General features: G+C 55.2%; 101 protein-coding genes, 1 pseudogene and 1 riboswitch. Of the genes and pseudogenes, 50 read left to right on the top strand and 52 right to left on the bottom strand.

Translation table 11 applies throughout. The features are described 5' to 3' along the window. Positions 1-141: 141 nt before the first annotated feature. Together mobB and mobA are read right to left on the bottom strand one after the other, a co-directional pair. Complete coding sequence (gene mobB / locus WFN75_RS21170; protein ID WP_336996768.1) at positions 142-648, bottom strand: molybdopterin-guanine dinucleotide biosynthesis protein MobB; 507 nt, start codon at positions 646-648, stop codon at positions 142-144. Then, entirely contained in the window at positions 645-1,229 is a 585-nt protein-coding gene (mobA, locus tag WFN75_RS21165; RefSeq protein WP_336996767.1) for a molybdenum cofactor guanylyltransferase MobA, read from the bottom strand. Before mobA ends, mobB begins: the two co-directional genes overlap by 4 nt. Before the next feature lie 68 nt (positions 1,230-1,297). Between mobA and WFN75_RS21160 the strand changes: the two genes are divergently transcribed. The 3 genes from WFN75_RS21160 (at position 1,298) to dsbA (ending at position 3,280) form a co-directional block, all read left to right on the top strand. Beyond that, a complete protein-coding gene (locus tag WFN75_RS21160) occupies positions 1,298-1,567 on the top strand; it encodes a YihD family protein (protein ID WP_046886168.1) in 270 nt (89 codons plus the stop codon). A gap of 75 nt (positions 1,568-1,642) precedes the next feature. After that, complete coding sequence (locus tag WFN75_RS21155) at positions 1,643-2,629, top strand: serine/threonine protein kinase (protein ID WP_207292663.1); 987 nt, start codon at positions 1,643-1,645, stop codon at positions 2,627-2,629. Between the two features lie 27 nt (positions 2,630-2,656). Then, positions 2,657-3,280 carry a thiol:disulfide interchange protein DsbA gene (gene dsbA, locus WFN75_RS21150; protein WP_046886170.1) on the top strand — a complete coding sequence of 208 codons (624 nt, stop codon included), beginning with the start codon at positions 2,657-2,659 and terminating at the stop codon, positions 3,278-3,280. Positions 3,281-3,293: 13 nt separating this feature from the next. On the opposite strand, the gene WFN75_RS21145 is transcribed toward dsbA, so the two are convergent. Further along, positions 3,294-4,148, bottom strand: a complete 855-nt coding sequence (locus WFN75_RS21145) for an acyltransferase (protein WP_336996769.1) — start codon at positions 4,146-4,148, stop codon at positions 3,294-3,296. Between WFN75_RS21145 and WFN75_RS21140 the strand changes: the two genes are divergently transcribed. The 3 genes from WFN75_RS21140 (at position 4,042) to WFN75_RS22725 (ending at position 7,645) form a co-directional block, all read left to right on the top strand. Beyond that, positions 4,042-4,311: a hypothetical protein gene (locus WFN75_RS21140; RefSeq protein ID WP_286772262.1), complete on the top strand. Its 270-nt coding sequence runs from the start codon at positions 4,042-4,044 to the stop codon at positions 4,309-4,311. The two genes, WFN75_RS21145 and WFN75_RS21140, sit on opposite strands and share 107 nt — an antisense overlap. 327 nt (positions 4,312-4,638) lie before the next feature. Continuing rightward, entirely contained in the window at positions 4,639-7,431 is a 2,793-nt protein-coding gene (gene polA, locus WFN75_RS21135) for a DNA polymerase I (RefSeq protein ID WP_336996766.1), read from the top strand. A gap of 166 nt (positions 7,432-7,597) precedes the next feature. After that, positions 7,598-7,645, top strand: coding sequence for a spot 42 RNA, inhibition of DNA synthesis (locus WFN75_RS22725; protein WP_071892919.1), 48 nt, complete (start codon positions 7,598-7,600; stop codon positions 7,643-7,645). A gap of 99 nt (positions 7,646-7,744) precedes the next feature. On the opposite strand, the gene yihA is transcribed toward WFN75_RS22725, so the two are convergent. Continuing rightward, positions 7,745-8,371: a ribosome biogenesis GTP-binding protein YihA/YsxC gene (gene yihA / locus WFN75_RS21130; RefSeq protein ID WP_046886173.1), complete on the bottom strand. Its 627-nt coding sequence runs from the start codon at positions 8,369-8,371 to the stop codon at positions 7,745-7,747. A 586-nt stretch (positions 8,372-8,957) separates the two neighbouring features. Here yihA and yihI point away from each other — a divergent pair. Next, complete coding sequence (gene yihI / locus WFN75_RS21125) at positions 8,958-9,476, top strand: Der GTPase-activating protein YihI (RefSeq protein WP_046886174.1); 519 nt, start codon at positions 8,958-8,960, stop codon at positions 9,474-9,476. Between the two features lie 188 nt (positions 9,477-9,664). After that, positions 9,665-11,038, top strand: a complete 1,374-nt coding sequence (gene hemN / locus WFN75_RS21120; protein ID WP_336996765.1) for an oxygen-independent coproporphyrinogen III oxidase — start codon at positions 9,665-9,667, stop codon at positions 11,036-11,038. Positions 11,039-11,073: 35 nt separating this feature from the next. On the opposite strand, the gene WFN75_RS21115 is transcribed toward hemN, so the two are convergent. The 4 genes from WFN75_RS21115 to glnA all read right to left on the bottom strand — a co-directional run bounded on the left by WFN75_RS21115 (position 11,074) and on the right by glnA (position 15,384). After that, on the bottom strand, positions 11,074-11,196 hold the full coding sequence (locus WFN75_RS21115) for a YshB family small membrane protein (RefSeq protein ID WP_154298886.1): 123 nt from the start codon (positions 11,194-11,196) through the stop codon (positions 11,074-11,076). Positions 11,197-11,307: 111 nt separating this feature from the next. Then, on the bottom strand, positions 11,308-12,720 hold the full coding sequence (gene glnG, locus WFN75_RS21110) for a nitrogen regulation protein NR(I) (protein ID WP_046886176.1): 1,413 nt from the start codon (positions 12,718-12,720) through the stop codon (positions 11,308-11,310). A gap of 11 nt (positions 12,721-12,731) precedes the next feature. Next, on the bottom strand, positions 12,732-13,781 hold the full coding sequence (gene glnL, locus WFN75_RS21105) for a nitrogen regulation protein NR(II) (protein WP_040077941.1): 1,050 nt from the start codon (positions 13,779-13,781) through the stop codon (positions 12,732-12,734). Positions 13,782-13,974: 193 nt separating this feature from the next. Continuing rightward, complete coding sequence (glnA, locus tag WFN75_RS21100) at positions 13,975-15,384, bottom strand: glutamate--ammonia ligase (RefSeq protein ID WP_040077943.1); 1,410 nt, start codon at positions 15,382-15,384, stop codon at positions 13,975-13,977. Between the two features lie 377 nt (positions 15,385-15,761). Here glnA and typA point away from each other — a divergent pair, with 377 nt between their 5' ends. Beyond that, the gene (typA, locus tag WFN75_RS21095) at positions 15,762-17,585 is read left to right on the top strand and encodes a ribosome-dependent GTPase TypA (protein WP_046886177.1); all 1,824 of its coding nucleotides are present in this window, start codon (positions 15,762-15,764) and stop codon (positions 17,583-17,585) included. 50 nt (positions 17,586-17,635) lie between these two features. Here typA and ompL read toward each other — a convergent pair whose 3' ends face one another. The 7 genes from ompL to yihU all read right to left on the bottom strand — a co-directional run bounded on the left by ompL (position 17,636) and on the right by yihU (position 26,373). Next, on the bottom strand, positions 17,636-18,322 hold the full coding sequence (ompL, locus tag WFN75_RS21090) for a porin OmpL (RefSeq protein ID WP_046886178.1): 687 nt from the start codon (positions 18,320-18,322) through the stop codon (positions 17,636-17,638). Positions 18,323-18,396: 74 nt separating this feature from the next. Beyond that, positions 18,397-19,821 carry an MFS transporter gene (locus tag WFN75_RS21085; protein WP_212478573.1) on the bottom strand — a complete coding sequence of 475 codons (1,425 nt, stop codon included), beginning with the start codon at positions 19,819-19,821 and terminating at the stop codon, positions 18,397-18,399. Positions 19,822-19,864: 43 nt separating this feature from the next. Beyond that, positions 19,865-21,247: an MFS transporter gene (locus WFN75_RS21080; RefSeq protein ID WP_040077948.1), complete on the bottom strand. Its 1,383-nt coding sequence runs from the start codon at positions 21,245-21,247 to the stop codon at positions 19,865-19,867. A gap of 45 nt (positions 21,248-21,292) precedes the next feature. Further along, on the bottom strand, positions 21,293-23,317 hold the full coding sequence (locus WFN75_RS21075; protein ID WP_336996764.1) for an alpha-glucosidase: 2,025 nt from the start codon (positions 23,315-23,317) through the stop codon (positions 21,293-21,295). 16 nt (positions 23,318-23,333) lie between these two features. Beyond that, on the bottom strand, positions 23,334-24,575 hold the full coding sequence (gene yihS, locus WFN75_RS21070) for a sulfoquinovose isomerase (RefSeq protein WP_336996763.1): 1,242 nt from the start codon (positions 24,573-24,575) through the stop codon (positions 23,334-23,336). A 14-nt stretch (positions 24,576-24,589) separates the two neighbouring features. Further along, positions 24,590-25,465 (bottom strand): sulfofructosephosphate aldolase, encoded by an 876-nt coding sequence (gene yihT / locus WFN75_RS21065; RefSeq protein ID WP_336996762.1) that lies wholly within the window; start codon positions 25,463-25,465, stop codon positions 24,590-24,592. A 17-nt stretch (positions 25,466-25,482) separates the two neighbouring features. Next, entirely contained in the window at positions 25,483-26,373 is an 891-nt protein-coding gene (gene yihU / locus WFN75_RS21060) for a sulfolactaldehyde 3-reductase (protein WP_046886182.1), read from the bottom strand. Between the two features lie 155 nt (positions 26,374-26,528). Here yihU and WFN75_RS21055 point away from each other — a divergent pair, with 155 nt between their 5' ends. The 7 genes and pseudogenes from WFN75_RS21055 to WFN75_RS21025 all read left to right on the top strand — a co-directional run. After that, entirely contained in the window at positions 26,529-27,425 is an 897-nt protein-coding gene (locus WFN75_RS21055) for a sugar kinase (protein WP_336996761.1), read from the top strand. 34 nt (positions 27,426-27,459) lie between these two features. Continuing rightward, the gene (locus WFN75_RS21050; RefSeq protein WP_207292653.1) at positions 27,460-28,251 is read left to right on the top strand and encodes a DeoR/GlpR family DNA-binding transcription regulator; all 792 of its coding nucleotides are present in this window, start codon (positions 27,460-27,462) and stop codon (positions 28,249-28,251) included. Positions 28,252-28,369: 118 nt separating this feature from the next. Next, a complete protein-coding gene (gene yihX / locus WFN75_RS21045) occupies positions 28,370-28,969 on the top strand; it encodes a glucose-1-phosphatase (protein WP_040077957.1) in 600 nt (199 codons plus the stop codon). Next, positions 28,963-29,844, top strand: coding sequence for a virulence factor BrkB family protein (locus tag WFN75_RS21040; protein ID WP_046886184.1), 882 nt, complete (start codon positions 28,963-28,965; stop codon positions 29,842-29,844). The genes yihX and WFN75_RS21040 overlap by 7 nt, the downstream gene beginning before the upstream one ends. Further along, entirely contained in the window at positions 29,841-30,278 is a 438-nt protein-coding gene (gene dtd / locus WFN75_RS21035) for a D-aminoacyl-tRNA deacylase (protein ID WP_040077961.1), read from the top strand. Before WFN75_RS21040 ends, dtd begins: the two co-directional genes overlap by 4 nt. A 44-nt stretch (positions 30,279-30,322) precedes the next feature. Further along, entirely contained in the window at positions 30,323-31,264 is a 942-nt protein-coding gene (fabY, locus tag WFN75_RS21030; RefSeq protein WP_046886185.1) for a fatty acid biosynthesis protein FabY, read from the top strand. 32 nt (positions 31,265-31,296) lie between these two features. After that, positions 31,297-31,407, top strand: a pseudogene (locus WFN75_RS21025) (PIN domain-containing protein); the annotation flags it as partial. 56 nt (positions 31,408-31,463) lie between these two features. Here WFN75_RS21025 and fdhE read toward each other — a convergent pair. From fdhE to fdnG, 4 genes are read right to left on the bottom strand one after another with little or no spacing between them, the layout of a single operon-like run. Next, positions 31,464-32,393: a formate dehydrogenase accessory protein FdhE gene (gene fdhE, locus WFN75_RS21020; protein WP_046886186.1), complete on the bottom strand. Its 930-nt coding sequence runs from the start codon at positions 32,391-32,393 to the stop codon at positions 31,464-31,466. After that, the gene (fdoI, locus tag WFN75_RS21015; RefSeq protein WP_008501832.1) at positions 32,390-33,025 is read right to left on the bottom strand and encodes a formate dehydrogenase cytochrome b556 subunit; all 636 of its coding nucleotides are present in this window, start codon (positions 33,023-33,025) and stop codon (positions 32,390-32,392) included. Before fdoI ends, fdhE begins: the two co-directional genes overlap by 4 nt. Continuing rightward, positions 33,022-33,924, bottom strand: a complete 903-nt coding sequence (gene fdxH / locus WFN75_RS21010; RefSeq protein WP_010436855.1) for a formate dehydrogenase subunit beta — start codon at positions 33,922-33,924, stop codon at positions 33,022-33,024. The genes fdoI and fdxH overlap by 4 nt, the downstream gene beginning before the upstream one ends. Positions 33,925-33,936: 12 nt before the next feature. Further along, on the bottom strand, positions 33,937-36,987 hold the full coding sequence (gene fdnG, locus WFN75_RS21005) for a formate dehydrogenase-N subunit alpha (protein ID WP_286809600.1): 3,051 nt from the start codon (positions 36,985-36,987) through the stop codon (positions 33,937-33,939). 382 nt (positions 36,988-37,369) lie between these two features. Here fdnG and fdhD point away from each other — a divergent pair, with 382 nt between their 5' ends. The 3 genes from fdhD (at position 37,370) to WFN75_RS20990 (ending at position 38,937) form a co-directional block, all read left to right on the top strand. Continuing rightward, complete coding sequence (gene fdhD, locus WFN75_RS21000; RefSeq protein WP_336996760.1) at positions 37,370-38,206, top strand: formate dehydrogenase accessory sulfurtransferase FdhD; 837 nt, start codon at positions 37,370-37,372, stop codon at positions 38,204-38,206. 114 nt (positions 38,207-38,320) lie between these two features. Further along, positions 38,321-38,533 carry a YdgH/BhsA/McbA-like domain containing protein gene (locus WFN75_RS20995; RefSeq protein WP_039032167.1) on the top strand — a complete coding sequence of 71 codons (213 nt, stop codon included), beginning with the start codon at positions 38,321-38,323 and terminating at the stop codon, positions 38,531-38,533. A gap of 191 nt (positions 38,534-38,724) precedes the next feature. Further along, the gene (locus tag WFN75_RS20990; protein WP_336996759.1) at positions 38,725-38,937 is read left to right on the top strand and encodes a YdgH/BhsA/McbA-like domain containing protein; all 213 of its coding nucleotides are present in this window, start codon (positions 38,725-38,727) and stop codon (positions 38,935-38,937) included. Positions 38,938-38,978: 41 nt separating this feature from the next. Here WFN75_RS20990 and WFN75_RS20985 read toward each other — a convergent pair whose 3' ends face one another. Continuing rightward, a complete protein-coding gene (locus tag WFN75_RS20985) occupies positions 38,979-39,302 on the bottom strand; it encodes an AzlD domain-containing protein (protein ID WP_336996758.1) in 324 nt (107 codons plus the stop codon). Then, on the bottom strand, positions 39,302-39,961 hold the full coding sequence (locus WFN75_RS20980) for an AzlC family ABC transporter permease (RefSeq protein ID WP_040077975.1): 660 nt from the start codon (positions 39,959-39,961) through the stop codon (positions 39,302-39,304). Before WFN75_RS20980 ends, WFN75_RS20985 begins: the two co-directional genes overlap by 1 nt. A gap of 102 nt (positions 39,962-40,063) precedes the next feature. Here WFN75_RS20980 and WFN75_RS20975 point away from each other — a divergent pair, with 102 nt between their 5' ends. The 4 genes from WFN75_RS20975 to WFN75_RS20960 all read left to right on the top strand — a co-directional run bounded on the left by WFN75_RS20975 (position 40,064) and on the right by WFN75_RS20960 (position 45,166). Further along, positions 40,064-40,612 carry a helix-turn-helix domain-containing protein gene (locus WFN75_RS20975; protein ID WP_336996757.1) on the top strand — a complete coding sequence of 183 codons (549 nt, stop codon included), beginning with the start codon at positions 40,064-40,066 and terminating at the stop codon, positions 40,610-40,612. 20 nt (positions 40,613-40,632) lie between these two features. Further along, positions 40,633-41,628, top strand: a complete 996-nt coding sequence (locus tag WFN75_RS20970; protein ID WP_336996756.1) for a LacI family DNA-binding transcriptional regulator — start codon at positions 40,633-40,635, stop codon at positions 41,626-41,628. A gap of 104 nt (positions 41,629-41,732) precedes the next feature. Beyond that, positions 41,733-43,856 (top strand): alpha-galactosidase, encoded by a 2,124-nt coding sequence (locus WFN75_RS20965; protein WP_336996755.1) that lies wholly within the window; start codon positions 41,733-41,735, stop codon positions 43,854-43,856. A 44-nt stretch (positions 43,857-43,900) separates the two neighbouring features. After that, on the top strand, positions 43,901-45,166 hold the full coding sequence (locus WFN75_RS20960) for an MFS transporter (protein WP_046886193.1): 1,266 nt from the start codon (positions 43,901-43,903) through the stop codon (positions 45,164-45,166). Positions 45,167-45,203: 37 nt separating this feature from the next. Here the strand turns inward: WFN75_RS20960 and rhaM are convergent, their stop codons facing one another. The 9 genes from rhaM to rhaB form a co-directional block, all read right to left on the bottom strand. Beyond that, the gene (gene rhaM, locus WFN75_RS20955; RefSeq protein WP_040077982.1) at positions 45,204-45,518 is read right to left on the bottom strand and encodes an L-rhamnose mutarotase; all 315 of its coding nucleotides are present in this window, start codon (positions 45,516-45,518) and stop codon (positions 45,204-45,206) included. Beyond that, positions 45,515-46,663 (bottom strand): lactaldehyde reductase, encoded by a 1,149-nt coding sequence (gene fucO, locus WFN75_RS20950; protein ID WP_040077983.1) that lies wholly within the window; start codon positions 46,661-46,663, stop codon positions 45,515-45,517. Before fucO ends, rhaM begins: the two co-directional genes overlap by 4 nt. 130 nt (positions 46,664-46,793) lie before the next feature. Further along, the gene (locus tag WFN75_RS20945) at positions 46,794-47,798 is read right to left on the bottom strand and encodes an ABC transporter permease (protein WP_336996754.1); all 1,005 of its coding nucleotides are present in this window, start codon (positions 47,796-47,798) and stop codon (positions 46,794-46,796) included. Then, on the bottom strand, positions 47,795-48,799 hold the full coding sequence (locus WFN75_RS20940) for an ABC transporter permease (protein ID WP_046886195.1): 1,005 nt from the start codon (positions 48,797-48,799) through the stop codon (positions 47,795-47,797). The genes WFN75_RS20945 and WFN75_RS20940 overlap by 4 nt, the downstream gene beginning before the upstream one ends. Further along, positions 48,799-50,301 (bottom strand): sugar ABC transporter ATP-binding protein, encoded by a 1,503-nt coding sequence (locus WFN75_RS20935; RefSeq protein WP_040077989.1) that lies wholly within the window; start codon positions 50,299-50,301, stop codon positions 48,799-48,801. Before WFN75_RS20935 ends, WFN75_RS20940 begins: the two co-directional genes overlap by 1 nt. 103 nt (positions 50,302-50,404) lie before the next feature. Further along, on the bottom strand, positions 50,405-51,391 hold the full coding sequence (gene rhaS / locus WFN75_RS20930) for a rhamnose ABC transporter substrate-binding protein (protein ID WP_286931827.1): 987 nt from the start codon (positions 51,389-51,391) through the stop codon (positions 50,405-50,407). 78 nt (positions 51,392-51,469) lie between these two features. After that, positions 51,470-52,300, bottom strand: a complete 831-nt coding sequence (gene rhaD, locus WFN75_RS20925) for a rhamnulose-1-phosphate aldolase (protein WP_040077991.1) — start codon at positions 52,298-52,300, stop codon at positions 51,470-51,472. A 120-nt stretch (positions 52,301-52,420) separates the two neighbouring features. Further along, positions 52,421-53,680 (bottom strand): L-rhamnose isomerase, encoded by a 1,260-nt coding sequence (gene rhaA / locus WFN75_RS20920; protein WP_336996753.1) that lies wholly within the window; start codon positions 53,678-53,680, stop codon positions 52,421-52,423. Next, complete coding sequence (gene rhaB, locus WFN75_RS20915) at positions 53,677-55,146, bottom strand: rhamnulokinase (RefSeq protein WP_286772237.1); 1,470 nt, start codon at positions 55,144-55,146, stop codon at positions 53,677-53,679. The genes rhaA and rhaB overlap by 4 nt, the downstream gene beginning before the upstream one ends. A gap of 301 nt (positions 55,147-55,447) precedes the next feature. Here rhaB and rhaS (WFN75_RS20910) point away from each other — a divergent pair, with 301 nt between their 5' ends. From rhaS (WFN75_RS20910) to yiiM, 4 genes are all read left to right on the top strand, one after another. Beyond that, complete coding sequence (rhaS, locus tag WFN75_RS20910) at positions 55,448-56,284, top strand: HTH-type transcriptional activator RhaS (RefSeq protein ID WP_040077995.1); 837 nt, start codon at positions 55,448-55,450, stop codon at positions 56,282-56,284. Between the two features lie 71 nt (positions 56,285-56,355). Next, positions 56,356-57,204: an HTH-type transcriptional activator RhaR gene (rhaR, locus tag WFN75_RS20905; RefSeq protein WP_336996752.1), complete on the top strand. Its 849-nt coding sequence runs from the start codon at positions 56,356-56,358 to the stop codon at positions 57,202-57,204. Between the two features lie 152 nt (positions 57,205-57,356). Beyond that, positions 57,357-57,977 (top strand): superoxide dismutase [Mn], encoded by a 621-nt coding sequence (gene sodA, locus WFN75_RS20900; protein WP_003861999.1) that lies wholly within the window; start codon positions 57,357-57,359, stop codon positions 57,975-57,977. A gap of 66 nt (positions 57,978-58,043) precedes the next feature. Then, a complete protein-coding gene (gene yiiM / locus WFN75_RS20895) occupies positions 58,044-58,718 on the top strand; it encodes a 6-hydroxyaminopurine reductase (protein WP_046886202.1) in 675 nt (224 codons plus the stop codon). Between the two features lie 102 nt (positions 58,719-58,820). On the opposite strand, the gene cpxA is transcribed toward yiiM, so the two are convergent. Both cpxA and cpxR read right to left on the bottom strand, forming a co-directional pair. After that, a complete protein-coding gene (cpxA, locus tag WFN75_RS20890; protein WP_040078000.1) occupies positions 58,821-60,194 on the bottom strand; it encodes an envelope stress sensor histidine kinase CpxA in 1,374 nt (457 codons plus the stop codon). After that, the gene (gene cpxR / locus WFN75_RS20885; protein WP_040078001.1) at positions 60,191-60,889 is read right to left on the bottom strand and encodes an envelope stress response regulator transcription factor CpxR; all 699 of its coding nucleotides are present in this window, start codon (positions 60,887-60,889) and stop codon (positions 60,191-60,193) included. Before cpxR ends, cpxA begins: the two co-directional genes overlap by 4 nt. A gap of 150 nt (positions 60,890-61,039) precedes the next feature. On the opposite strand from cpxR, the gene cpxP reads away from it, so the two are divergent. The 6 genes from cpxP to WFN75_RS20855 all read left to right on the top strand — a co-directional run bounded on the left by cpxP (position 61,040) and on the right by WFN75_RS20855 (position 67,090). Continuing rightward, complete coding sequence (gene cpxP, locus WFN75_RS20880; RefSeq protein ID WP_040078003.1) at positions 61,040-61,540, top strand: cell-envelope stress modulator CpxP; 501 nt, start codon at positions 61,040-61,042, stop codon at positions 61,538-61,540. Between the two features lie 153 nt (positions 61,541-61,693). After that, positions 61,694-62,608 (top strand): CDF family cation-efflux transporter FieF, encoded by a 915-nt coding sequence (gene fieF, locus WFN75_RS20875; protein ID WP_040078004.1) that lies wholly within the window; start codon positions 61,694-61,696, stop codon positions 62,606-62,608. 165 nt (positions 62,609-62,773) lie between these two features. Beyond that, a complete protein-coding gene (gene pfkA, locus WFN75_RS20870; RefSeq protein ID WP_040078006.1) occupies positions 62,774-63,736 on the top strand; it encodes a 6-phosphofructokinase in 963 nt (320 codons plus the stop codon). Positions 63,737-63,867: 131 nt separating this feature from the next. After that, a complete protein-coding gene (locus tag WFN75_RS20865; protein ID WP_207292639.1) occupies positions 63,868-64,857 on the top strand; it encodes a sulfate ABC transporter substrate-binding protein in 990 nt (329 codons plus the stop codon). Positions 64,858-64,962: 105 nt separating this feature from the next. After that, positions 64,963-65,712 (top strand): CDP-diacylglycerol diphosphatase, encoded by a 750-nt coding sequence (locus WFN75_RS20860; RefSeq protein WP_046886229.1) that lies wholly within the window; start codon positions 64,963-64,965, stop codon positions 65,710-65,712. Positions 65,713-65,785: 73 nt separating this feature from the next. Further along, on the top strand, positions 65,786-67,090 hold the full coding sequence (locus WFN75_RS20855) for an SLC13 family permease (RefSeq protein ID WP_336996751.1): 1,305 nt from the start codon (positions 65,786-65,788) through the stop codon (positions 67,088-67,090). A gap of 36 nt (positions 67,091-67,126) precedes the next feature. On the opposite strand, the gene tpiA is transcribed toward WFN75_RS20855, so the two are convergent. Together tpiA and WFN75_RS20845 are read right to left on the bottom strand one after the other, a co-directional pair. Further along, a complete protein-coding gene (gene tpiA, locus WFN75_RS20850) occupies positions 67,127-67,894 on the bottom strand; it encodes a triose-phosphate isomerase (RefSeq protein ID WP_040078010.1) in 768 nt (255 codons plus the stop codon). A gap of 111 nt (positions 67,895-68,005) precedes the next feature. Next, positions 68,006-68,602 carry a DUF1454 family protein gene (locus WFN75_RS20845; protein WP_336996750.1) on the bottom strand — a complete coding sequence of 199 codons (597 nt, stop codon included), beginning with the start codon at positions 68,600-68,602 and terminating at the stop codon, positions 68,006-68,008. A gap of 113 nt (positions 68,603-68,715) precedes the next feature. Between WFN75_RS20845 and WFN75_RS20840 the strand changes: the two genes are divergently transcribed. Next, the gene (locus WFN75_RS20840) at positions 68,716-69,135 is read left to right on the top strand and encodes a DUF805 domain-containing protein (protein WP_040078013.1); all 420 of its coding nucleotides are present in this window, start codon (positions 68,716-68,718) and stop codon (positions 69,133-69,135) included. On the opposite strand, the gene fpr is transcribed toward WFN75_RS20840, so the two are convergent. The 4 genes from fpr to WFN75_RS20820 all read right to left on the bottom strand — a co-directional run bounded on the left by fpr (position 69,136) and on the right by WFN75_RS20820 (position 73,487). After that, entirely contained in the window at positions 69,136-69,882 is a 747-nt protein-coding gene (gene fpr / locus WFN75_RS20835; protein ID WP_040078014.1) for a ferredoxin--NADP(+) reductase, read from the bottom strand. A gap of 95 nt (positions 69,883-69,977) precedes the next feature. After that, entirely contained in the window at positions 69,978-70,988 is a 1,011-nt protein-coding gene (gene glpX, locus WFN75_RS20830) for a class II fructose-bisphosphatase (protein ID WP_336996749.1), read from the bottom strand. Positions 70,989-71,111: 123 nt separating this feature from the next. Continuing rightward, positions 71,112-72,620 carry a glycerol kinase GlpK gene (gene glpK / locus WFN75_RS20825; RefSeq protein WP_040078016.1) on the bottom strand — a complete coding sequence of 503 codons (1,509 nt, stop codon included), beginning with the start codon at positions 72,618-72,620 and terminating at the stop codon, positions 71,112-71,114. Between the two features lie 21 nt (positions 72,621-72,641). After that, positions 72,642-73,487 (bottom strand): MIP/aquaporin family protein, encoded by an 846-nt coding sequence (locus WFN75_RS20820; RefSeq protein WP_040078017.1) that lies wholly within the window; start codon positions 73,485-73,487, stop codon positions 72,642-72,644. A gap of 400 nt (positions 73,488-73,887) precedes the next feature. Between WFN75_RS20820 and zapB the strand changes: the two genes are divergently transcribed. Together zapB and WFN75_RS20810 are read left to right on the top strand one after the other, a co-directional pair. Next, positions 73,888-74,127, top strand: a complete 240-nt coding sequence (gene zapB / locus WFN75_RS20815; protein WP_040078018.1) for a septal ring assembly protein ZapB — start codon at positions 73,888-73,890, stop codon at positions 74,125-74,127. A 143-nt stretch (positions 74,128-74,270) separates the two neighbouring features. Beyond that, positions 74,271-74,657 carry a hypothetical protein gene (locus tag WFN75_RS20810; RefSeq protein WP_336996748.1) on the top strand — a complete coding sequence of 129 codons (387 nt, stop codon included), beginning with the start codon at positions 74,271-74,273 and terminating at the stop codon, positions 74,655-74,657. A gap of 38 nt (positions 74,658-74,695) precedes the next feature. On the opposite strand, the gene rraA is transcribed toward WFN75_RS20810, so the two are convergent. The 7 genes from rraA to priA all read right to left on the bottom strand — a co-directional run bounded on the left by rraA (position 74,696) and on the right by priA (position 82,669). Continuing rightward, entirely contained in the window at positions 74,696-75,181 is a 486-nt protein-coding gene (gene rraA, locus WFN75_RS20805; protein WP_046886212.1) for a ribonuclease E activity regulator RraA, read from the bottom strand. A 92-nt stretch (positions 75,182-75,273) separates the two neighbouring features. Continuing rightward, complete coding sequence (gene menA, locus WFN75_RS20800) at positions 75,274-76,200, bottom strand: 1,4-dihydroxy-2-naphthoate polyprenyltransferase (RefSeq protein WP_207293890.1); 927 nt, start codon at positions 76,198-76,200, stop codon at positions 75,274-75,276. 64 nt (positions 76,201-76,264) lie between these two features. Next, positions 76,265-77,596: an HslU--HslV peptidase ATPase subunit gene (gene hslU / locus WFN75_RS20795; protein ID WP_040078025.1), complete on the bottom strand. Its 1,332-nt coding sequence runs from the start codon at positions 77,594-77,596 to the stop codon at positions 76,265-76,267. 9 nt (positions 77,597-77,605) lie between these two features. Further along, the gene (hslV, locus tag WFN75_RS20790) at positions 77,606-78,136 is read right to left on the bottom strand and encodes an ATP-dependent protease subunit HslV (protein WP_003862036.1); all 531 of its coding nucleotides are present in this window, start codon (positions 78,134-78,136) and stop codon (positions 77,606-77,608) included. Positions 78,137-78,230: 94 nt separating this feature from the next. After that, positions 78,231-79,229, bottom strand: coding sequence for a cell division protein FtsN (gene ftsN, locus WFN75_RS20785; RefSeq protein ID WP_288821891.1), 999 nt, complete (start codon positions 79,227-79,229; stop codon positions 78,231-78,233). Between the two features lie 82 nt (positions 79,230-79,311). Beyond that, positions 79,312-80,337, bottom strand: coding sequence for a DNA-binding transcriptional regulator CytR (gene cytR / locus WFN75_RS20780; protein WP_040078029.1), 1,026 nt, complete (start codon positions 80,335-80,337; stop codon positions 79,312-79,314). Between the two features lie 136 nt (positions 80,338-80,473). Then, positions 80,474-82,669, bottom strand: a complete 2,196-nt coding sequence (priA, locus tag WFN75_RS20775; protein WP_207292630.1) for a primosomal protein N' — start codon at positions 82,667-82,669, stop codon at positions 80,474-80,476. Positions 82,670-82,870: 201 nt separating this feature from the next. On the opposite strand from priA, the gene rpmE reads away from it, so the two are divergent. Further along, positions 82,871-83,083 carry a 50S ribosomal protein L31 gene (gene rpmE, locus WFN75_RS20770; RefSeq protein ID WP_040078031.1) on the top strand — a complete coding sequence of 71 codons (213 nt, stop codon included), beginning with the start codon at positions 82,871-82,873 and terminating at the stop codon, positions 83,081-83,083. 332 nt (positions 83,084-83,415) lie between these two features. Continuing rightward, positions 83,416-84,096 (top strand): oligogalacturonate-specific porin KdgM family protein, encoded by a 681-nt coding sequence (locus WFN75_RS20765; RefSeq protein WP_336996747.1) that lies wholly within the window; start codon positions 83,416-83,418, stop codon positions 84,094-84,096. Positions 84,097-84,165: 69 nt separating this feature from the next. Here the strand turns inward: WFN75_RS20765 and metJ are convergent, their stop codons facing one another. After that, positions 84,166-84,483 (bottom strand): met regulon transcriptional regulator MetJ, encoded by a 318-nt coding sequence (metJ, locus tag WFN75_RS20760; protein ID WP_007369220.1) that lies wholly within the window; start codon positions 84,481-84,483, stop codon positions 84,166-84,168. Between the two features lie 277 nt (positions 84,484-84,760). On the opposite strand from metJ, the gene metB reads away from it, so the two are divergent. The 4 genes from metB (at position 84,761) to katG (ending at position 91,829) form a co-directional block, all read left to right on the top strand. Further along, on the top strand, positions 84,761-85,921 hold the full coding sequence (gene metB, locus WFN75_RS20755; protein ID WP_040078034.1) for a cystathionine gamma-synthase: 1,161 nt from the start codon (positions 84,761-84,763) through the stop codon (positions 85,919-85,921). Between the two features lie 2 nt (positions 85,922-85,923). After that, positions 85,924-88,356: a bifunctional aspartate kinase/homoserine dehydrogenase II gene (locus tag WFN75_RS20750; RefSeq protein WP_046886218.1), complete on the top strand. Its 2,433-nt coding sequence runs from the start codon at positions 85,924-85,926 to the stop codon at positions 88,354-88,356. A gap of 258 nt (positions 88,357-88,614) precedes the next feature. After that, positions 88,615-89,502 (top strand): methylenetetrahydrofolate reductase, encoded by an 888-nt coding sequence (gene metF, locus WFN75_RS20745; protein WP_040078036.1) that lies wholly within the window; start codon positions 88,615-88,617, stop codon positions 89,500-89,502. A 146-nt stretch (positions 89,503-89,648) separates the two neighbouring features. Continuing rightward, complete coding sequence (gene katG, locus WFN75_RS20740) at positions 89,649-91,829, top strand: catalase/peroxidase HPI (RefSeq protein WP_288822007.1); 2,181 nt, start codon at positions 89,649-89,651, stop codon at positions 91,827-91,829. Between the two features lie 53 nt (positions 91,830-91,882). Here the strand turns inward: katG and gldA are convergent, their stop codons facing one another. From gldA to argE, 4 genes are all read right to left on the bottom strand, one after another. Beyond that, positions 91,883-92,986: a bifunctional L-1,2-propanediol dehydrogenase/glycerol dehydrogenase gene (gene gldA, locus WFN75_RS20735; RefSeq protein ID WP_040078039.1), complete on the bottom strand. Its 1,104-nt coding sequence runs from the start codon at positions 92,984-92,986 to the stop codon at positions 91,883-91,885. Between the two features lie 158 nt (positions 92,987-93,144). Further along, positions 93,145-94,878, bottom strand: a complete 1,734-nt coding sequence (locus WFN75_RS20730; RefSeq protein ID WP_263617786.1) for a phosphoethanolamine transferase CptA — start codon at positions 94,876-94,878, stop codon at positions 93,145-93,147. Between the two features lie 205 nt (positions 94,879-95,083). After that, positions 95,084-97,735, bottom strand: coding sequence for a phosphoenolpyruvate carboxylase (gene ppc / locus WFN75_RS20725; RefSeq protein WP_046886222.1), 2,652 nt, complete (start codon positions 97,733-97,735; stop codon positions 95,084-95,086). Between the two features lie 303 nt (positions 97,736-98,038). Beyond that, entirely contained in the window at positions 98,039-99,190 is a 1,152-nt protein-coding gene (gene argE / locus WFN75_RS20720) for an acetylornithine deacetylase (protein ID WP_286809618.1), read from the bottom strand. An 88-nt stretch (positions 99,191-99,278) separates the two neighbouring features. Between argE and argC the strand changes: the two genes are divergently transcribed. The 4 genes from argC (at position 99,279) to oxyR (ending at position 103,758) form a co-directional block, all read left to right on the top strand. Further along, complete coding sequence (argC, locus tag WFN75_RS20715; protein ID WP_040078044.1) at positions 99,279-100,283, top strand: N-acetyl-gamma-glutamyl-phosphate reductase; 1,005 nt, start codon at positions 99,279-99,281, stop codon at positions 100,281-100,283. 6 nt (positions 100,284-100,289) lie between these two features. Next, positions 100,290-101,066 carry an acetylglutamate kinase gene (argB, locus tag WFN75_RS20710; RefSeq protein ID WP_233804026.1) on the top strand — a complete coding sequence of 259 codons (777 nt, stop codon included), beginning with the start codon at positions 100,290-100,292 and terminating at the stop codon, positions 101,064-101,066. 74 nt (positions 101,067-101,140) lie between these two features. Continuing rightward, positions 101,141-102,514: an argininosuccinate lyase gene (gene argH / locus WFN75_RS20705; protein WP_336996746.1), complete on the top strand. Its 1,374-nt coding sequence runs from the start codon at positions 101,141-101,143 to the stop codon at positions 102,512-102,514. A 326-nt stretch (positions 102,515-102,840) separates the two neighbouring features. Further along, complete coding sequence (oxyR, locus tag WFN75_RS20700; RefSeq protein WP_040078048.1) at positions 102,841-103,758, top strand: DNA-binding transcriptional regulator OxyR; 918 nt, start codon at positions 102,841-102,843, stop codon at positions 103,756-103,758. Here the strand turns inward: oxyR and sthA are convergent. Further along, on the bottom strand, positions 103,741-105,141 hold the full coding sequence (gene sthA, locus WFN75_RS20695) for a Si-specific NAD(P)(+) transhydrogenase (protein WP_327061553.1): 1,401 nt from the start codon (positions 105,139-105,141) through the stop codon (positions 103,741-103,743). The two genes, oxyR and sthA, sit on opposite strands and share 18 nt — an antisense overlap. Before the next feature lie 196 nt (positions 105,142-105,337). Here sthA and fabR point away from each other — a divergent pair, with 196 nt between their 5' ends. Beyond that, positions 105,338-105,982 carry an HTH-type transcriptional repressor FabR gene (fabR, locus tag WFN75_RS20690; protein WP_040078051.1) on the top strand — a complete coding sequence of 215 codons (645 nt, stop codon included), beginning with the start codon at positions 105,338-105,340 and terminating at the stop codon, positions 105,980-105,982. Beyond that, positions 105,982-106,341, top strand: a complete 360-nt coding sequence (locus tag WFN75_RS20685; RefSeq protein WP_040078052.1) for a YijD family membrane protein — start codon at positions 105,982-105,984, stop codon at positions 106,339-106,341. Before fabR ends, WFN75_RS20685 begins: the two co-directional genes overlap by 1 nt. 5 nt (positions 106,342-106,346) lie before the next feature. Here the strand turns inward: WFN75_RS20685 and trmA are convergent, their stop codons facing one another. Further along, complete coding sequence (gene trmA / locus WFN75_RS20680; RefSeq protein ID WP_212478602.1) at positions 106,347-107,447, bottom strand: tRNA (uridine(54)-C5)-methyltransferase TrmA; 1,101 nt, start codon at positions 107,445-107,447, stop codon at positions 106,347-106,349. 104 nt (positions 107,448-107,551) lie between these two features. Next, a riboswitch (cobalamin riboswitch) is annotated at positions 107,552-107,726 on the top strand. A 67-nt stretch (positions 107,727-107,793) separates the two neighbouring features. On the opposite strand from trmA, the gene btuB reads away from it, so the two are divergent. Further along, complete coding sequence (btuB, locus tag WFN75_RS20675; protein ID WP_040078054.1) at positions 107,794-109,647, top strand: TonB-dependent vitamin B12 receptor BtuB; 1,854 nt, start codon at positions 107,794-107,796, stop codon at positions 109,645-109,647. After that, entirely contained in the window at positions 109,592-110,443 is an 852-nt protein-coding gene (murI, locus tag WFN75_RS20670; protein ID WP_040078055.1) for a glutamate racemase, read from the top strand. The genes btuB and murI overlap by 56 nt, the downstream gene beginning before the upstream one ends. The last annotated feature ends 316 nt before the right edge of the window (positions 110,444-110,759 follow it).

The raw sequence follows: 110,759 nt of genomic DNA, 5'->3' as shown, positions 1-110,759 counted from the left end.
GTGAAACGCCGTAGCGCCGATGGTAGTGTGGGGTCTCCCCATGCGAGAGTAGGGAACTGCCAGGCATCAAATAAGTGAAGAGCCCATCCGGAAGGATGGGCTTTTTGCGTTCTTATAACGTCATAACTCGCAAAATGCGGGTTATTGCGCTGCTAACCACGTCTCAATAAACGACACCAGACTGTCTGTGTCATTCAAATTCAGCAATGGAACCTTCAGATCCAGCTGAATATCGCTGGCTACAGCGATAACATGATTATCCAGCGTTAGCTCGCTAAGACTGTGCCCTGCATTACTTCTGAAAAGAATAATCTTCGGTACGGCTTCATGTTTAAACCCCTCGACCAGCACCAGATCCAATACAGAATGATCCATTCTGCTCACCAGGTAATGCAAGTCCAGTGGCTCTGCGCTCGGCGTCTCGGTCATCAACGCCCAACGGTTGTTACTGGCGACCAGCGTTTGCGATGCCCCGGCTTTGCGTAGCTCATAGCTATCTTTACCCGGTATATCTACATCCATATTGTGATGCGTGTGTTTAATCAGACCTGGCCGGATCCCTCTGGCACATAGTACCGGGATCAGTGCTTTTAACAGTGTCGTTTTACCTGTGCCGCTCCAGGCAGCGATGGCCAGAATCGGTGTCATATCGTCCCCTGATGCTTAATGATCTCTTCAATAGTATTGATGTTGATAAATGACGATTTCAGATCGCTGAAATCCACTGCGTGCCCCCCGGATTGACGCAGGAAAACCATGACACGCCGCTCTCCAGCCGCCAAGTAATCCTCTAGTGGTGCTATTAATCTGCGGTGTAACAATGCCACGGCGGGATGGTCACGCTCACCGTCATGCGCCCAGACAACCGGCGCGTCTGCTGCCGCAGATAGAAAGCGTTCAACCAGACTGGCAGGAATGAAGGGGGTATCGCAGGGGCAGAACAGAAACCACTCTGCCTGTGACTGCTGCATCACCGATAACATGCCGGCAAGGGGACCCGGAAAACCAGGCAACCGATCCTGATAAACCGGATACCCACTGGATTGATAAATGTCGAGATTCCTGTTGGCACTGATCGCCAGCGTCGCGACCTGGCGACACAATGCGTCCGCGACATGCTGCCATAGCGGTTTGCCGTTTAGACATTGTAGACCTTTATCGATCCCGCCCATGCGAGAAGCTTTGCCCCCCGCAAGGATCACGCCGCAGATATTACTCACCTGGCTCACTAATATCGCCTCTTTTATTGTGGGATTGACCCTGCTAACGTGTCACTCTAAACGAAAGGAGCATCACCATGAAATGTAAACGTCTCAACGAAGTCATTGAACTTCTCCAGCCAGCCTGGCAAAAAGAGCCAGAGCTGAACCTGATGCAATTTTTACAGAAACTGGCTCAGGAGTCAGGTTTTGAGGGCGAGCTGACCGACCTTTCTGACGACATTCTGATCTATCACTTAAAAATGCGTGATAGCGAAAAAGACGCGGCAATTCCGGGGATTAAGAAAGATTATGAAGAGGATTTCAAAACCGCTTTGTTGCGCGCGCGCGGCATAATTAAAGAGTAAAAGCTTGTAAGAGGTACCACCGTTTGCGTCGTTAAATGATATCCTGAATCATTCGTATAATTTCCGGATGATCGGATGAACGACCAGGCTTTCAATTTCCAGACCTTACATCCGGATACCATTATGGATGCACTGTTTGAACAGGGCATTCGTGTGGACTCCGGACTTACTCCCTTAAACAGCTACGAAAATCGCGTCTACCAGTTTCAGGACGAGGATCGCCAGCGCTTCGTGGTGAAGTTTTACCGCCCGCAGCGCTGGACTGCTGAGCAAATCCAGGAAGAACATCAGTTTGCGCTCGATCTGCTGGCTGATGAGGTACCGGTCGCCGCCCCCCTTGCCTTCGCTAATCAAACGCTATTAACGCATCAGGGATTCTCTTTTGCCGTCTTCCCCAGTCTTGGTGGCAGACAATTTGAAGCCGATAACATCGATCAGATGGAGTGGGTGGCGCGCTATCTCGGCCGAATCCATCAGACGGGGCAGAAAAAAGCGTTTAACGTTCGTCCGACTATCGGTACGCAGGAATATCTGCACGAACCGCGGCAGGTCTTCGAGACCTCCTCGCTGATCCCCTCCGCCCTGAAAGTATCTTTCCTTAGCGCGACGGATAAACTTATCGCTGCTGTCTCTGCGCGCTGGGACGACAACGTCAATACGCTGCGACTGCATGGGGACTGTCATGCCGGGAATATTCTCTGGCGAGATGGCCCGTTGTTTGTCGATCTTGATGACGCCCGTATGGGCCCGGCCATTCAGGATCTCTGGATGTTATTGAACGGCGATAAAGCCGAGCAGCGTATGCAGCTTGAAACTATTATCGAAGCATATGAAGAATTTACGCCGTTCGATTCAGATGAAATTGCCCTGATTGAGCCTTTACGCGCCATGCGTTTTGTATATTATCTCGCATGGTTAATCAGGCGTTGGGACGATCCCGCGTTCCCCAGAAACTTCCCGTGGCTTACCGGCGAAGATTACTGGCGTAATCAGATTTCCACCTTTGTTGAACAAGTGAAGGTTCTTCAGGAACCCCCTTTACAATTAACGCCCATGTATTAATCCGACACATCCAGGAGATAAGTGATCATGAAAAAAATTTGGCTGGCGCTGGCAGGTATGATTCTGGCATTTAGCGCATCGGCAGCGCAGTTCACCGATGGCAAACAGTACATCACCCTTGAAAAGCCTGTCGCCGGAGAACCTCAGGTGCTTGAGTTCTTCTCCTTCTACTGCCCGCACTGCTATGAGTTCGAGCAGGTTCTCCACGTTTCCGATAACGTGAAGAAAAAACTGCCAGAAGGCACCAAAATGACCAAATACCATGTCGAGTTTCTTGGCCCGTTGGGTAAAGATTTGACGCAGGCATGGGCCGTAGCGATGGCGCTGGGCGTGGAAGATAAAATCACTGCGCCAATGTTCGAAGCGGTGCAGAAAACGCAGACCGTGCAGACAACTGCCGATATCCGTAAAGTCTTTGTAGACGCGGGCGTGAAAGGCGAAGAGTACGACGCGGCCTGGAATAGCTTCGTGGTGAAATCCCTTGTAGCTCAGCAGGAAAAGGCTGCTGCCGACATGCAATTGCGCGGCGTTCCGGCAATGTATGTTAACGGTAAATATCAGCTGAACATGCAGGGCATGGACACCAGCAGCATGGATATTTTCGTACAGCAATATGCTGATACGGTGAAATACCTGGTAGAGAAAAAGTAAAAAAAACAGCCGGTCAATGACCGGCTTTTTTATATTCTGCTTTGAGGTTCTCTATAAGCGCGTCTTTCTCGCTCCATAACGTGTTCAGCCAGAGCTGGAAACGGCGTTTAAAATTCTTGTCGTTAACATAATCCCCGTGCAGTTCCTCCGCCACAGGCATCAAATTCACACGTACTACAATGCGTGTCAGCTTACCGCTTAGCATGTCAAAGAAAGGCGTCTGATCATTCTCAGGATAACAGAGCGTAACGTTAAGCAACTTATCGAACTGCTGGCCCAGGACATGGACAGCCATAGCGATGCCTGCTGCCTTGGGCGCCAGTAGGTGACGATAAGGAGAGTGCGTTTGCTGCTGCTTCTCTTCTGTGAAGCGCGATCCCTCCACAAAATTCACGATAGTTGTGGGATGAACACGAAATTTTTCGCAAGAACGCCGGGTAGTGTCGACATCTTGTCCCCGCCGTTCAGGATGGCGAATAAGATAACTGCGCGAATAGCGCTTCATAAAAGGCATATCGAGCGCCCAGCATGCCAGGCCCAGAAAAGGAACCCAGGCTAACTGCTGCTTAAGAAAATACTTGTTCATGGGAATATGCGAGCGGAAGAGCACACACAACACTACGATGTCTGCCCAGCTATGATGGTTACAGATGAGCAAATACCAGTTTTTCTTGTTTAACCCCTCAAGGCCCTGCACATCCCATTTTAAATGGGGGTTGAGTTTGAGCAGAACAGCTAATCCTTCGCACCAGCAATACATCATGAAATTGCAAAAAGTAGAGACTGCGCGCCATACGCCCGGTAACGGCATTAGCAATTTAATGACGCCGGCAATGATGATCGGCACAGAACAGGCGATGGTGAGCAGAATAGTTAATGCGACACTGATCAACAGTATTATCGCAGCGAGCAGTCTCGACATGATTAGTATTTTCAAAGAGTTACGTGAGTATCGCCCTCTGGTGCAGGCGCAGGGCGCTGATTTTACCAGAAATCAGGCAAAAGAACGGTGGTTTAACGTGGGGCAGTGAGGAAAACGCTGTTGTAGCGGAGGTTTATTCTGTTTATTTAGGCTGGCGTAGTTAATATCCACATGGAGTAAATAGTCGCCAGGTCCGTTAATCTGCCCGGGATCCAAATATAAGCAACTGATAAATAATGATTAATATATTTATAAGGATCGCGGATACGGAGAGTTATCCAGGCTGCCAGAAACTACACACAAACTTATCCACAGGCAAGATTTGCGAACGATCCCGACGATCGCAAAATCTTTGTCTGTATTAGGCCTGAAAAACTGATGTTTTCATCCTGATGTGGCATCCTTTATCCATAAATTACTCAAAGGCACGGACACTATGGTTCAGATCCCAGAAAACCCTCTTATTCTCGTCGACGGCTCTTCATACCTGTATCGGGCGTATCATGCGTTTCCTCCTCTGACCAACAGCGCCGGAGAGCCTACCGGCGCAATGTATGGCGTGCTGAATATGCTGCGCAGTTTAATCATGCAGTATCAACCCAGCCACGCGGCTGTGGTCTTTGATGCCAAGGGTAAAACCTTCCGTGATGAGCTGTTTGAGCACTACAAATCTCACCGTCCGCCAATGCCAGACGATCTGCGCGCGCAAATTGAACCGCTGCACAAGATGGTTAAAGCGATGGGTCTGCCTTTAATGGCGGTATCGGGTGTTGAAGCTGACGACGTGATTGGTACCCTGGCGCGTGAAGCCGAAAAAATGGGTCGTCCGGTTCTGATTAGTACGGGTGATAAAGATATGGCGCAGCTGGTTACGCCAGGGATCACCCTCATCAATACCATGACCAACACGATTCTGGGTCCAGAAGAGGTGGTCGCAAAATATGGTGTACCGCCAGAGTTGATTATCGATTTCCTCGCTCTGATGGGCGACTCCTCGGATAACATTCCCGGCGTACCGGGTGTGGGTGAGAAAACTGCCCAGGCATTGCTGCAGGGGTTAGGCGGGCTGGATACGCTCTACGCAGAATCGGACAAAATTGCCGGTCTCACCTTCCGTGGTGCGAAGACCATGGCGGGTAAGCTTGCCGATAACAAAGAGGTGGCCTATCTCTCTTATAAGCTGGCCACCATTAAAACCGACGTAGAGCTAGAGCTGGGCTGCGAACAGCTTGAAGTACAACAGCCTGCAGCAGACGAACTGCTGAGTCTGTTTAAACAGTATGAATTCAAACGCTGGAGCGCGGACGTAGAAGCGGGTAAATGGCTGCAGGCGAAAGGGGCGAAACCCGCGGCGAAGCCGAAAGAGACAATTGTGGTCGATGCTGAAGAGCAGGCAGAAGAAGAAGCCGTGACGCTCTCTTTTGAACACTACGAAACGGTTCTCGAAGAGTCACAGCTGGTCGCCTGGATCGAGAAATTAAAAAACGCGCCGGTTTTCGCATTTGATACCGAAACCGATAGTCTCGATAACATTTCAGCCAATATGGTAGGCCTGTCGTTTGCGACGGAGCCGGGCATTGCGGCCTATGTTCCTGTGGCACATGACTACCTGGATGCCCCGGATCAGATCTCTCGCGAACGAGTGCTTGAGCTGCTGAAACCTATTCTGGAAGATGACAAAGCGCTGAAGGTCGGGCAAAACCTGAAGTATGACCGTGGCATACTGCAGAATTACGGTATTGAGCTTCGCGGTATCGCCTTCGATACCATGCTGGAATCCTACATTCTGGATAGCGTGGCGGGCCGTCATGATATGGATTCGCTATCTGACCGCTGGCTGAAGCATCAAACCATCACCTTCGAAGCGATCGCCGGTAAGGGCAAGAATCAGCTTACCTTTAACCAGATTGCGCTTGAAGAAGCGGGCCGTTATGCCGCAGAAGATGCGGACGTTACCCTGCAGCTGCATCTGAAAATGTGGCCAAAACTGCAAAAGCAGGCAGGCCCAATGAACGTATTCCAGCATGTAGAGATGCCGCTGGTGCCGGTGCTTTCCCGTATTGAACGCAATGGCGTCAAAATTGACCCAACGGTACTGCATAACCATTCTGGCGAGCTGGCGCAGCGCTTGACGGAGCTCGAGCAAAAAGCCCATGAGCTCGCCGGCGAGCCGTTTAATCTCTCTTCGCCTAAACAGTTGCAGACTATCCTGTTTGAGAAGCAGGGAATTAAACCGCTGAAGAAAACGCCGGGCGGCGCACCATCGACGTCAGAAGAGGTGCTTGAGGAGCTGGCGCTGGACTACCCGCTGCCGAAAGTGATTCTGCAATATCGCGGGCTGGCGAAGCTGAAGTCGACCTATACCGACAAGCTGCCGTTGATGATCAATCCCAAAACCGGACGAGTGCATACCTCGTACCACCAGGCGGTGGCGGCGACAGGTCGTTTATCCTCCACCGATCCTAACCTGCAAAATATCCCGGTACGTAACGAAGAGGGGCGACGTATTCGCCAGGCATTTATTGCTCCGGAAGATTACGTGATCGTCTCAGCGGACTACTCGCAAATTGAGCTGCGCATTATGGCGCATCTGTCGCGTGATAAAGGCTTGCTGACGGCGTTTGCTGAAGGCCAGGACATTCACCGCGCAACGGCCGCCGAAGTCTTTGGTCTGCCGCTGGACAGCGTGACGAACGAACAGCGTCGCAGCGCTAAAGCGATCAACTTCGGTTTGATCTACGGTATGAGCGCTTTCGGCCTGTCGCGTCAGCTGAACATTCCGCGTAAAGAGTCCCAGCGGTATATGGATTTGTACTTTGAACGTTATCCTGGCGTGCTGCAGTACATGGAACGCACCCGCGCCCAGGCGAAAGAGCAAGGCTATGTCGAAACGCTCGATGGCCGACGCCTGTACCTGCCGGATATCAAATCCAGCAATGCGGCGCGTCGTGCCGGCGCAGAGCGTGCGGCGATTAACGCCCCGATGCAGGGCACCGCAGCGGATATTATTAAGCGCGCGATGATCGCCGTCGATGCGTGGCTGGAAAAGGAAAAGCCGCGGGTGCATATGATCATGCAGGTACACGATGAACTGGTCTTTGAGGTACACAAAGACGATCTCGAGGCGGCAACGCATAAGATCCATGAATTGATGGAAAACAGCATGAAACTGGATGTTCCGCTGCTGGTGGAAGTAGGAAGTGGCGAAAACTGGGATCAAGCTCACTAAACATACTGGGGGAAAAGGGAATTTCCTGTAAGTAAGCAACATAACTAAGAACTTTTTGTGACGATCATTCGATTTACCTATGTAAAGAATGAAAAAAAACTACAAAAAGTGCTTTGTCTATAACCTAAAAAAGAGTAGAGTTAACGACGTAGGGTACAGAGGTAAGATGTTCTATCTTTCAGACCTTTTACTTCACGTAATCGGATTTGGCTGAATATTTTAGCCGCCCCAGTCAGTAATGACTGGGGCGTTTTTTATTGGGGCAAAGAAAATATTTGAGCCAAAAAAAGCGCGGACATCGCCGCGCTGATTATCACTCTTCCGCTTCTGTCGCGGGTTCCAGCTCGTTATACCAGCTATCTAACTTCTCACGCAGCTTATCCACGCCTTGCTTCTTCAGAGAAGAAAACGCTTCAACCTGAACATCGCCGTTAAAGGCCAGTACAGCCTCACGCACCATATTCAGCTGCGCCTTACGTGCTCCGCTGGCCAGCTTGTCAGCTTTGGTTAACAGAACCAGCACCTGGATATCGCTCTCGACGGCCCAGTTGATCATCTGCTGATCGAGATCTTTAAGCGGATGACGGATATCCATCAGTACCACTAACCCTTTCAGGCACAGTCGTTTTTCCAGATATTCACCGAGCGCGCGCTGCCATTTCAGCTTCATCTCTTCCGGAACTTCTGCATAGCCGTAGCCAGGCAAGTCGACCAGGCGTTTACCTGGCGCCACTTCGAACAGGTTAATAAGTTGCGTACGCCCCGGCGTTTTAGAAGTACGGGCAAGGCTTTTTTGATTGGTCAGCGTGTTCAGGGCGCTGGATTTCCCCGCGTTTGACCGGCCGGCAAATGCCACTTCAAGACCAGTATCAGCAGGCAAATGACGGATATCAGGCGCACTCAGAACAAAATGCGTCTGGTGATAATTCAGCTTGGTCACGTGGTTGTCTCCAGAAATTCGTAACGTTGAGGGGGATTATACCTGAACAGAACAAAAAGGCTTTTCCCATTGGCACTGGCTCTATAAGTAAAAACCATAAACTTTGTAAGAGATATGCCATTCAGCCTATGGGAGATTTCAGAGAAATCGTAGGGCATATGAAAATCAAAATGATTAAAATCAGGTGATTAGGTATTCAGCCAATTCTGAAATTAAGCGTTAAATAACGCGAGTGGCTTGTTAGTTTACTTCAGGACGGTAAAGTATCTTTCAACGGCGAGGATGCCAACAGGATACGGACTTAAGGATAAGGGTCAGGAGCGCCAGGAGGCGAAGACTCAGGATAGTCAGGATGACGAACGCCTGGAGGCGTTTAAAAGGAAAGGAAAGGGAACATATCACGGACGGTATCTGCTAACGGAAAAACAGGGTTTGTTGAAGGCATACACGGAACGTGAGACCCGATAAGGGTAAGAGTCAGGAAAAAAGGCGACAGATTGCTCTGTCGCCTTTTTTCTTTGCTTGCTTTCTGCTAGATTTCGCCGCAATTCTATACTGAAGAAAACGACGTAAAAGACAAAACACCATGAAAAAACCGACCTCTGCAGCAGGTGCTAAGCGCCCCGCAAAAGCCCGACGCAAAACGCGTGAAGAACTTAATCAGGAAGCACGCGATCGTAAGCGCGATAAAAAGCATCGTGGTCATGCTGCGGGCAGTCGTGCCAGCGGAAGCGGTGCATCCGGTTCTTCTGCGAAAAACAAACAGCAGAAAGATCCGCGTATTGGCAGTAAAACTCCCATTCCACTGGGCGTGACCGACACCCCAGTCACTAAGCAGCACAAACCAAAGAGCGAGAAACCTATGCTTTCACCGCAGGCTGAGCTGGATATGCTGGAGAACGATGAGCGCCTGGACGCGCTGCTGGAACGTCTTGAAGAGGGTGAAGCCCTGACCGCCGAAGAGCAGTCCTGGGTAGATGCTAAACTGGACCGCATCGACGAACTGATGCAGAAGCTTGGTCTGTCTTACGACGACGAAGAAGAAGAAGACGAAGAAGAAGAAAAGAAAGAAGATATGATGCGTCTTCTGAAAGGTGGAAATTAACATTTGCACCCGGCAGGTACAGTTGTCCTGCTTATAACCCTTCCGGTTGTATGTTATCTGGTGTGGTTATTCGTTAAACTACGGCGGTTGTCGCGGCGACAGAAGTGGCTGCGCACCCGGATGCTGGCGCCTACAGGAACCAGGCCGGGCCGCCGTAAACGAACGCGACACCAACGGAGGGAGTGAGCATGTCTGTACCAACCATCGACTGGGATCTGGCCCTGATCCAGAAATATAACTATTCCGGGCCACGTTATACCTCGTATCCGACCGCGCTTGAGTTTTCAGACGCGTTCAAAGAACCCGATTTTTTGCAGGCTGTTGCGCGTTATCCTGAGCGCCCGCTCTCCCTGTATGTTCATATTCCTTTCTGCCACAAGCTTTGCTATTTCTGCGGCTGCAATAAAATTGTTACCCGCCAGCAGCATAAAGCCGATCAGTATCTGGATGCCCTGGAACAAGAAATTGTGCATCGTGCGCCGCTGTTTGCGGGTCGTCACGTCACTCAGCTGCACTGGGGCGGCGGCACGCCAACCTATCTGAATAAAGCGCAGATTAGCCGTTTGATGACGCTACTGCGTAATCACTTCGCTTTCATCGATGACGCAGAGATCTCGATTGAAGTTGACCCGCGCGAAATTGAGCTGGATGTGCTGGATCACCTCCGCGCTGAAGGGTTCAACCGCCTGAGTATGGGCGTGCAGGACTTTAACAAAGAGGTCCAGCGGCTGGTTAACCGCGAGCAGGACGAAGATTTTATCTTTGCCCTGCTCAACCACGCGCGTGATATCGGGTTTACCTCGACCAACATTGATCTGATTTACGGTCTGCCTAAGCAAACGCCTGAGAGCTTCGCCTTCACGTTGAAGCGCGTGGGCGAACTTAACCCGGACCGTCTGAGTGTCTTCAACTATGCGCACCTGCCGACGCTGTTTGCCGCTCAGCGCAAAATTAAAGAGGCCGATCTGCCTTCTGCCCAGCAGAAGCTGGATATCCTGCAGGAAACCATCGCCTCGCTGACCGAAACCGGCTATCAGTTTATCGGGATGGATCACTTCGCCCGCCCGGATGACGAGCTGGCAATTGCTCAGCGCGAAGGGGTACTGCACCGTAATTTCCAGGGCTATACCACGCAGGGCGATACCGATCTGCTGGGGATGGGTGTCTCGGCAATCAGCATGCTGGGTGACTGCTACGCGCAAAATCAGAAAGAGTTAAAGCTCTATTATCAGCAGGTTGATGAAACCGGTAATGCGCTCTGGCGCGGCATCGCATTAACGCGTGACGACTGCATCCGTCGTGATGTGATCAAAGCACTTATCTGCAACTTCCGTCTCGACTTTAGCGTGGTAGAAGCGCAATGGGATCTGCAATTTAGCGACTACTTTGCAGAAGATATGAGTCTGCTCGCACCGCTGGCGAAAGATGGGCTGGTGGATGTTAACGAGCACGCAATTGAAGTGACGCCGAAAGGGCGTTTATTGATTCGTAATATCTGCATGTGTTTCGACGCGTATTTGCGTCAGAAAGCGCGTCTACAGCAGTTCTCGCGCGTCATTTGATATGTACCCCTCTCCCAGGGGGAGAGGGGTTTCGGTCAGCTAAACAGCCCAACCAGTGCCGCACAAAGCACCGCAGCGATTGCGGTTTGCGGCGTATGGCCGGCAGCTGCACCCGCCTCGATGCTCCCTGCCGCCATAGTGATAATTGATTCCAGCATGATGACTCTCCCCGATTTTCGGGCGAGATCATACCCAACTCATCGGAACAGTAAAGTATAAAAATGCAGCAAATTGCACCTGACTGCCCATTTTTACAATCGGTACGCGTGCTACTCCATTCCCAGCTCTTTTAACTTGCGCGTCAACGTATTGCGTCCCCAACCCAGCAGGCGTGCCGCCTCCTGCTTATGCCCCTGGGTATGACGCAGCGCAGTGGTGAGCAGAGTACGTTCCATCTCCGGTTGCGCCTCGGAAAGCAGGTTTTGATGACCGGAACGCAGCGCACGGTCAGCCCACTGGGCCAGCAGCGTTGCCCAGTTGTCGGGCAATGTCTGGCCGCCGGCGCTTTCCGGAACAGGCGCTTCAAACAGCTCAGGCGGCAGATCCTGAATCAGCACTTCCTGGCCCGCAGCCATGACCGTCAGCCAGCGACAGGTATTTTCCAGCTGACGCACGTTACCAGGCCATGCCAGACGCGTTAAAGCCGCTTCCGTCTCCGGGTGCAGCAACTTCGCTTCAACGCCCAGTTCACGGGCCGCAACCTGCAGGAAATGACGCGCCAGACGTGGAATGTCCTCCCGACGCTCACGCAGCGGCGGCAGGTGTACACGGATGACGTTCAGGCGGTGGAACAGATCCTCACGGAATTTGCCCTCCTGCACCCGCATCTCCAGATTCTGATGGGTGGCCGCAATAATACGCACGTCCACCTTCACCGGGGCATAGCCGCCCACGCGATAGAACTGGCCATCAGCCAGTACGCGCAGTAAACGTGTCTGTACATCCAGCGGCATGTCGCCGATCTCATCCAGGAAGAGCGTGCCACCATCGGCCTGCTCAAATCGCCCCTGACGAATAGTATTTGCGCCGGTAAAGGCCCCTTTTTCGTGACCAAAGAGTTCAGACTCAATCAGGTCTTTGGGGATCGCCGCCATGTTCAGGGCGATAAAGGGGGCTTTTGCCCGCGGGCTGTGGCGATGCAGAGCATGTGCGACCAGTTCTTTACCGGTGCCCGATTCACCGTTAATCAGCACGCTGATAGAGGAGCGCGACAAACGACCGATAATGCGGAACACATCCTGCATTGCGGGCGCTTCGCCAATGATATCGGTGGTGGGGCCAAAGTCCGGCGTGTTACGTGGCTGTTGCTGCTCCTGATAATGGCTAATCGCGCGTTCAACCAACGCCACGGCTTCATCAATATCAAACGGCTTGGGCAGATAGTCGAAGGCCCCTTGCTGATAGGCGCTAACGGCTGCGTCCAGATCCGAGTGTGCGGTCATTATGATGACCGGAAGCATTGGATGACGCTGCTTTATCTGCTTCAACAGCGCCAGCCCGTCCATGCCGGGCATGCGGATGTCAGATAACAGCACATCCGGGGTTTTGGTGGTGAGTGCGTCGAGCACGTCGTTGCCGCTTTCAAAGGTTGTGCAATGTAACCCTGCGCCGGTTAGCGCGCGTTCAAGCACCCAGCGGATGGAGCTATCGTCATCAACTACCCAGACTATCCCTCGTTGCATAACTTAACCCTCTATTTCCGAATCGGCAGGTAAACCGAAAACTCGGTATGACCTGGCCAACTGGTAAATTCAATTTTGCCGGAATGCTGATCAATCAAATTACGGGCAATCGATAAGCCCAGCCCGGTGCCACCTTCGCGACCGCTTACCATGGGGTAAAAGATCGTGTCCTGCAGCTGGGAAGGAATGCCTGGGCCGTTATCTTCCACATCAATCCGCGCGGCCAGACGATAGCGGACCCCGTGCAGCGTTAGCTGGAACGCCGTACGCGTACGCAGCACAATTTCACCGCCCTGAGGTCCTAATGCCTGCAAGGCATTACGCACAATATTGAGAAGAACCTGCTCAACCTGGTCGGGATCATGTGGCAGTTCGGGAAGGCTGGGATCGTAATCCCGCACCAGAGTGACGTTTTCAGGCAGCTCCATAGAGACCAGTTTCACCACGCGCTCGGCGACCTTGTGAATGCTCTCCGTGACGTGCATACCGGGCTGCTGCGGGCCAAGCAAACGGTCCACCAGATTACGCAGACGGTCTGCCTGCTCAATGATGACATTGGTATATTCCGCCAGCGCAGGGTCGGGCAGGGCTTTGGTGAGCAGTTGCGCAGCACCCCGCAGTCCGCCCAGCGGATTCTTGATTTCATGGGCCAATCCCCGCACCAGATCGCGGGCGGCAACCTGCTGCGCATGCTGAAGCTGTTCCTGGCTCAGGCGACGCTGATTATCCATTGGCGCCATCTCAAGCAGAATTAATCCTTCAGGCAGCCGCTGGGCGGTCAGGGAGAGAATATGCGAGCGCCCGTCAATCACCAGCGTCACTTCGTTATCGGTAAAGCCCTGGCCCGCCTGCAGACTCTCCTGCATCAGACCAATATTCAACGAAAAATAACTTAAGAGTTCCGGCAGCGGGGTGCCGAACAGTTTGCGTGAACTCTGGGCGAGCAGCTGCTGTGCCGCTGGGTTGGCGAAATGAACAGCCAGCTCATCATCGACCAGTAAGATGCTGTTAATCAGTGAATTGAGGATCTGCCCAGCATCGGGCAGCGTGCCAGTTGCCATTCAGCAGTCTCCTGACGTTGATTGCACTCTTTTAGTGCAGTATAGCGTTTTCGCGGTAAAAAACTCGTCAAATCAGGTTGTTGATGGTGAAAAAAGCCCATCCGAAGATGGGCTGAAAGTTTCCACGGCAACAAAAAATCTTCTGGCGTCTTTCGTTTTATGACAAGAAATTCGCCAGGTTTTCATCTCTAACTTAAACGCTGTAGTACAGCTCGAACTCAACCGGGTGTGGAGTCATACGCACGCGGTCGTTTTCTTCAGTGCGCAGCGCGATGTAAGCGTCGATAGCTTCATCGGTGAACACGCCGCCCGCGGTCAGGAACTCACGGTCTGCGTCCAGCGCCTGCAGGGCTTCTTCCAGAGAACCGGCAACCTGTGGGATCTCTTTCGCTTCTTCTGGCGGCAGGTCGTACAGGTTTTTGTCCATGGCTTCGCCAGGGTGGATCTTGTTCTTGATACCGTCCAGGCCAGCCATCAGCAGCGCGGCGAAGCACAGGTATGGGTTAGCCGCTGGGTCCGGGAAGCGCACTTCGATACGACGCGCTTTCGGAGAGGCAACAACCGGGATACGGATAGAAGCAGAACGGTTACGGGCAGAGTAGGCCAGCATAACCGGCGCTTCGTAGCCTGGGACCAGACGCTTGTAGGAGTTGGTGGTTGGGTTCGCCAGGGCGTTGATGGCTTTAGCGTGTTTGATCACACCGCCAATGTAGTGCAGCGCCTGCTCGGACAGACCAGCATACTTGTCGCCAGAGAACAGGTTGGTACCGTTCTTGGACAGAGACATGTGGCAGTGCATACCGGAACCGTTATCGCCAAACATCGGTTTTGGCATAAAGGTCGCTGTTTTACCGAAGCGGTGTGCCACGTTGTGAACAACGTATTTGTAGATCTGAATCTCGTCCGCTTTTTTGGTCATGGTGTTGAAGCGGGTCGCGATTTCGTTCTGGCCAGCCGTTGCCACTTCGTGGTGGTGTGCTTCAACCACCAGGCCCATCTCTTCCATGATCAGACACATGGTAGAGCGGATGTCCTGTGAAGAGTCGACCGGAGGAACCGGGAAGTAACCGCCTTTCACGCCAGGACGGTGACCTTTGTTACCACCTTCGTATTTGGTGGAGGAGTTCCATGCGCCTTCGATGTCATCGATAGCAACATGGGAACCTGAAATGGTCGCGCCGAAACGGATGTCGTCAAACAGGAAGAACTCTGGCTCTGGCCCAAACAGAACGGTATCTGCGATGCCGGTGGAACGCAGGTACTCTTCAGCGCGCTTCGCGATGGAGCGCGGGTCGCGGTCGTAACCCTGCAGCGTGCCTGGTTCGAGGATATCGCAACGGATGATCAGGGTTGGTTCTTCGAAGAACGGGTCAATGAGCGCAGTGGTTGCATCTGGCATCAGAACCATGTCGGATTCGTTAATGCCTTTCCAGCCACCAATGGAGGAGCCGTCAAACATTTTGCCTTCTTCAAAGAATTCGGCGTTTACCTGATGAGCAGGAATAGTGACGTGCTGTTCTTTACCTTTGGTATCGGTGAAGCGCAGATCAACAAACTTCACTTCATGTTCGTTCAGCATCGTCAAAACGTGTTCAGCGGACATACTTAACTCTCCAGATTGGTCATTGTCGTCGTGGTAACGAGGTCTTCAATTTCTGTTTGTACTGGCTGGATGCCATGTTTTTTATAAAGCGAAATCTGTGCCAACTTTTAAAACACCCCAAAAAGGCGTTATCATGCGCACTATAGTGCAAAAGGGCTGCACCATGATGGTCATGTTGCACCAGTATAGTGCTTCAATGTGAACATTAAGCACCATATTGGTGCAATTTACGTTAAAGTGCCCTTTTACCGCTCCGTGAAAGTGATCACAAAGCATCTCTGCAATACTTGTTTGCGGGGGATGTTTGTGATCCTGTTTTGTAGTGCGATTAATCCGTGTACAATAACGCGCTATTTCTAAATGCCTGAGGCAAAGTTGTGATCGAAAATTTGCGTAACATCGCCATCATCGCGCACGTTGACCATGGTAAAACTACCCTGGTTGATAAGCTGCTGCAGCAGTCCGGTACGTTTGATGCTCGTGCCGAAACTCAAGAGCGTGTGATGGACTCCAACGATTTGGAGAAAGAGCGTGGGATTACCATCCTCGCCAAAAACACCGCCATCAAATGGAATGACTACCGTATCAACATCGTTGATACCCCAGGCCACGCCGACTTCGGTGGTGAAGTTGAGCGTGTAATGTCCATGGTAGACTCCGTTCTGCTGGTCGTTGACGCAATGGATGGCCCAATGCCGCAGACGCGCTTTGTGACCAAAAAGGCGTTCGCCCATGGTCTGAAGCCAATTGTTGTTATCAACAAAGTTGACCGTCCTGGCGCGCGTCCTGACTGGGTTGTAGATCAGGTATTCGACCTGTTCGTTAACCTCGACGCGACCGACGAGCAGCTGGACTTCCCTATCGTTTACGCTTCTGCGCTGAACGGTATTGCAGGTCTGGACCACGAAGATATGGCGGAAGACATGACCCCGCTGTATCAGACAATTGTTGACCGTGTTCCTGCACCAAACGTTGATCTCGACGGCACCCTGCAGATGCAGATCTCTCAGCTCGATTACAACAACTACGTTGGCGTTATCGGCATTGGTCGTATCAAGCGCGGTAAAGTTAAGCCTAACCAGCAAGTCACTATCATCGATAGCGAAGGCAAAACCCGTAACGGTAAAGTGGGCAAAGTGCTGACTCACCTGGGTCTCGAGCGTATCGATAGCGACATCGCTGAAGCTGGCGATATCATTGCCATCACCGGTCTGGGCGAGCTGAACATCTCCGACACTATCTGCGATCCGCAGAAAGTTGAAGCGCTGCCAGCCCTGTCCGTTGATGAACCGACCGTATCCATGTTCTTCAACGTCAACACCTCTCCGTTCTGTGGTAAAGAAGGTAAGTTCGTTACCTCTCGTCAGATCCTTGACCGCCTGAACAAAGAGCTGGTGCACAACGTTGCGCTGCGCGTTGAAGAGACCCCTGATGCGGACGCCTTCCGCGTTTCCGGTCGTGGTGAGCTGCACTTGTCAGTTCTGATCGAAAACATGCGTCGTGAAGGTTTCGAAATGGCGGTTTCCCGTCCGAAAGTTATCTTCCGCGAAATCGACGGCCGTAAACAAGAGCCGTTCGAAAACGTGACGCTGGACGTTGAAGAGCAGCACCAGGGTTCTGTGATGCAGGCTCTGGGTGAGCGTAAAGGCGACCTGAAAAACATGAATCCAGATGGCAAAGGCCGCGTACGTCTCGACTACGTGATCCCAAGCCGTGGCCTGATCGGCTTCCGTTCTGAGTTCATGACCATGACTTCAGGTACCGGTCTGCTGTACTCCACCTTCAGCCACTACGACGACGTTCGTCCAGGCGACGTTGGCCAGCGTAACAACGGCGTTCTGATCTCTAACGGTCAGGGTAAAGCGGTTGCGTTCGCCCTGTTCAGCCTGCAGGACCGCGGTAAGCTGTTCCTGGGTCACGGTGCGGAAGTTTATGAAGGCCAGATCATCGGTATTCACAGTCGTTCTAACGACCTGACTGTAAACTGCCTGACCGGTAAGAAACTGACCAACATGCGTGCGTCCGGTACTGACGAAGCGACGGTTCTGGTTCCACCGATCAAGATGACCCTGGAGCAAGCTCTGGAGTTCATCGATGATGACGAACTGGTAGAAGTGACTCCACAGTCAATTCGTATCCGTAAACGTCACCTGACTGAGAACGACCGTAAACGCGCAATGCGCGGTCCGAAAGAAGATTAATCTTCACTAACGGACACTAAAAAGCCGCTGAGAGATCAGCGGCTTTTTTATTAGAACGCGTAGCGTAATCCCAGACGGATTCGATACTGCTCCCGGTTGTAATCATTCCATCTATCCAGCCACTGAAGTTCGAGATACGGCAGCCAGTTTCTGTCGAGCTTATAGCTGAACTTATTCGTTATTTCCCAATGATGATCCTTGCCGTTTTTGCTGTGGTAATCATTCACCCGCTGAAAATAGTGCGGTTCAAAGGTGTAGAAAAACGCATCCGTAAGCCTGAAATTCCAGTAGTTGGCGAATTCGTGCGTGTCATTCTTATCCATTAGCCCGTTATCGTCCGGCGTATCGTAATTATTATGGTTATAGCGATAGCGGAACGTCAGATTAAACCCGTCCGTGAATTTATAGTTAGTGTCAAAATAAAGGGCACCACCCGAACCGGCACTACTGTCGTTAATCAGGCCGCCGGGCTGAAAGGTGAGTTTGTCGGTCGGTTTAAAGAGCGGGTACCACCCCTCTATTTCGTTATAGCTGTGCTTGAGTTCGTCCCATTTCCCCACGTTATAGGCGTTGGTGAACATCAGCCCCGCGCCCATATCGAAGTTATATCCCGCGCGCAGGATCACCTCGTGCAGCTCAGAGGCCGTATTGTAGGCTTCGCGGGTTTCAACATACGCCCCGGCAAATACCGGGCAGGACACAGACGACACAATCAGTACAGTGATGATTCTTTTCATAATTTGTCCATGTATCAAGTACAGAAAGGCCTCCCTCCTGATTATCAGGAAGGAACTGCGGGCCGGATTTATTGTTATAAAGTGACTGCTGACGCTTTATTGTTAGGGGTTGTCTCAGGGGTATTCGCTGACTGTTTTTTCCGCTTTCCAATCTCCTCGATAATAAACGCGAAGCGCGTTTCGTTGAGTTTATAAAACAGCCCCATGGTCACGGCGGCAACAATCGCCAGGCCGCACGGCCAGAGGAAAATAAGCTGACGCAATCCCAGCAACGTGCCAGCGCTCTGCACGGCATGAGGTATATACCCAATCTGCGTCAACATAATGCCCGGCAGGAACCCGGCGAGGGCGGCGGAGATTTTGCGTGAGAAGGTGTAGCCGGTATAGACCGATCCTTCGGCGCGAATGCCCGTTTTCCACTCGCCGTAATCGACGGTGTCCGGCACCAGCGCCCAGTTCAGGCTGTTCACAAACGCCGTGCCGAAAAAGGCCATGCAGGAAAAGAGCACGAACAGCAGCGAGCTGGTTCCCCAGAAGAAGTTCAGCACGTCGCCCACTGCCCACAGCGCCAGTCCGCCCAGATAAACCGGCTTCTTGCCAAAGCGTTTTACGGCACCGGGCACCAGAAACACGCCAATCAGAATGCAGCCCATGCTGAAAAAGCCCATCCACGACAGCAAATGCAGATCGTTGAGCACGTACTGGGTGTAATAGACCTGAATCGCCAGCTTGATGTTAAACGCCGCAAGGGTGCAGAGGTTAGCAATGCACAGCACCAGCAGCGGTGGGTTGCGGAAGATGGCGCAGAAGGACTTCAGGATCCCGGGTTTATGGTGATCGGGCGAGATCTCGACATACCGCTCTTTTACGCCGCTGTAGCACCACCACATGCAGAACAAACCGCCGGTGACAAACACCAGTGCGGCCACCAGATAGCCGAGGGAGGGCTGGCTGACGAACAGCGCCTGAATGGGCATAAAGCCGACGGTGCAAAGTAACAGCCCCACCGTCGCGCCGCCCTGACGCCATGCCGCAAGCTGCGCCCGCTCGTTCGGGTTTTTGGTGATGGCCGGTACCATCGCGCCGTAAGAGCAGTTCATCAGGCTATAGCACAGGCCGAACATCATAAAGAGCACGGTGGCGAGGGCTGTCTTCACCGTCAGGCTAAAATCGTTGGCCATAAACTGCGCCGTGGCAACCAGCGCCACCGGCACAGAGGCATACAGAATGAATGGCCGGAATTTGCCTCTCGCGCCGATATGACGCCGGGAATCCAGCAGCACCCCGGTCAGCATGTCGGTAAAGGCGGTAAAAAACTTCGCGACCAGGAAAATAATGCCGCCATAGAAGGCGGGCATGCCCAGCTCATCGGTGTAAAACTTCAGCAGATACAGCGTGCCGATACAGAGCATCAGGTTCGAGCCAAAATCGCCCATCCCATAGGCGCACTTCTCGCGCAGGCTCAGCTTCAGGGTTAACGGATCAGGAGTATGTGTCATGGTCGATCCTCTGCGCGCCCCGCAGGGCGCGCGCTCAAGTCATTCAGGCCGTACGTTTGCGCAGTTCAATTTCTTCCACGATGCGCACATACATCTTCTCGTTGAGGTTGTAGAAGCAGCCCATCGCCACGATGGTGATGACCGCCAGCAGGCTCGGGTAGATAAATATCAGCTGCCGTAGCCCTTCAACCGTTCCGGCAGACTGCACCACGTTGGGCACATAGCCGATTTGCGTCAGCATGATCCCCGGGAAGAAGCCCGCCAGCGCCTGGGAAACCTTGCGGAAGAAGGTAAAGCCGGTATAGACCGTCCCCTCGGAGCGCACACCGGTGCGCCACTCACCGTACTCCACGGTATCGGACACCAGCGCCCAGTTCAGGCTGTTCACAAACGCGGAGCCGAAGAACGCCAGGCATGAGAACGCCACAAAGCTCACCGAGCCGCCGCCGAAGAAATAGTTGAGCAGATCGCCGGCCACCCAAATCATCAGCCCGCTGATGTAGACCTTTTTCTTACCGAAGCGACGCACCGCGCCGGGCATCATAAACACGCCGATAAAAATACAGCCCATGCTGAAGAAGCCCATGTACGACAGCAGGATCGGGTCGTTCAGCACGTACTGCGTGTAGTAGACCTGGATGGCGAGTTTGACGTTAAAGGCCCCCAGCGTGCAGAGGTTGGCAATACAGAGAATAAACAGCGGGCGGTTGCCGGCGATGGCGCGAAACGACTGCAGCAGGCCCGGCTTTTGTGCGGGGTTAGCAGGCTGCGCCTCGACGTAGCGCTCGGTCACGCCCTTATAGCACCACCACATAAAGAACAGCCCGAACAGCGAGAAGAGGGTGGCGGCAAAGATATAGCCCAGCTGATCATTGCCTTCAATCAGGTTCATCACCGGGACAAAGCCGACGGTACACAGCAGCAGGCCCAGCGTCGCGCCGCCCTGACGCCAGGCCGCCAGCGCGGCGCGCTCGTCCGGGTTTTTGGTAATGGCGGGCACCATGGCGCCGTAAGAGCAGTTCATCATGCTGAAGAACAGGCCGTACAGCATGAACAGCACCGTCGCCATCACCGTTTTGCCGGTTATCTCAAACGGCGTGCCGACGAAGTTTGCAATCGCCAGCAGCGTGACCGGAAACGCCGCATAGAGCACGAACGGGCGGAATTTGCCCTTCGGCCCGATCTTGCGCCGGGAGTCGAGCATGATCCCGGTGCCCATATCGGTAAAGGCGGTAAAGAACTTAGCGATCAGGAAGATAATGCCGCCGTAGGTGCCAGGCAGGCCCAGCACGTCGGTATAAAACTTCAGCAGGTACAGCGTGCCGATATCCAGCAGGATGTTAGAGCCGAGATCGCCCATCCCGTAGGCGAGTTTTTCTTTAAACGGCAGGCGTAGGGTTGCCGGATCAGAAGTATGTTGACTCATTATTGTTCTCCGTCTGCCCGCAGGTCTCCCTGCGGGCGAGCCTTATCAGATATGACGTAAGGTGCTAAACAGATCTGCCCATTCGCTTTGCTGGCGATAGAAGACCGGAGTTTTACCGAGCGGGGCTTCGACGGTCACATCACCGCCCTGACAGGTTTCTCCCGTCCAGGCATTCACCCAGGTGTCCTGTGGCAGGTACAGGGTCCAGTCGGTGCGGCCCTCTTCGTGAACGGGTGCCACCAGCAGATCGCGGCCAAACAGGTATTGATACTTCAGCGTGTAGGCGCGCGCGTCGTCTTCGTAGTGCAGGAACAGCGGGCGCATCACCGGCAGGCCCGTTTTAGCGTTCTGTGCAACCGCGGCTTTGATATACGGCTTCAGCGTGGTGAAGACCCTGGTCATCCGCGCGAAGTGGGCGATGGTTTCGGCGTCGGCGTCGAACTGCCAGTTATCGCCAGGGCGGTTGCCTTCGTGGGTACGCATCATCGGCGTGAAGGCGCTGAAATCGCACCAGCGCAGCAGCAGCTCTTTGCTGCGCTTCATCCCGAACAGCGTGGTATAACCGCCGATATCGCTGTGGTGCAGGCCGTGGCCGGTCATCGCCAGCGAGAGCGCCGCGGGAACAACCGAGGCCAGGCCGTCGTCAAGACTCCAGTCGACGTTCTGATCGCCCGCCCACATCATCACCGAGTGCTTCTGGCTGCCGGTATAGCCCGCGCGCATAAAGAACAGGATCTCGCCAAGCTTGCCGGTCTCCTCCAGCGCCTCGTAGTTACATTTCGCCCACAGCGCAGGCCAGGCGTTATGCATAATTTCCGCGCTTACGCCGTTATGCAGGAAGGTGTCGGTCGGCAGATACTCGCCGAAATCGGCCATCCAGCCGCCGCAGCCCAGTTCGATCAGGTTCTTTTTGATGACCTCTTTGTACCAGTCATAGGCTTCGGGGTTGGTCAGGTCGATAACGCCCGCGTAAAACTCGCCGAATTCGACGTGGTAATCCTTACCCTCGGCGTTTTTCGTCAGATAGCCGCGTTTCGCTGCTTCTTCGCACAGGTCGCGATCGCTGGCGACGTACGGGTTGATGTAGGAGAGGAACTGCACGCCTTCCTGTTTCCATTGCGGAATGCGGGTATCCAGCTGCGGATAAAGCTCGCTGTTCCACTTCCAGTTCCACATCACGCGTTTGCCGAAGGAGGTCATGCGAATGCCGGACCAGTCCTGCGCCCAGATACCGTTCACCTTCACGCCGCCGTTACGCATGGCGTCGAGCTTCTGCTGGCACACGTCGGTGCCGCCCTGAATGCCGAGCGTCACGCCATCGTAAACCCAGTCCGGCAGTTCCGGCTGACGGCCCAGCAGGGCGGTGAGTTTTTCCAGCAGATCGACGTAGGTTTCTGCACACTCGAAGCGCAGCGTGGCGTTATCTTCCCAGAAAGCCAGCTCATGGTAGTCCGGCGCGCTGAAGTCGAAGTTCATATAGCAGCTGTTATCGACGTGGCAGTAGTACTTTTGGGTGCTCACAAAGGTGGGCTGCGGGAAGAAGGTCCAGTAGTAGTCGCCCCCGGCGTTCTCTTTGCAGTCGGCCTGCCAGGTGACGTAAGTTTGCTTGTTACGCCCCACGCCCTGCTCGCTGGTCCACAGCGGGAACGGCTTGCCGCGTAGGTCAAAGTAGGAGAACTGCTCCCCGCAACCGTAGATATGATCCTCCGGCTGCGCTGCCAGCCGCAGCCAGATTCGGTTATGGCTGGTGGCATCGTTTTGCAGCCTGAGTTCCAGGCGACCTTCTGCATCCACACCGATCCGCAACGTGGCGCTCACCGTGTCGCCGCGGGTGAAGCGGATCGCCCAGCCCGCCTCTTGCTGCGTAACCGTCGCTTCGGTCAGCGCGATCTTCTCATTCAGGTTGTCTTTGATGCTGAAGTTGCCGCGAAACATCTCAATATCTGCCTCACCCGCACCGATCCACAGGCAGGGCGCATCGGCGGAGTGGGAGATAATCAGGCGATCCTGCCAGCGCAGGGTGAAACCTGTTTCAGTATTCTTTAAATCAATATTGTGTAGGGTACGCATATAAACTCCGTTTTTATTATTTAGCCAGGCTGTCCAGCAAACCGGCGGCGACGGCAGGGGCTAAGCCCGGTGCCAGCGGCAGGCGGGGGATCACCAGGCAGTGCAGCAGATGGTAGATATCCTGCTTGCCGTCCCAGACTTTGGTGGTCACTTCGTTATTGGTATCCAGCTCCTGCCACCATGAACCGTTTTCGTAATCCATCAGGTATTTGATGCAGTAATCCCACCACGTCTGATACCACGTCTCGTACTGCGCCTCGCCGGTGACCGTATAGAGCGCATAGGCCGTGCCCATCGCCTCGACGATCGGCCAGCGTACGCGTTCGCGCACGATAGGCTTGCCGTCCCAGCCCACGGAGTAGACAAAACCATCGGCCCCGTCGGGCGCCCAGGCATCACGGATGGTGGCGTGGAACAGGCCTTTCGCATCTTCCAGCAGCCACGCTGGCGGCGTTTCAAAGCGCGCTTCCAGCGCGGCGCGCAGGTGCAGCATCAGGCGGCCCCACTCGATCCAGTGGCCCGGCGTGCCGCCGTAGGCGCGGAAGCGGTGGGCGGGGTTATCGATGTTGTAATCGCGGATCGGGTTCCAGTGAGTGTCGAAATGCTCGTTAACGCGATAATCTCCCTTGCGCGCCACGTCGTGAATAATCACCGAGGCAATGCGCAGGGCGCGGTCGAGCCATTTACGATCGTGGGTCACGTCATAGACGATCAGGAAGGCTTCCACGGCGTGCATATTGGCATTACCGCCGCGGTAATCTTCGGTCTTGCTGAACGCTTCATCCCAGGATTCGAGGCACATCTGCTCCTCTTCGCTCCAGAAGTAGCGCTCGATCACCGCAATGGCCTCGTCGAGAAGCGGGCGCGCCTGCGGGTGGCCGGTGGTGACGGCGCTTGCCGCACCCAGCAGCACGAAGAAGTGCTGATAACCCTGCTTGGAGGCGTCGATCACGCCCTCATCGTTAACGCAGGCATACCAGCCGCCGTGCTGACTGTCGCGCAGCGGGCCGTTCAGGGCGTTGATGCCGTGCTCAACCAGCGCATACGCGCCAGGACGCCCCATGTTGGCGGCAACCGCGTAAACGTGCAGCATGCGGGCGGTGATCCACAGGTGGGTGCCCATATCGCTACGCACCTGGCCGTTATTGCCCAGCCAGCCGAAGCCGGTCGGCACGGCGGCGTTTTTACCGAAATCGAGAATGCGGTCGGTCTCTTGCTCAAGCCAGCGGTTGTGGCTCAGGGTGTTAAACCATTTCATGTTCAGCTCCTTTCTTAACGGCGAGCCATCATTTCGTCGACGATCTCACCCAAACGCTGCAATTTCGGTACAGAAATATCGCGAAGCATCATTTCAGTGTCCGGCAGACCCACCACCGACGACCAGACGGCCCGACCAGCGAGAAAACCGGATGCGCCCGCCTGCATGGCAACCTGTACCGCGCGGGGGAAGAGTTTGTCGTCCACGCCGGAAGAGAGGATCACCCACGGCATGGCGATGTTCTCGTTCAGCTTCTGCGAGGCGGTCAGCAACGCCTGCTGAGAACCTTTGCCGAACAGCGGCATCTCCACCTTGTAGAGGTCGGCACCGCTGTCGCCGAGCTCTATTGCTGCCTCGATAATGGCCTGTTCGCGGTTAAAGGTGGCCCCGCGACGCGGCGGGCGAACAACGGGCTCGATAATGCTCAGCAATCCGTTGTCGTGACACAGCTGGTTAAACGCCTTAACCATCTCCAGACGCTGCTGCGGATCTTCATCGCTGCGCCAGAGCACCAGCAGTTTCAGCGCCTTGCCGCCGTCGCGTTTAACCGCCTGTGCATCGATATTTTTATCAATCACCACGCTGTCGACCGGAATACCGTTCCCCGGAATAAACTCGTCGGCGGCCACAATCATTGCGCAGCTTTTGGCCACCGCCTGCTGCTCGACGATCTGGCGATAGCAAAACTGCTGGTCGACCAGGATCGCAGAGGCATACGGCGAGAGGATTTTGGCCGCGTTGACCTTAAAATCGGTCAGGTGTTGGTCGCTGACCGGCACCGGGGCACCCGCTGCGGCAAACATCAGGCGCATCGCCTCGCGCTGGTCAACGGCCAGCATTGCAAAACCGCCGGAAGGCCGGGTGATATCGTTCAGGGTGTACGTCGTCATTTCTTAATCCTTTCCTGTCAGTGTGATTTTTTCAGCCCGGCGGATGCGCGAACCTGTTCAAGAATGGCCGTCCAGTCTTCGCGCCCGCGTCCGGCGGCGCGCGCCTGGTTGTAGACCTCGCGGGAGGCGGCACCCAGCGGCATCGGAACGTGCAGCTGGTTTGCGACATCCAGGGCGATCCCCAGATCTTTATGCGCCAGGTCGATCATGAAGGCGGGCGTAAGATCGCCCTTCAGTACCTTGTTCGGCCAGGAGGTGGTGAAGTGGCCTTTACCCGCTGGCGTACCGCTCATCACCTTCAGCGCAACATCGAAGGAGAGGCCGAGTGCTTCACACAGTACGGCCGCCTCGGCGGAAAGCGCGTTAAGGGCGATGCTCATGTAGTTGTTAATAAGCTTCACGCGGATCCCCATGCCCGGACCGCCCGCATTAACCAGCTCGTTGCCCATCGCCATCAGTACCGGGGTAGCGCGCTCAACCTGCTGCGCCGTGCCGCCCGCCAGCAGGAGCAATGTCCCGGCGATGGCATGGTCTGAGGTGCGTCCGACGGGAACGTCCATCATGCTGAAACCTGACTCAGCCATTTCGCCGATCAGGGCGTCGGTTTGCAGCGGGTGAATGGTGGACATATCAATGACCAGCGCGTCGCGGGATAACCCTTCACACACGCCCTGCTCGCCAAAGAGCACCGAGCGCACCAGGTCGCCGTTTGGCAGCATGGTGATGACAAACTCGGCCCCTCTTGCTGCCTGTTCAGGTGTTTGTGCTGCCTGCGCGCCACACTCCACCAGTGCCTGTACGGCCTGCGGGTTCACGTCGAAGACGCAAAGCGAATGGTCGTGCTTCAGCAGATTCTTCGCCATTGGCGCGCCCATCTGCCCTAAACCGATAAATGCGATTGCTGACATCTCTCTCTCCTGTCACATCGTGTCAAGTATTGCGCGTTTTTGTTGTCTGTTTTTGATCGTATTTGTAATTTATAGTCAAAAAATTGACACGGGTCACTTTTTAAACATTTGGTGAAATTAAAATGAGAGCAACAGAAAACGCATAAGGATTGACCATGACTCGCATCGTTTGTGTCGGCATTACCGTGCTGGATCGCATCTGGTATCTCGATGATTTGCCAAAAGAAGGGGGGAAGTATGTCGCGCAAAACTATACGGAAGTGGGCGGTGGCCCGGCGGCTACGGCGGCGGTGGCTGCAGCGAAGCTCGGGGCAAGCGTGGACTTTATTGGCCGGGTGGGTGATGACGATACCGGCAACCGCCTGCTTGCGGAGCTGGAGTCCCTGGGGGTGAAGACGCGTTTTACCCGCGTGGTGAAGGGGGCGCGCTCTTCGCAATCGGCGGTACTGGTGGATGCGAACGGGGAGCGGATTATCGCTAACTACCCCAGCCCTGACCTTCCGCCAGATGCGGACTGGCTTGCAGATATCGATTTTTCACAGTGGGATATGGTGCTGGCGGACGTGCGCTGGCACGACGGTGCCAGGCAGGCGTTCACCCTGGCGCGCCAGCAGGGGGTGCCAACCCTGCTTGATGCGGATGTCACGCCGCAGGGCATTGCGGAGCTGATTGCGCTAAGCGACCATGCGGCCTTTTCCGCACCGGGCCTGCGGCGTTTAGCGCAGCGGGAGAATACCCTGGAGGCGCTTAAACAAGCACAAACGCTCACAAATGGTCATGTTTACGTGACCCAGGGCAGTGAAGGGTGCTACTGGCTGGAGAGTGGGCAGCTTTGCCATCAGCCAGGATTCAGCGTGGATGTAGTGGATACCACGGGCGCGGGGGATGTTTTTCACGGTGCGCTGGCGGTGAGCCTGGCGCAGCGCGCGCCTGCACAGGACGCCGTGCGCTTTGCCAGCGCGGTCGCCGCGCTGAAGTGTACCCGCCCCGGTGGACGTGCGGGGATCCCCGACTGTGATCAAACCCGCTCTTTCTTGTCACTTTTTGTATAAAATGCTCAACGTGATGGTTTTCAAAGGACAACCCATGAGCCTTACCGAAATGACCGGTAACCCGCGGCACGATCGGCTGCTTACGCTTATCGCTGAACGTGGCTATATGAACATCGATGAACTGGCGCAGCTGCTGGATGTCTCGACGCAGACGATACGACGGGACATTCGTAAGCTGAGCGAGCAGGGGCTGATCACGCGTCATCACGGTGGCGCAGGGCGCGCGTCGAGCGTGGTCAATACAGCCTTTGAGCAGCGCGAAGTCTCCCTGACGGAAGAGAAGCGGGCCATTGCCGAAGCCATCGCCGATTACATCCCCGATGGGTCGACGGTGTTTATTACCATTGGTACAACGGTAGAGCACGTTGCGCGGGCGTTGCTCAACCATAACCATCTGCGCATCATCACTAACAGCCTGCGGGTGGCGCACATTCTCTACAAAAATCCGCGCTTTGAGGTGATGGTGCCGGGCGGGACGTTACGCCCGCATAACGGGGGCATCATCGGTGCTGCCGCCACGGCTTTCGTCTCGGGCTTTCGGGCGGATTACCTGGTCACCAGCGTCGGGGCGATTGAGCAGGACGGTGCGATGTTGGAGTTTGATGTCAACGAGGCCAGCGTGGTGAAAACGATGATGGCCCACGCCCGGCACATTTTACTGGCGGCCGATCATACTAAGTATCACGCCTCTGCCGCGGTCGAGATTGGTAATGTGGCGCAGGCGACGGCGCTCTTCACCGACGAAGGCCCGGGCGCCGCGCTGCAAACCCATCTCAAATCCAGCAAAGTCGAAGTGGTGGTCGTGAGCGACCCACTGCCGGGTTAATACCTCTCACGGCCCGACATTCTGGTCGGGCTGTGCCTTTCTCTAAGCTGAATCTGGCGCATAGCCAAACCTTCTCTTTCCCGCTACAGTTACTTTTCACGGCGAAAAGGAGATAAACATGCTTTATATCTTTGACTTAGGAAATGTAATCGTCGATATCGATTTTAATCGGGTGCTGGGCGCATGGAGCGATCTGAGCCGTGTCCCGCTGGCGACGTTAAAGCAAAATTTCACGATGGGCGAAAGCTTCCATCAGCATGAGCGCGGCGAAATTAGCGACGAACTCTTCGCTGAAAAACTGTGCCATGAAATGGAATTGCCCCTCAGTTATGAACAGTTCTCACTCGGTTGGCAGGCGGTATTTGTCGCGATCCGCCCGGATGTGATCGACATCATGCATAAACTTCGCGAACAGGGACATCGGGTCGTTATTCTGTCGAATACCAACCGCCTGCATACCACCTTCTGGCCTGACGAATATCCGGAAGTGAAAGCCGCAGCAGACCACATTTACCTCTCCCAGGAGATGGGCATGCGCAAACCGGAAGCGCGAATCTACCAGGCAGTGCTGCAGGCAGAAGGTTTCACGGCCAGCGATGCCGTGTTTTTTGACGATAACGCCGATAATATAGAGGGCGCTAGCCAGTGTGGTATGACTTCCATTCTGGTGACCGGAAAAGAGACGATACCGAACTACTTTGCGAAGCTGTTATGTTAAAAACTGTTCATCAAAAAGCGGACCACCACACTCGGCCTTTCCGGGCCTGGATAAAACTCCTCTGGCACCGCATCGATGAGGACAACATGACTACCCTGGCGGGAAACCTTGCCTACGTGTCACTGTTGTCTCTGGTGCCGCTGGTGGCCGTTATTTTTGCCCTGTTTTCCGCCTTTCCCATGTTTTCGGACGTGAGCCTGCAACTTCGGCATTTTGTTTTTGCGAACTTTATTCCCGCCACCGGCGATGTCATCCAGAATTATATTGAGCAGTTTGTCGCTAACTCCAGCAAGATGACCGCGGTAGGGGCATGCGGGCTGATCGTTACGGCATTACTGTTGATGTATGCCATTGATAGTGCGCTGAATACTATCTGGAGAAGTAAGAAAGCACGCCCTAAGGTTTACTCTTTCGCCGTCTACTGGATGATCTTAACCCTTGGGCCGCTGCTGGCGGGTGCCAGTCTGGCGATAAGTTCCTATTTGCTCTCGCTACGCTGGGCCAGCGATCTCAACAGTATGATTGATGATGTGCTGCGGATCTTTCCCCTTATCCTCTCGTGGCTCTCTTTCTGGCTGCTCTATAGCGTCGTGCCAACGACCCGCGTGCCAAACCGCGATGCTGTCGTAGGGGCGCTGGTGGCGGCTGTGCTCTTCGAATTGGGTAAGAAAGGCTTTGCCCTTTACATCACGATGTTCCCGTCTTACCAGCTGATTTACGGCGTACTGGCAGTGATCCCCATTTTGTTTGTCTGGGTTTACTGGACCTGGTGTATCGTCTTGCTAGGCGCCGAAATAACTGTCACTCTCGGGGTCTACCGCGAACTCAAACAAGAAGCACTGGCTGAAAAACAACGAGAAGCAGACCAACCATGATTGCATTGATTCAACGCGTAACCCGTGCCAGCGTCACCGTGGAGGATGAGGTGACGGGTGAAATCGGCCCAGGACTTTTGGTGTTGTTAGGTGTCGAAAAGGACGACGACGAACAAAAAGCCAACCGCTTATGTGAACGTGTGCTGGGTTACCGCATCTTCAGCGATGCCGACGGGAAGATGAACCTCAACGTGCAGCAGGCAGGCGGCAGCGTGCTGGTCGTTTCCCAGTTTACGCTGGCGGCCGATACCGAGCGCGGTATGCGCCCGAGTTTTTCTAAAGGCGCTGCGCCCGATCGTGCTGAAGCACTCTATGAATACTTTGTTGAACGTTGTCGCCAACAAGACATGCATACGCAAACCGGACGATTCGCTGCAGATATGCAGGTTTCGCTGGTGAACGATGGCCCTGTCACCTTCTGGCTGCAGGTATGAGCCAACTGGCGGCATGGCCGCGGTTAACAAGAGAGAGTACACCTATGTATCACCTTCGAGTACCGCAAACGGAAGAAGAGTTAGAGGTCTATTACCAGTTCCGCTGGGAGATGCTGCGCAAGCCGTTACATCAGCCGAAAGGTTCAGAGCGCGACGCCTGGGATGCCATGGCGCACCATCAGATGGTGGTCGATGAAGAGGGTAACCTGGTCGCCGTCGGGCGTTTGTATATCAACGCAGATTATGAAGCCTCCATTCGTTTTATGGCGGTGCACCCCTCCGTTCAGGACAAGGGGCTAGGTACGCTGATGGCAATGACCCTGGAGTCCGTTGCGCGTCAGGAAGGGGTTAAGCGCGTCACCTGTAGCGCCCGCGAAGATGCCGTGGAGTTCTTCGCCAAGCTTGGTTTTGTTAATCAGGGCGAAATTACCGCGCCGCAAACCACGCCGATCCGCCACTTTTTGATGATCAAACCTATCGCTACCCTGGACGATATTCTGCACCGTGCCGACTGGTGCGGACAACTGCAGCAGGCCTGGTATCAACATATCCCCCTCAGCGAAAAGATGGGCGTACGTATCCAGCAGTATACCGGGCAAAAATTCATCACCACTATGCCGGAAACCGGCAACCAGAACCCGCACCATACGTTGTTTGCCGGGAGCTTGTTCTCGCTGGCAACGCTCACCGGCTGGGGGCTGATCTGGCTGATGCTGCGTGAGCGTCATCTCGGAGGCACCATCATCCTGGCAGATGCCCACATTCGCTACAGTGCGCCAATTAGCGGCAAGCCAAGCGCGGTGGCCGATCTGGGCGCCCTCGGCGGCGATCTGGACCGCCTGGCGCGTGGCCGCAAAGCTCGCGTGCAGATGCAGGTCGAGCTTTTCGGCGATGAAACCCCGGGCGCGGTGTTTGAAGGCACTTACATTGTTTTGCCTGCGAAGCCTTACGGCGCATACGAAGAGGGCGGGAACGAGGAAGAGTAGCGCCTTAATGGCTAACGCCACCAGGCTGAAGGGTAATGCTCCGAGAGAAGCATGGAATGAAACTACCGGATGCCATTATTCTGGCCACGGCGCAGAGCAAAAATTGCCCGTTAATTTCACGCAATAGTCAGGATTTTTCAGGGCACTTTATCACCTGTAGGCCGGGCAACTCTGTGCCGCCCGGCGCTGTTACAGGAAGCTACTCCCCTTCACCCGGGAACATAAACGGGTTAATCGAGCTGCGACCAAAGCCTTCTTGCTCCATTCGCGCATCCAGCACTAACGTTGCCAGATCGTCCGCTACGGCTTCAACTTTCGGGTCTTTTTCCTGGTACAGAATCTTCAGGTAAGTGCCACAGTCGCCGCAGCTTTCAGCTTTCACCGCCGCCTCTTCGTTTTCCAGTGACCAGTAGTTGAGATCGCGGGTCTGCTCGCAGTTGCTGCATTTGATGCGCACCACGTGCCACTCGGTCTCGCACAGGTTGCAGTGCAGATAACGCAGCCCTTGCGTGGTACCAATTTGCACAATGCTGGTGACCGGCATAGAGCCACAGACCGGGCAGAACTGGCGCGCTTCGCCGTATTCGGCGCGAGCCTTGCCAGGAATCAGGCTGGCCATTTGCGCCCAGTAGAGCGACAGCGCGGCCCAGATAAACGGCGCTTTATCACTGCTGACCAGCGAGAAGTCAGAGGCGAACAGCGCGCTCGCCATCTCTTCCAGCTCCAGGTCAGAGGCTTTTTCCAGGTTCTCAATGACCGCCAGCGCCGTGCCGCTCATTTCCGGCTTCAGCTCGGCAATCAGCGAATGCAGCAACTTATGCCAGTGCTTGTCGCGCGGCAGGACATGAATATCCAGCGGCGGCTTGCCCTGCGCATTGGCCTCTTTAATGCGCGCGGTGAGGTCCATCTGCAGCGGATGGTCGTACAGCACCACCTCCTGCGCATGGGCGACCAGCGCCGCAAAGCGCAGAAAATCGCCCAGCGGGTTGCTCTCGGCCAGTTCGCGCAGACGCTCTGCGCGGCGGTTATAGAGGTTCTTGAGTCTGGGGAATAACAACGGCGGAATGTAATCCGCCGTGCGTTTCTCGCTCGAACCCAGCTCATCTTGCGGGATTATGCGAATACTCATTCAGATGACTTTTCCTGTTTCTGGCGGACTTCACGGTACCAGCGCGGGTGATGTTTCTTCGCCCACGTACTGGTTACCCATCCTTCCACCATCGCGGTAATGGTGCCTTTCACCCAGAGGGCGGCGTAAATATGCACCATGATAACCACAATTAACGCCACTGCGGCAAATGAATGCAGCATCAGCGCGAATCGGATCACCGGGATTGAGAAAGCAGGTGCAAAGTATGGACGCCAGATGATCACACCGCTGACCAGCAACAGGACCAGGAAGATAATCGCCGCCCAGAATACGCATTTCTGGCCGAAGTTATAACGCCCGGTATCACCTACTTCCTCGTTGACGACGATCTTACGAATATTCTTCGCCCAAAAGATATCATCCCGATTGATTAGGTTATGGTGCCAGTAGCGGAAAAACATAATGATGAACGACGCGAACATGATGACGCCAACAAACGGGTGCAGTATACGCGCCAGCTGTGGTGTTCCCATGATCTGCATCAGCCAGTTGAAGGACGGGAAGAAGAATCCCAGCCCGCTTATCGCCGCCAGCATGAAGCAGAAGGCGGTGACCCAGTGGTTGATGCGTTCCGGCGCGGTATAGCGCACGATGGTGTCACGTTTTCTCATTTGCGCACCTCGTCTTTCTCTTCATGCAGGTTGTCGTCTTCCTCTTCCGCGCGGTTCGGACCGACGCCGACGTAGTGGAAGATGCTCGCTGCGAAGGTGGCAGCAAACCCGACCGCTGCCAGCGGTTTCCAGATGCCTTTCCAGAACTTCACTGTGGCGCTGATTTCCGGGTTCTCCGGCAGACCATGATACAAATTCGGCTTGTCGGCGTGGTGCAACACGTACATGACGTGCGTCCCGCCCACCCCGGCCGGATCGTACAGGCCCGCGTTGTCGTAACCACGGGTTTTCAGCTCGCCCACGCGCTCTGCCGCCAGCGTCTTCATATCCTCTTTGGAACCAAAGTGGATAGCCCCCGTTGGACAGGTCTTCACGCATGCCGGCTCCTGGCCGACGGTAACGCGATCAACGCACAGCGTGCATTTGTAGACACGGTTGTCTTCCGGGTTCAGTCGCGGCACGTCGAACGGACAGCCTGCGATGCAGTAGCCGCAGCCAATGCACTGCTCGGACTGGAAGTCGACGATGCCGTTGGCATACTGAATGATAGCCCCTTCCGACGGACAGGCTTTCAGGCAGCCCGGATCCGCACAGTGCATACAGCCATCTTTGCGGATCAGCCATTCCAGTTTGTCGTTCTGCTCCACTTCCGAGAAACGCATCACCGTCCAGGACTTGGCGGTCAGGTCTGCCGGGTTGTCGTACACCCCAACGTTGTGCCCCACTTCGTCGCGGAGGTCGTTCCACTCCGAGCAGGCCACCTGACAGGCTTTACAGCCGATACAGGTGGTCACGTCGATAAGCTTTGCCACTTCCTGCTGGTGGTCCCGCGCCTGAGGCGCGGGCGTGAAACTGTTTGTCGCGGAACGACGGATAATGTCTTGAGATTGATAAGCCATAGGTCGTCTCCGTTACACCTTTTCCACGTTCACGAGGAAGGCTTTAAACTCCGGCGTCTGCGTGTTCGCATCACCGACGAACGGCGTCAGGGTGTTCGCAATGAACCCTTTCTTCGCCACGCCCTCGTAACCCCAGTGAATCGGGATACCGATGGTATCCACTTCCTGACCGTGAACGTTCAGCGTGCGAATACGCTTGGTCACCACCGCCTTGGCCTTGATATAGCCACGGTTAGAGGAGACTTTCACGGTATCGCCATGGGCAATGCCGAGCTTGTTCGCCAGCTTCTCGCCGATCTCCACAAACTGTTCTGGCTGCGCGATAGCGTTAAGCAGCGCGTGCTTGGTCCAGTAGTGGAAGTGCTCGGTCAGACGGTAAGTGGTGCCCACGTACGGGAACTTGTCTTTTTTACCCAGCGCCTCAAAGTCGCCCTTGAAGATACGTGCTGCCGGGTTAGAGACCACGTTCGGGTGCAGTGGGTTGGTGCCCAGCGGCGTCTCAAACGGCTCGTAGTGTTCCGGGAACGGCCCTTCCGCCATCTTATCGATAGCAAACAGACGTCCCATCCCTTCAGGCTGCATGATAAACGGCCCAACATCGCTGCCTGGTGCGGCGGTGCTGTAGTCCGGAATATCCACGCCGCCCCATTTCGCGCCGTCCCACTTCAGTAACTGACGCTTCGGATCCCACGGGTTACCCTGCGGGTCAGCGGAGGCACGGTTATAGAGAATGCGGCGGTTCAGCGGCCACGACCATGCCCAGCCCAGCGTATTGCCGAGGCCCGATGGGTCGGCGTTATCGCGGTTGGCCATCTGATTACCTTTCGGCGTCCAGCTACCGGCAAAGATCCAGCAGCCGCTGGAGGTGGTACCGTCGTCGCGCAGGTGCGCGAAGGTGCTCAACTGATCGCCTTTCTTCGCCAGAACCACACCGGTGGCCGGATCGATAACGTCCGCCAGCGCCTTACCGTTGCTCTCCATCGCCACCTCTTCCGGGGAGGGGTTCTCCGGCGTGGAGTAGTTCCAGGTCATGTTCAGCACCGGCTCTGGATTCGCGCCGCCTTCAGAGGCGTACATCTTACGCAGGCGTAAGAAGATACCGGCCAGGATCTCGCCGTCGTTCATGGCAATGCCCGGGGCATCTGCCCCTTTCCAGTGCCACTGCAGCCAGCGCCCGGAGTTAACGATAGAGCCGTTCTCTTCCGCGAAGCAGGTCGAAGGCAGACGGAACACTTCGGTCTGGATTTTTGACGGATCGACGTCGTTTGACTCGCCGTGGTTTTGCCAGAAGGTCGAGGTTTCAGTATTGAGCGGATCAATCGTCACCAGGAACTTCAGTTTCGACAGGGACTCGACAACCTTGTTTTTGTTCGGGAACGACGCCACCGGGTTAAAGCCCTGGCAGATGTAGCCGTTGACCTGGCCCTGGTGCATCATTTCGAAGTACTGAAGCACGTCGTAGCCTTTGTCCCACTTCGGCAGCCAGTCAAAGCCCCAGCTGTTTTCCGCCGTCGCTTTGTCACCGAAGAAGGCTTTCATCATCGAGACGAAGAACTTCGGATAGTTGCCCCAGTAGTTCACCTGGCCTTCGAGCAGCGGTTTTGGCGTGCTGGCCGTCAGGTAGGTTTGCAGATCCGTCTGTTTTTCGCTTGGCAGGTTCATATAACCGGTCAGGCTCTGCGACAGCAGGCCGAGGTCGGTCAGACCCTGAATGTTGGAGTGACCGCGCAGGGCGTTCACGCCGCCGCCTGCCATCCCCATGTTACCGAGTAGCAACTGAACCATCGCCATGGTACGGATGTTCTGCGCGCCGATGGAGTGCTGCGTCCAGCCGAGTGCGTACAGGAACGACGCGGTTTTGTCTTTCGCACTGGTTTCAGCGATCAGCTCGCACACCTTCAGGAAGTCTGCTTTCGGCGTTCCGCAGATGTTTTCGACCACTTCTGGCGTATAGCGGGAGACGTGCTCTTTCAGCAGGTTCCACACGCAGCGCGGGTGTTGCAGGGTCTTATCGCGCTTCGCAAAGCCGTTCTCATCCAGCTCGTAGTGCCAGCTGGTTTTGTCGTATTTGCGTTTTTCGGCGTCGTAACCGCTGAACAGGCCATCTTCGAAGTAGTAATCCTCACGCACGATCAGGCTGGCGTTGGTATAGGCTTCGGTGTACTCGCGGTTATATTTTTCGTTGGTCATCAGGTACAGCAATACGCCTGACAGGAAAGTGATGTCAGTACCTGAACGAATAGGGGTGTAGAAATCCGCCACTGACGCTGTACGCGTAAAGCGGGGATCGATCACAATCAGTTTCGCACCGTTGTGGATTTTGGCTTCCATCGCCCAGCGGAACCCGACAGGGTGCGCTTCAGCGGCGTTACCGCCCATCACCACAATAAGGTTGGCGTTCTTGATGTCGACCCAGTGGTTGGTCATCGCACCGCGACCAAATGTTGGAGCAAGACTTGCTACCGTTGGTCCGTGTCAGACACGCGCCTGGTTGTCGACCGCGAGCATACCGAGTGCACGCGTGAATTTCTGGGTTAAATAGCCGGTTTCGTTGCTGGAGGCCGAGGCACACAGCATTCCGGTGGAGAGCCAGCGGTTAACGGTGACGCCGTCTGTGTTCTTCTCAATAAAGTTAGCATCGCGGTCTTCTTTAATATGTTTCGCGATGCGGTCAAACGCCTCTTCCCAGCTAATTTGCTGCCATTTATCGGAGCCTGGCGCGCGATATTCCGGGAATTTCAGACGGCTTTCGGAGTGGATAAAGTCCACCAGACCTGCCCCTTTCGGGCATAGCGCGCCACGGTTGACCGGGTGATCCGGGTCACCTTCAATATGGAAAATAGATGCTTTGGCGTTTTTGGCACCGTCGCCGAGGCTATACATTAACAGCCCACAGCCGACGGAGCAGTACGTACAGGTATTACGGGTTTCGCGGGTGCGCAGCAGTTTGTACTGCCGTGTTTCCGCCAGCGCTACGCCGGGGGCAAAGCCCAGAGCGGCTGCCGTTGTGCCTGCCATACCGCCAGCGCAGATCTTAAAGAACTGCCTTCTGCTGACCTGCATGGGTCACTCCTTGGTTCATTACGACATTGCTTTGTAGTTTTATTTCGCGGTTAAGAATTAACCGCAAATGAGAAAATTTGCGTTAATCCCTCATTTACACGAGGGGTTTGACCAGAATACCACAATGTCGGTACGCCTGTTCCAACGGCGTTAAAACAAAGTGAACGTATTATCACTATATTGATTATAAAGCGTGACATTAGTCACAAAATTAACCCCTGATGTTATGGGGATGTTTATGCGTCCGGGTTGTGTCACTCCGAACGGAGTAGGTAAACTGAGGATAAATGGAGGCTGAAAAGTTGATCCATACTATGCGCGAGGCCTGCACTTTATGGTGCAATAGCAGGCTTCTCCCTCGTGGTTGCTCAGGAAATACGTTGTGTCAAAACCGAATCGTGATATCCGCCCCTCATCGCTGCCTGCTGGCGTGGTTGAGCAACGGGTACACAGACCCCCTCATATTAACGATGCGATCCCCGATTTTTTGGCAGAAGAGGTACCCGTTGCACTGGTTTACAACGGCATTTCCCATGTGGTGATGATGGCCACTCCCAAGGATCTGGAGCTTTTCGCCATCGGTTTTTCATTATCGGAAGGTATCATTACGCACCCGCAGGAGATCTACGGCATGGACGTCGTCCCGGCCTGTAACGGCCTTGAGGTGCAAATCGAACTCTCAAGCCGCCGTTTTATGGGACTCAAAGAGCGCCGACGTGCGCTGGCAGGGCGAACCGGCTGCGGCGTATGCGGTGTTGAACAGCTTAACGATATTGACAAACCCGTGGTGCCGCTGCCTTTTACGCAGCGTTTTGAACTCACTCATCTTGATCATGCTCTCCACCATCTCAACGATGTGCAACCGATAGGGCAGTTAAGCGGATGCACACATGCCGCCGCCTGGGTATTGCCGTCGGGTGAGATCGCGGGTGGGCATGAAGATGTCGGACGCCATGTGGCACTGGATAAACTGCTGGGCCGCAGAGTGAATGAGAGTGAAGCCTGGCAGCAGGGAGCTGCGTTAGTTTCCAGCCGCGCCAGCTACGAGATGGTGCAAAAAGCGGCCATGTGCGGCGTTGAGATCGTGTTTGCGGTATCCGCTGCCACCACCCTGGCGGTAGAGGTGGCCGAGCGTTGCAACCTGACGCTGGTAGGGTTCTGCAAACCGGGAAGAGCCACAATCTATACCCATCCGCAGCGCTTAATTATTAATCAGTAATTTTGAATGTTGTGAGCAAATCCTTCCGCTTTCAGTTGTCTGTGTAAAGGCCTATTATTTATCACATCAAGGCACAACGCCTTACACAAACAACTAACTTAAAGGGTTTATATCATGAAAAGCATCAAAACTTTTGTTGCAGTAATCGCTCTGGCTACCTCTTTCGGTTCTTTCGCTGCCCAGTCGGTTACCGCCTCCGCCAGCACCATCGACGGCGCTGAAGCGAAAATCGCCGCCCAGGCACAGCAGGCCGGTGCGTCTTCTTACACCATCACTCAGGCCTTCACGGGTAACCGCGTGCACATGACCGCAGAATTGAATAAATAAGAGCAAAGCATTTGTCGAAAGAGCGCCCGCGGGGCGCTTTTTTTGTTTTGGCGATCCGCTGATTTATTGTTCAGTAATTTTGATTTATTAAAGCAAATCCTTCCGCTTTCAGTTGTTGATGTTCAGGCCTATTATTTATCACATCAAGGCACGGCGCCTTACACAGACAACTAACTTAAAGGGTTTATATCATGAAAAGCATCAAAACTTTTGTTGCAGTAATCGCTCTGGCTACCTCTTTCGGTTCTTTCGCTGGCCAGTCGGTTACCGCCTCCGCCAGTACCATCGATGGCGCTGAAGCGAAAATCGCCGCCCAGGCACAGCAGGCCGGTGCGTCTTCTTACACCATTACCCAGGCCTTCGCCGGTAACCGCGTGCACATGACCGCAGAACTGAATAAATAAGAGCAAAGCATTTGTCGAAAGAGCGCCCCCGGGGCGCTTTTTTAGTTTATGCCTGCCAGGCGTAATAACGCTGTTACCACCGCCGCGGCGATGATCACGAAAATCAACGGCACCTTGCGCCAGGCAAGGAATACCGCAAAGGCCACGCCCAACACCCGCGCCATCCCTGAAAAGTGCTCTCCTTCATAGAAGGTGGTCGCCAGCGCCACCGAAAACAGCAATACGGTTGCTGCATCCGACAGCAGCGCCTGGGAGCGTTCAGATAACGCTAACCGACTGCCAAGTTTCGCCCCGCCAAGCCGCATCAGATAGGTGCCCGCCGACAGCAGGGCGATACCAAGAATAAAGATGGTCATGTTTTCCATTATTTCTTCCTCGTGGCGAGGCCAAACAGAGAGAGCAAGACGGGCAGGCCCACCGGTGCAAAGGGTACCGCAGCCAGCGACAACGCCGCCCCGCTAAAGGCACGGATAAGCGTGGTGCGGTTTTTAAAGGCGGGCACCACTAACGCCAGTAAAATGGCCGGAAACACTGCATCCAGCCCGATGGTTTCCGGCTCTGGCAGCAGTTTGCCGACCATCGCCCCCAGCAGGGTGCCCAGCGGCCAGATAATTGCCACACCCAGCCCGCAGAGCCAGTAGGCCGCTTTGCGCTGTTCTGGCGTTTTTTGTGACAGGCCAAATACCACGCTCTCGTCATTCATAATGTGACAACCCAGCAAGCTCGCGCCGCGCTGGCCCACCAGCTCGCGTACGGTAACGCCAAAAGGTACATGGCGCGCGTTCACCAGAAGACCCGCGGCAGCGGCGGCCAGTGGATTGCCGCCGCTGGCCACAATGCCGATAAACATAAATTCAGAGGCGCCCGCCAGCACGGAAATGGAGAGCAAAAACGGTACCCAGAGGGGGAAGCCATACGCCATTGCCAACGAGCCGTAAGACATCCCTACAACGCCAACAGCCAGACAAACCAGCAGAATGGCCTTTATCGTGTCGCCTTTCAGGCAGGAGAAATGTGGTTTCATACAATTTTAGCCATATCGAACGAATATCCATTATAATGAACGCATCATTGTAGTTTATCAAGATGAACGATTCGTTCGATTTATAGAACACGAGGCCGTTTTATGACGCAGCCAATAAGCGTAATCGCCAAAAGCCTGGTGCGGGAACGTATGCGAACCGGACTTTCTCTGGCGGAAATTGCTCGCCGCGCCGGGATCGCCAAATCTACCCTGTCGCAGCTGGAGTCCGGAAACGGCAATCCCAGTCTGGAGACCTTATGGTCACTTTGTGTGGCACTGGATATTCCCTTTGCGCGCTTGCTTGAGCCACAGCAACCTATTACCCAGGTTATTCGCCGGGGAGAAGGGACGAAAGTGATTGCCGAGCAGGCAAACTATGAGGCAATTTTGTTAGCCGCCTGCCCGCCAGGCGCACGACGTGATATCTATATGCTGGCGGCTCAGCCGGGCGCAGACCGTATTTCGCATCCGCATCCACCCGGTTCGGTTGAGCATATTGTTATCACTCAGGGACGGGCAGTGGTGGGCCTGACCGATGCGCCGGAAGAGCTGGGCGAAGGGGATTACATTTGTTACCCCGCCGATCGGCCGCATATTTTTAAAGCCCTTGAGCCAGATACGTTTGCGCTTATGGTGGCGGAACAGAACTAACTTTCAAGACACGGATAATCATGTCGCTTAAAGCCATCGCCAAAGAACTCGGGCTCTCGGTCACCACCGTGAGTCGTGCCCTCAACGGATATGATGACGTTTCTCGCGAGACGCGTGCGCGCGTGGAAGCGGAAGCCCAGCGCCGTGGTTACCGGCCCAATACCTTTGCCCGTCGTCTGAAGATGGGCAAAATTGATGCGGTTGGGCTGGTCTTCCCGGTACATCCTGTTCCGCTCAATAACAGCGTTTTTATGGACATGGTCGGCGAAATTAGCCACGAACTGGCGCGACATGAGATTGACCTGCTGCTGATTGCCGATGACGATCTGGCCGATAAACACAGCTATATGCGCATGGTGCAGAGCCGCCGGGTGGATGCGTTAATCGTGGCGCATACCCTCGATCGCGACCCGCGTCTTGAGCAACTGCAGGCGGCAAATTTTCCCTTCCTTGCCCTCGGCCGCAGCCAGCTACCGCAGCCTTACGCCTGGTTTGATTTCGATAACTATGCCGGTACCCACCAGGCCACCCGCTGGTTCATCGCCAAAGGCCACCGGCGTATTGCATTCCTGGGAGAGAGTAATAACCAGGCTTTTATCACTCAGCGACGCCAGGGTTATCTGGATGCGTTGCAGGAGGCGGGGCTCTCAGATGAATGGCTGCGCGCTATGCCTCCTTCCCGACGCGAGGGGTATACCGCCACCTGCGATCTGTTGGCCTTACCCGAACCGCCAACGGCGATTATTACCGACTGTAATACCCACGGCGATGGGGCCGCGATGGCGCTTTCCCAGAGGGGACGATTAACGGGCGACAACCCTGTGGCGCTGATTGTTTACGACGGTTTACCGCAGGACAGCATTGTCACTACCGAAGTGGCGGCAGTGATCCAGTCTACCCGTGAAGGGGTGGGCAGACAGATTGCCGATATGGTTCGTCAGCTGATCAGCGGCGAGGATATCGCCAGATTACAGGTGTTGTGGCAACCCGCCTTCTCACCGGGCGAAACTGCCTAATTTCTCTAAATTTCTAAACCCGATCACAAAACCGAAACGTTTAAGTTTGTATCCGAAACGTTTCGGATCAAGACTCAGATCATCCCGATGACTGGAGATGTCTGATGCAAGATGCCATTTTACGACTCGTAAGCGAGACGGTGGATGTGGTGATAAAAACCCACCCGTTCGCCGAGATTCTTTACTGGGGGCCGCACCTTCGCCACTTTTCGCCGCAGGATGCGGCCACGCTTTCCCGTCCTGTTGCCAATGGAAGACTGGATGTTGACTCCCCTGTAACCCTGATGGCCGAACTGGGTCACGGGTTATTTGGTTCCCCGGGCATTGAGGGGCATCGTCAGGGGATGGATGGCTCGCCGGTCTTTACCACCACCGCCGTCACCCAGCAGGGCCAAAGTCTGACTATCGCGGCAGAAGATACTCACGCCGGTCTGCGCCTGACCAGTGAGATTGACCTGGAGGAGAGCGGTGTGCTGCGGGTGCGCCATGGCGTTACCAACCTGCGGCCGCAGGCGTGGCAAGTGGATCGACTGGCTATTACTCTACCGGTGGCAGAGCGGGCGCAGGAGGTCATGGCGTTTCATGGCCGCTGGATCCGCGAGTTCCAGCCTCACCGCCTGCGGCTGGAACATGACAGCTTTGTCATTGAAAACCGCCGCGGCAAAACCTCACATGAACACTTCCCGGCGCTGATTACCGGTACGCCGTCCTTCAATGAAATGCAGGGCGATGTGTGGGGCGTGCACCTCGGCTGGAGTGGTAACCATCGTCTGCGTGCCGAAGTGAAAACCGACGGGCGGCGTTATCTGCAGGCGGAGGCGCTCTATCTGCCCGGCGAGATAGCGATTGCCGAGGGGAAAACCCTCTGGACGCCGAACCTGTACGCCAGCTACTCCGCGCAGGGGCTGAATGGCATGAGCCAGCAGTTCCACCGCTATTTGCGTGAAAACATTATTCGTTTCCCGGATAACAAACCGCGTCCGGTACACCTCAACACCTGGGAAGGGATCTACTTTAATCACGAACCGGCTTACATCATGCGCATGGCTGACGAAGCTGCCGCGCTGGGGGTGGAGCGCTTTATCATTGACGATGGCTGGTTTAAAGGGCGTAACGATGACCATGCCGCGCTGGGGGACTGGTACCTCGACGAGAAAAAATACCCGGACGGCTTAACCCCCGTGGTGCGTCACGTTAAGGCGCTCGGTATGGAGTTTGGCATCTGGGTTGAGCCGGAAATGATCAACCCCAACTCCGATCTCTATCGTGCCCACCCTGACTGGGTGCTGGCGCTGCCGGGCTATGAACAGGCCACGGGCCGCCATCAGCTGGTACTGAACCTCAACATTCCTCAGGCCTTTGACTATCTTCTGGAACGCATGAGCTGGCTGCTGGGCGAGCATCAGGTGGATTACGTGAAGTGGGACATGAACCGCGAGCTGGTTCAGCCAGGCCACAATGGCAAGGCGGCTGCCGACGCGCAAACCCGTCAGTTCTATCGCCTGTTGGATGTCCTGGGCGAGCGGTTCCCGCATATCGAATTTGAATCTTGCTCGTCGGGGGGCGGGCGTATCGACTATGAAGTCCTGACCCGCTGCCACCGTTTCTGGGCGTCGGATAATAACGATGCGCTGGAGCGGAACACCATTCAGCGCGGCATGAGTTACTTCTTCCCGCCAGAGGTGATGGGCGCGCATATCGGTCATCATAAATGCCATGCCACTTTCCGACAGCACAGCATCGCGTTTCGTGGCCTGACGGCGCTCTTTGGCCACATGGGGCTGGAACTGGATCCGCTGGCGGTGGACGAGGAGGAGCGCGAAGGCTATCGGCATTACGCGGCGCTGCACAAACAGTGGCGCGAGGTGATCCACACCGGCACCCAGTGGCGGATCGATATGCCCGATGCCACGACGCTGGCTACCGGTATAGTGAGCCAGGACCAGGGACAGGGATTGTTTATCATCAGCCAGCTCCGCATGCCGGACTACACCCTGATGATGCCGCTGCGCATGCCGGGGCTGGAAGCGGGCGCACAGTATCGTATTACGCTTCTCGATCACCCTAACATCCGCCTGACGGGCGAAGGGGGCCATACGATGCGCAAACTTCCGGCATGGATGGACGCGCCGCAAACGGTAAGCGGCGAATGGTTGATGCAGGCAGGGATTGCGTTGCCGGTGCTCGATCCAGAAACCGCCATTTTGATTGGCGTTGAACGCGTGTAAAGGTGAGGGGCCGTGAAGGCGGCCCCCGGTTGAGGATAAAAATAATGAACACGACTGCCTGTACCCACAAAGACAACCCTAATTTCTGGATTTTCGGGTCGTTCTTTTTTCTCTACTTCTTCATTATGGCCACCTGCTTTCCGTTTCTGCCTATCTGGCTGTCGGATATCATCGGTCTGAATAAAACCCATACCGGGATTGTTTTCTCCTGCATCTCGCTCTCTGCGATCGCTTTCCAGCCCGTGCTGGGGGTGATTTCCGACAAGCTGGGGCTGAAAAAACACCTGCTGTGGATCATCGCTATCTTGCTCTTCTTGTTTGCCCCCTTTTTCCTCTACGTATTTGCTCCGCTCCTGAAAACCAATATCTGGCTGGGGGCGCTTAGCGGCGGGCTGTATATCGGTTTCGTCTTCTCGGCGGGATCGGGGGCGATTGAGGCCTACATTGAGCGTGTGAGCCGCAATAGCTTCTTCGAATATGGCAAAGCGCGTATGTTCGGCTGTCTGGGCTGGGGACTGTGCGCCTCGACGGGCGGGATATTATTCAGCATCGATCCGTCGCTTGTCTTCTGGATGGGGTCCGGCGCGGCGCTCTTGCTCATGCTGCTGTTAGTGGTCGCCAAACCAAAACCAAACCAGACGGCGCAGGTGATGAATGCCCTGGGTGCCAACCAGCCGCAGATTACCCTTAAGACCGTGGTGAACCTGTTCCGTCAGCGCAAAATGTGGATGTTTATTCTGTATGTGATTGGCGTGGCCTGCGTTTACGACGTCTTTGATCAGCAGTTTGCCACCTTCTTTAAAACGTTCTTTGCGACCCCTGAAGCGGGCACGCGGGCGTTTGGCTTTGCCACGACGGCAGGGGAACTTTGCAACGCCATCATCATGTTCTGCTCGCCGTGGATCATTAACCGCATTGGCGCGAAAAACACCCTTCTGATTGCCGGTGTGATCATGGCTACGCGTATTATCGGCTCGTCATTCGCCACTACGGCGGTGGAGGTGGTGGCACTGAAGATGCTTCACGCGCTGGAGGTGCCGTTCCTGCTGGTGGGGGCGTTTAAATATATTACCGGCGTCTTTGATACTCGCCTGTCGGCCACCATCTATCTGATTGGCTTCAATTTTGCCAAACAGTTGGCAGCAATCTTCCTCTCCGCATTCGCCGGCAATATGTATGACCGGATCGGCTTCCAGGATACCTATCTGATGCTGGGCTGCTTTGTTCTGGCGGTAACGGCAATCTCGGCGTTTACCCTTACCCATTCGCGTCCTGCGGCGGTGCAGGGGAGTTCCGTGGAGGTAAGCTGAAAAGCGGTGCTGCCGCGATGGCGGCAGCACCGGTCGGTTACTCGAGGTAGAACACCTCTTTAAGTTCCGTACTCACCGGGCTGTTGTCCGGGTTAGCGGGCATAACGTCACGCATATGTTTCCACCAGCGCTGGCAGACGTCGGTATGGGCGACGGCGTTCCAGCGCTCTTCCGATTCAATCTCCACGGTCGCAAATAGCAGGTTGCGTTGCTTATCAAGGAAGATGGCGTAGTGATGCGCGCCGTGGTCTTTTAGCACCGCCTCCAGCTCAGGCCAGATGGGCGTGTGGCGGCGCTCGTACTCGTCATGTGCGTCAGGGTTAACCTGCATCACAAAGGCTTTGCGGATCATAATGCCTCCAGGTAGAGCTCGCGCACTTCGTCGCGGCTGGCGGTTCGTGGGTTACAGGGCGCACAGGGATCGGCGAGCGCTTTATCCAGCCAGCCCTCGATATCCGCCTTCGTTACCCCCAGTTTACTGAAACCAGAAGGGATACCTACGCGAGCGCTCAGGGCGCGAATGGCATGGATGGCCTCCATGCTGGCCGCTTCGTCGCTCATCGTGCGGGTATCAACGCCCATTGCCTGCGCCACGCGGGCAAAGCGGGCCACGGCATTCGGGCGGTTAAAGTTTTCGATGATCGGCAGCAGGATGGCATTACACACGCCGTGCGGCAGGTTGTGCGTGGCGCCTGGCTGGTGCGCCAGGGCATGAACCAGACCCAGACCGGCGCTGTTAAACGCCATGCCAGCCAGATACTGACCAAACGCCATCTGCTCGCGGGCTTCAAGGTTATGGCCCTCGTCGACCGCTTTCGGCAGCCACAGGGTAATCAGGCGAATCGCTTCCAGCGCGTTGGCGTCGGTGAGCGGGTGCGCGCCGACCGAGACGTAGGCTTCAATGGCGTGGGTCAGGGCATCCATGCCGGTGGCGGCCGTAACGGACGCGGGAATATCCAGCATCACGCTGGCATCGTCCACGGCAATATCCGGGATGATGTTCGGATCAATAATCACCTCTTTCACCTGACGCGCGGAATCGATAATCACCGCGTTGCTGGTCATCTCCGCCGCGGTGCCTGCGGTGGTGTTGATCGCAACCAGCGGCACGCCTGCGTTTTTCACTTTCCCGACGCCGGAATAAGCGGTAGAGGGGCCAGGGTTGGCGGTAAGGATTTTAATCGCTTTAGCGGTATCGATGGGGCTACCGCCGCCGAAGGCAATCACGTAGTCGCATTCCGCCTCCTGGTATGCGGTATACCCTTTCTGCACCAGCGCTTCCGTCGGATTGGGAAACACCTCGTCAAACAGATGATATGACATTTGATGGGCGTCCAGCGCGGCAAAGAGGCTGTCGAGCAGGCCGAGCTTCACCAGTTGACCATCGGTCACGATCAAGGCTTTACCCCACTGCTTGCTCGCCACCAGGTTGACCATATCGCTGATTGCGCCTGCGCCATGCAGGCTGATTTTAGGAAGCGCCAACATAAAGCTCATGATAATTCTCCTTAATATGATTTTTGGGTAATCCGTTCCCCTCACCCCGTTCCTCTCCGTTGGGAGAGGCTAAATGGCCGCACCAGCGAGTTCCCTCTCCCCAGGGGAGAGGGTTAGGGTGAGGGGGAAATTAAATCCGTCTCCGCTGCATAATTCGCCGGGTGATAATCGGCAGTGAGATCACCACAATCAGCATCGCGCCGATAATCACCGACATCACAATCCCCGGCACGTTGAGCAGGCTCAGGCCAAAGGTCACCAGCCCCATCAGGAAGGCGGCGATAATCACCCCCACCATGCTGCCGGATCCGCCCAGAATGTTTACACCGCCCAGCACCGCCATGGTCACTACCGCCAGCTCCCAGCCCATCGCAATCGTCGGGCGCGTGCTGCCCAGGCGCGAGGTAAGTAACACCGAGGCGAGACCCGCCATCAGCCCCACCAGAGCAAACAGCAGCAGGTTGTGACGCTTCACGTTAATGCCGGAATACCATGCGCCGGTCGGGTTATTGCCAATGGCATAGGTCCGGCGACCAAAGTTGGTGCGGTGCAGCACAAAGGCAAACACCGCCGCCAGCACGATAAACAGCGCGAACTCAAACGACAGTGCGCCCCAGACGTAACCCTGCCCAAACCAGGCAAAGCTCTCCGGATAGCTGTTCAGTGCCTGATCGCCAAGCAGGATGTAGGTGATCCCGCGATAGAGGCTCATAGTGCCGATGGTGATGACAATGGAAGATAAGTTAAAGCGCGTCACCAGCCAGCCGTTGAACAGGCCGCACAGCAGCCCGACGCCCAGCCCCACGCAGACCAGCAACGGAGTATCTACGCCCGCCGCTGCGCAAAAGCCCATCACCGTAGAGCTCAGCGCAATGGTAGAGGCCACGGAGAGGTCAATCTCGCGGGCGATAATCAACATCGCCATCGGCAGCACGATGATCGCTTTTTCGGTGAAGTTAAAAGTGGCGTCAGACAGGTTCCAGATATCGAGGAAATAAGGCGATGCGAGGGCATTCACCACAAATACCGCCAGCGTGACCGCCAGCAAGAACCCTTCCCAACACAGCAGTTTCTGGAACAACCCCGTCGATGAGGGGGTCGGTTTCATCTCTTCAGTGGTCATAATTTTGCTCATGATTTCACCGCCAGTTTCTGACGCGCCAGCGCCGCATCGCGCAGAATCAACCGCCCTTTGCGTTTATTGCCGCGCTCGTTGAGCAGCACCGCAATCACAATCACCGTGCCGGAAATGGCCATCTGCCAGAACGGGGACACGCCGATGACCGGCAGGGCATTGTTAATTACCCCGAGGAACAGTGCGCCGAACAGGCAGCCGAGCACGCGACCGGTGCCGCCCATCGTGCTGATACCGCCAATCACGCACGCGGCCACCACCTGCAGCTCAAAGCCGTTAGCCACGTCGACATAGGCCACAGCGAAGCGGGAAATCCACAGATATCCGCAGAACCCTGCCAGCGCACCGGACAGGCAGAAGCTGACAAACTGCATCTTCCCGGCGTTGATGCCGGTGTAGTAGGCCGCCGTGGCGTTACCGCCCGCGGTGTAGAGCGCACGCCCGGTGCGGCTGTAACGCAGGAAATAGCCCACCAGCAACAGAGCGGCAATCGCACACCAGCTCAGTACGGGCAAGCCCAGCACCGCCGCACGCGGCAGGCCGAGGAAATCTGCCCCCATCTGATTGGAGTTCACCCAGCCGCCGCCAGAAAGTAAAAAGATAATCCCGCGATAGATGCTCATCGTACCCAGCGTCACCACAATGGCCGGGATGCCGAGCTTCCACACCAGCAGCCCGTTGATCATGCCCATCAGCAGGCCGAGCGCCGTGGCCAGAATCAGCAGCGCCCAGACGGGCACCTCCGGATGATGGAAATTGATGAGCGCGACGATCATGCCGGTCAGCGCCAGGTTAGCCGCCATCGACAGATCGATGCCTTTGGTGAGCAGCACCATCATCTGGCCGAGGGCGAGAATGATGAGGATGGAGGTATCGTTAAACATCTCCACCAGGTTTCCCGGGGCGATAAACGAGGGCACGCGACTGCCAATGGCGACGATCATCAAAATGATCACCGCCCCCAGCAGCGCTTCACGGTGTTTCAGCAGTTGCCTGACCATTATGCGGCCTCCTGTTTTGCACCGCTGGCGGCGCTGACGATGGTTTCTGCCGTTGCGCCCCCTGCCTGATACTCCGCCACCATCAGCCCTTCGTGCATGACGATAATGCGATCGGCCATACCCATCACTTCCGGCAGTTCTGACGAGACCATAATCACCGCCAGACCCTGACCGACAAGCTCGGACATAAATTGATGAACGGCGGCTTTGGAGCCAATATCAATGCCTTTTGTTGGCTCATCGAGGATGATCACGTCAGGATGTGTCGCCAGCCATTTGCCGATCACCACCTTCTGCTGATTCCCGCCGGAAAGCGTTTCAACCGGCTGTTTCCAGCTAAAGGCTTTCACCTGCAGACGTCTGGCGTACTCATCCGCCAGCTGCCATTCACGATCATGATTTAGCACCCCGTTGGGGTTCATTTTGCCAAGCTGCGGCAGGCTGATGTTCTGCGCAATCGACAGCTCAATGATCGCCCCTTGCTTCTGGCGCTCTTCCGGCACGCAGACGATGCCGGCTTTGATGGCGTCCGACGGCTGGCGGAAATGCTGCGTTTTACCCTTCAGGACGATTTCACCGGAGGAGGGGCGCGAGACGCCAGAGAGGGCCTGCATCAGCTCGGTGCGCCCGGCGCCAACCAGCCCGTAAAAGCCGAGGATTTCGCCTTTGCGCAGGGTAAAGGAGATGTTGGCAAACTCGGTGGGGTGACACAGGTTTTTCACCTCTAGCACCGTCTCGCCCTTTTCGCACTCCACTTTTGGGAAGGTCTGAGTGATGGCGCGGCCCACCATCATGGCGACCATCCGCTCTTCGGTGATGTCGTTCATCGCGCCGGAACCGACATACACCCCATCGCGCAGAATGGTGTAATGGTCGGCCAGCTCAAAGATTTCGTCGAATTTATGCGAGATGAAGAGGATCGCTTTCCCGTCCTGTTTTAAGCGCTCCACGATCTGATAAAACTCGAGGATTTCGTGCTGCGACAGGGCCGCGGTCGGCTCGTCGAGGATCACCACCTGCGCATCAAACGACAGCGCGCGGGCGATCGCCACCATGTGCCGCTGGGCGATGCTCAGGGTTTTTAGCGTAGCCCGTGGGTCAATCTGTACCTCCAGACGGGTGAGGATGGCCTGCGCGCGGCGGTGCATCTCTGACCAGTCGAGTTTTTTAAAAAGGCCTTTATAGAGGTACTGACCGACAAAAATGTTTTCGGTGACCGAGAGTTCATCGAACAGGACGGTTTCCTGATGAATTGCCGTAATGCCGACCTTGTGCGCAGATTCCGGCGTCGGGAGCTGAATAGGGATTGCCTTGTAAAGAATTTCGCCCTCTTCAGGCTGGTAAATGCCGGTCATCACTTTCACCAGCGTGGATTTGCCCGCGCCATTTTCGCCGATAAGGGCGGTGACTTTACCTGGCCAGAGCTCAAGCTGAACGTTCTCAAGGGCACGCACGCCGGGGAAGACCTTGGTGATGCCCTTCAGTTGGAGGAGTGGTGTCATGATAGTTCTCCATATTTATCCCCCCTCACCTCGGGAGAAGGTTAGGGGAGTGCGGCCTGATGCCCTCACCCCAACCCTCTCCCACAGGGAGAGGGAGAAAGGATTAGAAAATCTTCGAGAACTTATCAATGTTGCTGGCATCGTAAACAAACGGCTCAGCCATGGCGCCGTTGCCATCGGCATCCAGCTTCACTTTGCCCAGTCTGCCCATGCTGGCTTCGCCTTTGGTGGCGGTGCCTTTCACCAGGTCATCCGCCAGATAGGTAGCGGCGTAGCCAAGGTCAATCGGATTCCAGATAGCGAAGCTTTTGCTGGCGCCCGATTTCACCGCGCCCGCCATTTCAGACGGCAGACCTAAACCGGTGACGTACACTTTGCCTATCTTGCCCTGGTCTTTCACCGCCTGGGCGGCGGCAACAATACCTACGGAGGAGGGCGAGACGATCACTTTCAGATCCGGATACGTTTTCAGCAGGCCCACCGCTTCGCGATAGCTCTTATCAGAAAGATCGTCGCCGTAGGCCACGGTCACCAGATTGACGGACGGGTACTGTGGCAGCACCTTTTTCATCTCGGCAATCCAGGTATTCTGGTTGGTTGAGGTGGGGGTGGCGCTCAGTACGGCCACTTCGCCTTTTTCCACGTTCAGGGCTTTCAGCGCGTCGGCTGCCAGCTTCACGTTGGTTTCGCCGATCAGGGCGTTATTGGAAGGATTCAGGTGGATCTGACGACCGGCTTTCGCCACGCCAGAGTCCCAGGAAACGACTTTAATACCGCGCTGCATCGCTTTTTTCAGCACTGGCACCAGCGCATCAGGATCGTTGGCGGAGATAGCGATCGCATCCACCCCCTGGGCGATCAAACCGTTCAGCACTTCGATCTGCGCTTCAGCGGTGGTGGTGGTCGGCCCGGTATAAATGACTTTAACATCACCTAACTCTTTGGCTGCCTCTTGCGCGCCCACGTTGGCGGCTTCGAAGAACCCATTACCTAACGATTTTGCCACCAGGGCAATTTTAACTTCCGCCAGGGCGGAACCGGACAACGCCAGCGCGGCAACGGTGAGGATCAAGCTTGTCTTTATTTTCATTGCTTTTACTCCACTTGAGTCAGTTGTAGGGATTGCAGGTAAGTTTCGCCCCGTCTCTGTGAGCGGGGCGCGATGTTCTTATTTGTAGAGATCTAACGCCGACTGCATAGGGGTGACGTCAAAGCGTTTGCCCAGCGCAATCAACTCTTCCCGGGTGATGGTCTGTTTCATCCCCCCCATGGAATAGACTTTTACCAGCACTTCTGCGGACTTCTCGGCGGTGTCGATCAGACCGAAGGTTTCATCCAGCGTTGGACCGCTGCCAAATACCCCGTGGAATGGCCACAGCACCAGCGAATGCTTCTGCATCTCTTGCGCAGTGGCTTCGCCGATCTCATCGGTGCCCGGTACCATCCACGGTAAGATGCCAACCCCGTCCGGGAACACCACCAGACACTCGGTACTGCCTTCCCACAGTTTGCGGGTAATGAAGTCGGTATTGTTTTCCAGCACATAGGTCAGGGCGATCAGGTTCGTTGCGTGGCAGTGCATGATCACCCGGTCTTTGCCATGAGTCGCCTTAATGCGCTCGCAGTGGGAGAGGAAGTGTGCCGGCAGCTCTGAGGTTGGCACCGCTTCGTTTGTGAGCCCCCAAAGAATGTGGTACCCCGCGCCGTCGCTGTCCACTTTTACCACGCCTAAGTTTGCGGTCGGGTCGAGCTGTACGTTGCGGAAGAACTTACCGGAACCGGTCACGATAAAAGGGGTATTCGCCAACAAAGGCATAGGCTGGCTCAGCGCGATATAGCGCGGATTCTGGTGAAAATCCGCTTCAAACGGCGCGATATCTGCGTCATCAAGACGCAGCGTCAGGTTACCGCCGTTGCGCTCATCCCAGCCTTTCAGCCAGGCATCGGAAGTGGCTTTAATCATGCCCTGGACGAACCAGGCGTTAGTGATGGTCTGCATAGTTTTCTTTTCCAGTTATCGCGGTGAGGTAACACCCCTCACCCTAACCCTTTCCCCAAAGGGGAAAGGGAATTTGAACACCCTCTCCTCTTTGGGGAGAGGGCAGGGGTGAGGGGGCAGTTATCCGCGCTGACTCAGCACGTCTTTCTCATACGCCCGCACGTTATTCAGCCACTGGCTGCCTGCCGGCGTGTCATTACGCTGGCAGTACATCTCCCAGACGGCCTGCCATGGCAGTGATTTTTGCTCTTCCAGCAGCGCCAGACGCGCGGTGTAATCGCCTTGCGCTTCCAGTTTCTTCAGCTCCGCAGTTGGCTCCAGCAGGGCGCGCAGCAGGGCTTTCTTCATATTGCGGGTGCCGATAACCCATGCCGCGATGCGGTTGATAGAGGCATCAAAGAAGTCGAGGCCGATGTGCACGCGGTCGAACAGGTCGTGGCGGATAATCTCGCTGGCAATGGCCTGGGTCTCGTCATCCAGTAGCACGACATGGTCACTGTCCCAGCGCACCGGGCGGCTTACATGCAGCAGCAGGCGCGGCACGTAGAGCATGGCGGCGGAAATTTTGTCGGAGATCACTTCGGTTGGGTGGAAGTGGCCGGCATCCAGACACAATGCCGTCTGGCGGCTGGTGGCGTAACCCATGTAGAACTCGCCGGAGCCCACGGTATAGCTCTCTGCGCCAATGCCGAACAGCTTGCTCTCTACGGCGTCGATGTGGTGCGCCGGGTTAAGTTTCTCGCTGATCGCCTCATCCAGCGCATTCAGCAGACGCTGACGCGGCGCGAGGCGGTCGACGGTGATGTCTTTCATGCCGTCCGGGACCCAGATGTTCATCACCGATGGCGTGCCAAGCTGCTCGCCCAAGTAAGCCGAGATACGACGGCAGGCCTGCACGTGCTCGATCCAGAACTGGCGAATCTCGTCATCAATATGGGCAAGGGTAAAGCCATCCGCGCTGAGCGGGTGGGAGAAGCAGGAGGGGTTAAAATCCAGACCCAGCTTGTTTGCTTTTGCCCACTCCACCCAGTTTTTAAAGTGTTCCGGCTTGATTTTGTTACGGGCGATGGGCTCGTCGGATTCAAGGTAGATGGCATGCAGGTTAAGGCGCTTAGGCCCGGGGATGAGGCTCAGGGCCAACTCCAGATCCGCGCGTAGCTCCCCGGCGTTGCGGGCTTTACCCGGATAGTTGCCGGTTGCCTGAATACCACCCGTCAGTGCGCCGCCTGGGTTCTCGAAGCCTGCGACGTCGTCGCCCTGCCAGCAGTGCATGGAGACCGGCAGACGATCGAGCTGACGGAGCGCCTCCTCGACATCCACGCCCACGGCGGCGAAACGCTGTTTAGCCAGTTCCCAGGCTTGTTCTAATTGAGTGGTCATGCGCAAAGCTCCTTTGTCAGTCGGTTTTGCTGAAACTGTGCCCGGTAGCGGGCAATTTCATGGCAGGAATTAGGGGTGAACGTGGTGAGATTGTCGTTGTGACTGACCAGCGTTCGGAATTCATCGACGCTACGCAGCTCATCCAGGGTCATGAGCTGGATACCGATATTGCCGAGCGTAGAGGCTTCAATCGGCCCGGCAATCACCGTGATCCCGCAGGCGTCGGCGCAAAGCTGATTCAGCAGCGCGTTCTGGCAGCCGCCACCCACAATGTGCAACTGGCTAAACGGTTTGCCGCGTAGTGCTGCCAGTTCGCTCAGTACGTCGGCATAGAGCAGGGCGAGGCTGTCGAAGATGCAGCGCGCTAATTCAGCCGGCAGATGAGGCACCGGTTGATGGCTTTCACGGCAGGCACTCTGAATTTCGCTGCTCATGTTTGCCGGGTTGATAAAACGATCATCATTGGGGTTGATCAGGAAGCGGCAGGGCGCCAGCCTTTCGGTCTCTGCAATCAGCGCAGGCAGGTCGCTGATGGCCTGCTCTTTCAGCACCCGCTGAAGCAGCCAGAGCCCCATAATATTTTTCAGCACCCGGTAGCGCCCTTCGGCGCCGCCTTCGTTAGTGATATTGGCCGCCAGCGCCTTCTCGCAGGTGTAGGGGGTTTTGCTCTCAAAGCCCATCAGCGACCAGGTGCCGGAAGAGAGATACGCCGCATCCTGATCGGCCAGCGGCGCTGCAATCACGGCGCTGGCGGTATCATGGCTGGCGACGGCCACCACCGGGATAGTGTTGCCCTGCGGACTGCCCCATTGGCCAATCACGTTGCCCGGGTGAGTCGGGGTGCCAAACCACTGGGGAGATGCCCCCGTCCAGTTCAACAGGTTCTCATCCCAGGTATCAGAATTGATATTCACCAGCTGCGTGGTAGTGGCATTGGTGTACTCCCAGTTCATGTTCCCGGTCAGCCGGTAGCTGAAGTAGTCCGGGATCATCAGCGCATGGGCAACCTGTGCCGTCAGCTCTGGCTGCTGCTCCACCAATGCACGCAATTGATACAGGGTGTTGAAAGGGAGAAACTGAATGCCGCTGCGGCCGTAGATGTCGGCTTTACCTAATTGCTCCACGGCGCGGGCCATGACGCCGTCTGTACGGGCATCACGATATGAAACAGGCAGGCCAACGCGCTCACCGTTGTGGCCCAGCAGCACGATATCCACTCCCCAGGTATCAATGCCGATACTGTCGATACGCATACCCTCATCGCATACCTTATTCAGGCCGGTACGGATTTCCGCCTCCAGGCTATCGATATCCCAGATATCAAAACCGTCCTGCTTCTGCAGGCAGTTCACAAAGCGGTGGATTTCGCGTAGCGAAAGTGTGCGCTGAGCAGGTTCATAGCGGGCCAGCATGACGCGGCCGCTGGAGGCACCTAAATCGACAGCCACGCAATGGCGAACAGTCATGGTCAGATCCTTTCTTAAGTCATTAGCGGAGAGTGTAAGAAAGGGAAGAAAAACAGACCTTCTTGCCACTGACAGGCAAAATCGGCAGCTGGCAAGAAAGCGAAGGTGAACGTGAGAGAGTTCACAGTTTCCAGTTATCACCGGGAATTCAGGAGATGTGACCCTGACCGCATTTCCCGATCTTTCCGCGCGTTTCTTAAAAAACCGACAGGCTTTGCGCACTTTGCTGTCAAAAATTTAAGGTGAGTTCGCAGGGGCTTAATTACTATTTTGAGAACATTTCTCATTCGTAGGGGCCGTTATGACCGTACTGCACAGCGTGGATTTTTTCCCTTCTGGAGGTTCGCCAGTCGCGATCGAGCCACGGCTTCCTCAGGCGGCGTTTCCAGAACACCATCATGATTTTCATGAGATTGTGATTGTGGAACACGGCACCGGCATACACGTATTCAACGGCCAGCCCTACACCATTAGCGGCGGTACCGTCTGCTTTGTGCGCGATCATGATCGGCATTTATATGAACATACCGACAACCTCTGCCTGACCAATGTTCTCTACCGTTCGCCAGAGGCGTTCCAGTTTCTGTCGGGACTGAATAAGCTGTTGCCGCAGGAGCAGGACGGCCATTATCCGTCGCACTGGCGTGTTAACCAGTCCACCTTACAGCAGGTGAGGCAGCTGGTAAGCCAGATGGAGATGATGGACGCTGGCGGGGATACCCATGCCATCGCCAGTTATGAGTTGCTGTTTATGCAGCTGCTGGTCCTGCTGCGCCGTAGCAGCCTGATGGAAAAGGCGGGCAATAACGATGAGCGTCTTAATCAGCTGATGGCGTGGCTGGAAGACCATTTTGCCGAAGATGTGTGCTGGGAAACGCTGGCAGATAACTTTTCGCTTTCGCTGCGCACCCTGCATCGCCAGCTGAAACAGCACACCGGGTCGACGCCACAGCGCTATCTCAACCGTTTACGCCTGATTAAAGCGCGTCATCTGTTGCGCCACACCGATGAGAGCGTGACAGATATCGCTTATCGCTGCGGTTTCGGCGACAGTAACCATTTTTCAACGCTATTTCGCCGGGAATTTAACTGGTCCCCGCGCGACATCCGCCAGGGCCGGGATACGCCGCTTCAGTAACGCGAGGAAAATCACCGTTTTTTCAGCGTAAATGGCCGATAATAAGCGGTTATTAGTCGTTGAGGTGTACCGTGGCCGCTCAGTTGATCCTTCGCAAAGCCGACTTTTTTGCCGGTGCCGACCAGGCCGTTGCTGTGGCGGATCGCTACCCGCAAAATGTCTTTGCCGAGCATACCCATGAGTTTTGCGAAATGGTTTTGGTCTGGCGAGGCAACGGGCTTCACGTGCTTAATGACCGTCCTTATCGCATCACCCGCGGTGACCTGTTTTACATTCGCGCCGAAGATAAACACTCCTACGCTTCTGTTAACGACCTGGTGTTGCAGAACGTTATCTACTGCCCTGAAAGGCTGAAGCTCAACGTCGACTGGGCGGCGGCTATTCCGCGTTTTACTGAGGCGCGCGGCGAACCGCACTGGCGACTGAGCAGTAACGGCATGGCTCAGGTTCGACAGGTGATTGCCCAACTGGAGCAAGAGAGCCAGAAGAGTGATCCCCTTGCTAACTCAATGTCTGAACTCCTTTTCGCGCAGCTGGTGATGACCCTTAAGCGCTTTCGTTACGCCACCGATCACCCTTCAGCGAATGAGCAGGAAGCCCTGCTCGACAAACTCATCACCGCTCTGGCGGGCAGCCTGAACCGCAGCTTTGTGCTGGAGAAGTTCTGCGAGCAGGAGCAGTGCAGCGAGCGGGCATTGCGCCAGCAGTTCCGCACGCAGACCGGTATGACGGTTAATCATTACCTGCGCCAGCTGCGGATCTGCCACGCACAATATCTGTTGCAGCACACGGAACTGATGGTGAGTGAGGTGGCGATGCGCTGCGGATTTGAGGACAGTAACTACTTCTCCGTGGTGTTCAACCGCGAAGTGGGCATGACGCCGGTCCAGTGGCGCCAGCGCAGCCGCAAGGCGGCATGATCGCCCCGTCATTCAGTCATTTATAATAAATTAATAACCACACAAAGAGTGTGGCATTGATAATCATTTTCAATATCATTTAATTAACTATAATGAACCAACTGCTTACGCGGCATTAACAGCTGTGCCGCCCGACACTAATGGAGAGGATTATGAGTTATACACTGCCATCCCTGCCGTATGCCTATGACGCACTGGAACCGCATTTCGACAAGCAGACGATGGAAATCCATCACACTAAACACCACCAGACTTACGTGAACAACGCGAACGCTGCGCTGGAAAGCCTGCCAGAGTTCGCTAACCTGCCGGTTGAAGAGCTGATCACCAAACTGGACCAGCTGCCAGCCGACAAAAAAACCGTACTGCGTAACAACGCAGGTGGTCACGCTAACCACAGCCTGTTCTGGAAAGGCCTGAAAACTGGCACCACCCTGCAGGGCGACCTGAAAGCCGCTATCGAGCGTGACTTCGGTTCCGTGGACAACTTCAAAGCTGAGTTTGAAAAAGCCGCTGCGACCCGTTTCGGCTCTGGCTGGGCGTGGCTGGTGCTGAAAGGCGACAAACTGGCGGTAGTTTCTACTGCTAACCAGGACTCCCCGCTGATGGGTGAAGCAATCTCTGGTGCATCCGGTTTCCCAATCCTGGGTCTGGACGTGTGGGAACACGCTTACTACCTGAAGTTCCAGAACCGTCGCCCTGACTACATCAAAGCCTTCTGGGATGTCGTGAACTGGGACGAAGCTGCTGCGCGTTTCGCTGCTAAAAAATAAGGTTGCATTGACCTGAATGAGAAGCGAGTCTGATGACTCGCTTTTTTTGTATCTGAAGGAGTAGAGATGCACTACCCGGTCAACGTGTTTACAGGCAAGGTAACAGAGTACGAAGGCAGCCGCCCCAGCGCTATCGCCAAAGTACAGGTAGACGGCGAGCTGAGCTTAACCGAGCGCGGTCTCGTGGGTGATGAGCAGGCTGAAAAGAAAATTCACGGCGGGCCGGAGCGCGCGCTGTGCCACTATCCGCGCGAGCATTATGCTTTCTGGATGAATGAATTCCCCGGGCAGGCGGAGCGCTTCGTCGCCCCCGCGTTTGGCGAGAACCTCTCTACCGAAGGGCTGACCGAACAAAACGTCTTTATCGGCGATATCTTCCGCTGGGGTGATGCCCTGATTCAGGTGACGCAGCCGCGTTCGCCGTGCTTCAAACTGAACTACCATTTTGGCATAGAGGATATGTCCGCCCGGCTGCAAAGTGCCGGTAAAACCGGCTGGCTCTACCGGGTGGTGCTGGCGGGGAAAGTGCTGACGGATGCCCCACTGGAACTCGTTTCCCGCGTGAGTGATGTGTCGGTGTACGATGCCTGCGCGATCGCCTGGCATATGCCGTTTGACGATGAGCAGTACCATCGTCTGCTGTCGGCGGCAGGATTGTCCACCAGCTGGACCAGAACGATGCAGAAGCGCCGTATTAGCGGGAAGATCGAGGATAATTCGCGGAGATTGTGGGGGAGGTAACGGCCCCTCACCCCGGCCCTCTCCCCAAAGGGGCGAGGGTGAAAAAACGCATGGGGCAGTCCCCTCTCCCCTATGGGGAGAGGGTTAGGGTGAGGGGGGGTGTTACGAACGTTTATACAGCGGCAGCCACAGCGTCAACCGAAGTCCGCCCAGCGGACTGTCATCGGCTTTCACCCATCCATTGTGCTGCTGCATCGCGGTCTCGACAATCGCCAGACCCAACCCCGTGCCGCCAGACTCGCGATCGCGCGCCTCATCGGTACGGTAGAACGGACGGAAAATCTGTTCGCGATCTTCCGGACTTACGCCCGGGCCGTCATCATCCACGTTAATGGTAATGCCGTCTTTATCGACCGAGAAGGCCACCTCAATCTTCGTATGCGAGTAACGCAGGGCGTTACGCACGATATTCTCCAGCGCGCTTTCCAGCGTGTTGGGGTTACCGTACAGCGGCCAGGGTCCGGGCGGGAAGTTAACGGTAAACGACTTGCCCATCTGCTCAGCTTCAAAGGCAGCGTTGTCCAGCACCTCATGCCACAGGTGATTAGCCTTCACCTTTTCGCTCACCAGCGCATTTTTCTGCTGGTTGCGAGACATCACCAGCAGGTCGTTGATCATGCTATCCAGACGGTGCGCTTCCGTTTCGATACGCTCCAGCTCTTTGCTCTCTCCGCTACGGCGGCGAAGCAGGGCGGTTCCGAGCTGCAGGCGCGTCAGCGGCGTGCGTAGCTCGTGAGAGATGTCAGATAACAGACGTTGCTGGGTGGTCATCATCCGCTCAAGCGCCGTCACCATCTGGTTAAAACTGGCCCCTGCCGCCAGGAATTCTTGCGGTCCCGCTTCCAGTTCAGGGTGCTGTCGCAGGTTACCCTGCGCCACTTCATCGGCCGCATTTTTCAACTTACGTGCAGGTTTAGCCAGACTCCATGCCAGCCACAACAGCAGCGGCGAGCTGACCAGCATCGTGACAATCAGCAGCAGAAGCGGCCGGTCGAATAGCAGGTTAATAAAATCGGACTGGGAATTGCTTGCAGGACGAATCAGGTAAAGCTGGTAGTTATCTTCCCCGTCACGCACGGAGAAGGGCCCCACCATCTCGACCCGACCATATTTTTTCTTTTGCGGATGGTCGGCGTTATCTGCCTGGCCAATAAAGTTGCGAATGATCTGCATTTCACTGCGTTCCGCACCGATCACGCGCCCTTCGCTGGTCACCAGCAGAAGACGTTGGCCGGGCGGCGCCCATTTATCAATGGCGCGAAAAAGCCTGCGCCACCACATCAAATCATTGGGCGGATCAATAGCGAGCTCCGCTTCTACGTGCTGCTCAATCATGATGCCCTGACGTTGCTCGCTATCGAGGAGCTCCGTCATCTGGCGGGAATCGAGCTTAGGCAGCATCAAGACCAGCATCAAAACCAGTGCCAGCGTCAGCCAGAAAATGGCGAAGATGCGGGCGGTTAAGCTGCCTATCATGAAGCGGAGACCATCAGATAACCACGGCCACGCAGGGTTTTAAACCACGGATGCCCATCCTTACGCTCTGGCAACTTACGGCGCAGGTTAGAGATGTGCATATCAATGGCCCGATCGAACGGTGTGAGACGTTTACCCAGCACTTCCTGGCTAAGATGTTCACGCGATACCACCTGGCCCAGATGTTGCGCCAGGAGATAAAGCAGGGTGAATTCGGTACCGGTCAACTCCAGCGCCTGACCGTCAAAGCTCGCTTCCTGGCGACCTGGATTCAGGCTCAGGGAGTCCACTTCAAGGGTTGGCGATCCGGTATCGGTATTCTGCTGCTGCTCGCTCCAGTGTGAACGGCGCAGAATCGCGCGAATACGGGCCACCAGTTCACGGTCATTGAACGGTTTCGGTAGATAGTCGTCTGCGCCCAGCTCAAGGCCGAGGACGCGGTCAAGTTCGCTGCCGCGCGCGGTCAGCATAATAACGGGTGTCTGGTGTGTCTGGCGAAGCTCTTTAAGGGTGTCGATACCGTTTTTCTTCGGCATCATGACGTCGAGCAAAAGCAAGTCAATGCTATCGTCAAGGAGACCCAGCGCCTGTTCCCCGTCATGGGCAACTTGTACATCAAAGCCTTCCATGTCGAGCAACTCCTTCAACAGGGATGTCAGCTCTCGGTCATCATCAACTAACAGGATTTTATTCATTGTTTAAATACCTCCGAGGCAGAAATTACGTCATCAAGGCTATCTAATCCATGACTTTACGTTGTTTTACACCCCCTGACGCATGTTTGCAGCCTGAATCGTAGACTGTCTCTCGTTGAATCGCGACACGAAAGATTTTGGGAGCAAGTGATGCGCAAAGTTACCGCTGCCGTCATGGCCTCAACACTGGCGTTTAGTGCTTTAAGCCAGGCGGCTGGAGTCATCACCGGCGATAACAAGTCCTCCAGTGAGGGCATTACGCAACCCAGCAGCCAAAGCCATATGTTTGACGGCATAAGTTTAACCGAACATCAGCGTCAACAGATGCGGGATCTAATGCAGAGGGCAAGACATGACCAGCCCCCTGTTAATGTTAGCGAAATGGAGACAATGCACCGCCTTGTCACCGCAGAAAATTTTGATGAAAGCGCTGTGCGCGTTCAGGCAGAAAAGATGGCGCAAGAGCAGGTTGCTCGCCAGGTCGAGATGGCCCGGGTCCGCAACCAAATGTTCCATCTGCTAACGCCCGAGCAGCAAGCGGTTCTGAACGAGAAACATCAGCAACGGATGGATCAGTTGCGTGAGGTTGCACGGATGCAGAAGAGTTCCGACTCAACGTTTTTCAGTAGCAATACCCGTAGCAACCAGTAAACCCTGTTTTCCTTGCCATAGACACCATCCCTGTCTTCCCCCACATGATGTGGGGGTTTTTTTTGCCTGAAATTCGCGCGCGTTAACTTTTTATTCATCTTATTGGCTCCCCTGCATCCGTTATACTAGCGGCATGTCATGACAGGAGTGTTTATGAATCAATCCTATGGACGGCTTGTAAGCCGGGCGGCAATCGCAGCGACGATTATGGCGTCGGGATTACTGCTGATAAAAATTTTCGCGTGGTGGTACACCGGCTCGGTCAGCATTCTGGCGGCACTGGTAGACTCGCTGGTGGATATTGCCGCCTCGCTCACCAACCTTCTGGTGGTGCGCTACTCGCTGCAACCCGCAGACGAGGAACATACCTTTGGCCACGGTAAGGCGGAATCCCTTGCCGCGCTGGCGCAAAGTATGTTTATTTCGGGTTCGGCGCTGTTTCTCTTTTTGACCGGCATCCAGCATCTTTTTAACCCAACGCCGATGAAAGATCCGGGCGTAGGCGTTGGGGTGACGGTTATCGCGCTTATTAGCACATTAGTTCTTGTTACGTTCCAGCGCTGGGTGGTGCGAAAAACGCAAAGCCAGGCGGTACGGGCAGATATGCTTCATTATCAGTCTGATGTTATGATGAATGGCGCTATTCTTATTGCACTCGGTCTCGCCTGGTACGGGTGGCACCGGGCCGATGCAATATTCGCGTTAGGTATCGGGGTGTATATTTTATATTGTGCGTTACGCATGGGCTATGAAGCGGTACAAGCGCTTCTGGACCGGGCACTTCCCGACGCAGAACGGCAAGAAATCTTTGAAATCGTGATCTCCTGGCCTGGCGTCAGCGGGGCGCACGATCTTCGCACGCGGCAGTCAGGGCCGACCCGCTTTATACAGATTCATTTGGAAATGGAAGATAACCTGCCGCTTGTTCAGGCCCATCTGGTGGCTGAGCAGGTCGAGCAGGCGATTTTGCAGCGTTTCCCGGGCTCAGATGTCATTATTCATCAGGATCCCTGCTCAGTCGTACCCAGGTCAGGCAATGACCATTTGAGCTTTCGTAATTCGTTGTAAAAAAAGTGAGCCAGGCCAGCATTTTGTGGATAAATTACCGCCATTGGGTCTGACCTGAATCAATTCAGCCGGAAGTGATTGATATACTATTTGCAGTATAAATTGGTCGCCAGACGTCTTCCGGCAACAGATTTCATTTTTGCATTCCTAAGTTCAGAGGTAGTCATGATTAAGAAAATCGGTGTGTTGACAAGCGGCGGTGATGCGCCGGGCATGAACGCGGCAATTCGTGGTGTAGTCCGTGCAGCGTTGACGGAAGGTCTGGAAGTTTTTGGTATCTATGATGGTTATCTGGGCCTGTATGAAGATCGCATGGTGCAACTCGACCGCTACAGCGTGTCCGATATGATTAACCGTGGCGGCACCTTCCTGGGGTCTGCACGTTTCCCTGAGTTCCGCGATGATCGCATCCGTGAAGTGGCGATCGAAAACATGAAGAAGCGCGGCCTGGACGCACTGGTTGTTATCGGGGGCGATGGCTCCTACATGGGGGCAAAACGTCTCACTGAAATGGGCTTCCCGTGCATCGGTCTGCCGGGCACCATCGATAACGACATCAAAGGTACCGACTACACCATCGGTTTCTTCACCGCACTGGGTACCGTCGTTGAAGCGATTGACCGCCTGCGTGACACCTCCTCTTCCCACCAGCGTATCTCCATCGTTGAAGTGATGGGCCGCTACTGTGGCGACCTGACGCTGGCTGCGGCCATCGCGGGGGGTTGTGAGTTCGTCGTAGTGCCGGAAGTGGAATTCAGCCGTGAAGACCTGGTAGCAGAAATCAAAGCCGGTATCGCGAAAGGTAAGAAGCACGCCATCGTAGCCATCACTGAGCACATCTGTGATGTAGATGAACTGGCGAAGTACATCGAAACCGAAACCAAGCGCGAAACCCGTGCGACCGTACTGGGCCACATCCAGCGCGGCGGCTCCCCAGGGCCATACGACCGTATCCTGGCATCCCGCATGGGCGCATATGCGATCGATCTGCTGCTGCAGGGCCACGGTGGCCGCTGCGTCGGTATTCAGAACGAAAAACTGGTTCACCATGACATCATCGACGCGATTGAAAATATGAAGCGTCCGTTCAAAGGTGACTGGTTAGACTGCGCGAAAAAACTGTATTAATCTTCTGGCCCTCTCCGTCCGGAGAGGGCTTTTATTCATCACCGCTATAACCAATCTTTTTTTATTCTTTAATCAATGGTCCGCTTTCTGGCACGCTTCACTCATCAAATATCACATTAGAGAGTTGGGCGATGAATAAGTGGAGCGTAGGATTAACATTATTGCTGGCTTCGACCAGCGTTCTGGCTAAGGATATCCAGTTACTGAACGTGTCGTACGACCCGACGCGTGAACTGTACGAACAGTACAACAAGGCCTTCGCGGCGCACTGGAAACAGGAAACTGGCGATAATGTCGTGATCCGTCAGTCTCACGGTGGCTCAGGTAAGCAAGCTACGTCCGTCATCAACGGTATTGAAGCCGACGTGGTCACCCTGGCGCTGGCCTATGACGTGGACGCCATTGCAGAGCGTGGTCGTATTGATAAGAACTGGATCAAACGCCTGCCGGATAACTCCGCCCCTTACACCTCTACCATCGTGTTCCTGGTACGCAAAGGTAACCCGAAACAGATTCATGACTGGAACGATCTGGTTAAACCGGGCGTTTCTGTTATCACGCCAAATCCGAAAAGCTCCGGTGGCGCACGCTGGAACTACCTTGCTGCATGGGGTTATGCCCTTCACCACAACAACAATGACCAGGCAAAAGCGCAGGATTTCGTGAAGGCGTTGTTTAAAAACGTGGAAGTGCTGGACTCCGGCGCACGTGGCGCAACCAACACCTTTGTTGAACGGGGTATTGGCGATGTGCTGATTGCCTGGGAAAACGAAGCCCTGCTGGCGACCAACGAACTGGGTAAAGACAAGTTTGAAATTGTGACCCCGGGCGAGTCGATTCTGGCCGAGCCGACCGTCTCTGTGGTCGACAAAGTGGTCGAGAAGAAGGGGACCAAAGCCGTAGCGGAAGCCTATCTGAAATATCTCTACACCCCGGAAGGGCAAGAGATTGCGGCGAAGAACTACTATCGCCCGCGTGATGAGGCGGTGGCGAAGAAATATGAAAGCACCTTCCCGAAACTGAAGCTCTTCACCATTGACGATGTGTTCGGCGGCTGGGCGAAGGCGCAGAAGGACCACTTCTCCAACGGCGGTACCTTCGACCAGATCAGCAAACGCTAAGATCTGGCGGAAAAGGCGATGACCCGGCGTGAGAAATCCGCCGGGTTTTTTATTGGTCACTTTTTTGCGTTACTCTCTTCTTCTGGTCAAAACAGGGAACGCGAGATGAAAAGAGCAGGGCTTATATTACTGGTGCTGGTGATCATTGTCGGCGCTGCAGGCGTTGGGTTCTGGATGAAGGCGGGCAACCCGGATGCCCTTCGCCACATCGTGCTTGAGCAGTGCGTACCCAATCAGCAGCAGCATCGCCAGCCCGCGCCCTGCGAGCAGGTGAAAACGGATGCAGGCTACGTGGTATTCAAAGATCGTAACGGTCCCTTACAGTATCTGCTGATGCCCACATATCGCATCAAGGGTACCGAAAGCCCGCTGCTGCTGGAGCCCCATACGCCTAATTTCTTCTGGCTGGCATGGCAGGCGCGCAATTTTATGAGCCGTAAACGCGGTGCGGAGGTGCCCGCCAGCGCCGTCTCGCTCACCATTAATTCGCCAACCGGGCGTACGCAAAACCACTTCCATATTCATATCTCTTGCCTGCGCCCGGACGTGCGCATCAAGCTTGATACGCATCAGGCGCAAATCAGTACTCAGTGGCTTCCCTTTCCTGGCGGGCTGGCGGGGCACGACTATTTGGCACGTCGGGTGACGGAAAACGAACTGGTCAAACGCAGCCCCTTTTTGATGCTGGCGGAAGAGGTGCCGGAAGCGCGCAACCACATGGGGCGCTTTGCACTGGCGATGGCACAGCAGGCTGACGGCTCCTTTGTCCTGCTGGCGACCGAACGCAATCTGCTACTGCTTAACCGCGCATCCGCGGAAGAATTACAGGATCATCAATGCGATATTCTGCAGTGACCCCACCATAAATAGCGTTGTCTCTGGCTGCCTGTCGCCGTAGACTTGCTGAAAAAAACGACAGGAGACAGGTATGTCGCTCTGGTTTACTCACCCTCTGTTCCTGCCCTCGATCATTGTTGGCATCACCATCGTGCTCTGGGCAACCTCCCTTCTACCAGAATTTATTACCGCGCTGCTCTTCTTTACCGCAGCGATGACCGCCAAAATCGCGCCGCCTGAGGTTATTTTTGGCGGTTTCGCTTCGTCGGCCTTCTGGCTGGTTTTCAGTGGATTTGTGCTTGGTGTCGCTATCCGCAAAACCGGTCTGGCAGACAGGGCGGCGAGAGCACTCTCGACTAAATTGACCGACTCCTGGATGCTGATGGTAGCGAGCGTGGTGCTATTAAGTTATGCGCTGGCGTTCGTGATGCCCTCTAACATGGGCCGTATTGCGCTGCTGATGCCTATTGTGGCGGCGATGGCGAAGCGCGCGGGGATTGCAGACGGTTCACGAGCATGGTTTGGCCTGGCGCTGGCGGTGGGCTTTGGTACCTTCCAGCTTTCGGCGACCATCCTGCCTGCTAACGTGCCGAACCTGGTGATGAGCGGCGCAGCGGAGGGGTCGTATGGCATCCACCTCAACTATGTGCCGTATCTGCTACTGCATACTCCGGTGCTTGGCATTCTGAAAGGAGTGATTCTGATCGGCCTCATTTGCTGGCTGTTCCCCGGTGCGCCAAAGCCGCCCCAGGATCTGGCGCCGTCAGAGCCCATGGGACGAGATGAGAAGCGCCTGGCATGGCTACTGGCAGCTGTACTGGTGATGTGGGTAAGCGAGAGCTGGCACGGCATTGGGCCCGCCTGGACCGGGCTGGCGGCGGCCGTGATCGTGATGCTTCCGCGTGTTGGTTTTATCACCGGCGAAGAGTTTTCTGCCGGGGTGAATATGCGCACCTGCATCTATGTGGCGGGTATCCTGGGTCTGGCGATCACCGTCACTCAAACCGGTATCGGCAACGCGGTCGGCGAGGCGCTATTGCAGGTGATGCCGCTGGACAAAGAGAGCCCCTTCACCAGCTTCCTGGCGCTGACGGGCATTACTACCGCGTTGAACTTTATCATGACCGCTAACGGCGTTCCTGCGCTCTATACCACCCTGGCGCAGAGTTTCTCAGATGCCACCGGCTTTCCGCTGCTGTCGGTGATTATGATCCAGGTGCTGGGCTACTCCACGCCGCTGCTGCCGTATCAGTCGTCGCCGATTGTGGTTGCGATGGGGCTGGGAAAAGTGCCGGCAAAAGCGGGGATGTTGCTCTGTATTGCGCTGGCGTTGGCAACCTGGCTGATTCTGCTGCCGCTGGATTATCTGTGGTTTAGCCTGCTGGGGAAAATCTAGGTTTCCTCTCCCCGTTGGGGGAGAGGAAAAAGGCTTTTAGGCCTGTTTTGCTGCTTCAGCCGCTTTCACGATCACTGCGAAGGCGTCTGCTTTCAGAGAGGCACCGCCAACCAGCGCACCGTCGATATCCGGCTGGGTGAACAGCTCTGCCGCATTCGCTGCGTTCACGGAACCGCCGTACTGAATGATTACCTGCTCAGCGATTTTCGCATCGGCTTTGGCAATGTGGTCGCGAATGAATTTGTGAACTGCCTGAGCCTGTGCAGGCGTTGCGGATTTGCCAGTACCGATCGCCCAGACTGGCTCGTAAGCGATAACCGCGCCTTCAAAGGCCGCTGCGCCCTGGGTTTTCAGCACCGCGTCGATCTGACGTGCGCAAACTTCTTCGGTTTTGCCCGCTTCGTTTTCTGCTTCGGTTTCGCCAATGCACAGAACCGGAATCAGACCCTGCTCTTTCAGCACAGCGAATTTCTTAGCGATAAACTCATCAGACTCTTTGTGATAGGTACGACGCTCAGAGTGGCCAATGATGATGTATTTCGCGCCGATATCTTTCAGCATTTCAGCGGACGTTTCACCGGTGAATGCGCCAGACAGGTTAACGTCAACGTTCTGCGCGCCCAGCACGATGTGGCTGCCGTCAGCAGCGCGTTTAGCCAGGTCCAGATACATATCCGGCGGAGCGATTGCAACAGCACAGCCGGTCACGCCAGCCAGCTCTGTACGCAGGTTAGCAACCAGTTCGTTTACCATGTGGCGGCTGCCGTTCAGTTTCCAGTTACCCATCACTAAAGGATGTCGCATTTCAATTCTCCACGCTTAGTCAGCGAATTAAGGAATATGGCCACCCTTCCGGGCAGCATGGTCTGTGAATCAGTATAGAGATTTTCACCCGAAAGGCTTTGCTTTTCGTCATTAATTAGCCCCGCCAAGTGACTCAGATAACGCCAGCTTAATCGGTTCAACGGCGAAGGTCAGGCCTTTTTCACCGTTATCTGCCACAACATAGCGAACCGCGCCCTCTGTCTCGGCGTAATAGCGTTTACTCTTGCCGGCGGTGAGTAGCTTTTGCAATTTTTGCTGACTCTGAATTTCGGTCAGCGCCGGGGTAAAGGCCCGCAGTATGGCACTCATGTATTCCAGCGCTTTCGCTTTTGCCGCTTTCTGCTCTGGCCCCTGAATGGGAAGCCAGGTCACCTGCATACTTTTGATTTTCAGCGTACCGCGTTCCAGCGCCGTGGAAGCATACAGGTTCTCGTTTATCTTGCTGGCAGCACGGGTGAGATTGGGCGTATCGCGCGCACCATCGATGGCGCGAAATTCATTGAGCGGCAGCTTAGGATTGTTGCTATTAAAGGTTTCGCGGAACTGGCTAATGGACTGATCAAAAGAGGGCGCCCCAGGCATGACATAGGGTGCAGTTGCGGGCGCAGGGGTTTGGGCAGCGCTTACGGAGAAGCCTGCGCTAAGCAGCGTTAAAGAGAGCCAAACAAGGTGAAACCACATCTTCATCGATAAAACCCCAAATTATTACTGCACACGATTAAAACGGTATCCGCCTGGCTTGTCAAAAAGATGCGGCTCCAGGTTAAACTACGCGTCGCGATAATAATCAGGAATCTTACATGACCCTACAGCAGTGGTTGTTCTCCTTCAAAGGGCGGATAGGCCGCCGTGATTTCTGGATCTGGATCGGCGCGTGGATTGCCGCCATGCTGATCTTATTTGCCGCAGCGTATAACGCCTGGCTGACGACCCAGACTGCGGCCTTTGCGCTGGTGTGCCTGCTCTGGCCTACGGCATCGGTGGTGGTAAAACGTCTGCATGATCGCGGTCGCTCTGGGCTATGGGCGTTGCTGGTGATACTGGCGTGGATGCTGTTGGCGGGAAACTGGTCGATGCTGCCGTCAATGTTACCCTGGGTGGTGGGGCGCCTGTTACCGACCATCCTCTTTGTGATGATCATTATCGACCTGGGCGCCTTTGTGGGCACCCAGAGCGAGAATAAGTATGGTAAAGAGACGCAGGACGTGAAGTTTCGCTGATTACCAGTAGTGTTCAGCGGTCATATGGCCCGGTCGGCGGCGAAGGTGTTTCGCCATCTGCCGGGTCTCTTTCAGTAATTGCTGAGTGTCGCGCACCATCTGCGGGTTGCCGCACAGCATCACATGGCTGGTTTCCGCCGTCATCGGCAGGCCAACGGCGTTCTCCAGTTCACCACTCTTGATTAACGCCGGTACGCGTCCGGTAAGCGAGCCTGCAACCGTTTCGCGGCTGACGACGGTCTGAATGGTTAACTTCCCTTCGTAGCGCTTTTGCAGCTCCTGCATCAGGGGTAAATAGCTCAAATCTGCGGCATAGCGAGCGGCATGCACCAGCACGATATTTTTGAAGCGCTCCAGATCCTGGCCGTACTGCAAAATAGAGAGATAAGGGCCGATGGCCGTGCCGGTTGCCAGCATCCATAGCGTGTCGCAGTCTGGGATCTCTTCGAGGACAAAGAAACCCGCCGCTTCACTCACAATCAGCACTTCATCGCCCGGTTTCAGCGCCGCGAGGCGAGGGCTTAGCTTGCCATCGGGCACGGTGACGAGATAGAACTCAAGGTCGGGATTGTCAGGCGCGTTAACGTAAGAATAGGCGCGCTGCACGCGTTCGCCGTCGATCTCCAGCCCCAGCTTGGCGAATTGCCCGGCCTTAAAGGGGTGAACAGGGGCATGAACGGTAAGACTAAATAGTGCATCGGTCCAGAACGTGTTCCTGGTGACTTTCGCTGTTACCCACTCCGCCATGGTCTTCTCCTGTGCAAATATCTGTCTTTATCTTCCTTCCTCATCGCGGAGATTTCCAGCCTGTTGCGGCTGGAAAGCTCGTTTGATCAAACGGTTTACAGAATGTGCGTCTGGACGTTTGGATCTTTGCGGTCGAGGTAATGAATAGATTGGATCCGGCGGATGGTGCGTGATTTACCGCGGATCAGCAGGGTTTCGGTTGTGGCCATATTGCCTTTGCGCGTTATGCCATCCAGCAGATCGCCTTTGGTAATGCCGGTTGCCGAGAAGATAACGTTGTCGTTGCGTGCCATGTCATCCAGCCGCAGTACGGCGTTGGCCTGGATACCCATTGCGGCACAGCGGGCCAGCTCCTCTTCGCCGATACGGCGGTTCTCTTCAGTATCGCCCTTCACATCATGACGTGCCAGCAGGCGGCCCTGCATATCGCCATCCAGCGCGCGAATGACGGCTGCAGAGATGACCCCCTCCGGTGCGCCACCAATACCGTACATGACATCCACTTCGCTATCAGGCATGCAGGTAAGGATCGACGCGGCCACATCGCCATCCGGAATGGCAAAAACGCGCATGCCCAGCTGCTGTAGCTGCTTAATGGTGGCGTCGTGACGCGGTTTCGCGAGGATGGTAACGGTCAGTTCACTGAGAGATTTACCCAGCGCGGCGGCGACGTTACGCAGGTTATCTTCCAGCGGCAGATTGAGGTCAATGGCGCCTTTTGCTCCAGGACCCACAATCAGCTTTTCCATGTACATATCGGGCGCATTGAGAAACGAGCCCTTATCCCCCACGGCCAGCACAGCCAGCGCATTGGCCTGCCCCATGGCGGTCATGCGGGTGCCTTCAATCGGGTCGACGGCGATATCAACCGCGTCACCATTGCCGGTACCGACCTTTTCGCCGATGTAGAGCATGGGCGCTTCGTCGATTTCACCTTCGCCAATTACGATGGTGCCGTCGATGTTGACCTGGTTAAGTACAATGCGCATCGCGTGGACGGCAGCGCCGTCGGCGGTATTTTTGTCGCCACGGCCCAGCCATTTATAGCCTGCGAGCGCGGCAGCTTCGGTGACGCGGGAAAACTCGATAGCAAGTTCACGTTTCATGAGGGACTCGTACAATCAAAAGGAATTGCACGAAGTTTATCACAGAGTGGGAAGGGGGGCGGAGACCGGTGCGGTCTGCGCCCCTCACCCTGACCCTCTCCCGATGGGAGAGGGAATAGAGGATTACTCGTCGTGCTCTTCCCACGCCAGAGCGCGTTTCACCGCTTTTTTCCAGCCGCTGTAACGGTAGTTACGCTCGGTAGTTTCGATACCCGGGCGGAATTCACGTTCGATTACCGCTTTTTCTTGCAGCTCATCGAGGTTCTGCCAGAAGCCGACGGCCAGACCTGCCAGATACGCCGCACCCAGCGCGGTCACTTCACGCACTTCCGGGCGCTCTACGCGGGTGCCGAGGATATCGGACTGGAACTGCATCAGGAAGTTGTTGGCAACCGCGCCGCCATCGACACGCAGCGCGTGCAGACGAATGCCGGAGTCAGCCTGCATCGCTTCCAGTACGTCGCGCGTCTGGTAGGCAATGGACTCCAGCGTGGCACGAATAATGTGGTTCGAGTTCACGCCACGCGTCAGGCCGAAAATCGCACCGCGGGCATACGGATCCCAGTAAGGGGCGCCCAGCCCGGTAAATGCCGGCACCACGTACACGCCGTTGGTGTCTTTCACCTTGGTGGCGAAATATTCTGAGTCGAAGGCATCGCTGATGAGCTTCATTTCGTCGCGCAGCCACTGAATGGATGCCCCTGCCATGAACACGGCCCCTTCAAGGGCGTAGTTCACTTCGCCGCGTGGACCGCAGGCGATGGTAGTCAGCAGGCCGTGCTCAGACTTCACCGCCTTCTCGCCGGTGTTCATCAGCATAAAGCAGCCGGTGCCGTAGGTGTTCTTCGCCATCCCTTCTTTGACGCACAGCTGGCCAAACAGCGCCGCCTGTTGGTCCCCGGCAATGCCGGCGATAGGAATACGGGTGCCACCTTTACCGCCAATATTGGTCTGGCCGTACACTTCTGATGATTTACGCACCTGCGGCAGCATGGCGCGCGGGATATCCAGCGCATCCAGGAGCTTATCGTCCCAGTCCAGATCGTGAATGTTAAACAGCATGGTACGCGAGGCGTTGGTGTAGTCGGTAACGTGAACGCGCCCCTGGGTCATCTTCCAGATAAGCCAGGTATCGACGGTGCCGAACAGCAATTCACCGCGTTTTGCCCGCTCGCGTGAGCCTTCTACGTGATCCAGAATCCACTTCACCTTGGTGCCAGAGAAGTAAGGGTCAACCACCAGGCCGGTAGCGCTGCGGATGTACTCTTCCATGCCGTCACGCTTCAGTTTTTCGCAGATCTCGGAGGTACGACGGCACTGCCAGACGATGGCGTTGTAAATCGGCTTACCGGTCTCGCGCTCCCAGACAATGGCAGTTTCGCGCTGGTTAGTAATGCCGATCGCGGCAATTTCATCGGAACTGATATCGGCTTTCGCCAGCACTTCTACCAGGGTAGAGCTTTGTGATGCCCAGATCTCCATCGGGTCGTGTTCCACCCAGCCTGGACGCGGGTAAATTTGTTCAAATTCGCGCTGTGAAACACTGACGATGTTCGCGTCATGATCCATTACGACAGCGCGGGAGCTGGTAGTGCCCTGGTCGAGCGCAACGATATATTTTTTGTCGGTCATGTTTAGAGTCCCGTAGTCAGATTACAGCGAAGCTTTTGATTCAGTAGCAGAGGCGGTATCTTTCTCCTCAACTACGCAGGTGTCGCACGGCAGGTGGCGGCCAATCAGCTTACGATAGCCGAACGCCCCAAGAGAAGCCCCGACGATAGGGCCGAACAGCGGCACCAGGAAGTAAGGAATGTCTTTAGCACCGGTAAAGGCCACACTGCCCCAGCCCGCGAAGAAGGCGAAGGTTTTGGGTCCCAGATCGCGCGCCGGGTTCATGGCGAAGCCGGTCAGTGGCCCCATTGAGGCACCAATTACCGCAATTAACAAACCAATCAGCAGCGGTGCCAGCGGCCCGCGTGGAATGCCGTTGCCATCATCACCCAGCGCCATAATGACGCCCATCAGAATAGCGGTAATCACCATTTCAACCGCGAAGGCCTGCACGAAATTGATGTGTGGATTCGGATAAGTGGAGAAAATTCCCGCCAGGTCGAGACTTTCGGCACTGCCGCGCACCATGTGGTGCGTCTGCTCGAAGTCGATGAAAAGATTGTAATAAAGCCCGTAAACTAATGCCGCTGCGCAAAACGCGCCGGCAAATTGCGAAAGAATAAACGGAGCCACTTTGCGTCCATCAAAGCACGCAAACAGCCACAGCGCGATGGTCACCGCCGGATTAAGATGTGCACCAGATACCCCTGCAGTCAGGTAAATGGCCATCGCCACACCCAGACCCCAGATAATACTGATTTCCCACTGCCCGAAACTGGCACCTGCCACTTTCAGTGCAGCGACGCATCCCACTCCGAAGAAAATCAACAACCCGGTACCAAGGAACTCGGCAATGCACTGGCCTTTTAAGGTTGATGTTTCACTCATAATCGGATCCTGAAGAATAATTAATGGTTATTGTTAGCGCGGTCAGCTTAGCGCTGACCACCATGTCCTGTAGACACAGTGTTAATTTATCGTTAACGAGCAAAAACGAGAAATATCGAACTTAAAATGTGTGTGCTGCGTCAATAAAATGAGCGTTTTCGCGCCATGAAGCGCATTTAAGGATAAGTCTGGTGTATGAGATGGACCATTTTGTTAACTAAAGTATTAACAATTAAGGGGTAGGTGACGCGAATGCACCAGGACGAGGCCGAAAAGTGTGTCAAACCGCGATCTACGCGGCTTGCCGCTGGACAGGGGCGACGGCGCTCCATACAATCGGAACATATGTCTTGCGCGTTTACATTGAAGCGTCGCCTTGCAATTCAGGAGAGGTAGGATCATGTCTTTAGAAGTGTTTGAGAAACTGGAATCGAAAGTACAGCAGGCGATTGACACCATCACGCTGCTGCAGATGGAAATCGAAGAGCTGAAAGAAAAAAACAACGCGCTGGCGCAGGATGTTCAGGCTGCACAGCACGGTCGTGAAGAGCTGGAGCGTGAAAACAACCAGCTGCGCGAACAGCAGAGTGGCTGGCAGGATCGTCTGCAGGCACTGCTGGGACGTATGGAAGAAGTGTAATTCCGAATTCGTACAAAAGGCACGCTAAATGCGTGCCTTTTTTATTTTATCGAAATAGATTCGCTTGATACGACAACTCACACGGAACGCGAGATGACGAAACGAAGCGATATTGTCGATAACACTTTTCTTGAATTGCGCGTATGAAGAAATATTTCCTTGTTTTAACGTTCTCTGCGCTGGCGATACTTTATTGTGTTTTGATGACGCGTTCCTTCATGGATGAGGAATACACGCAACGTGATTTTCTTCAATATTATTTATTAACACCTGAACCGCTCAGGCAGGCACCCAGGCTTGCATCGCACTGGTATTTCACCCGTCACGCCGATGAGGGAAGTGGCTTGCAGATCAGTACGCTTACGTTTACGGATATTGAAGAGGATAAAATCCAGTCGATAGCTGAAAAGCTCAACGCTTATATTGATAGCTATCCCGGCCGTCGTGTTCAGATGGGGATTGCTGTCGAGGAGCGGAAGGGAACGTATGAAATTCGTATCACCCATTATGAATCGGGTGAGGACAAATAAAAGAAAAAGGCCATCCGGTTTGCCGATGGCCTTTTTCGTTACTCAATATCCAGGGCATCCTCAGAAAGGATAATCCCGGTATTGTCGGCATACAGATGATCGCCAGAGAAGAAGGTGACGCCGCCGAAATTGACGCGTACATCGCTTTCGCCGATGCCATCACCCGCTGCCCCCACCGGAATGGCGGCGATAGCCTGGATGCCGATATCCAGGTCTTCCAGATCGTCCACCTGGCGCACGGAGCCGTAGACCACAATCCCTTCCCATTCGTTCTGCGTGGCAAGACGCGCCAGGTCGGCATCGATTAACGCACGACGCACGGAGCCGCCGCCATCGACCAGCAGAATGCGGCCACGGCCGTTCTGTTCGAGCAGATCATACAGCAACCCGTTGTCCTCGAAACATTTCACCGTGATGATTTGACCGCCGAATGACGACCGTCCACCAAAATTGGAGAACAGGGGTTCTACGACGTTGACATCTTCCTGATAGATGTCGCAAAGCTCGGAGGTATCGTATTTCATAGGCTTAACGCTCTGTTGCTGCGAGTGATTTCAGTATATCGCGCGAAAGGCATTGTTGGCAAAATCATCAATTGTTAATTGATATTTGTCAGTTAACTCAGCGTCTGACTGAGCACAATACCGATAACGAACAACAGGTTAGTCAGCAACGCCCCTTTTACAGTACGTTCGAGCATCGGCGGCATGGCCTCTGCACGTTGTTCGCGCATGACATAACGCGCCTGTTTAATCAGCAGCGGCGCCGCCAGAATAAACAGCCAGCCCCACACGCTCTGCAGCGAAATCAGGTTGAATAACGCCAGGCAACCCAGCGCGCCGATCAGCAGGCAGGCGTGGTAGCGACGGGCATTCACGGGGCCTAAACGCACCGCCAGGGTGTTTTTGCCGTTCACGCGGTCGCTGTCGATATCACGCAGGTTATTAATATTCAGCACTGCCGTCGCCAGCAGACCGCAGGCGGTCGCCGGCAGGAACAGCGCAGGAATCAGCGTATGAGCCTGCAGATACCAGCTGCCCATTACGCTCAGCCAGCCGAAAAAGACCAGCACTGAAATATCGCCCAGACCAATGTAGCCATAAGGTCGGGTGCCAACCGTGTAGGTAATGGCCGCGATAATGGCGAGCAAACCTAACACCAGAAAGCCGATAAAATCGCTAAAGGTTTTTGATGCAACCGAAACCAGCGCCAGCCCGGACAGACAAATCAGCACCACGGTGATAATCAGGGCCCGTTTCATCTGTTCCTGAGTAATGACCCCTTTCTGCATGCCGCGCAAAGGTCCGATACGATCGGGTTTGTCGCTGCCTTTTACGGCATCGCCATAGTCGTTGGCGAGGTTAGAGAGAATTTGCAGTAAGCCAGCGGTAATCAACGCCAGCAAGGCAACAAGAGGATCAAAATGACCCTGCCACCACGCGAGGGCCGTGCCTACCACAATGGCAGCAAAGGCGAGGGGGAGAGTCTTTGGGCGCAGGCTTTCTAGCCAGGCTTGCGTACGGCTGATTTCAGTCATCGTTATTATGTGCCAATAAAAATGGGGCTTTTCAGCCCCATCGTTTGTGATGAAAATGCAATGAACGCGATTATAGGATAAAACGGCTCAGATCTTCATCTGCTACTAAAGCATCAAGGTGCTTACTCACATAGTCGGCATCAATGGTAATACTCTGACCATTGAGATCGCTGGCATCGTAAGAGATATCTTCCATCAGACGCTCCAGCACGGTATGCAGACGACGTGCACCGATGTTTTCGGTGGTTTCGTTCACCTGCCATGCGGCCTGAGCGATACGTTTGATACCGTCTTCGGTGAATTCGATATTCACCCCTTCGGTCGCCATCAGCGCCTTGTACTGTACGGTTACAGAGGCGTTAGGTTCGGTCAGGATGCGCTCGAAATCTTCTGTGGTCAGCGCCTGCAGTTCTACACGGATTGGCAGACGACCCTGCAGTTCTGGGATCAGATCAGAGGGCTTCGCCACCTGGAATGCGCCGGAGGCGATAAACAGAATATGGTCGGTTTTCACCATGCCGTGCTTAGTGGAGACGGTGCAGCCTTCCACCAGCGGCAGCAAGTCACGCTGTACGCCTTCGCGAGAAACATCCGGGCCGGAGGATTCGCCGCGCTTACAGATTTTATCGATCTCATCGATAAACACGATACCGTGCTGTTCAACGGCGTCAATCGCGTCCTGCTTCAGCTCTTCCGGGTTAACCAGTTTTGCCGCTTCTTCTTCAATCAGCAGCTTCATCGCATCTTTGATTTTCAGCTTACGCGGTTTTTGTTTCTGGCCGCCCAGGTTCTGGAACATAGACTGCAGCTGGCTGGTCATCTCTTCCATGCCTGGTGGAGACATGATTTCAACGCCCATCGGTGCCGCAGCGAGATCGATCTCAATCTCTTTGTCATCCAGCTGGCCTTCGCGCAGTTTTTTACGGAATGCCTGGCGTGCTGCAGAGGGCTCCTGAGGCTGTTCTGCCTGGCCCCAGTTGTTCTTCGCCGGTGGGATCAGGACGTCGAGAACACGCTCTTCGGCCATCTCTTCGGCGCGATAACGGTTTTTCTCGATGGACTGCACGCGCACCATTTTAATCGCAGAGTCGGTCAGATCGCGGATGATGGAATCCACTTCTTTACCTACGTAGCCCACCTCGGTGAACTTGGTCGCTTCGACTTTGATAAACGGCGCATTGGCCAACTTTGCCAGACGACGAGCGATTTCGGTTTTACCGACACCGGTCGGGCCGATCATCAGAATGTTTTTTGGGGTCACTTCGTGGCGCAGATCTTCGTCAAGCTGCATACGGCGCCAGCGGTTACGCAGGGCAATCGCCACGGAGCGCTTAGCGTTGTCCTGGCCAATAATGTGTTTGTTCAGTTCGCTGACAATTTCGCGTGGGGTCATTTCAGACATGGGCGATCCTTACGCTTTAGACGGTAATTCTTCAATGGTGTGGTTGTGGTTGGTATAAATGCAGATATCACCTGCAATATCCAACGCCTTCACAGCGATATCGCGCGCGTTCATGTCGGTGTTTTCCAACAGTGCGCGGGCTGCGGCCTGGGCATATGGACCGCCAGAGCCGATAGCAATCAGATCATTTTCTGGCTGCACGACGTCACCGTTACCGGTGATGATCAGCGACGCGTTTTCATCCGCCACTGCCAGCAGCGCTTCAAGCTTGCGCAGCATACGATCGGTACGCCAGTCTTTCGCCAGCTCAACGGCGGCTTTCACCAGATGACCCTGGTGCATTTCCAGTTTACGTTCGAACAGCTCGAACAGCGTGAAGGCATCCGCAGTGCCGCCCGCAAAACCGGCGATCACTTTGTCGTTATACAGACGGCGAACTTTTTTCACGTTGCCCTTCATGACGGTATTACCCAGCGTGGCCTGGCCATCACCGGCAATCACCACCTGGCCGTTACGGCGTACACTTACTATTGTTGTCACGAGCAGACCCCCTGGTTACAAATTCGGGAAACAGATGCCCTGAGCCAGTGCTCAGGGCTGAATAGAATGATAGATGGGGGAGATTTTGGGGGTTTCAACCCCCGGATGCGAGTCGGATACAGTTTGTGTGGCCCGCGACTTTCAGACGGGAAATGGTGCCATCGGCATTTTCTTTGCCTTTCACCGGGCCGATTACCACGCGATTCCAGCCGTTATTGGTGGTGATGCGTGAATCAAATCCTTCAAACGCCAGCTGGGCACGTACGGTTTCCGCCTGCTCTGCCCCTTTAAAGGAACCACACTGTACCATCCAGCGACGTTCATCTTTTTTCTCAGCCGTTTGCTTCGGCGCCTCGGTCTCTTTGGTAACCGGTGCGGCCTGCTGCGTTTTCGGCTGCTGTGCGGTGGTATGCGCCGGTGTTTGCAGCAAATCCTGATACGGCTGGGCCGCTTGCTTTTGCGGCTGCGCTTTTGGCTGCTGGGCAGGTTGCGTCTGTACCGTGCGCGTTTGCTGCTGCGGCTGCTGATAAGGCTGTTCCGTCACGCGCGGCTGCGTGCGAGGCTGCTGTACCGGCTGGGTTTGCGACCACTGCTGCTGTTGTTGCTGCTGGACCTGAGCCTGACGCTGACGCTGCAACGTTTGCTGACGCTGTGCGGGCGTTTGTTCATTCCACGGGACTTCGTTCAGCTGCGTTGGCTGCTGGCGCATGTCGGCCTGCATCTGAGCCAATAGCTGACGCTGTTCGTTCGTGAGCTGATCGGCGTTCTTCACCTCCCCTCCGGCGGAGGGTTCGGTTGGCGCACGCACGCCTGGCTGGCGACTTTCCAGCTCTTTGATATAACGCCAGCGCTCTTCAGGTTTTGGCGGCAGGCCGTTTCCGGCGACTTTGCTGCCCTGAAGCGCCTCAGTCTCTTCTTTTTTATGATGCGTAATAAAGTACAGGCCGCCAATAAAAGCCACCACGACAGCCGCGGCAATTGCGATCATCGCAGGCGAGACAGCAGGCAGGTTCCGTTGCTGTTTCTTTGGGCTACTCTTTTTGCGTCGCGAAGGTGCCGGCTGGCCGCGACGTACATAATCTCGTTGTGCCACTATCGTTTCGCTGTATTTATTCGTTTGTCAGCCCGTCATGTTACTTAAGCGACGGGCCTTTGACCAGATAAGGGAGTCTGATTTACGTCAGCGCCCGCGTAGAACCGCGAACGATCAATTCGCAATCCAGTAAACGCGATCCACTGCTGACCGTCTGGCCATTCAGCTGATCGAGCAGCAGGAGCATCGCTTCACGGCCAATCTCAAAGCGGGGTTGGGCCACGGTTGAGAGCGGCGGATCGCAAAACTCAGACAAGGAGATGTTATCAAAACCGATGATGGAGAGATCCTGGGGCACTCGCAGACCCTGGCGTTTGGCACAGGAGAGCGCCCCCAGCGCCATCACATCGCTATGGCAGAAGACCGCCGTTGGCGGTTCCGGCAGCGCCAGCAGCGTCTCTAACGCCAGCCCGCCAGCGGCAAAGGTAAAATCGCCGCGGGCGATGTAGTGGGGATCCACCGTTGCGCCCGCACGGCGCAGCGCCTGGACATATCCCTGCAGGCGGTAGTGACACAACGGCATCTCTTCTGGCCCGGCGATGCAGCCAATGCGTTTATGCCCCAGCTCTTGCAGATAATTCACGGCATTAAAGGCGGCGGTGAGGTTATCAATGTGAACCGTCGGCAGCTCCAGTTCAGGCGCAAATTCATTAGCCATGACCATCGGCGGCAGATTGCGTTGCTCTTCGATGCTGGCATCGAAAGGCAAGCGCGAGCCGAGCAGTAACATGCCATCGATCTGCTTGGTAATGATCAAGTCGATAAAGGTCTTTTCCTGCTGATTTTGATGAGCACAATCGCCAATCAGCACCAGATAGCCTTTCGCCGCAGCGGTGACTTCAATACCGCGAATGATTTCGCTAAAGAAGGGATCGCAGATATCCGGCACGATGACCAGAATGGTGCGGGATTCGTTACGTTTGACGTTACGTCCCATTGCCTGAGGCAGATAACCTACCTCGAGAGCCGCCTGTTCTACGCGATTGCGCGTAGATTGAGAGACTTTATCGGGGTTCATTAATGCGCGGGATACGGTTGCCGTCGAGACTTTCGCCTTCAGGGCAACATCTTTCATGGTCGCCGGAGCAACCTCTTTCCTGGACTTCAACGTCTTCTCCTCACAGGCGCATCACCGATCTACTGAATTACCCCATTTTTTATCAGATAGTTTATGGAATCGGTTACAGAATTTTCATAAAAAGTGTGATGCACATTGAATTTTACGATCCCCCTCTCATTGCGGTTCAGCTTTCGATGGGATCGACGTCCAGCATCCACTTCACTTTGCGCGCTTCAGGTAAGGTATTGATGAGCGCTAAGGTTCCGCTGACGATGTGCTGTAAGCGAATACGAGAGGGGTGCTGAAGCAAAATCTGCCAGCGATAGCGTCCGCCGCGTTTTGGCGCCAGGGCGGGTACCGGCCCGAGGATCCAGAGCTGATTGTCTACCAGCGGGCTGGCTTGCAACAGATTCCGTAGCTGCTGCAGGAACAGGGGAGCCTGCTGATTATTATGATCTTCTGCCCGGATAATGACATGGCTGGTCCATGGCGGTAACTGCAGCGATTGCCGCTCTGCCAGCGCCTGCTCGGCAAAGGCGTCGTAGCCCTTTTGCAGCAAGGTCTGCAGCAGCGGATGCTCGGGATGGTGAGTTTGCAGCACCACTTCGCCCTGTTTACCCGCACGTCCTGCACGTCCCGCCACCTGGGTGTACAGCTGGGCGAAGCGCTCCGCAGAGCGGAAATCCGCCGAGAAGAGGGCGCCATCCACGTCCAGCAGCGCAACCAGCGTCACGTCCGGGAAGTGGTGCCCCTTCGCCAGCATCTGGGTGCCGATCAAAATGCGGGCACCGCCGCGATGTACTTCGGCCAGGTGCTGCTCCAGCGCACCCTTACGGCTGGTGGTGTCCCGGTCAATACGTGAGATAGGTACATCCGGGAAAAAGGGGCTGAGCGCCTGCTCAAGCTGCTCGGTGCCTAACCCTACCGGCACCATATGCGTAGAGCCGCAAGAGGGGCACTGGCGTGGTATTGGCCGCTGGCTATCGCAGTGGTGGCAGCGCAAATGATGCTGCGCCTGGTGCAGAGTATAGTAGTGGTCGCAGCGCGGGCACTCGGCGATCCAGCCGCAATCATGGCACAGCAGTGCCGGCGCAAAACCGCGACGGTTGAGAAACAGAATGACCTGGTTATCCGCCTGCAGATGTTGACGCATACGCGCGATCAGCGCTGGTGCTAATCCCGCCTGCACCTGCTGACCTTTTAAATCGAGCACATGCTGCGTCGCCGGTCGGGCATTCCCCGCGCGGCGGGTCAGGCGCAGCATATGGTACTTACGCTGGCGCACGTTATGCAGGGTTTCCAGCGCGGGCGTGGCGGAGCCAAGAATAATCGGGATCTGCTCGCTATGGGCACGGTACACCGCCAGGTCGCGGGCGTGATAACGCCAGCCCTCTTGCTGTTTATAAGAGCTGTCGTGCTCTTCATCGATAACAATGACGCCCAGATTCTTGAAAGGGGTAAACAGAGAAGAGCGAGTACCAATAACAATCGCCGCTTCACCATTTTTCGCCTTCAGCCAGGCACTGAGACGCTCGCTGTCGTTCAGGCCGGAGTGCAACACTTCAACCGGCGCATTAAAACGCTCGCGAAAGCGGGCGATGGTTTGCGGCGTCAGGCCGATCTCCGGCACCATCACCAGCGCCTGCTTGCCCTGAGCAAGGACGTTCTCCAGTACGCTAAGATAAACTTCTGTTTTACCTGAGCCCGTCACGCCTGCCAGCAGCCATGCGGAGAAGCGATCCGATGCGCTATGAATAGCGCCTACCGCCGTCGCCTGCTCGGTATTAAGCCGCAGTCGATCACCCGCCACGGAGAAGCCGTTACGCCAGTCCTGAATGGCCGGGGCTTCACTTGCCAGTTCACACAGCCCTTTTTTACGCAGCGCTTGCAGCGCGGCGTCATTAAATTCCAGATCTTCAACCTGATGGCGCCAGATACGCCCCTGACGCAATGCTGCCAACGCCTGCTGCTGTTTTGGCGAGCGCTTCAGGCTGTTGATATCCACCGCCTGACCCTGCTCGGTGGCAAACCAGTACCACTGAGGGGCATGGCGGGCATTTTTGCCCTGTCGCAGCAGGATCGGTAGCGCATGGAAGAGCACGTCGCCCAGCGGATGGTGGTAATAATCGGCGGCCCAGAGCAGTAACCGCCATACGCTGGCGGAGAAGACGGGTTCGTCGTCCAGCACCTCGACCACGCTTTTCAGTTCGCTTCTCGGCAGCTCACTTTGCTCACTGACTGAGACCACAATCCCCACCCGCTGCTGCTTACCGAACGGCACGTTCACGCGGCAGCCAGCCTGAGCAACCATGCCGTCGGGCAGCAGGTAATCAAAGGTGCGGGGAAGCGGAACGGGCAGGGCAACGTGAGCAACGGGCATCGAATCTTCCTGACTTGAAAAGTGGCGCGTTAGTATACACATTAGTGAAAGGCGGCGTGCGGATCAGTTTGCATCGCCTGGTTAAATTCTGTATGATTCGCCGCCTTTGGTGTACTTTACGCCAAAGAACTTACATTCAACATCGCGTGGTGTCTGGCGTTAGGGCTGGAAGAGCGACGCGGCCTTTACTGAGGTTCTCCCATGAAAAAAGATATTCACCCGAAATACGAAATGATTACTGCAAACTGCTCTTGCGGTAACGCTATCCAGATCCGCTCCACCGTGGGCCACGATCTGAACCTGGACGTGTGCGGTAAATGCCACCCGTTCTACACTGGTAAGCAGCGTGATGTTGCAACCGGTGGCCGTGTTGACCGCTTCAACAAGCGTTTCAGCATCCCGGGCGCGAAATAAGCTTCCAGAAGAAACCGCCTACGGGCGGTTTTTTTTATGCCTGCAACATACTGCCTGAATAATTAACTTCTTTTTATTTAAATTAAAAATCATTATTTTCCATTACTCTCTTTTTATATTTCCCACTCAAATATTTGGCTGGCTTATTCTTTAACAGAGGGTGATATTCATCTCTGTTTTCTTGATCTCTCTGCCACGCATTTATTCTGGGTGTCCAAATATAAAAGGTTTCCCGCTTCGGGTAATTCTACACTTCGCTCGTGTCTTGTTTTTATTTTGCCATTTTTTAGCGATGGCGTTCAGGATTGAATATAGACTTCGAGGGAATTGTTATGAAAATGAAGCCACTTTTATTACTGCTTCCATTTCTATCGTGCGCGGCGCAGGCAGGGTATGTAGATTACCGACACGAGTATTATGATGATGGACGTAACTACGACCGCGTGTACATGTCACACCGCTTTGGAACGGGCTTTGGCGTGGCGGTCGAGGGTGTCGCGCGTTCTGATAATAAGCAGTCAAACGACGCGCTCAATAATATGGAAAGTAATAGCAGTGAATATACGGTGAGTTATCAGTTTGGCTGGCAAGGTTTACTCTGGCAATCGGGCATTGCCGTGGAGATGGGCGAAGATATGGCAATTTATAAGCCCTATTTACGCGTACAGTACGCTATAAATGAGAACTGGTGGACAGCATTTCGCTACCGTACGGAATATACGCGGCGTAATGCGCAGGGGCGAGATGACCGTATGGTTTATCGCCCAGAAATTTGGTTGGGTTATAATATCGATAATGTCATGCTCGAACTGAACGGCCTCTATAAGTTCGCAGACAATGAAAATCTATATAATAATAAAAAAGAGGATTACGAATATAACTTCCGCGTGGCCTATAAAATAGATTCCTGGGTGCCCTTTGCAGAGGTGGGCAATGTCGCGTCCGGATACAACACGGCGACAACCAACGATCGTCAAACCCGTTTTCGTATGGGCTTAGGCTACAACTTCTAAGAAGCCATCCCGCTGAGTCGGCTCAGCGGGATCGCATTTTATCGTCAGGGCTGATTCAGCCTGGCTGCCTTAGTATTCCCACGTATCCGGGTCGATGCCCAGTTCACGCATGATCACCTTCGCCTCTTCCGGAATTTCATCACTGCGCTCTTTGCGCAGATCTTCATCGTTAGGCAAGGGCTGACCGGTAAACGCATGCAGGAACGCTTCGCACAGCAGTTCACTGTTAGTGGCGTGACGCAGGTTATTCACCTGACGACGCGTACGTTCATCGGTGAGGATCTTCAACACCTTCAGAGGAATGGAAACCGTAATTTTTTTTACTTGTTCACTCTTCTTACCGTGCTCAGCGTATGGGCTGATATATTCGCCGCTCCATTCAGCCATGAGATACCTTTAATCCTCTAAGTCATTAATATGAGGCCAACGCCGCAGCGACTGCCGGGGCCGGGGCCATAATCCCGCGTAGTTTACCGTAGAGACGCCGCTGTGACACGGATATTGCCTCTGCGTTATGCGCTAAAGCATATAATTTTAACGGCTATTTGCGTATTGCTCAATCTATACGCAAAGAAGTTTAGATGTCCAGATGTATTGACGTCCATATAATCAATGTTTACTCTGAGGCCTGACTTTTCATCCATTAAGCCAGGAAGCCTTCACCATGACGCGTAAACAGGCCACCATTGCAGTGCGTAGCGGATTGAATGACGACGAGCAGTATGGCTGCGTCGTCCCGCCGATTCATCTCTCCAGTACCTATAACTTCACCGGATTTAATGAACCGCGCGCGCATGACTACTCGCGTCGTGGCAATCCTACGCGTGATGTCACCCAGCGTGCGCTGGCGGAACTGGAAGGCGGCGCCGGCGCGGTACTGACCAATACTGGCATGTCGGCTATTCATCTTGTCACCACGGTGTTCCTGAAACCTGGCGATCTGCTGGTGGCCCCGCACGACTGCTACGGCGGCAGTTACCGTCTGTTTGACAGCCTGGCAAAACGGGGTTGCTACCGCGTCTTGTTTGTCGATCAGGGGGATGAGCAGGCGCTAAAACAGGCGCTGGCTGAGAAGCCAAAGCTGGTTTTAGTGGAAAGTCCAAGCAATCCGCTGTTGCGCGTCGTCGATATTGCACAAATTTGTCAGCTCTCAAGGGATGCGGGAGCGATAACTGTAGTGGATAATACCTTCCTCAGTCCTGCGCTGCAGAATCCGTTAGCGCTGGGTGCGGACCTGGTATTGCATTCATGTACTAAATACCTGAACGGCCACTCTGACGTGGTCGCCGGGGTAGTGATTGCAAAGGATCCTGAGCTTGTCACCGAACTGGCATGGTGGGCGAATAACATCGGCGTCACCGGCAGTGCGTTTGACAGCTACCTGCTGCTGCGTGGACTGCGCACCCTGTCGCCGCGTATGGAAGTGGCGCAGCGTAATGCCCAGGCGATTGTCGATTTCCTGAAGACCCAGCCGCTGGTGAAAAAGCTCTATCACCCGTCGCTGCCGGAAAATCAGGGACACGAGATTGCGGCCCGTCAACAAAAGGGCTTTGGTGCGATGTTAAGTTTTGAACTGGATGGCGACGAGCAGACGCTGCGTCGCTTCCTGAGCGGGTTGTCACTGTTTACGCTGGCGGAATCATTAGGGGGCGTTGAAAGCTTAATCTCCCACGCCGCAACAATGACCCACGCTGGCATGGCGCCAGAAGCGCGTGCCGCCGCCGGGATCGCTGAGACGCTACTACGCATCTCAACCGGTATTGAAGATTGTGAAGATTTAATTGCCGATCTGGAAAATGGCTTCCGGGTCGCAGCCAAGGGGTAATCATGAGTGTGATAGCGCAGGCAGGGGCGAAGGGTCGTCAACTGCACAAGTTTGGTGGTAGTAGTCTTGCTGATGTGAAATGTTACCTGCGGGTCGCGGGGATCATGGCGGAATATTCGATGCCGGGGGACATGATGGTTGTCTCTGCGGCGGGCAGCACCACCAACCAGTTGATTAGCTGGCTGAAATTAAGCCAGACCGATCGTCTCTCTGCGCATCAGGTACAACAGTCATTACGCCGTTACCAGAGCGAACTGATCGCCGGTTTGCTGCCTGCCGAGGTGGCGGATGGCCTGATCAGTACCTTCATTCACGATCTCGAACGTCTGGCCGGCTTGCTGGATAGCGGCGTGACCGATGCGGTTTACGCTGAAGTGGTTGGCCACGGCGAGGTCTGGTCTGCGCGGCTGATGGCCGCCGTTCTGGAACAACAAGGTCTTGAAGCCGCCTGGCTTGATGCGCGTGACTTCCTGCGCGCCGAACGCGCTGCGCAGCCGCAGGTGGATGAAGGCTTGTCCTATCCGCTCCTGCAACAGTTGCTGGTACAGCATCCGGGTAAACGCATCGTCGTGACCGGTTTTATCAGCCGCAGCAACGCGGGCGAAACCGTGCTGCTGGGGCGTAACGGCTCTGACTATTCGGCAACCCAAATCGGTGCGCTGGCGGGGGTTAACCGCGTCACCATCTGGAGCGACGTCGCCGGCGTGTACAGTGCCGACCCGCGTAAAGTTAAAGATGCCTGTCTGCTGCCGCTTCTGCGTCTGGACGAAGCCAGCGAGCTGGCGCGTCTGGCCGCACCGGTTCTGCATGCGCGCACCCTGCAGCCGGTTTCCGGCAGCGATATCGATCTACAACTCCGTTGCAGCTACACCCCGGATCAGGGCTCTACCCGCATCGAACGCGTGCTGGCCTCCGGTACCGGCGCACGTATTGTGACCAGCCATGATGATATCTGCCTGATTGAGTTCCAGGTGCCGGCGGGACAGGACTTTAAGCTGGCGCATAAAGATATCGATCTGGTTCTGAAGCGTGCTCAGGTGCGTCCGCTGGCCGTTGGCGTGCATAACGACCGTCAGCTGCTGCAGTTCTGCTATACCGCAGAAGTGGCGGACAGCGCCTTAAAAATTCTGGATGAAGCAGGCCTGCCGGGCGAACTTCGTCTGCGCCAGGGGCTGGCGCTGGTAGCGATGGTCGGTGCGGGCGTCACCCGCAACCCGCTGCACTGCCACCGTTTCTGGCAGCAACTGAAAGGCCAGCCGGTGGAGTTCACCTGGCAGTCGGAAGAGGGCATCAGCCTGGTTGCCGTGCTGCGTAAAGGGCCGACCGAAAGTCTGATTCAGGGGCTACACACCTCGCTGTTCCGCGCGGAAAAGCGTATTGGCCTGGTACTGTTCGGCAAAGGTAACATCGGTTCTCGCTGGCTTGAGCTGTTTGCTCGCGAGCAGACAACCCTGTCGGCGCGTACCGGCTTCGAATTTGTGCTGGCGGGGGTGGTGGACAGCCGCCGTAGCTTGCTGAACTACGAAGGGCTGGATGCCAGCCGGGCGCTCGCGTTCTTTAACGACGAAGCGGTCGAGCAGGATGAAGAGTCGCTCTTCCTGTGGATGCGAGCGCATCCGTATGACGATTTAGTGGTGCTGGACGTCACCGCCAGTGAGCAGCTGGCCGATCAGTACCTGGATTTTGCCAGCCACGGTTTCCACGTGATTAGCGCGAACAAACTGGCCGGGGCGAGCAATACCGATAAATATCGCCAAATCCACGATGCGTTTGAAAAAACGGGTCGCCACTGGCTTTATAACGCCACCGTGGGGGCCGGTTTGCCGGTGAACCACACGGTGCGTGATTTGATTGAAAGCGGCGACAGCATCCTGGCTGTCAGCGGCATCTTCTCCGGTACGCTCTCCTGGCTGTTCCTGCAGTTTGACGGAACCGTGCCCTTTACGGACCTGGTGGATCAGGCATGGCAGCAGGGGTTGACCGAACCGGATCCGCGCGTCGATCTCTCCGGGAAAGACGTGATGCGTAAACTGGTCATTGTGGCGCGCGAAGCGGGCTACGATATCGAACCCAGCGCCGTACGCGTCGAGTCGCTTGTGCCTGCAGGATGCGAGGAGGGCTCTGTCGATCACTTCTTCGAGAACGGTGACGAGCTGAACGCGCAAATGGTGCAACGTCTGGAAGCCGCGCGTGAGATGGGGCTGGTGCTGCGCTACGTGGCGCGCTTCGATGCCAACGGTAAAGCCCGCGTCGGGGTAGAAGCCGTGCGTCCGGAGCATCCGCTGGCGGCACTGCTGCCATGTGATAACGTCTTTGCCATTGAAAGCCGCTGGTATCGCGATAACCCACTGGTGATTCGTGGGCCTGGCGCGGGGCGCGATGTCACCGCTGGCGCCATTCAGTCAGATATCAACCGTCTGGCGCAACTGCTGTAATCTTGCTGGTTCTCTCCCCGCCAGGGGAGGGAACCATCTTCTCCCTCTCCCTGAGGGAGAGGGCCGGGGTGAGGGCGGACAGACCGCACCCAAACCCCACCATGAACTCCCCTCATCTCCCCTGAGTATTCCTCACCGTCAATGATGATTATTTCTGTTGACGCCACTCCGCTTTTCCGTCATTTTTACATCTGGACGTCTAAACGTATAGAAGTTCACGGCATAACAAACAACCACACGCGATTGATGAGGTAAGGTATGAGCTTTTTTCACGCCAACCAGCGGGAAGCCCTGAATCAGAGCCTGGCAGAAGTAAATGGCCAGATTAATGTCTCTTTTGAATTTTTCCCGCCGCGCACCAGTGAAATGGAGCAAACCCTGTGGGCCTCTATCGATCGCCTTAGCAGCCTGAAGCCTAAGTTTGTCTCCGTAACCTACGGGGCTAACTCCGGTGAGCGTGACCGTACGCACAGCATCATCAAAGGCATTAAAGAGCAAACCGGTCTGGAAGCCGCTCCGCACCTGACCTGCATCGATGCTACCCGCGAAGAACTGAGTGCGATTGCCAGAGATTACTGGAACAACGGTATTCGTCATATCGTTGCCCTGCGCGGCGATCTTCCGCCGGGAAGCGGTAAACCCGAGATGTACGCGACCGATCTGGTTGCCTTACTGAAAGAGGTCGGTGATTTTGATATCTCCGTTGCGGCTTATCCGGAAGTGCATCCGGAAGCGAAAAGCGCCCAGGCGGACCTGCTGAATCTGAAGCGCAAAGTGGATGCCGGTGCCAGTCGTGCCATCACTCAGTTCTTTTTCGATGTAGAGAGTTATTTGCGCTTTCGTGACCGCTGCGTCTCTGCGGGTATCGACGTTGAAATCATTCCGGGCATTCTGCCGGTCTCTAACTTTAAGCAGGCGAAGAAATTTGCCGACATGACCAACGTGCGCATTCCACACTGGATGTCCAAAATGTACGAAGGTCTGGATGACGATGCAGAAACCCGCAAGCTGGTGGGGGCAAGTATCGCGATGGATATGGTGAAGATCTTGAGCCGGGAAGGGGTGAAAGACTTCCACTTCTATACCCTGAACCGTGCGGAGATGAGTTACGCCATCTGCCACACGCTGGGCGTTCGTCCGGCGTGATCTTTAAAATATCCCAATAGTTTGCAAGGTTTTTAAGCGGGCGATAAGTTAAAAGGAATTAACTATCGAATCTGTGGATCAATTCAACTATCTCTTATCGCTGGTGGTGTATATCGTAACGGTAACACTCTAAAGGGAGCACAGCGATGAGCACGTCAGACGATACTAATAAAGCGTCATCTATGGGTAAATGCCCGTTCCATCAGGGCGGCGTTGACCATAGCGCGGGTGCGGGCACGGGCAATAAAGAATGGTGGCCTAAACAACTCCGCATCGATCTTCTTAATCAGCACTCCAGTCGTTCGAACCCTTTGGGTGAAGATTTCGACTACCGCAAAGAATTTAGCAAACTTGATTACTCTGCCCTGAAAGGCGATCTCAAAGCACTGCTAACCGACTCCCAACCCTGGTGGCCTGCCGACTGGGGTAGCTACGCGGGACTCTTTATTCGCATGGCCTGGCACGGTGCGGGTACCTATCGTTCTGTTGACGGACGTGGCGGCGCCGGACGTGGCCAGCAGCGCTTTGCGCCGCTGAACTCCTGGCCGGATAACGTCAGCCTGGATAAAGCGCGCCGCCTGCTGTGGCCAATCAAACAAAAATATGGCCAGAAAATCTCCTGGGCCGATCTCTTTATCCTCGCCGGGAACGTGGCGCTGGAGAATTCCGGCTTCCGTACCTTTGGTTTTGGCGCCGGGCGTGAAGACGTCTGGGAGCCGGATCTGGATGTGAACTGGGGTGATGAAACGGCCTGGCTCAAGCACCGTGACCCGGAAGCACTGGCGAAGCGCCCGTTAGCGGCGACAGAAATGGGGCTGATTTACGTTAACCCGGAAGGGCCAAATGCCAGCGGTGACCCGCTGTCAGCGGCGGCGGCTATTCGCGCGACCTTTGGCAACATGGGGATGAACGATGAAGAGACCGTCGCGCTGATTGGCGGGGGGCACACGCTGGGTAAAACCCACGGCGCCGGGGAAGCCACGCACGTGGGCACCGATCCTGAGGCGTCCCCAATCGAAGCGCAGGGCCTGGGGTGGACCAGCACGCACGGCACCGGTATTGGCGCAGACGCTATTACCTCCGGGCTGGAGGTCATCTGGTCACAAACGCCGACCCAGTGGAGCAACTACTTCTTCGAGAACTTATTCAAATATGAGTGGGTGCAGACCCGCAGCCCGGCAGGGGCGATCCAGTTTGAAGCTGTCGACGCACCGGATGTGATGCCGGACCCGTTCGACCCGTCGAAAAAGCGCAAACCAACCATGCTGGTAACCGATCTGACCCTGCGCTTTGATCCGGAATTCGAGAAAATTTCCCGTCGCTTCCTGAACGATCCGCAGGCCTTTAACGAAGCGTTCGCGCGGGCGTGGTTCAAACTGACGCACCGCGACATGGGGCCGATTTCACGTTACCTCGGACCGGAAGTGCCGAAAGAAGAGCTTATCTGGCAGGATCCCCTGCCGAAGCCGATCTATAACCCGACGCAGGAAGATATTAACGCCCTGAAGGCAGAGATTGCCGCTTCGGGTCTCCCGGTGAGCGAACTGGTCTCCGTGGCCTGGGCCTCGGCGTCCACCTTCCGCGGTGGTGATAAACGCGGCGGTGCGAACGGTGCACGGCTGGCGCTGGCTCCGCAGCGCGACTGGGATGTGAACGCCGCAGCGGTGCGTGCCTTACCGGTGCTGGAAGCCATCCAGCGCAGTGCGAATAAAGCGTCGCTGGCCGATATCATCGTGCTGGCGGGTGTGGTGGGCGTTGAGCAGGCTGCGAAAGCGGCGGGCGTTTACGTTACTGTGCCGTTTACGCCGGGCCGCGTGGATGCTCGTCAGGATCAGACGGATATCGAGATGTTTAACCTGCTCGAACCGATTGCCGACGGCTTCCGTAACTATCGTGCGCAGGTTGATGTTTCCACCACCGAGTCCCTGCTGATTGATAAAGCGCAGCAGCTGACCCTAACGGCGCCGGAAATGACCGCACTGGTAGGCGGCCTGCGCGTGCTGGGCGCCAACTTCGACGGCAGCAAAAACGGTGTCTTTACCGATCGTCCGGGCGTGCTCAGCAATGACTTCTTCGTCAACCTGCTGGATATGGGTACACAGTGGAAAGCGACCGACGACTCTAACGAGCTGTTTGCCGGCAGCGACCGCGCCAGCGGCGAGGTGAAATATACCGCCTCTCGCGCGGACCTGGTGTTCGGCTCAAACGCCGTACTGCGCGCGCTGGCAGAAGTTTACGCCAGCAGCGATGGTCACGAGAAGTTTGTGAACGACTTCGTGGCGGCCTGGGGACGCGTCATGAACCTTGACCGTTTCGATCTGCAGTAAACCGACGTCATAAAAAAATCCCCGCTTCGGCGGGGATTTTTTATATCAGACGTTTATTCCCACTCATGCAGGAAGCGTTGGCCATACTGGTCTGCCACCAGCAGCGCGGCATAAACCTGATCCGACGTCGCTCCGCCAGGCATGTTATGAATCGTTTCGCCTTCAGCGCAGGCTGCTTCAGCCACCAGGCGCATTTTCACGGGGATATCGGTTTTGATATCCAGCTGTGCCAGGGTAATGGGCAGGCCGACGCTGTGGCACAGCGCCGCCACGGTTTCGATCTCTTCTACCGGTGCGTTCTCCAGCACCAGCTGAGTCAATGTCCCAAACGCCACCTTTTCGCCGTGATAGTAGTGATGCGCATCCGGCAGGGCCGTTAAGCCGTTGTGGATGGCGTGAGCGGCAGCCAGACCGCCGCTTTCAAAGCCCACGCCGCTCAGGTAGGTGTTGGCTTCAATCACATGCTCCAGCGCCGGCGTAACCACGTGCTGTTCAGCGGCCAGCATCGCTTTTTCGCCCTCTTCAATTAGCGTGTTGTAGCACAGTTCGGCCAGCGCCAGCGCTGCACGCGTACATTTGCCGCCCGCCATGGTGGTGGCGCCGCTGCGTGAACAGGCTCGCGCCTCAAACCAGGTGGCCAGCGCATCGCCAATACCGGCTGCCAGAAGACGTGCCGGGGCACCGGCCACCACGCGGGTATCCACAATGACGATATTGGGGTTATGAGGCAGCATCAGGTAGCGGTCAAACTCGCCTTCATCGGTATAAATAACGGAGAGCGCGCTGCATGGCGCATCGGTTGAGGCGATGGTAGGGGCGACGGCGACGGGCACATCCATAAAGTGGGCCAGTGCTTTTGCAGTATCCAGGGTTTTGCCGCCGCCGATGCCCAGCACGGCCTGGCACTCTGCCCCTTGTGCCAGCTTGCGCAGGCGATCAATTTCATTTTGCGAACATTCGCCGCCAAACGGCACAATCTCAACCTGCAGTTCAGCCTCGTTAAAGCTCTGACGGATAGTCTCTTCGGCAAACCCCAGCACAAACTTATCGCCGACCACCAGCCAGCGGGGAGCCAGCGGTTTCAGGTAGTCACCGAGGCGGGAGAGCACATCCGCGCCCTGGATGTATTTGCCTGGCGATTGAATAATACGGTCCATAACATGTCTCCTTTAGAGAGTGAGGTGACAAACGCGTTTTGCAGTGAGTTAAAACTGACTCTACCGCCGGGGAGGCGAGCATTTGTTGCGCTACATCTAAAGGGGAAAAGATTGGGAATAAAAAAAGGCCACCCTGACTGGATGGCCTTTTGTACAGGTTACTGGTTTCCGACCTGATCGCCATGCGGCAGGCTATCGTAGTCAATCAGTCCATTTTTCTTATACGGATTGCCAATCCAGCGGGTGGTCTCTTTGAATGCCGGGCTGGTGATGGAACGCGTAGAATCGTATCCGTCATAGGTTAGACCCGCCAAATCTGACCAGGTATGAATCAGCTCAGAGCTGCTGTATTTACGGTTAACATCCTGCGAGAAATCGCGTGGATGTGCGGCTTGCCACTTCTCTGACGTCCAGAGCAGGAACGGCACCGTATACATATGACGCGTTGGATTGTCTTCGTTACGACCCTGAGTCTTGTGCGGCGGCGTGTCATACACCTCCTCACCATGATCGGAGAAGTAAAGCAGGAAGCCGTTCGGATCCGTCGCTTTGTAATCTTTGATCAGGCTGGCGACGACCATGTCGTTATAACGGTTGGCGTTATCATAATCGTTATAAGACTCTTGCTCCTCCGGGCTCAGACCCGCCGGCAGATGATCGGTTTTGCCGTCAAAGTAGCCTTTGTCTTCCGGGTAGCGGAACTTGTACTTAATATGGGTCCCAAGCAGATGCACGATAATGAATTTCTTCGGTGCCGGGTCTGCCATCACCTCTTTAAACGGCGCCAGCACGTTGGTGTCGTATTCACGCGCACTCTGGGTACGTTGCTGGTTCATATAGAACTGTTTGTCGGTCTGTTTAGAGAAGACCGTCAACATGGTATTACGGGCGGTCATCGTCTGCTGGTTGGTGATCCAGAAGGTTTTATACCCGGCCTGTTTCATCATGTTCATCAGCGACGGTTGGGTCAGGTAAAGGTCCGGGTGCTTCTCGTTGGCAAAGGTCAGCGCCTGTTGCAGGATCTCAATGGTGTAGGGACGAGACGTCACCACATTATTAAAGACCGTCAGACCAGGATCGCTTTTGTGCAGCGCATCCAGCTCCGGCGTGGTGTCACGCGGATAGCCATACAAGCTCATGCGGCCACGCTGGGTGGATTCCCCAATCACCAGTACCAAAGTGCGCGGCGCATCGCCCGAGCTGTCTTTAAAATTAGCCAGCGGCGGCAGGGCATCATTTTCATTGAGCAGACTATTCAGTGACGTTAACTGCTGACGATACTGATAATACCCCGAGATAAACTGCCACGGCGCTGCCGGCTCCATACGGGATGCCAGGCCGTTGAGCGTTTTTTCAAATGGCTTATTGTTGATGACGCTATTCATCACAATCGGGTGCAGAATCAGGCCATACAGCAAGGCAAAGGGAACTACCCAGCGCCATGGCGAAGGAACATACACCGGGCGCAGGCGTGTCCACAGGAAAATTGCCGTCGCGGTATAGGCCAGCGCCACGAGAATAATTTTCAGACTGAAGTACTGGCTCAGATATTCACTGGCTTCGTTCGCATTCGATTCAAACATCACGAACAGTACGCTTTGCGAGAACTCCTGCCCATAAATGACGTAATAACTCAGTGCCGCCAGCGAGGTTGCCCACAGCACGACGCCAATGACTGCCGCAATGGCGCGAATACGGGCCGGGAAGAGTATGATCGGGATAAGCCATAACGAGCTGAATAGCAGCGAATCGCGCAGACCGTTGGTGCCGCTGTAGCCGCTAATGCAAATGGTTACCTGAAGTAAGGTAGAAAAGAACCAAAAATAGAGCAGCGCCCAGGCCAGGGCTTTCCAGCTAAACGCAGGTTTAGTCTGGGAGGAGGAGAGTTGCATGATGGTTGCCTGTCTTTAAACGTATCGCCAACGTAGCGACTAAACCTTAAGGGAACCTGAAGCAGAGCGATTTAGACCGCCTGAAGCCGGATGAAACCCATTAAGGGGATAAAAGAGAGGCAAAATATATTGAATTCGAATTGTTTATGACAGAAAAATTTCAGGTAACCCTCGCACAATAGCACGAGGGTACCTAAGTTATTGATTAGCCTGTATTACGCATGCCTGCCGCCACGCCGGCAATGGTGACCATCAGGGCCTGCTCGACACGGGGATCCGGTTCCGCACCTTCTTCCTCGGCTTTACGGGAGCGGTATAACAGCTCTGCCTGCAGCACATTCAGCGGGTCGGTGTAGATATTGCGTAGCTGGATGGACTCGGCAATCCACGGCAGGTCTGCCATGAGATGAGAGTCGTTGGCGATATCCAGTACCACCTTGATATCGCCTTCCAGGAGTTCACGCAGCTCTTTACCCAGCGTCCACAGCTCGGGTTTCACCAGACGCTGGTCGTAGTATTCTGCCAGCCACAGGTCGGCTTTCGAGAAGACCATCTCCAGCATACCCAGGCGGGTAGAGAAGAACGGCCAGTCGCGGCACATGCTCTCCAGTTCGCTCTGTTTGCCATCTTCCACCACTTTTTGCAGCGCCGCGCCCGCGCCCAGCCAGGCCGGAAGCATCAGGCGGTTCTGCGTCCAGGCGAAGATCCACGGAATGGCACGCAGCGACTCGACGCCACCGGTCGGGCGACGTTTGGCCGGACGTGAACCCAGCGGCAGCTTGCCCAGCTCCTGCTCAGGCGTGGCGGAACGGAAGTAAGGCACGAAATCTTTATTTTCTCGCACGTAGCCGCGGTACATCTCGCAGGAGATATCTGACAGCTCGTCCATGATGCGGCACCAGGCCTCTTTCGGCTCCGGCGGTGGCAGCAGGTTGGCTTCCAGAATGGCGCTGGTGTAGAGCGACAGGCTGCTAATGGTCACCTCTGGTAGACCATATTTGAAGCGGATCATTTCGCCCTGCTCGGTGACGCGCAGGCCCCCTTTCAGGCTGCCTGGCGGTTGAGAGAGCAGCGCCGCATGCGCAGGCGCGCCGCCACGTCCGATAGAACCACCGCGACCGTGGAACAGGGTCAGTTCAATGCCCGCTTTTTCACAGGTTTTGATCAGCGCATCTTGCGCCTGGTACTGCGCCCAGGATGCCGCCATCACGCCCGCATCTTTTGCGGAGTCGGAATAGCCAATCATCACCATCTGCTTGCCCTGAATAAAGCCGCGATACCAGTCGATATTCAGTAACTGGGTCATCACGTCGTTGGCGTTGTTCAGGTCGTCGAGGGTTTCAAACAGCGGCGCCACCGGCAGGGCATAGTCGATACCGGCTTCTTTGAGCAGGAGGTGAACACCCAGCACGTCGGACGGGGTTTTCGCCATTGAGATCACGTAGGCGGCCACCGATCCTTTCGGTGCATCCACGATCGCTTTACAGGTATTGAGCACTTCACGGGTGTCGTTACTTGGCTCCCAGTTGCGTGGCAGCAGCGGGCGCTTGGAGTTCAGTTCGCGGATCAGGAATGCCTGTTTGTCGGCTTCTGACCAGCTTTCATAGTCGCCGATACCGAGATAGCGGGTCAGTTCGCCCAGCGCTTCGGTATGACGGGTGCTCTCCTGACGCACGTCGATACGTACCAGCGGCACGCCGAAACACTTCACGCGGCGCAGGGTGTCGAGCAGCTCGCCGTTGGCGATGATGCCCATTCCACAGGCCTGCAGGGATTTATAACAGGCGTATAGCGGCTCCCAGAGCTGTTCATTCTGGCTCAACAGCCCTTCTGGTTTCGGCAGGCGCTGGCCTTTCAGGCGCGCTTCCAGCCAGGTCTGCGTTGCCATGAGTTGGCCACGCAGTTTTTTCATCAGGTAACGATAGGGCTCGCTGGCACCTTCTTCACCGGCCAGCTCGCGCAGTTCCGGAGTGGCTTCTACCATCGACAGTTCGGAGATAAGCACCTGGATATCTTTCAGGAATAGGTCGGTCGCTTTCCAGCGGCTCAGCAGCAGCACGTGGCGGGTGATATCCGCCGTAACGTTCGGGTTACCGTCGCGGTCGCCGCCCATCCAGGAGGTAAAGCGCACCGGTACGAAATCGACCGGCAGGCGGTAGCCGAGGTTCTCTTCCAGCTGTTCGTTCAGCTCGCGCAGGTAGTTCGGTACCCCTTCCCACAGGCTGTTTTCCACTACCGCAAAGCCCCATTTGGCTTCGTCTACCGGGCTTGGGCGGTGCTTACGAATTTCATCGGTATGCCAGGACTGGGCAATCAGCTGGCGCAGACGGCGCATCAGCTGGTTGCGCTCGTAATCGACAATATCTTTGTTATCGAGCTGCTTCAGGCAGTTATTCACTTCCACCATTTTGTGAATCAGCGTACGACGGGTGATCTCGGTCGGGTGGGCGGTGAGCACCAGTTCCAGCGACAGTGATTCAACCGCTTTTTTGATGGTCGCTTCGTTGAGATCGGGCTGGTCTTTGAGTTTTCTGAGCGTGCGGGCAATCACTTCCGGGTTGCTGGCCGCTTCGCCATGCGGCGAAATGCTGTGGTACTGCTCTGCGGTGTTCGCCAGGTTCAGGAACTGGCTAAACGCGCGGGCGACGGGCAAGAGTTCATCGTTAGAAAGATTCTGCAGCGTTGTGAGCAGCTCCTGACGATTGGCCTCGTTTCCTGCGCGGGAAGATTTCGACAACTTACGGATAGTTTCAACACGGTCGAGAATGTTCTCGCCTAGGGCATCCTTGATGGTATCTCCCAGCACCTTGCCGAGCATACTGACATTACTACGCAACGCGGAATATTGTTCGTTCATAAAAACCCAGTCACCCCATCATTTTTGTTTATGCCCTTTCAGCAATCTGACGGACATTATTTTGTCATCTCCCTTTATAAAGCCACGTAAAACCCCCGTCGTCAATTGCTGCGAAAACGGTTCAGCAAACGAAAAAATGCGGGCAATTTACGAAATTTAATTCGCTTTGTGTCAGATAAGAGATGCTTATGAGAATGTGATGGAGATCGCGGGAAATTTCCCTTCACTTAACCCTCTCCCACGGGGAGAGGGTATTTAAATACCCTCGTCTCTTTCGGAAGAGAGCAGGGTGAAGAGGCAGTTTTAATGCCAGCAGAAGTGATGCACAACCTGGGTTATCAATTCGCGGGTAGGTTTGATAAAGCGGGTTTCCAGATACTCATCCGGCTGGTGGGCCTGGTTGATGGAACCCGGGCCAAGCACCAGCGTCGGGCACAGGGTCTGAATAAACGGCGCTTCGGTGCAGTAGTTCACCACGTCGGTTTTCTCACCCAGCAGCTTTTCAACCACCTCAACCAACTGGTGGTCAGGCGGGCATTCGTAGCCAGGGATCGGCGGATGCAGCTCAGAGACCGTCAGACGGCCCGGCCAGCGCTCGCTTACCGGGGCCAGTGCTTCATTCAGCAGGCCGTCGAGATCGCTCAGCGTCATGCCGGGTAGCGGACGAATGTCCATATGCAGCTCACAGCAGGCGCAGATGCGGTTAGACGCATCGCCGCCGTGCAGGCTGCCAAGATTCAGCGTTGGGTAAGGGACGGTGAAGGCGTCATAGTGATAACGCTCCTTCAGGACATCACGCAGCGTCATGATGCGGCCAATGGCATCGTGCATCAGTTCAATGGCGTTTACTCCACGCGCCGGATCGCTCGAATGGCCAGACTGACCCATTACGCGTACCGCGGTGGAGATATGGCCTTTATGGGCGCGAATCGGCTGCAGGGAGGTAGGCTCGCCAATAATGGCGCAATCAGGGCGGATTGCGGTGTTTTCGGAGAAGTAGCGAGCCCCCGCCATGCTGGTCTCTTCATCGGCGGTCGCCAGAATGTAGAGCGGCTTTTTAAGAGTCGTCACGTCCACGTCACGCAGTGCGTCGAGAATAAAGGCGAAGAAGCCTTTCATGTCGGCGGTGCCCAGCCCGTAGAGTTTGTTCTCATGTTCGGTCAGGGTGAAGGGATCGCGCGTCCAGCGGCCATCGTCAAAGGGTACGGTATCGGTATGCCCGGCCAGTAATAAACCACCAGCCCCCTGGCCGGTACTGGCCAGCAGATTGAATTTGTTGCGCGTACCGGGAACGGGCTGAACTTCCACCTTAAAGCCGAGATCGCTGAACCAGCCTGCAAGCAGATTGATTAAAGTCTCATTACTTTGATCCAGCGCTTCTTCCGTTGCACTGATTGACGGTGTGGCAATCAGGGCGCGGTAAATCTCGATAAATGGTGGCAAATTCATTTTCATTGTTGACATACCTTAGGTCGTGATAGTATCAATATTCATGCAATAAATGTGAATAAAAATACACTAACGTTGAGCATAAAGGAACCCGATGTTGAATACGCTGATTGTAGGTGCTAGCGGCTATGCGGGCGCAGAGCTGGTTAGCTACGTGAATCGCCATCCTCATATGACCATAACCGCTTTGACCGTGTCAGCGCAAAGCAATGATGCCGGAAAATTAATTTCTGATTTGCATCCGCAGCTTAAGGGCATTGTGGATCTGCCGCTGCAGCCGATGTCCGACATCAGTGAATTTACCGACGGCGTGGACGTGGTGTTTTTAGCCACCGCACATGAGGTCAGCCACGACCTGGCACCGCAATTTTTGGCGGCCGGCTGCGTGGTATTCGACCTTTCTGGCGCGTTCCGCGTTAACGACGCCGGGTTCTATGAAAAATATTATGGTTTCACGCATCAGCACCCGGATCTGCTTGAAAAAGCAGTGTATGGCCTGGCGGAGTGGAGCGCAGAGAAAGTAAAAGAAGCTAATCTGATTGCCGTGCCGGGCTGTTATCCGACTGCAGCACAGCTTTCGTTGAAACCGCTGATCGACGCGCATCTGCTGGATCTGACCCAGTGGCCGGTGATCAATGCCACCAGTGGCGTGAGCGGAGCCGGGCGCAAAGCCGCCATCTCTAACAGCTTCTGTGAAGTGAGCCTGCAACCGTACGGCGTGTTCAATCATCGCCATCATCCGGAAATTACCACCCATCTGGGCGCAGAGGTGATTTTTACTCCGCATCTGGGCAGCTTCCCGCGTGGGATCCTCGAAACCATTACCTGCCGCCTGCAGCCGGGTGTGACGCAAGAACAGGTGAAAGAGGCCTTTACGCATGCCTATGCAGATAAACCGCTGGTGCGTCTGTATGACAAAGGCGTGCCGGCGCTGAAAAACGTCGTCGGCCTGCCGTTCTGCGATATCGGCTTTGCCGTCCAGGGCGAGCATCTCATTGTGGTGGCGGCAGAGGATAACTTACTTAAAGGCGCTGCCGCGCAAGCCATGCAGTGTGCCAATATTCGTTTCGGCTTCCCTGAAACGCAGTCTCTTATTTAAGGTGTGATGATGAATCCATTAATTATCAAACTCGGTGGCGTACTGCTGGACAGTGAAGAAGCGCTGGCGCGTCTTTTTACCGCGCTGGTGAACTACCGTGAGTCGCATCAGCGCCCACTGGTGATCGTGCACGGTGGCGGCTGCGTAGTGGATGAGTTGATGAAAGGGCTCAACCTGCCGGTGAAAAAGAAAAACGGCCTGCGCGTTACCCCTGCCGACCAGATTGACATCATTACCGGTGCGCTGGCGGGGACGGCCAATAAAACGCTGCTGGCGTGGGCGAAGAAGCATCACATTGCTTCCGTTGGCCTCTATCTGGGCGATGGCGACAGCGTAAAAGTGACCCAGCTCGATGAAGAGCTCGGCCACGTTGGACTGGCGCAGCCTGGTTCGCCTAAGCTGATCAACACTCTGCTGGAAGGCGGGTTCCTGCCGGTGGTGAGCTCTATCGGCGTGACCGAAGAGGGCGAGCTGATGAACGTCAACGCAGACCAGGCAGCTACCGCGCTGGCGGCAACATTGGGCGCAGACCTGATCCTGCTCTCTGACGTGAGCGGCATTCTGGACGGCAAAGGCCAGCGTATCGCGGAGATGACCGCAGCAAAAGCCGAGCAGCTGATTGATCAGGGCATTATCACCGACGGCATGATTGTGAAAGTGAACGCGGCGCTGGATGCTGCCCGCACGCTGGGCCGCCCGGTAGATATCGCCTCCTGGCGCCACGCTGAGCAACTGCCGGCGCTGTTCAATGGCACGCCGATTGGCACGCGTATTCTGGCATAACCATTTATTGATTTACCGCAGGCCGGGAACGCGACGCGACACCCGGCAGAACTAACGAATAAAGGAAGCATGTTATGGCACTTTGGGGTGGGCGTTTTACACAGGCAGCGGATCAACGTTTCAAACAGTTCAACGACTCTTTGCGCTTTGACTACCGCCTGGCCGAACAGGATATCGTCGGCTCTGTGGCCTGGTCCAAAGCGCTGGTCACCGTGGGCGTACTGACCACAGACGAACAGCTGCAGCTGGAAGAGGCGCTGAATAATCTGCTGGAAGAGGTGCGTCTGGATCCACAGCAAATCCTCCAGAGTGATGCCGAAGATATACACAGCTGGGTGGAAGGCAAGCTGATCGACAAAGTCGGCCAGTTGGGCAAAAAACTGCACACTGGCCGTAGCCGTAACGACCAGGTGGCGACCGATCTGAAACTGTGGTGTAAAGAGACCGTCGCTGATTTGCTGGCCGCGACCCGTCAGCTGCAGAGCGCGCTGGTAGAGACCGCGCAGAACAACCAGGACGCGGTGATGCCGGGTTATACCCACCTGCAGCGCGCGCAGCCGGTGACTTTTGCTCACTGGTGTCTGGCCTACGTAGAGATGCTGGCACGTGATGAAAGCCGTCTGCAGGATACGCTGAAACGTCTGGATGTTAGCCCGCTGGGCAGCGGTGCGCTGGCTGGCACCGCTTATGAAATTGACCGTGAAGAGCTGGCAGGCTGGCTGGGCTTTGCCTCCGCCACCCGTAATAGCCTGGACAGCGTCTCTGACCGCGACCACGTGCTGGAGCTGCTCTCCAATGCCTCAATCGGGATGGTTCACCTGTCGCGCTTTGCCGAAGATCTGATTTTCTTCAACTCCGGTGAAGCCGGGTTTGTTGAGCTGTCAGACCGCGTGACCTCCGGCTCTTCTCTGATGCCGCAGAAGAAAAACCCGGATGCGCTGGAGCTGATCCGCGGCAAGTGTGGCCGCGTGCAGGGCGCGCTGACCGGCATGATGATGACCCTGAAAGGACTGCCGCTGGCGTACAACAAAGATATGCAGGAAGACAAAGAAGGGCTGTTCGACGCGCTCGACACCTGGCTGGATTGTCTGCATATGGGCGCGCTGGTGCTGGATGGCATTCAGGTGAAACGTCCGCGCTGCCAGGAGGCGGCTCAGCAGGGTTATGCCAACTCGACCGAGCTGGCAGATTACCTGGTAGCGAAAGGCGTACCCTTCCGTGAAGCGCACCACATTGTGGGCGAAGCGGTGGTCGAAGCGATCCGTCAGGGGAAACCGCTGGAGGATCTGCCCCTGACTGACCTGCAGAAATTCAGTGCGGTGATTGGAGAGGATGTTTATCCGATTCTGGCGCTGCAGTCTTGCCTTGATAAGCGTGCGGCCAAAGGCGGCGTATCGCCGAAGCAGGTGGCCCAGGCCATTGCGGATGCGAAAAACCGCCTGGTCTGATTAATGCGGGCTGGTGCCCTCACCCCGGCCCTCTCCTACGGGGAGAGGGAGCAAATACTAAAAATGGCAACTTCGGTTGCCATTTTGCTTTTATCCCCGGGCTTTTTTACGCAAAAAAAATGCGGACCACGGGGTCCGCAAAAGTTCACGTTGGCTTTAGTTGTTCGAGTTTGAGAGAAACTCGTTTGACGGGCGGGGACGTCAAGGGTCAAACACGTACCGCCTCGTCTATGTGGTGTATTATTCAACAGAATGCTTGATAGGGATAATCGTTCGTTGCTATGCTATCTATCGCCATGAACTATCGTGGCGACGGAGGATGAATAATGAATATTCGTGATCTTGAATACCTGGTGGCGTTAGCTGAGCATCGTCATTTTCGCCGCGCGGCAGACTCCTGCCACGTTAGCCAGCCTACGCTGAGCGGCCAGATCCGCAAACTGGAAGATGAGCTTGGCGTGATGTTGTTGGAGCGCACCAGTCGTAAAGTGCTGTTCACTCAGGCAGGTCTTCTGCTGGTGGATCAGGCGCGTACCGTGCTGCGCGAGGTCAAAGTGCTCAAGGAAATGGCAAGCCAGCAGGGGGAAACCATGTCCGGCCCGCTGCATATTGGCCTGATCCCTACCGTTGGCCCGTACCTGTTGCCGCAGATTATTCCGCTGCTGCATCAGACCTTCCCGAAACTCGAAATGTATCTCCACGAAGCGCAAACCCATCAGCTGCTGGCGCAGCTGGATAGTGGCAAGCTCGACTGTGCCATCCTGGCGCTGGTGAAAGAGAGCGAAGCCTTTATCGAGGTGCCGCTGTTTGATGAGCCAATGATGCTGGCGATCTATGAAGATCACCCGTGGGCGAACCGCGATCGCGTGCCGATGGCCGATCTGGCCGGGGAAAAGCTACTGATGCTGGAAGACGGTCACTGCCTGCGCGATCAGGCAATGGGCTTCTGTTTCGAAGCGGGGGCGGATGAAGATACTCACTTCCGCGCAACCAGCCTGGAGACGCTGCGCAACATGGTGGCGGCGGGAAGCGGTATTACACTGCTGCCGGCGCTGGCCGTACCGCGCGAGCGCAAACGTGACGGCGTGGTCTATCTGCCGTGCATTAAGCCTGAACCGCGCCGCACTATTGGTCTGGTATATCGTCCGGGGTCACCGCTGCGCAGCCGCTATGAGCAGCTGGCAGAGGCCATCCGAGGGGCGATGGATGGCCATTTCGATAATGCGTTAAAACAGGCGGTTTAAACCGTTGAGTGCAGCGACCCGATAGGCTTCTGCCATGGTCGGGTAGTTAAAGGTGGTGTTAACAAAGTATTCAATAGTGTTACCACCCCCTTTCTGCTCCATGATGGCCTGGCCGATATGAATGATTTCCGCGGCGCGTTCACCAAAGCAGTGAATGCCGAGGATCTCTTTCGTCTCGCGATGGAACAAAATCTTCAGCGTACCCACACTCATCCCCACGATCTGCGCCCGCGCCAGATGTTTAAACTGGGCACGACCGACCTCGTAAGGCACCTTCATAGAGGTCAGCTGCTGTTCGGTTTTACCCACAGAGCTGATTTCTGGAATGGTATAAATGCCGGTCGGAATATCCTCAATCAGATGCGCCGTCGCTTCACCTTTTACCAGTGCCTGAGCGGCAATGCGCCCCTGATCGTAGGCCGCAGATGCCAGGCTCGGATAGCCGATGACATCACCAACCGCGTAGATATGCGGTAGCGCGGTCTGGTACATGCTGTTGACCTTCAACTGGCCACGGCTGTCGGTCTCAAGGCCGATGTTTTCCAGCGCCAGAGAGTCGGTATTACCGGTACGGCCGTTAGCATAGAGCAGGCAATCCGCTTTCAGCTTTTTGCCGGACTTCAGGTGCATGATCACCCCGTCGTCGCAGCCTTCGATTTTCTCGTACTCTTCGTTGTGGCGAATCACTACTCCACTGTTCCAGAAATGATAGGAGAGGGAGTCGGACATCTCTTGATCGAGGAACGCCAGCAGACGGTCACGGGTGTTGATGAGATCAACTTTCACATCCATGCCACGGAAGATTGACGCGTATTCACAACCAATCACCCCTGCGCCATAGATGATAACGTGGCGAGGTTCATGATGCAGGCTAAGAATGGAGTCGCTGTCGTAGACGCGTGGGTGCGAGAAATCGACATCTGCCGGACGGTACGGGCGGGAGCCACAGGCGATAATAAATTTCTCTGCCGTGAGGGTCTCGACAGAGCCGTCGTGGCACTCCAGCGCCAGCGTGTGTTCATCCATAAAATGGGCATTCCCCTGCAAGATCTCGCAATGGTTACGCTCATAAAAACCCTGACGCATCCGTGTTTGCTGGTTAATCACGTTATCGGCATGATTCAGGATATCGGCAAAAGAGGAGCGAAGAAGTCGGGAATGGTCGCTGTAAAGAGGGTTCTGGTTGAATTCAATGATGCGGCTAACGGCGTGGCGGAGGGCTTTCGAAGGGATGGTGCCCCAGTGGGTGCAACCGCCGCCAACATTATGGTAGCGCTCTATCACCGCTACTCTGGCTCCCTGTTTAACCAGTCCCATAGCAGCGCCTTCGCCGCCGGGGCCGGAACCAATAACTATTGCGTCGTAATCGTAGGAATGTGGCATGGCAAGGCTTACCTGTTCTTATACATAAAAGCAACAGAATCATAACATCATTGCCAGAGTAACCCAATTATCGTTGTGCTTTTTTCGCGCAGTGGAGCACAAACCGCGCGTAAACAATCATTAACAAAGCCAGGCAAATCGATTAATTTTAAACTCTGGTATAGTGCCAGCAGGGCTTTGGAAGGATTCAATTATCGTGATGGGCGTAAGAGCACAACAAAAAGAGAAAACCCGGCGTTCGCTGGTGGAAGCGGCATTCAGTCAACTGAGTGCTGAGCGGAGTTTTGCCAGTTTGAGCCTGCGCGAAGTGGCGCGCGAGGCCGGAATTGCGCCAACGTCCTTCTATCGTCATTTCCGAGATGTGGATGAGCTGGGACTGACCATGGTGGATGAGAGCGGCCTGATGCTGCGTCAGCTGATGCGCCAGGCGCGCCAGCGTATTGCCAAGGGCGGTAGCGTCATTCGCACCTCGGTCTCTACCTTTATGGAATTTATTGGCAACAATCCCAACGCATTTCGTCTGCTGTTGCGTGAACGTTCCGGTACTTCGGCCGCGTTTCGTGCCGCCGTCGCGCGTGAAATTCAGCATTTCATTGCGGAACTTGCCGACTATCTTGAACTCGAAAATCATATGCCGCGTGCCTTCACGGAAGCGCAGGCCGAGGCGATGGTCACGATTGTTTTCAGTGCAGGTGCTGAAGCACTGGATGTGGGTATTGAACAACGTAAGCAACTCGAAGAGCGACTGGTATTACAGCTGAGGATGATCTCCAAAGGCGCGTATTACTGGTATCGCCGTGAACAAGAAAAGATGGCACATCAAATCGACGAAGGTGAGTAATGAAACATTCTGGTCAGGATAAAGGTACGCTGTTGCTGGCATTGATCGCTGGCTTGTCTATCAATGGTTCTTTTGCCGCTATTTTTAGCTCCATTGTGCCATTCTCGATCTTCCCTATGATTGCGCTGGTACTCACGGTGTACTGCCTGCATCAGCGTTATCAAAATCGCACCATGCCGGTCGGACTTCCGGCGCTATCAGCGGCGTTTTTTGTCCTGGGCGTCTTGCTCTATAGCACCGTGGTGCGCGCAGAGTATCCGGACATCGGCTCTAACTTCCTGCCGGCCGTACTCTCTGTCGCGCTGGTGTTCTGGATTGGCATCAAAATGCGTAACCGCAAGCATCACTTGCCGGAGTAAGCGTTTTATTTAGCCGTCAGTAACACACCACACTCCATATGGTGGGTGTAGGGGAATTGATCAAACAGAGCCAGACGTTCAACCTTGTGCGTCTGGCTTAACGTTTCCAGATTCTTACAGAGGGTTTCCGGGTTGCAGGAGATATAGAGGATACGCGGATACGCCTGCACCATCTTCTCCGTTTCACTGTCCAGCCCACTACGTGGGGGATCGACAAAAATCGTCTCGCACTGGTAGCTCTTAAGATCAATGCCCTGCAAGCGGTTGAATTCACGCACGCCATTCATCGCCTGCGTGAATTCTTCTGCGGCCATGCGGATAATCTGCACATTATCAATATGGTTCGCTGCAATGTTGTACTGCGCCGCCGCCACGGACGGCTTAGCAATCTCGGTTGCCAGCACCCGTTCAAAGTTGCGTGCCAGCGCCAGCGAGAAGTTACCGTTACCGCAGTAAAGCTCAAGCAGATCGCCCGTTGACCCTACCGTCGCATTCAATGCCCATTCCAGCATCTGTACGTTCATAGCCGCATTCGGCTGAGTAAAGCTGTTCTCAACCTGGCGGTAGATCATCTCTTTACCTGCCACCGGCAGACGTTCGTCGACGTAATCCTGGTCGAGCATAATTTTGGTTTTGGTAGCACGACCAATAATGTGGACGTTAATGTTTTGCGCCCGCAGCGCGTCGCGCAGAGCTTCTGCCTGCTCACGCCACTCATCGTTTAGCGCTTTGTGATACAGCAGCGAAACAATAGCCTGATTACTTTGCGTGGTCAGGTAGTCAATCTGGAACAGTTTATGACGCAGCACCGGGTTATTACGTACCCCTTCAATCATCAGCGTCATTAATTGATTAATTAATTCACTCGCTGCGGGGAACGTGTCCACGCGAATTCGGGATTTGGTCTGCTGGTCGAAAATGATGTGATACAGATCGTCGCCATCGTGCCAGATACGAAATTCGGCGCGCATACGATAGTGGCTGACCGGCGAACGAAACACCTCGGGAACGGGCGCTGCAAAAGGGGTCATCATACTTTGCAGGCGGACGACCTTCTCGGCCAGTTGCGCGTCGTACTGATCTGTCGGGAGGTGTTCGGGGGTCATGATGCGTCCTGAGTGAGAATGAATTACGCGGGGATTGTAGGGATTGTGCAGGGGATGTCCAGATTTAATGGCTAATAGCTATCTGGACATCTATACGTGTCTAATTGTAGCATTCTGTTTCCGGCCTCAATGAGTGAAAAGGGAATCCAGTGGAAATCTGGAGCTGACGCGCAGCGGTAAGGACTGGCGGGATGAATGTTGTAGACACTGTGAAAATGGGAAGTCTTCATCCATATAACGCCACCCAGCCCGAAGACCTGCCGGGATCACGTCGCATTTGGTTTCATCATCGCGTGCTATAGATGAGGCCTGCGGCATCCTTCTTATATTGTGGATGCTTTTTACAATGATTAAAAAAATATCGCTGTGTACGGCGCTGTCCGTCACGGCATTTTCGGGCTGGGCGCAAGATAACGCCAGCACGATGGTGGTGACGGCAAACCGTTTCGAGCAACCTGTTAACTCTGTCTTAGCCTCAACGGATATCGTAACCCGTGAGGATATCGACCGCTGGCAGTCTAAAGATCTTATTGATGTGATGCGTCGTTTACCCGGCGTGCAAATTGCACAGAACGGCGGGATGGGGCAATCAAGCTACGTCTATATTCGCGGGGCGGAAGCTCGCCATACGCTGGTTTTAATTGACGGTATTCCGCTGGCAAAATCCGGTATCACGGGGATTTCTGATTTTAGCCAACTCCCTCTCTCTCTTGTTCAGCGCATTGAATTGATTCGCGGGCCACGTTCGGCAGTCTATGGTGCCGATGCGATTGGTGGCGTCGTCAATATTATCACCCAGAATTCACAGCCTGGCGGCAAAGTTCAGGCGAGTATGGGGTCTCATCATTATCAGCAGTACGATGCTACTGTGCGCCAACAGCTGGGCGAAGCGACGCTGGCGACGATCGCGGGCTCCTTCACCGAGACCCAGGGATTTAATGTTCAGCCCACCTCTACCTACTCCGGTGACCGCGATGATGATGGTTTCCGTAACAAAACCTTCTGGGCGGGCCTGAATCATAATTTTACTCAGGAGATTTCCGGGTTCGTTCGTGGTTATGGCTATAGCAATAACACAGCCTATGACGCGGGCTATGCGGGGGGGAGTGATAAACGCCAGGTTTATAACCACACCTATGAAACCGGTCTGGCATGGAGTCACGATAATTACTCGACGCAACTGACGGGGAGTTATCAGAAATACAAAGATTACAACTACTCCAGCGTGTCAGGGATGTATAACGCCGGCACATCGCTCGACAATATGACGCAGAAAAACGTCCAGTGGGGTAATAGCCTGGCGGTAGGCTACGGCACGGTAAGCGCGGGCATTGACTGGCAACAGCAGAAGTTGACGTCAGAGGATCTGAGTAATTCCGATGATTATAAGCGTGACAATACCGGCTATTACCTGACTGCTCAGCAGAAGCTGGACACGGTGACGCTGGAAGGCTCCGTTCGTGGGGATGATAACGAACAGTTTGGCTGGAATGGCACCTGGCAGACGGCCGCAGGCTGGGAATTTGTACCTGACTACCAGCTTACTGTCTCTTACGGAACGGGGTTCCAGGCACCAACGCTGGGGCAGATGTATGGCCAGAGCCGTCTGTTCATCACCTCGAATCCAGATCTGAAAGCGGAAAAATCGGGTCAGTTCGAAGTGGGCGTTCAGGGGTTAACCGGGCCTGTTAACTGGCGCCTGGCCGCTTACCAGAACAAGATTAAGGATCTGATCGATTACTACTCCCCTGATTTTGGCTTCACGGGGACCTATTTCAATACCCAGTCCGCTACGATTAAAGGCGTAGAGCTGAGCGGTGACTTTGAAACAGGCCCGGTGACGCACCGTCTGAGCGCTGAATATCTGGATCCGCGTCGAGACTCTGATAACGAGGTTCTGGCACATCGCTCTCGCCAGCAATATAAGTATCAGCTGGACTGGGCCATGTTCGGGTTTGATATGGATCTGTCTTATCAATATTTCGGTAAAAGCTATAACAACAACTCGAATCAGTTCTCGAGCGTCCAGCGCCGCATGCCATCTTATAGCCTTTTAGATCTGTCAGCTTCATATCCTGTCACCTCTCATCTGACAGTTCGTGGTAAAATAGCCAACCTGTTCGATAAAGATTACGAGACAGTTTATGGCTATCAAACTGCAGGACGGGAGTACACCTTGTCTGGCAGCTACACCTTCTGATCCACGCCCTACCGTGCTGGTGTTTGACTCCGGCGTCGGTGGGCTGTCGGTCTATGATGAGGTTCGGCATCTCCTGCCGGACCTTCATTACATCTACGCTTTCGATAACGTGGCATTCCCGTACGGAGAGAAGAGCGAAGACTTTATTGTCGAGCGCGTAGTGGAAATTGTCACGGCCGTACAACAACGCTACCCCCTGGCATTGGCAATTATTGCCTGTAATACGGCGAGTACTGTCTCTCTTCCTGCCCTGCGTGAGAAGTTTCCCTTCCCTGTGGTCGGCGTGGTCCCTGCGATTAAACCAGCGGCTCGTTTGACGGCCAATGGTGTGGTTGGCTTGCTTGCAACGCGCGGGACGGTAAAGCGTCCTTATACGCGTGAGCTGATTGAGCGCTTTGCCAATGAGTGCCAGATAGCCATGCTGGGTTCTGCCGAGCTGGTCGAAATCGCAGAAGCGAAGCTGCACGGTCAACCGGTGCCGCTGGAAGAGTTACAGCGCATATTGCGCCCGTGGCTGCGTATGGCTGAACCACCAGATACCGTTGTATTGGGTTGTACTCATTTCCCGCTATTAAAAGATGAACTGCTTGCCGCGTTACCGGAAGGGACTCGTCTGGTGGACTCCGGAGCGGCCATTGCACGAAGAACAGCATGGTTACTTGAAAATGAAGCGCCAAATGCAAAATCTTCTGATGCGAATATCGCTTACTGCATGGCATTGACTGCAGAAACTGAGCAACTTTTACCCGTTTTACAACGTTATGGCTTCGAAACGCTCGAAAAACTGGCGCTATAGCACCATTTTGCGCAAAAAAGAGACAGTTGAACGTTTTTTTTAAAAGAGGGGTTGTCAACGTCTGAGAACTCCCTATAATGCGCCTCCACTGACACGGAACAACGGCTTACAGGCCGCCGGGTTAGCGGGGTTCAGAGATGAACGCCAGCAGAGAAAAGCGAAAAATAATTGCTTGACTCTGAATGAGGAAAACGTATTATACGGGACCTCGCAACGGTGAGCTGAAAGCCGCGTTGCACTGCTCTTTAACAATTTATCAGACAATCTGTGTGGGCACTCAAAGTGACATGGATTCTTAATGTCTTCGGACAATAAA

It is taken from the genome of Leclercia sp. UBA7405, assembly GCF_037152215.1.
GTDB classification, from domain to species: domain Bacteria; phylum Pseudomonadota; class Gammaproteobacteria; order Enterobacterales; family Enterobacteriaceae; genus Enterobacter; species Enterobacter pneumoniae.
This window is presented reverse-complemented; position numbering and strand designations above follow the sequence as displayed.

Excerpts from the sequence above, each read along its gene's own strand:
- yiiM (WP_046886202.1), top strand. The coding sequence starts at position 58,044 with ATGCACTACCCGGTCAACGTGTTTACAGGCAAGGTAACAGAGTACGAA.
- WFN75_RS21115 (WP_154298886.1), bottom strand. The coding sequence starts at position 11,196 with ATGCTGGAATCAATTATCACTATGGCGGCAGGGAGCATCGAGGCGGGT.
- glnL (WP_040077941.1), bottom strand. The coding sequence starts at position 13,781 with ATGGCAACTGGCACGCTGCCCGATGCTGGGCAGATCCTCAATTCACTG.
- rhaS (WP_040077995.1), top strand. The coding sequence starts at position 55,448 with ATGACCGTACTGCACAGCGTGGATTTTTTCCCTTCTGGAGGTTCGCCA.
- WFN75_RS20730 (WP_263617786.1), bottom strand. The coding sequence starts at position 94,878 with ATGCAACTCTCCTCCTCCCAGACTAAACCTGCGTTTAGCTGGAAAGCC.
- cpxP (WP_040078003.1), top strand. The coding sequence starts at position 61,040 with ATGCGCAAAGTTACCGCTGCCGTCATGGCCTCAACACTGGCGTTTAGT.
- rhaD (WP_040077991.1), bottom strand. The coding sequence starts at position 52,300 with ATGCAGACCATCACTAACGCCTGGTTCGTCCAGGGCATGATTAAAGCC.
- oxyR (WP_040078048.1), top strand. The coding sequence starts at position 102,841 with ATGAATATTCGTGATCTTGAATACCTGGTGGCGTTAGCTGAGCATCGT.
- dtd (WP_040077961.1), top strand. The coding sequence starts at position 29,841 with ATGATTGCATTGATTCAACGCGTAACCCGTGCCAGCGTCACCGTGGAG.
- murI (WP_040078055.1), top strand. The coding sequence starts at position 109,592 with ATGGCTATCAAACTGCAGGACGGGAGTACACCTTGTCTGGCAGCTACA.
- cpxR (WP_040078001.1), bottom strand. The coding sequence starts at position 60,889 with ATGAATAAAATCCTGTTAGTTGATGATGACCGAGAGCTGACATCCCTG.
- WFN75_RS20935 (WP_040077989.1), bottom strand. The coding sequence starts at position 50,301 with ATGACACCACTCCTCCAACTGAAGGGCATCACCAAGGTCTTCCCCGGC.
- cpxA (WP_040078000.1), bottom strand. The coding sequence starts at position 60,194 with ATGATAGGCAGCTTAACCGCCCGCATCTTCGCCATTTTCTGGCTGACG.
- ompL (WP_046886178.1), bottom strand. The coding sequence starts at position 18,322 with ATGAAAAGAATCATCACTGTACTGATTGTGTCGTCTGTGTCCTGCCCG.
- WFN75_RS20960 (WP_046886193.1), top strand. The coding sequence starts at position 43,901 with ATGAACACGACTGCCTGTACCCACAAAGACAACCCTAATTTCTGGATT.
- WFN75_RS20945 (WP_336996754.1), bottom strand. The coding sequence starts at position 47,798 with ATGAGCAAAATTATGACCACTGAAGAGATGAAACCGACCCCCTCATCG.
- yihT (WP_336996762.1), bottom strand. The coding sequence starts at position 25,465 with ATGACGACGTACACCCTGAACGATATCACCCGGCCTTCCGGCGGTTTT.
- glpX (WP_336996749.1), bottom strand. The coding sequence starts at position 70,988 with ATGAAACGTGAACTTGCTATCGAGTTTTCCCGCGTCACCGAAGCTGCC.
- WFN75_RS21160 (WP_046886168.1), top strand. The coding sequence starts at position 1,298 with ATGAAATGTAAACGTCTCAACGAAGTCATTGAACTTCTCCAGCCAGCC.
- WFN75_RS20865 (WP_207292639.1), top strand. The coding sequence starts at position 63,868 with ATGAATAAGTGGAGCGTAGGATTAACATTATTGCTGGCTTCGACCAGC.
- fdoI (WP_008501832.1), bottom strand. The coding sequence starts at position 33,025 with ATGAGAAAACGTGACACCATCGTGCGCTATACCGCGCCGGAACGCATC.
- hemN (WP_336996765.1), top strand. The coding sequence starts at position 9,665 with ATGTCTGTACCAACCATCGACTGGGATCTGGCCCTGATCCAGAAATAT.
- fdhE (WP_046886186.1), bottom strand. The coding sequence starts at position 32,393 with ATGAGTATTCGCATAATCCCGCAAGATGAGCTGGGTTCGAGCGAGAAA.
- WFN75_RS20985 (WP_336996758.1), bottom strand. The coding sequence starts at position 39,302 with ATGGAAAACATGACCATCTTTATTCTTGGTATCGCCCTGCTGTCGGCG.
- tpiA (WP_040078010.1), bottom strand. The coding sequence starts at position 67,894 with ATGCGACATCCTTTAGTGATGGGTAACTGGAAACTGAACGGCAGCCGC.
- WFN75_RS21040 (WP_046886184.1), top strand. The coding sequence starts at position 28,963 with ATGTTAAAAACTGTTCATCAAAAAGCGGACCACCACACTCGGCCTTTC.
- WFN75_RS20840 (WP_040078013.1), top strand. The coding sequence starts at position 68,716 with ATGACCCTACAGCAGTGGTTGTTCTCCTTCAAAGGGCGGATAGGCCGC.
- argE (WP_286809618.1), bottom strand. The coding sequence starts at position 99,190 with ATGAAAATGAATTTGCCACCATTTATCGAGATTTACCGCGCCCTGATT.
- sodA (WP_003861999.1), top strand. The coding sequence starts at position 57,357 with ATGAGTTATACACTGCCATCCCTGCCGTATGCCTATGACGCACTGGAA.
- WFN75_RS21085 (WP_212478573.1), bottom strand. The coding sequence starts at position 19,821 with ATGACACATACTCCTGATCCGTTAACCCTGAAGCTGAGCCTGCGCGAG.
- WFN75_RS20975 (WP_336996757.1), top strand. The coding sequence starts at position 40,064 with ATGACGCAGCCAATAAGCGTAATCGCCAAAAGCCTGGTGCGGGAACGT.
- rhaA (WP_336996753.1), bottom strand. The coding sequence starts at position 53,680 with ATGACCACTCAATTAGAACAAGCCTGGGAACTGGCTAAACAGCGTTTC.
- WFN75_RS21075 (WP_336996764.1), bottom strand. The coding sequence starts at position 23,317 with ATGCGTACCCTACACAATATTGATTTAAAGAATACTGAAACAGGTTTC.
- WFN75_RS20820 (WP_040078017.1), bottom strand. The coding sequence starts at position 73,487 with ATGAGTGAAACATCAACCTTAAAAGGCCAGTGCATTGCCGAGTTCCTT.
- katG (WP_288822007.1), top strand. The coding sequence starts at position 89,649 with ATGAGCACGTCAGACGATACTAATAAAGCGTCATCTATGGGTAAATGC.
- WFN75_RS20855 (WP_336996751.1), top strand. The coding sequence starts at position 65,786 with ATGTCGCTCTGGTTTACTCACCCTCTGTTCCTGCCCTCGATCATTGTT.
- WFN75_RS21080 (WP_040077948.1), bottom strand. The coding sequence starts at position 21,247 with ATGAGTCAACATACTTCTGATCCGGCAACCCTACGCCTGCCGTTTAAA.
- yihS (WP_336996763.1), bottom strand. The coding sequence starts at position 24,575 with ATGAAATGGTTTAACACCCTGAGCCACAACCGCTGGCTTGAGCAAGAG.
- argH (WP_336996746.1), top strand. The coding sequence starts at position 101,141 with ATGGCACTTTGGGGTGGGCGTTTTACACAGGCAGCGGATCAACGTTTC.
- WFN75_RS20990 (WP_336996759.1), top strand. The coding sequence starts at position 38,725 with ATGAAAAGCATCAAAACTTTTGTTGCAGTAATCGCTCTGGCTACCTCT.
- argB (WP_233804026.1), top strand. The coding sequence starts at position 100,290 with ATGATGAATCCATTAATTATCAAACTCGGTGGCGTACTGCTGGACAGT.
- yihU (WP_046886182.1), bottom strand. The coding sequence starts at position 26,373 with ATGTCAGCAATCGCATTTATCGGTTTAGGGCAGATGGGCGCGCCAATG.
- WFN75_RS20970 (WP_336996756.1), top strand. The coding sequence starts at position 40,633 with ATGTCGCTTAAAGCCATCGCCAAAGAACTCGGGCTCTCGGTCACCACC.
- mobB (WP_336996768.1), bottom strand. The coding sequence starts at position 648 with ATGACACCGATTCTGGCCATCGCTGCCTGGAGCGGCACAGGTAAAACG.
- WFN75_RS20995 (WP_039032167.1), top strand. The coding sequence starts at position 38,321 with ATGAAAAGCATCAAAACTTTTGTTGCAGTAATCGCTCTGGCTACCTCT.
- btuB (WP_040078054.1), top strand. The coding sequence starts at position 107,794 with ATGATTAAAAAAATATCGCTGTGTACGGCGCTGTCCGTCACGGCATTT.
- zapB (WP_040078018.1), top strand. The coding sequence starts at position 73,888 with ATGTCTTTAGAAGTGTTTGAGAAACTGGAATCGAAAGTACAGCAGGCG.
- WFN75_RS20810 (WP_336996748.1), top strand. The coding sequence starts at position 74,271 with ATGAAGAAATATTTCCTTGTTTTAACGTTCTCTGCGCTGGCGATACTT.
- WFN75_RS20685 (WP_040078052.1), top strand. The coding sequence starts at position 105,982 with ATGAAACATTCTGGTCAGGATAAAGGTACGCTGTTGCTGGCATTGATC.
- glpK (WP_040078016.1), bottom strand. The coding sequence starts at position 72,620 with ATGACCGACAAAAAATATATCGTTGCGCTCGACCAGGGCACTACCAGC.
- WFN75_RS20940 (WP_046886195.1), bottom strand. The coding sequence starts at position 48,799 with ATGGTCAGGCAACTGCTGAAACACCGTGAAGCGCTGCTGGGGGCGGTG.
- WFN75_RS20750 (WP_046886218.1), top strand. The coding sequence starts at position 85,924 with ATGAGTGTGATAGCGCAGGCAGGGGCGAAGGGTCGTCAACTGCACAAG.
- WFN75_RS21050 (WP_207292653.1), top strand. The coding sequence starts at position 27,460 with ATGAGCCTTACCGAAATGACCGGTAACCCGCGGCACGATCGGCTGCTT.
- WFN75_RS20965 (WP_336996755.1), top strand. The coding sequence starts at position 41,733 with ATGCAAGATGCCATTTTACGACTCGTAAGCGAGACGGTGGATGTGGTG.
- fdxH (WP_010436855.1), bottom strand. The coding sequence starts at position 33,924 with ATGGCTTATCAATCTCAAGACATTATCCGTCGTTCCGCGACAAACAGT.
- trmA (WP_212478602.1), bottom strand. The coding sequence starts at position 107,447 with ATGACCCCCGAACACCTCCCGACAGATCAGTACGACGCGCAACTGGCC.
- rhaS (WP_286931827.1), bottom strand. The coding sequence starts at position 51,391 with ATGAAAATAAAGACAAGCTTGATCCTCACCGTTGCCGCGCTGGCGTTG.
- argC (WP_040078044.1), top strand. The coding sequence starts at position 99,279 with ATGTTGAATACGCTGATTGTAGGTGCTAGCGGCTATGCGGGCGCAGAG.
- yihX (WP_040077957.1), top strand. The coding sequence starts at position 28,370 with ATGCTTTATATCTTTGACTTAGGAAATGTAATCGTCGATATCGATTTT.
- ppc (WP_046886222.1), bottom strand. The coding sequence starts at position 97,735 with ATGAACGAACAATATTCCGCGTTGCGTAGTAATGTCAGTATGCTCGGC.
- rraA (WP_046886212.1), bottom strand. The coding sequence starts at position 75,181 with ATGAAATACGATACCTCCGAGCTTTGCGACATCTATCAGGAAGATGTC.
- WFN75_RS20765 (WP_336996747.1), top strand. The coding sequence starts at position 83,416 with ATGAAAATGAAGCCACTTTTATTACTGCTTCCATTTCTATCGTGCGCG.
- fpr (WP_040078014.1), bottom strand. The coding sequence starts at position 69,882 with ATGGCGGAGTGGGTAACAGCGAAAGTCACCAGGAACACGTTCTGGACC.
- fucO (WP_040077983.1), bottom strand. The coding sequence starts at position 46,663 with ATGAGCTTTATGTTGGCGCTTCCTAAAATCAGCCTGCATGGCGCAGGC.
- fabY (WP_046886185.1), top strand. The coding sequence starts at position 30,323 with ATGTATCACCTTCGAGTACCGCAAACGGAAGAAGAGTTAGAGGTCTAT.
- dsbA (WP_046886170.1), top strand. The coding sequence starts at position 2,657 with ATGAAAAAAATTTGGCTGGCGCTGGCAGGTATGATTCTGGCATTTAGC.
- hslU (WP_040078025.1), bottom strand. The coding sequence starts at position 77,596 with ATGTCTGAAATGACCCCACGCGAAATTGTCAGCGAACTGAACAAACAC.
- WFN75_RS21140 (WP_286772262.1), top strand. The coding sequence starts at position 4,042 with ATGAAATTGCAAAAAGTAGAGACTGCGCGCCATACGCCCGGTAACGGC.
- rhaB (WP_286772237.1), bottom strand. The coding sequence starts at position 55,146 with ATGACTGTTCGCCATTGCGTGGCTGTCGATTTAGGTGCCTCCAGCGGC.
- WFN75_RS20860 (WP_046886229.1), top strand. The coding sequence starts at position 64,963 with ATGAAAAGAGCAGGGCTTATATTACTGGTGCTGGTGATCATTGTCGGC.
- yihI (WP_046886174.1), top strand. The coding sequence starts at position 8,958 with ATGAAAAAACCGACCTCTGCAGCAGGTGCTAAGCGCCCCGCAAAAGCC.
- WFN75_RS21155 (WP_207292663.1), top strand. The coding sequence starts at position 1,643 with ATGAACGACCAGGCTTTCAATTTCCAGACCTTACATCCGGATACCATT.
- metB (WP_040078034.1), top strand. The coding sequence starts at position 84,761 with ATGACGCGTAAACAGGCCACCATTGCAGTGCGTAGCGGATTGAATGAC.
- priA (WP_207292630.1), bottom strand. The coding sequence starts at position 82,669 with ATGCCCGTTGCTCACGTTGCCCTGCCCGTTCCGCTTCCCCGCACCTTT.
- glnG (WP_046886176.1), bottom strand. The coding sequence starts at position 12,720 with ATGCAACGAGGGATAGTCTGGGTAGTTGATGACGATAGCTCCATCCGC.
- rpmE (WP_040078031.1), top strand. The coding sequence starts at position 82,871 with ATGAAAAAAGATATTCACCCGAAATACGAAATGATTACTGCAAACTGC.
- polA (WP_336996766.1), top strand. The coding sequence starts at position 4,639 with ATGGTTCAGATCCCAGAAAACCCTCTTATTCTCGTCGACGGCTCTTCA.
- rhaM (WP_040077982.1), bottom strand. The coding sequence starts at position 45,518 with ATGATCCGCAAAGCCTTTGTGATGCAGGTTAACCCTGACGCACATGAC.
- gldA (WP_040078039.1), bottom strand. The coding sequence starts at position 92,986 with ATGGACCGTATTATTCAATCGCCAGGCAAATACATCCAGGGCGCGGAT.
- WFN75_RS21055 (WP_336996761.1), top strand. The coding sequence starts at position 26,529 with ATGACTCGCATCGTTTGTGTCGGCATTACCGTGCTGGATCGCATCTGG.
- sthA (WP_327061553.1), bottom strand. The coding sequence starts at position 105,141 with ATGCCACATTCCTACGATTACGACGCAATAGTTATTGGTTCCGGCCCC.
- pfkA (WP_040078006.1), top strand. The coding sequence starts at position 62,774 with ATGATTAAGAAAATCGGTGTGTTGACAAGCGGCGGTGATGCGCCGGGC.
- WFN75_RS20980 (WP_040077975.1), bottom strand. The coding sequence starts at position 39,961 with ATGAAACCACATTTCTCCTGCCTGAAAGGCGACACGATAAAGGCCATT.
- glnA (WP_040077943.1), bottom strand. The coding sequence starts at position 15,384 with ATGTCCGCTGAACACGTTTTGACGATGCTGAACGAACATGAAGTGAAG.
- metJ (WP_007369220.1), bottom strand. The coding sequence starts at position 84,483 with ATGGCTGAATGGAGCGGCGAATATATCAGCCCATACGCTGAGCACGGT.
- fieF (WP_040078004.1), top strand. The coding sequence starts at position 61,694 with ATGAATCAATCCTATGGACGGCTTGTAAGCCGGGCGGCAATCGCAGCG.
- WFN75_RS20845 (WP_336996750.1), bottom strand. The coding sequence starts at position 68,602 with ATGAAGATGTGGTTTCACCTTGTTTGGCTCTCTTTAACGCTGCTTAGC.
- metF (WP_040078036.1), top strand. The coding sequence starts at position 88,615 with ATGAGCTTTTTTCACGCCAACCAGCGGGAAGCCCTGAATCAGAGCCTG.